This window comes from Brevundimonas sp. (assembly GCF_035627475.1).
In the GTDB taxonomy this organism is placed as follows: Bacteria; Pseudomonadota; Alphaproteobacteria; order Caulobacterales; family Caulobacteraceae; genus Brevundimonas.
In genome coordinates, this window is record NZ_DASPLR010000035.1 from 1 (window position 1) to 105,399 (window position 105,399).

A 105,399-nucleotide genomic window follows, 5' to 3' on the forward strand; every position below is an offset into this window, starting at 1 on the left:
GCCACCCCCGGCCCGTGGGAGATGGAGCGCACCGGCGGCGTCTTCACCGAACAGGTCATCCGCCCCACCGGCCTGATCGACCCCCCGGTGGAGATCCGCCCGGTCAGCGGCGACACCCGCAACCAGGTCGACGACGTCATCGACGAGGTGAAACAGGTCGCCCGCAACGGCTACCGCTCCCTCGTCACCGTCCTGACCAAGAAGATGGCCGAGGACCTGACCGAATACATGCACGAGCAGGGCGTCCGCGTCCGCTACATGCACTCCGACGTCGACACCCTCGAGCGCATCGAGATCCTGCGCGACCTGCGCATGGGCGCCTTCGACGTCCTGATCGGCATCAACCTTCTGCGCGAGGGCCTCGACATCCCCGAGTGCGGCCTGGTCGCCATCCTCGACGCCGACAAGGAGGGCTTCCTGCGCTCCGAGACCTCGCTGATCCAGACCATCGGCCGCGCCGCCCGCAACGTCGACGGCCGCGTCATCCTCTACGCCGACCGCATGACCGGCTCGATGGAGCGCGCCATCGCCGAGACCAACCGCCGCCGCGCCAAGCAGGAAGAGTACAACCGCGAACACGGCATCACCCCGGAGTCGGTCAAGCGCGACATCCGCGAGATCATGGCCAGCCCCTATGAGTCCCGCGCCCTCGACCAGCTGACCGCGCCGGGCGTCAAGGAGGAGGCCAAGCCCTTCACAGGCTCCAACTTCCAGGCCGCCCTCAAGGACCTCGAAGGCCGCATGCGCAACGCCGCCGCCAACCTCGAATTCGAGGAAGCCGCCCGCCTGCGCGACGAGATCAAGCGCATGAAGCTGATGGACCTGGAGTTCGCCAACGAAGTGCTGACGGGGGAGGGGGAGGCCGTGGACAGGAGCGCGCCGAAGCGCTGGCGGGCGGATGCCGCGGCGGAGAAGGCGGAGGCGTTCAGGAAGGGAAGGTAGGGGACACAACCCGAGGGATACGGGGGGGGCTGACGTCGCGCGACAAAAGCTGTCTAGTTGCGAAGTCGACAGCGAAGTTGGGGGACCATGGTCGAGATTATCAAGGCGCTCGCTTGGCCCGTGGGCATCATCGTCATTCTTTGCGTTGCGCCGTTCTCAATAAGAGCCATCATTCGAGCTCTCAAAGAGGCGAACCTCCACCTCAAAGCTCCGGGTGGGTTTGAAGCCCGGATCGAGAGGTCGGGAGCGATAGACTCCGTGTCTCTTGACAGTCCCTCCCCCGCGACCCGCCTCGCCGACGACTCCAAGTCAGCCGCGCTAACGCTGGTCGAGTCGGGGGATGACGCTCTTCCGAAGCCTAGTGTGGCGGATGACCATTTCTATTTCGTCCAAGACCCCGCAATTCTGGCGGCGAGATTTGCCGCATTTCGTGCCAGTGACGACGCTTACGATGCCGACCCCGATTTCTGGGAGGCCATCTATGTCGAGCGTAGACGTGACTTGGGGGTAGGTGGCGCGGACCAAGAACTCCAAGCCCTTGGCGATCAGCATCCTGACTGGATATGGCCCCGTATCTTCCTCTTGCGGCGAGCAGCCGCGCTTGGAGGGTATGAAGAGGCGGAAGCCCTAGTCGTGGAGTTGATCGACAAGCATGGCTTCGCGAAAGATGGGCAAGCTTACATCGAAGCAGCCAGATTCTATTTCTCGTGGAGAGGCATCGGGCGAGCGCTCGATTTTGTTCGCTCGGCAATATCAGATGGAGCAGATGCTGATTTGGCAGCTAAGCTTCTTCTTGAGGTGGCCAGCCTTAATGAGGATAAACAGAATCCATTTACTCACGTTCTTCTGCGTGAGGTCGCAATAAGGTATGCGCCTGGTGATCGAAATCGGCGTTTTGATATTGCATATACATATGGCGATCATCCGGCTTTTAGTGCGTTGTCATGTCAGCACTATCACCAAATAATAGATTCCGATCCAAGCCATGCCCATAGCAAAAACAACTTGGGAATCCTGTATCATTCGTTCGGCAAGGTTGCCGTACATCATGATTATATGGACCAAGCTGCCGCGCAGGGAGAGCTCTTGGCCACTGCCAATTTAGCTAGAAGTTTGGCTTCTGAAGGTTTTGTTGGGAGAGCGGAGAAGCTCATCGAGGATACTGATTGGAGCGAGGATGAAGAGCAGCATGCTCGCGCCAGCGCGGCTGTGATAGAGCAGCGTAAGTTGATACCAGAGGCGATCGCGAAAGTTCGGAAGGAGTCTGAAAAGGATTTTGTCGAGTTTCAAAGAATCGTTGGAATATCCAGCCGATACTGGATCGAAAGTGGTTCGGATTGGGTGCTTGGGAAGTATGAGTCTGTTGTGGGACAGGGCGTAATATCTGTTGATGTAGGCGCACGTATAGAAATTACGATCAACGGGAAGGTGTATACGGGGACGTTGCAGCGTCAACCCCTTTGTGCCGGCGGATGGATATCTGAGGCGGGTGCTTCTCTCTTGGGCGCAGACCGTCGTCAAGCGGCTCTGTTCTTCCGAAGCGCAACCGAAGCATCGTTGTTGATTTGGCCGAGCAATGCTCAACCCAGCGGTTTGATAAACATCGACGTGAGAAAGCTTCCTGACTGACTAGTTGGTCACCAATCTTGGGTTGGTAGAAGCTTTTTCGTCGCGCAGGTATGGTCTTGGCGGGAGGCTCGCACCATGCCCAAGTTCACCATCCTCTCTCGCGTCGACGCCTACGTCGATTACACCACCGAGGTCGAAGCCGACTCCCTAGAGGAGGCCGTCGACCTGGCCTATGACGGCGACCCCTCTATCAAGTGGAAAGAGCAAGGCGTGGTCGAGTTCGACGCCCGCCATGTCGTGGCCCTCGACGCTGACGGTGAGGAGATCGAAACCTACTCGCGCGGCAAGGGCTGATAAGGCGACCCTCTCCCGGCGGGAGAGGGCTTGAGCCTCCGGGAGCCCGCAGGGCGATCGGCAAGGCGAAAGGGTGAGGGGCTACGGCTTCCAGCCCCGGCACTGACCGCGCCGCAGCGTCGGCCGACGGGAACCCCTCCGTAGCCATCCGACCCTCACCCCTTCGCGCAGCCGCTCGCTGCGCTCGCGGGCGCTCAGGCCCTCTCCCAATCGGAGAGGGCATCCGGGGCTGACCCCCGCCAACCTACCCGCTACGGTGGGTGGATGGGGGACGATACCAACTCGTGGTGCAGTCTCGGCTTCGCCGAGCCGAGCGCCGCCTACACCAGCGCGACCCAGCAGGCGCGCCATCTGACCGAGGGCTGGATGGCGGAGAACGGCTTCTGCCCCGCCTGTCCGGCCGACCGGCTGCCGTCCCTGCCCAACAACACCCGCGTCGGCGACTTCCGCTGCGCCGCCTGCGGCGAGGAGTATGAGCTCAAGTCCGGGCAGGGCGCCGTCGCCGGGGTGCTGCCCGCCGGGGCGTGGGGGGCCATGAAGCAGCGGCTGGCGGCGGCGAACAATCCCAGCCTGTTCGTCATGGGCTACGACCGGGCGGCGCATCGCGTCAGCGAGCTGATCGTCGTGCCGCGCCATTTCTTCACCGAGGCGATCATCCGGCCGCGCGCGCCGCTGGGCCCCGACGCCCGCCGCGCCGGCTGGCAGGGCTGCACCATCCGGCTGAAGGACGTCCCCGCCGCCGGCCGCATCCCCCTGATCCGGCACGGCGCGCCGCGCCCGCAGGCCGAGGTCCGCGCCGCCTGGGCCGCGACGCTGTTTTTGCGCGAGACCCGGCCGGAGGCGCGCGGCTGGCTGCTGGCCGTCATGGGCGCGGTGGAGGCGGTCGGGCGGCCCGAGTTCACCCTCGACGAGGTCTACGCCCACGAGTCCCGGCTGGCGGCGCTGTATCCGGACAACAACAACGTCCGCCCGAAAATCCGCCAGCAGCTGCAGGTGCTGAGAGACCGGGGCTGGCTGAGCTTCGGTGAGAAGCGCGGGACGTACCGGCGGACCCTCTGAACTTTCGTCATCCTCCGGCAAGGCGCTTCAGCGCCGTGACCGGGGGACCCTGCGGCGCCGCGACGGCGGCGACACACGGGCGGTCGGGTGAGAGGCGGAGGCCGCGACGGCGCTGCCGACAGGGTCGCGCTCGCGCGCGCCGCTGGGTCCCCCGGTCTCGCTGCGCTCGCCGGAGGATGACGAAAGCGAGGGGGAGGGCGTATCTGACCCTTCTCCCAATGGGAGAAGGTGGCGCGCAGCGCCGGATGAGGGTCGGCTGGTTGAGCGGCGAAGCCGCCTGCTCCGGTCGCCCCTCACCCCTGAGCGCCAGAACGACGGCCACGCCGCCGTGCGCTCAAGCCCTCTCCCATCGGGAGAGGGAGGCGGAGAGTCAGTCCGATTCTGACGGAGCGCTGCCGTACGCCCTCCCCCAAGGGGAGAAGGATCACAGGTTCGCGCTCAGGCCGCCTTGCGCTGCTCGGCCTTCTGGTCGCGGGCGGCGTTGATGCGGGCTTCGGCGATCGCGTCGGCGATCTCGTGCGTCGGGCGCTTCTCGACGGCGGAGCGTTCGAGGATTTCCTCCAGCGTCTCCATCAGGCGCGACAGCTTGCCCTCGACCCACTGCGGATCGTAGGCGCCGCCGGTCTGGCGGGCCTTCATCTCGGAGGCGACGTTGATGATGCCGCCGCCGTTGACGACATAGTCGGGGGCGTAGAGCACGCCGCGCTCGAACAGGATCTGGCCGATGTCGGGGGTGGCCAGCTGATTGTTGGCGGCGCCGACGACGGCCTTGGCCGAGATGCGGTCCAGCGTCTGCGGGTTCAGCGTCGCGCCGAGGGCGCACGGGGCGTAGATGTCGGCCTTGACGTCATAGATGGCGTCGGGGGCCACGACCTCGGCGTTGGTGCGGGCGGCGACCTCGGCCAGCAGGGCGGTGTTGACGTCGGTCATCACCAGCTTCGCGCCGGCGGCGTGCAGCTTGTCCGCCAGATAGCCGCCGACGTGGCCGATGCCCTGCAGGGCGATGGTCAGGCCGGTCAGGTCGTCCTGCTTCCACAGGCGGCGGGCGACGGTCAGGGTCGAGCGGAACACGCCCTCGGCGGTGACCGGCGACGGGTCGCCCGAGGCCTCGGGGCCGTCCTTCAGGCCGAGCACATAGGGGGTGACCTTGCGGGCCTCGGCGATGTCGGCGACCGACACGCCGACGTCTTCCGCCGCGTAGTAGATGCCGCCCAGGGTGTCGACGGCGCGGCCGAAGGCGCGGAACAGTTCCGGGGTCTTCTGGGTGCGGCTGTCGCCGATGATGACCGACTTGCCGCCGCCCATCTCGAGATCCGCGACGGCGTTCTTGTAGCTCATGCCGCGCGACAGGCGCAGCACATCCTCGAGCGCCTCGGCGCTGGAGGCGTAGTTCCACATCCGGGTGCCGCCGACGGCCGGGCCGCGCGCCGTCGAGTGAACAGCGATAATCGCACGCAGGCCGGTCTTTTCATCAAAGACGGCGTGGACGCCTTCGTGGTTCGCGAAGGACGGGGAATCGAACAGCGTCTTGCCCATAAGCGGCGTCTCCCGGGGTATTTTTTGTTGCGGGGCTGATACGCCGGGCAGCGATGAAGGGCAAGCATGGCGGTTTGGGGGCGCGGGCAGACATGCGATGGCCGACATCAGCTTTCGACCCCCAGGGTGGGCGGGTGACACACTGACTAACTGCCACTCCACGTGCTCGACCGACGAAGCTTTGGAGGTGATCCGGCGAAACGCTGCGACTGAGATCTCAACACGCGGCCTCAGATATCAATGAAGGCGCCGCTGTTAAAACCGAAGCTGCAGGGCTCGACGAAGGAGACCTCGGGTCGGGCGCCGAGCTGGCCCAGTGGAGCACCTGCGTCAGTCCAGCAGCGATCGGATCCACGCCTCAAGCGCCGCCGTGTTGTTCATGTCGCCGTCAAAGCGATGAGCGGGCTTGACCGGCTCATTGTGTCCGCGCTCCCGGCCGATGTAGAATTTCATTGGCAAAGACATGCTGCCCAGACCGCTCGGCATGCGGACGCTGCGTATCTCCATGTAGACTGTGTCGGCGCCCGTTTCGCGCCCGACGGGTGTCGCGCCCAGACGTGTCCAAAGGTCGACCGCATCGAGGCAGGCCGACATGCATGACTCGTCTGTGAGGACGAACACGTTCCCTCGCGGCGAATAGTAGGACAGATCTCCGCCGTCGGCGCCCGCGCCCCCGTCCGGAGAGGGCGCGATCACCCAGCGGTCGTCGCCATTGGCTATCGCCGCCTCCAACCCCGCGATGGACCTGAGGTACCATGCCCTTGTGTCGATCGAGAGGTTGCCGTTGGCGTCGCGTTCCCGGAAGGCGTTCCGCAGGGACTGCAGATTGCCCAAGGACGCTCTCCAGACCACCGTCATCGGGGGCTCGGGCACGCGCTGAAAGGCCCCCTCGCCCCAGAGACCCCTCGCAATCTCGGCCGACCATGCCGACGAGCCGCCCCCGTTGCCGCGAAGGTCGAAGACAATTGCGGGCGCCAGACGCAGGGCATCAGCCTGCCCGCCGATCTCGGAAAGGACCGTGCGTAGGGCCTGTCCGTCGTCGCTCTCGGGATTGCCGTTAAAGGTGGGGAGCGAAATCCAGTAGGTTCCGTCCTCGAGCCGGCGCATGACGATCAAACGCCGTCCGGGCGCCGGGAAGACGTTGTAGCGACCGTAGAAGCCGGGACCGCCCTCCCGCCAGTCGAGTTCGACCGATCGGCTGCCGGCGGCTGTTTCGACGACGCACCGTCCTATCGGCCGGACATAGGGGTCGCCGGTGTCGAGCATGACCATCGGCCCGAACATCGCCCGCTGCGACGCCAGCTCCCACCGCCCGAACCGGGCGCCGATACGATCGTCGCCGACCTGGAAGGCGTCGCGCCCGTCGCAGGCGACGATGCGAGCCCCGACAGGAACTCCGGACCAGTCCTCCGCGAGCGTCACCACGAGGCCCCTGTCGCCATCGTCCTGGACAATGAACCCGGGCCACTTCACCTCATTGTCGGGTGTCGACCCGAACACGCCGTACCCAAGGTGTCCGTCGTTGAACGCAGCGACGTAATGCTGCATGGCGTAGAAGTAGTCCGCGAAGCTGTCCGCCTCTTCGGCCCGCTCAAGCGCCAGCGCGTACTGGGTCTCGTTGATCCAGGCGAAGTCCGGGTCGTCCGGATTGACCATGCCCGGATGGCTGCCGGCTATCGCTGAATGGGCCGCGGCGGCATCTGTCCGAAGCGCTTCTCCCCAGTCGCGGGCCGGCTCCTGGGCGAGCGCCAGACCGGCTGCGGCGGAGAGGGAAAGCCAGAACGACAAGAACCCCAACCCTCCGCCTTCACGGTCGCAGCATTCCTGTGCTGGCTCAACAGTGCGATGGCGACCCCGGCAGGACTCCAACCTGCGACCTCGGCTTTAGGAAAGCCTTGCTCTATGCAGCTGAGCTACGGGGCCATCGGCGGTGACCTAGCGGGTCACGGCGCGCGGGGGAAGCGGGGCCGGGGGCGAAAATCACTGCACCTCTGCGGGCCAGCCGGCACCGCTTCCGCTCGACCACCTTCGCTGTTGTGGTTAATCGCCTTTAAGATACAATATCTTGTGGGGAACAAATCCCGAATCGGGCCGTGTCGGTGATTCGGTCCTGATTCGTTTCGCCCCTGTTCCGCCAGATCGAGCCTTGCTGTTTACCGATCGACGGGATCGTCCCGGCGCCGCTTGAGGAACCGGGCGGGAAGAGCCACCTTTTCCGTATCATGAGCGACCGCGCCACAGGCCTGGCCCCCTCGCGCGTCGTCGCGGTGCTGGGCCCCACAAACACCGGCAAGACCCATCTGGCGGTCGAGCGGATGCTGGGCCACGCCTCGGGCATGATCGGCCTGCCGCTGAGGCTGCTGGCGCGCGAGATCTACGACCGGATCGTCAAGCGGCGCGGCGCGGCGGCGGTGGCCCTGGTCACCGGCGAGGAAAAGATCGTCCCGCCCCGGGCCCACTATTTCGTCTGCACCGTCGAGGCCATGCCGATGGAGCGCCAGGTCGAGTTCCTGGCGGTCGACGAGATCCAGCTGGTCGCCGATCCGGAGCGGGGGCACGTCTTCACCCAGCGGCTGCTGCACGCCCGCGGCCGGTTCGAGACCATGTTCCTCGGGGCCGGGACCATGGCGCCGCTGATCCGGTCGCTGGTTCCCGACGTCGAGATCGTGTCGCGCGAGCGGCTGTCGACGCTGTCCTACGCCGGATCGAAGAAGCTGACCCGCCTGCCCCGGCGCAGCGCCATCGTGGCCTTCAGCACCGAGCAGGTCTACGCCATCGCCGAGCTGATCCGGCGCCAGCGCGGCGGGGCGGCGGTGGTGATGGGCAGCCTCAGCCCGCGCACCCGCAACGCCCAGGTCGAGCTGTTCCAGTCGGGCGAGGTCGACTTCCTGGTGGCGACCGACGCCATCGGCATGGGGCTGAACATGGAGGTCGACCACGTCGCCTTCGCCGGCCTGAGGAAGTTCGACGGGCGGCGGACGCGCTGGCTGCACGCGCACGAGATCGGCCAGATCGCCGGCCGGGCCGGGCGGCACCTGAGAGACGGCACCTTCGGGGTGACGGGCGAGGCGATCGAGCTGGACCCCGATCTGGTCGAGCAGGTGGTCGAGCACCGCTTCGATCCGGTCGAGGCGGCCGAGTGGCGCAACGCCCGGCTGGATTTCGACACCCTGAACGACCTGCTGCGCTCGCTGGTGGTGACGCCCGGCGTGCGGGGCCTGAGCCTGACGCAGCCGGCGCTTGACGAGACCCTGCTGCGCCGGTTGATCAAGGACGAGGACGTCGCCCGGGTCGGCCGGTCGCGCGGGGCGATCATGCGGCTGTGGGAAGCCTGCCAGCTGCCCGACTTCCAGAAGACCACGCTGGACGAGCACGCCCGGCTGGCGAAGGAGATCTTCGAGGCCCTGACCGGCAGGCGGGGGCGGCTGACCGCCGACTGGATCGCGCCGCGGCTTGCCGATCTCGACCGCGACGACGGCCAGATCGACCAGCTGTCGGCCCGGCTGAGCGGGGTGCGGACGCTGAGCTACATCGCCAACCGGCCCGACTGGCTGGATCAGGCGCAGGGCTGGCGGGACCGCACCAGGGCGCTGGAGGAGCGGCTCAGCGACGTGCTGCACGAGCGGCTGACGGCGCGCTTCGTGGACCGCCGCACCACCGCCCTGATGCGGGCCCTGAACGTGCGCGAGGACACGGTCGCGGATGTCGACGCGGACGGCGCGGTGGTGGTCGAGGGCCATGCGGTCGGGCGGCTGACAGGCGTCGACTTCCAGATCGACAAGGGCGCCAGCGCGCTGGAGGATCGGGCCCTGCGCCACGCGGCGCGGCAGGCGGTGACGCCCGAAATCGCCCGGCGGCTGGGCCGGCTGGCGGCGGATGCGGACGACGCCTTCGCCGTGACCTCCGACGGCGCGGTGCTGTGGCGCGGCGTGCAGGCCGGACAGATCGCCGGCGGCGACTGGTTCGCGCCGCGGGTGCGGCTGCTGGGCGAGCTGGGGCCCGTCGCGGCCCGCGAGCGGGCGCAGCGCCGGCTCGAAGCGTGGCTGGCGGGCGAGGCCGGACGCGCCCTGCGGGCGCTGCGGCGGCTGAAGACGGCGGTCGAGAACGGCACATTGAAGGGATTGCCGCGCGGGGTGGCCTTCCGGCTGGTCGAGGCCGGCGGGGTGATCGACCGGCGCGACGTCGAGCGCGACCTGGCGGCGCTGAGCCAGGTCGAGCGCCGCACCCTGAAGACCTTCGGCGTGCGGCTGGGCGCCCATTCGGTCTGGTTGCCGGCGCTGATGAAGGGGCGCGGCGCGACGGTGGCGCGGGCGTTTGTGGCGGGAGAGCCGTTCCGACCAGGCGCAGGGACGCTGACCGCCCTGCCGGAGGCGGCCCCGTCGGCGCGCCTGCTGTCGGCGTTCGGCCTGCGCGCCGTCGGCCGCGTCGCCGCCAGGGTGGAGATGCTGGAGTCGCTGGCCGAGCGGCGGGCGCGCAACAAGGGCGTCCTGGCCGAGGCGGACCTGGCCGAACTGGGCCTGACGCCCGAAGACGCCAGGACGCTGGCCGCGGCGCTGAAGTCGACCCGGGCCCAGCAGCCCGATCGTCCCGGCCGGGGACCGAAGCCGGCGGCGGACTCGCCATTCGCGGCCTTGTCCGTGCTGGCCCCGCCGGCGACGCCCGGGCGGCGGAAGCGGCCCCGCAGGCGGGCCGGCAAGTGAGCGAGGCCAGTTGCCGCATCGATGTCTGGCTGTGGCGGGCGCGGTTCGCGAAAAGCCGCTCCCTGGCCGCCGCCATGGTCGAGCGGGGCGCGGTGCGCCTCACCCACAACGGCGTGCAGACCCGGCTCGACAAGGCCAGCCGCAGCGTCCACGTCGGGGACGGCCTGGTCTTCGCCCTCGGCGGCCGGGTGTTTGATCTGCGGGTGCTGCAGATGGGCGAAAGGCGCGGACCGCCCGAAGAGGCCCGCGCCCTGTATTCGCTCATGGAGCCGCGGCCGCCTACTGGCGAATGAACTCGCCCTCGATATGCAGGCTCACCTCGTCGCCCAGAACCGGCAGGGCGTAGTTGATGCCGAAGTCCGACCGCTTGATGGTCGCCTCGCCGTCGAAGCCGGCCCGATAGGCGCCGCCCATCGACGGACCGGCCTGGTTGAACCGGACCATCATGGTCACCGGCCGGGTGACGCCACGCAGTGTCAGATCGCCGACCACGGTGGCCCGGTCAGGAGCCGTCGGGTCGACGGTCACCGAACGGGAGACATAGGTCGCGACCGGGTGATTGGCGGTGTCGAAGAAATCGGCCGTCTGCAGATGGGCGTCGAGGCCATCCGAGTTGGAATCCACCTCCGTCAGCGGAATGGTCGCGGTCAGGGTCGCCGCGGATGGATTGGCCGGATCAAGGGTCAGGTCCGCGTCGACGTTCACGAACTGGCCCTTGTAGGTCGAGAACCCGAGATGGCTGACCGACCAGGTGATCTTGCCGTGGTCGGAATCGAGCGCATAGGCCCCCGCCCGGACCTCGGCCGGAGCCCGGGTCAGGGCCGCCTGGGCGACGACAGCGCCGCCGGTCAGAAGGGTGATCGAGGCGGCGGCGGCGATGGCGGTGCGGGAGACGAGACGCATGGGGCGAAATCCTGTGATGATGGACGATCTGCAATCGAGCTTGATACAGATAGAGCGCCCCGCCCGCATCGCAACCCCGTCCGGGATGCGTCACGTCCGCCCACCGAGTTGACAGGCGGGGTCTCCGGGGTCATCTGCGCAACCCGTCCCCTGCAACCGCGAACGCTTTCCGCTCAATGACCTACATCGTCACCGACGCCTGCGTGAAATGTAAGTTCATGGACTGCGTCGAGGTCTGTCCGGTCGACTGCTTTTACGAGGGCGAGAATTTCCTCGTCATCGCGCCCGACGAATGCATCGACTGCGGCGTCTGCGAGCCGGAATGCCCGGTCGACGCCATCAAGCCGGACACCGAGGACGAGCCCGACGGCAAATGGCTGATGGTCAACGCCGAATACGCCAAGGTCTGGCCGAACATCACGGTCAAGGGCGCGCCGCCCGCCGACGCCGCACAGTTCGAGCGTGAGACCGGCAAGTTCGAGAAATACTTCTCGCCCAAGCCCGGCAAGGGTTCCTGACCGCTGTCCTCCCGGGCGAGCCGGGCCGGTTCACAATCCGGAGAGGATTTACGGCGTTCCGCGTACTGACGCTGTGGACGTTTTGAAATTCCGCAGATTTGTGATAGGTTACTGTCATTGGGTCGGGCGGTCTGCGATTTCTTCGCGCCGCCCGCGTTTGCGACAGAATCCCGCCCACGCAGGCGGGATCGGCCAGAGGTTTGGTGATCCGTTTCCGTTTTTACGACTGACAAGCACGCCAGCGGCCCTCGCCGCGGGACGCCCGCCGTCGTTTCCACGTATGCGCCTCGCTCCGCCTTTTGGGCCGGGAAAGGAATGACATGACGAACAAGACTGGTCTGGAATTCAAGGTTGGCGACGCGGTCGTCTATCCGGCGCACGGCGTCGGCAAGGTGGCGGCGGTCGAGACCCAGGAAGTCGCGGGCATGTCGCTGGAGGTCTATGTCGTGACCTTCGACCACGAGAAGATGACCCTGCGGGTGCCGACCAAGAAGGCCAAGACCGCCGGCCTGCGTTCGCTGGCCGCCGACGATGTCGTGTCCAAGGCGCTGACCACGCTGAAGGGTCGCGCCCGCATCAAGCGCACCATGTGGTCGCGCCGGGCCCAGGAATACGAAGCCAAGATCAACTCGGGCGACCTGATCTCGATCGCCGAGGTGGTCCGTGACCTGCACCGCGCCGACAGCCAGCCGGAACAGTCCTATTCGGAGCGGCAGCTGTATGAATCGGCGCTGGACCGCATGGCCCGCGAAGTCGCGGCGGCCAACCGCATCGACAAGGACGCCGCCGTCGAGCTGCTCGGCAAGTCGCTGAGCGCCAAGAAGGCCGTCATCGCCGCCGCCGAGGCCGCGGAAGAAGCCGAAGCCGCCTGAAGGGGCGACGATCGCTGACTGCGAAAGGCCCGGGAGCGATCCCGGGCCTTTTCTCAATTGGGCCCGCCCCCGCCCGTGCCGGAGACGGATTCGAGGTAGGCGATGACGTCGGCGACCTCGCTGGCCTCAAGTTCGATCTGGGGCATGGCCGGGTGCGCCGTCACCAGCCCCTCGGCCAGGGCTTCCTGCAGATCGCGGACGGGGTAGGTGCGGCCCATCTCGCGGAAGGGCGGGGCGGCCTTCATCGGGCTGTCGCCGGTCCGCTCCACGGCGTGACAGCCTGCGCACCTCAGCCGGACCAGGTTGCCGCCCAGGGCGACAGAGCCGAACGGCGTCGAGTCGACGGGCCTCGCGGGCTCCTCGCCCGTACCGGCCGCGCATGCGCCGAGTGCAAGAAGTCCCGTCATCGCCAGCGTCTGAACGAGTCTCATAAGTCCTCCTCCGGGATGTTCCCCAGTTGCGGGCGGAGCCATGGCGCCGTCAATGAGGTTCCTGTCCGCATGGTCCATCGAGGACCGTTACGAGGAACGCGCAATGACCGAATTCTACCATGTCCGACTAGAGATGGCGCGGGCGCCGGAGACCCCGGCCGGGGATCCCGGCGAGGGTTACGACATCGTCGCCCCGCTGGACGCAGACGGCCGGCTGGATGTGGAGGCCTGGCGGGCCGAGCCTGAGCGGGCCTACGCCCGCCGGTTCAGCGATGGCGCGACCCGGGCCAAGGGACGGCTGCGGTACGCCGGCGGCCACTGGATCGTGGACCTCCCCGGCGAGGCCGAGGACGCCGTCGGCTACCGGTTCGGCGACGAACGGTTCGTGGTCGGAGAATACGTCAGCCTGACCCAGCCCTCGGGCGAGCAGACCACCTATCAGGTGACGATCAGCGCGCCGCTCGAGGCCTAGAAATACTCGGCGTTGGCCGGGCACTGGGCCGCCAGCCGGCGGGCGGTGATGCTGGCCGGCAGGTAGGGCGTGCCGCGGGCCAGCTGGGCGCCGCCGCGGAATCTGAAGCTCTCCTGCTCGTAGGTGCCGTTCAGGCGGACGTTGACGCGCCGGCCCTTGCGGTCCTGACAGGTGCCTTCGAACCGGGCGTTGCCGTTGCCGACCTGGCGCACCGGATAGGTGCACTGCCAGCGGCGCGTCGACAGGCCGCCGAAGAAGCGGTTGATCTCGCTGGGGCGCACGCATTTGGTTTCGGTATCGCGCACGCCGACGGCGCTGGTGGTGTATTCCCAGTAGCCGGGGAGGACGGTGTCCTCGCTGGACTGGGGCGCCATCGCGGCTTGCGGCGCGACGGGCGCGGCCAGGAACAGTGCGCCGGCGACGACCGGCGCGGCGGTGGCGGCGACACGGACAAGTACGGAAGGCTTCATGGCGGTCCCGGGGTTGATCTTCGCTCTCATGGCTAATGGGAATATATGGCGGCAATTGAACGGCGGCTGAACGGCTCCGTTGCGCGGACCGAGTCTTGACGGGACGAGGACTCCTCCTCTATACGCCCCCCTCTCGCGCGGGATGACCTCCCGCGCGCACCTGTTTCATGCGTCCGCTTCTTATCGTGGACCGCTCCGAAGGATAGTCAGATGTCGCGTCGCTGCGAACTCACCGGTATCGGCCCGATGGTCGGCCACAGCGTGAGCCACTCGAACATCAAGACCAAGCGCCGGTTCCTGCCGTCGCTGAAGACGGTCAAGGTCGCTTCGGAGGCCCTCGGCCAGACCTTCTCCCTGCGCATCTCGAACGCCGCGCTGCGCACCCTGGACTACAAGGGCGGCCTGGACCCGTTCATCGTCAAGGCCCGCGACGAGCAGCTGTCGGCGGCGGCCCAGCGCATCAAGCGCCAGGTCAAGGCCAAGCTGGCCGAACAAGCCGCCGCCTGATCGGCGACGACATAGAGTTCTGAAGAGGCCGGTGGAAACACCGGCCTTTTTCTTTGCGCGCATCCGGGTTGTCGGGCCAGTCTGAACACAGACGGGAAGGGGGTCTCCACCAGGCGGCGCATGGCCGCCCTGCCCGCCTGGGAGGAAGGACGATGACGCGCGAAGAGATGTACGCCTACGCCCTGTCCTTGCCCGACACCGAGGACTCGACGCTGCACGGGGTCCGCTGCGTGCGGCTGAGGGGCAAGCTGCTGGTCAACGACACCCGCCTGCCGGACGCCGTGTCGCTGTCGCTGGATCACGGCGACATCGATTTGCTGATGGAGACCGAACCGCAGACCTACTTCAAGACACCGCATTTCCAGGGCTGGCCCGCGGTGCTGGTCCGCTATGAAGCCGCCGACGACGACCGGCTGCGCGAGCAGATCGACAAGGCGTGGGCCCGGCGCGCGACCCGGGTCCAGCGCAAGGCCCGCCTGCTCGAGGACTAAGATTACAGGGAGTTCATTTGTCGGGCCGGGTCCATCGCCTACCGTCCCGCCGGTCAACAGGACGGGGCTGGATAATGCTGAGAACCTTTGGGCGCGCCGTGGCGATGACCAGCGCGCTGGCCCTGATGGCCACCGGCGCTCTCGCGCAGGACCGCAACGCCGCCGGCGGGCCGGAGGCCTCGGCCTTCACCCTCGAGACCGACCAGCCCCGGACACCCGAACAGGAGGCGATCCGTTTCGACAAGGCGGACCTGGCGATCACCGTCCTGCCCGAGGACAAGGCCATCCGCGGCGTCGCGGTGCTGGACTTCACCCTGCTCGCGCCCCTCGAGCGGCTCGTGGTGGAATTGGACGCGCTGTATGACGTGACCGACGTCCAGGTGGACGGCCAGACCCTCGCCCGCGACCAGTGGAGCAATCCCGAGGGCCGGATGACGATCCAGCTGCCGCGGCCGCTGGCCGAGGGGGCCCGGACGTCGCTGCGGATCGCCTATGGCGGCCAGCCCCATACGGCCCGGCGCGCGCCATGGAATGGCGGGTTCGTCTGGTCGACCGCGCCGACCGGCGAGCCCTGGATCGGCTCGGCGGTCCAGCTGGACGGCTGCGACCTCATCTTTCCCTGTATCGACAATTCGAACGCCGAGCCGGGCCAGGTGGATCTGCACCTGACCGTGCCTTCGAACCTGTCGGCGCCGGGCAATGGCGTGTTCCAGGGCAAGACCGACAACGGGGACGGCACCACGACGTGGAACTGGAGCATCCAGCACCCGAACATCTATGCGGTGAACGTCAACGTCGGCCCGTTCGAGGAGGTCACGGGCGAGTACCGCAGCCGGTTCGGCAACGTCATTCCGATGCACTACTGGCACCTGAAGTCCGACAAGCCCGAGGACGTGCAGCGGCTGTTCGCCGAGTTCCCGCAGATGCTGGACTTCTTCGAGGCCTATGTCGGGCCCTTCCCGTTCGGCGACGAGAAGATGGGCGTGGTCGAGACGCCGTACCTGGGCATGGAGCACCAGACGCTGAACGCCTACGGCAACGGCTACGACATCGACGGCCACGGCTACGACGACCTGCTGCAGCACGAGTTCGCCCACGAGTGGTTCGCCAACCAGCTGACCAACTGGAACGCCGACGACATGTGGCTGCACGAGGGACTGGGCAGCTATATGCAGCCGCTCTATGCGCGCTGGCTGCGCGGCGAACGCTACATGCAGCGCGAACTGGCGGATCAGCGCGACGGGCTGATGAACCGCGCGCCCGTGGTGTCGCGCCGGGCCCAGACCGTCGACGACGTCTACAACCGGCCCACCGGGCCCGGCGGCGACATCTATTCCAAGGGCTCCCTGATCGCCCACACCCTGCGCATGACGATCGGCGACCGGGACTTCTTCGAGGCCCTGCGCATCCTGGTATACGGCCGCCCGGACCCGGCGCCGGGCAATTTCCGGCCGGTGACGCGCTCGACGCCCGACTACAACCGCATCGTCAACGAGGTGACCGGCCGGAACTACGACTGGTTCTTCAACGCCTATCTGTACGAGGCCTCTCTGCCCGTCCTGAAGGAGACGCGCGACGGCGACCGGCTGAACCTGGAATGGTCGACACCCGCCGGGATATTCCCGATGCCGCTGGAGGTCGAGGTCAACGGACGGGTCCGGGTGCTCGACATGCGCGACGGCCGGGGCTTCATCGATACGCCGCCCGGAGCGATCGTGATCATCGATCCCGCCAACAAGGTGCTGCGCCAGCTCGACGAGGTCGACCGGCTCCAGGCCTGGCGGCAGGCTCAGCGGGTCCGCCGGGAGGCCTCGCAATGAGGCGGCAGGCGGCCCTCATCGCCGCAGCGGCCCTCGCCGCGACCGGTGCGCACGCACAGGAGGCCGGGACGACGCCGGCGCGGGAATCGACGGCCTTCACGCTCGGCACCGATCAGCCGCGGGCGCCCGAGCAACTGGCGGTGCGCTTCGACAGGGCGGACCTCACGATCCGCGTCATCCCGGACGACAAGGCCATCGACGCGGTGGCCGTGCTGGAGTTCACCGCCACCGCGCCCGTCGAGCGGCTGGTGGTCGAGCTCGACACCCTGCTGACCGTCTCCGCGGTGGCGGTGGACGGCGTCCCCGTCCCCGCGGAGCGCTGGTCCAATCCCGAGGGCCGGATGACCGTCGAGCTGGCCGAGCCGCTGGCCGCCGGCGGGACTGCCCGGCTGCGCATCGCCTATGCCGGCCAGCCCCGCGTGGCCCCGCGCGCCCCCTGGGACGGCGGCTTCGTCTGGGCCACCGCGCCGACGGGCGAGCCGTGGATCGCCACGGCCGTCCAGCCGGAGGGCTGCGACATCTTCTGGCCGTGCATCGACCATCCTCTGGCCGAGCCCGGGCGGGTCGACCTGCACATCACCGTGCCGTCGAACCTGTCGGCGCCCTCGAACGGCAAATTCCTCGGCACGGTCGACCACGGGAACGGCTGGACCACCTGGAACTGGTCGGCCGCCAATCCGAACACCTACGCCATCGCCCTCAACATCGGCCCCTACGTCGAGATCTCCGGCGCCTACGAGAGCCGCTTCGGCAACACCTATCCCATCCAGTACTGGCATCTGAAGTCGGACGACCCCGCCAGGGCCCGGGCCCTGTTCGACGAGATCGCGCCGATGCTGGACTTCTACGAGGCGACCGTCGGCCCCTACCCCTTCGGCGACGAGAAGATGGGCGTGGTCGAGACGCCGCACCTGGGCATGGAGCACCAGACGATCAATGCCTATGGCAACGAATACAAGCTCGACGGCCGCGGCTTCGACTGGCTGCTGCACCACGAACTGTCGCACGAATGGTTCGGCAACCAGCTGACCAACCGCAACGCCGACGACATGTGGCTGCACGAGGGCCTCGGCAGCTACATGCAGCCGCTCTACGACCGCTGGCTGAACGGCGAGATGTTCATGCAGGCCTCGCTGCTCGAGCAGCGCCGCGACCTGATCAACCGGTTCCCCGTCGTCTCCGGCGAGGAGAGGTCCGAGGACGAGGTCTACCAGGACGACACCGGTCCCGGCCTGGACATCTACAACAAGGGCTCGCAGATCGCCCACAGCCTGCGCATGCTGATCGGCGACGAGGCCTTCTTCCGCTCGGTGACGCGGCTGGTCTACGGCACGGCGACGCCCCGCCCGGGCGAGTTCAGGCCGCGCTACGGCACGACCGAAGAGTTCATGGCCATCGTCAACGAGGAGGCCGGGCGCGACCTGACCTGGTTCTTCCGCGGCTACCTCTACCAGGCCGCCCTGCCGGACCTGCGGCAGACCCGGGTGGACGGCGAACTGGCGCTGGAATGGGTCACCGGCGACGGCGCCGCCTTCCCCATGCCCGTCGAGGTCGAGATCGACGGCCGCCGCCAGACCGTCCCGATGGCCGACGGCCGCGGCCGGATCGCGGCGCCGTCGGCAGCCCATGTGTTGATCGACCCCGACAACAAGGTGCTGCGCCGGCTCGAATTCATCGAGGCGTGGAAGGCGGCGGACGGCGAGGACGACTAGACCGCTTCCGCCGTCACCGATTGCCGGACCAGTTCGCAGCGCCCCTGGGTGGTCAGGAAGGCGATGTCGGCGGCGTCGCGGCCGCAGGCGATGCGCACCAGACCCTCGACCGGGGCCAGCCCTGTCGGATCGACCAGCCACCAGCCGTCCGACAGCCAGACCTCGAAGATGGCGTGGAAGTCCGGCGGCGTCAGCTGGTGGGCATAGGCGCTGACCGCCCGGGCTGGAATGCCCGAGGCGCGGCACAGGGTGATGCCCATGTGGGTGAAGTCGCGGCACACGCCGGCGCGGTCGATGAAGGTGCGGGCCGCCGTGGTCTCGCTGTCCGAGGCGCCCGGCTCGTAGTCGATCTCGGCCCTGATCCAGTCGAGGATCCTGAGCACCCGATCGCCCCCGACCGTGCCGCCGAAGGTGCGTTCGGCGAAGCGCCCGAACTGGTCGGACGGGCAATAGCGGCTGGGGTTCAGATAGGGCAGCACCTCGGCCGGGAGGTCGCCCCAGTCGTGCTGCACCGTCACCGGCGGCAGGCCCTTCAGCGTGCCGTTGTCGACCACCGCCTCATAGGTCAGGGCGACGTCGCCGGACAGGTGGGCGCGCAGGGTTCTGGCCCCGAACTCCTCGTCCTGGTCCTCGGCGAAGGCCACGGCGGGGGCGGCGGTCAGCCGCTCCTCGAGGATCGTCTGTCCCGGCCAGTGGGCGACCTGGATCTTGTAGATCGCATCCGTGGGCGGGTCGAAGCGATAGACGAGTTCGGCGCGGACACGGATTTTCATGGGGTCGGACTGAACCGGCCCCATGATTTCGTCAATCCGTCAGTTGGACGGTTCAATCGCTCTCGGAATCGTCGCCCGAAACGACCACGATCGCAGCCGCGAGCACGCCGGCGATGGCGATGAGGGGGATGATCGGAATGCCGCGGAATTCGCTCGAGGCGTCGGCCTTGGCTCCGATCCTGTCGCCCACGCGGGTGAAGCTCTGGCCGGCCGCGGCCGCCTGACCGGCGATCAACAGGCATCCGGCCGTGATGGCCGCAAGCGTCTTCTTCATGGCATCTCTCCCGATTACCTCGACATCCAAACCGCGCGAGAACGGGTTCAGTTCCCGTATCAGGAGTATCCCGAAATGGCTCATCGCCGCCGCGGGCGCGTCCACGGCGAGCCGAACAGCAGCGGCGGCGCAAGAAGGCGAAGGGGCCGCCGGCTCAGGGCTCCAGTTCGATGTCCCAGTACAGGTAGTCGAGCCAGCTCTGATGCAGGTAGTGCGGTGGGAAGCGCCGTCCGAACTCCTGGAGCTGCCAGGCGCTGGGCCGGTGAGGGGCCCGGCGGATCGGCATGCCGGCCTGCTGCGGCGTGCGCCCGCCCTTTTTCAGATTGCAGGGGCTGCAGGCGGCGACGATGTTCTCCCACGTCGTGCGCCCGCCCCGGCTGCGCGGGATGACATGGTCAAAGGTCAGCTCGGTGGTCGCATTGCAGTACTGGCAGGCGAAGCCGTCGCGCAGGAAGACGTTGAAGCGGGTGAAGGCGGGCTGCCGGTCCTGATCGACGTAATTCTTCAGCGCGATGACGCTGGGCAGGACGATCTCCATCGACGGGCTGCGCACGACCTTGTCATAGGTCGAAACCACATCGACCCGGTCCTGGTACACCGCCTTGACCACCTCCTCCCACGGCCAGATCGACAGCGGGTAGTAGGACAGCGGCCGGAAGTCAGCGTTGAGCACCAGCGCGGGCCAGCCGGACGGAGGGCGGTCCAGGACCTGCATCAGGCCCTCGCCGCTCGGATGAGGTTTATCGACGCGACCGGACTGAAGACACGTCTCCTTCCCTGGCTGTGCCCGAATCCTACGCCTGATTCGACAGCTTGGCGATGACGGCCGAATGACGGTTCGACAACGCTCAGCCCCGCGCCGCGCTCCCCGGGAAGGCCGGCAGACTCCACCCCCAGACGAGGGCGCCGGCGCGCAGGGCGAAGCCGCAGGGGGCGGCGATCAGGGCCGCCGGCCACGCCTCCAGTCCCGCGAAACGGGCCACCACATAGATCGTCGCGGCCAGCAGGGCGGCGGAGACGGTGATCTCGCGCCGGAGCAGGATCGAAGGCTGGCCGGCCAGCAGGTCGCGGACGATGCCGCCGAAGCAGGCGGTCAGGGCCCCCATGACGATGCAGATCAGCGGGGCCACGCCGAAGATCTCGGCCTTGGCGGCGCCGAAGACGCCATAGGCGGCGAGGCCGATGGCGTCGAGCCACAGCAGGGCCCGGAACCGCCAGGGCCGGGCCCCGACCACCCAAACGGCCAGCGAGGCGGCGACGCAGACGGCGATGTAGCGCCAGTCGCCGACCCAGAACACCGGCGCGCCGATCAACAGGTCGCGCAGCGTGCCGCCGCCGACTCCGGTGATGGCGCCGAAGAAGGCGAAGGTGACGAGGTCGTGCCGCTCGCGCGCCGCCGCCAGCGCGCCCGTGGCGGCGAACACCGCCACGCCGGCGAAGTCCAGCGCGCCGAGCACGGTCTCGGGAGTGGCCAGTCCGGGGTCGACGATGGGCGTCACTCTGATGTCTCTCTATCGTCTCGCGCGCGGCGCTCGCCTACTTGAGAGACGAAGCCTCCTCCAGCGCGACCACGCCGCGCTTCACCGCTCCATACCATCCCCACAGCAGATGCGCCGCAACGCTGCGGTGCGGACGCCAGATTTCGGCGCGGGCATAGGCCTCCTTCTCCCGCGGACGCAGCGCCGCCCCGTCGGCCCAGCGCATCGCCTCCTGCAGGGCGATATCGCCGGCGGGGAAAACATCCCGGCGGCCCTCGCAGAACATCAGGAAGGTCTCGGCCGTCCATTTGCCAACGCCCTTGATGGCGGTCAGCCGGGCGATGGCCTCCTCGTCCGAGAGCCGTTCCAGATGATCGAAATCGATGCGGCCCTCGACATGGGCGCGGGCGATCTCGTGCCCGTAGGTCGCCTTCTGGATCGAGAGGCCGAAGCTGCGCAGGGTCTCGATATCGGTCGCCAGCATGCGTTGCGGCGTCACCTCGCCGCCCAGCCCGGTCTCGACGCGCGCCCAGATCGCGGCGGCCGAGGCGAGCGAGACCTGCTGGTCGACGATCATGTGGAACAGCCCCTCGAAGCCGCCGATGCGACGCCGCCATTCGAAGGCGGGGGTCTGGGCGTGGGCCCGCGCCAGCGACGGGTCGAGCTCGACGATGGTCCGGCGCGCCGCCTCGATGTCGTCCAGCCAGTAGGGTGTCTGCATCCGGCGACCCTAGCGCCGGCCCCGGCGGCGGCAAGCAGGCCGGTGTGATCGCGTCCGCTTCCCGCTATCCTGCGCCCATGTTCGCCACCCGCTTCGCCCCCTCGCCCACCGGCCGGCTCCACAAGGGCCACGCGTTTTCGGCCCTGACCGCTTGGCGGGCGGCGCGCGACGCGGGCGGACGCTTCATCCTGCGCATCGAGGACATCGATCCCACGCGATGCCGGCCCGAGTTCGACGCCGGCATCCTTGAGGATCTGGCCTGGCTGGGTCTGGACTGGGAGGAGCCGGTGCGGCGGCAGTCGGAGCATCTGACCGACTACGCCGGGGTGGTGGACGTCTTGAATCGCCGCGGCCTGCTGTACCGCTGCTTCCGCACCCGCAAGGACATCCTGGACGCCATCGGCGACGCGCCTCACGGCGCCGCCGAAGCGGTGCGGCCGGGTCCGCATCCCGCCGACGAGGAAGCCGCCCTGCTGGCCGAACAGCGGCCCTTCGCCTGGCGGCTGTCGCTGGACCGGGCGCGGGAGGTTCTCGGGGGACGCGCCTGGGAGGCGCTCGCCTTCGTCGAGGACGGCCAGGGTCCCGGCGGCGAACGCGGCCTGATCCGCGCCCGTCCGGAGACCGCGGGCGACGTCGTGGTGGCCCGCAAGGACGCGGGAACCGCCTATCATGTGGCCGTCACCCACGACGACGACCTTCAGGGCGTCAACCATGTGATCCGGGGGGAGGATCTGTTCGAGGCGACGCACGTCCAGGTCCTGCTCCAGGCGCTGATGGGCTGGCCGACCCCGGTCTACCGTCACCACCGGCTGCTGACCGGGGCGGACGGCCGACGGTTCGCCAAGCGGGACAACTCGGTCACCCTGGCCCGGCTGAGGGCGGAGGGCGTCAATCCGGTGACGTTGCGGGCCGAGCTGGGTTTCTGATCAGGCGGCGAGCCGTCCGCCGGATTTGGCGGCGGGAAAGACCACGTCGGGATCGGGCTTGTCGGCCGCGGCGCCGGGGCCGCCGATCGTCCTCAGTATGTGTCGGATGATGTTCAGCCGCGCCGTCTTCTTGTGGTCGGTGGCGACGACGGTCCAGGGCGCCGTCCGGTGGTCGGTCTGGTCCAGCATGCGGTCGCGGGCGGTGCTGTAGGCGTCCCAGCGCTCCTGCGCCTCGGCGTCCAGCGAGGACACCTTGAACCGCTTCAGCGGGTCGGCGACGCGGGCGGCCAGACGCTCGGCCTGCTCGGCCCTGGTGATATCCAGCCACAGCTTGATGATGTTGATGCCGCCGTCCGCAAGCATCCGTTCGAAATGGGGCGCGTCCTTGAGGAACTGGGCGTACTGCCCCGGCTCGCAGAAGCCCATGACCCGCTCGACCCCGGCGCGGTTGTACCAGGAGCGGTTGAACAGCACGGTCTCGCCCTCGGCCGGCAGGTGCGGGACGTAGCGCTGGAAATACCACTGGCCGGTCTCGCGCTCGGTCGGTTTGGGCAGGGCGACGACGCGCGTCTGCCGCAAGGCCATGTGTTCGGTGATGCGCTTGATGGCGCCGTCCTTGCCGGCGGAATCCCGGCCCTCGAAGACGATCAGCGTCTTGGCGCCCGTCTCGATGGTCCAGGCCTGGGTCTCCACCAGCAGGATCTGCAGGCGTTCCAGCTCGGCCTCGTATGCGTCGGTTTTCTTTCCCATGCGCACAGCGTGCGCCTGCCGGCCGACGGCGGCAATGTTGCAGTCGTGTTGCGCGATCATTGCGACCGTGGCGACATGCGGCCCTGGACCTGTCCTCCTTCTCACGTGCATCGAGGGCAGCCTCCATCGTAGCCTGACGATCCGCTTGGGAGACGTCCATGATCGCCAGCCGCCGCACCCTGCTCGCCGGCCTCGCCGCCCTGCCTCTCGCCGCCGTCCCACGGTTCGCACGGGCGCAGGAGCCCGGCGCGGCGGCCGAAGCCGCCCTTGACGCGGCCTTCGCCGAAGGGCCGCCGGGGCTGGCGGCGGCGATCGTGACCCGCGACGGCGTGACCTGGTCGGGCGTGCGCGGCGTGCGGCGCGCCGGGCATGAGGCGAAGGCCACGCTGGAGGATCGCTGGCACCTCGGCTCCAACACCAAGGCGATGACCGCCGCCGTGTTCGGCCGCCTGGTCGATCAGGGCCGCGCGCGGTGGGACATGCCCCTCGCCGAGGCCCTGCCGGGCCTGACGATGGATACCGCCTGGGCCGGCGCCACGCTCGATCAGCTGATGCGCCACCGCGCCGGCCTTCTCGACGCCGGGCTGCTGGATCAGGCCTGGCTGATCGGAGCCCATGCGGATCAGCGGCCCCTGCCCGAGCAGAGGGCGGCGTTCGCGGCGCGGGCGCTGGCGTCCCCGCCCGCCGGTCCCGTGGGCCAGTTCTCCTATGGCAACGGCAACTACATCGTCCTCGGCGCCGCCATCGAGGCCCTGACCGGCCAGGCCTGGGAGGCGGCGATGGAGGCCGAGCTGTATGCGCCGCTGGGGCTGGACTCGGCGGGCTTCGGAGCGCCGCGGGGCGAGGCGCCGTGGGGACACCGGGGCGGCGTCGGAATCGATCCGACGGGCTTCGCTGACAATCCCCGGGCGCTCGGTCCGGCGGGAACGGCGCACATGAGCCTGTCCGACTACAGCCGGTTCGTGTCCGCCATGATGGGCGGGGCGCCGGGCTGGCTCGGCGACGAGACCCGCCGCCGGCTGCTGACCCCCGCCGCCGGTTCGCCGCCGGCCTATGCGGCCGGCTGGGGCGTCGGCAGCGCGCCCTGGGCCGGTGTCGGCGGACCGGGGCCGACGATCAGCCACAATGGCTCCAATACGATGTGGTTCGCCACCGTGCTGGCGGCGCCGGAGCGGGGCCTCGGCTTCATCGCCCTGTCCAACGACGGCGCGGCGGGCCAGCGCGCCTGCCAGACCCTGGTCCGCCGACTGGCGGAGGCCGCCACCGCCGCGTAAGTCTGGCGGGGCATGGACCGCGACTTCGCCGATTTCTGGAACCTGCTGTGGGAAGCCGGGCTCGGCCTGTGCGCGGCCTTCGCCCTGCTCAACGCCTTCGCCCCGCACCAGGACCTGCCGTGGAAGCCGCTCGACCTGAGCCATCCCATCGGCCAGGCGACGGCGGCCAAGGTGGCCGATTTCGAACTGGCCCGCACCGCCGCGCCGGAGGAGGTCAAGGCGGTCACCGACGCCTGCATCCAGGTGCTGCGCGAGGCGGGCGTCACCGTCGAACGGGCCGAGGACCGCGACGACGGCGGCTTCTGCGTCGTGCGCGGGGCGGTCAGGATCACCGGCGGGGCGGTCACGCCGCTGGCTCCCGGGGGCCTCGTCATGCAGTGCCCGCTGGCGGTGCGCTACGTCATCTGGGACCGGCAGGTGCTGCAGCCGGCGGCGGAGGCGACGTTCGGATCGAGGGTCGCCAGCGTCCAGAACTACGGCTCCTATTCCTGCCGCCGCCTGTACGGCCAGACCGACGCGGCGGTACGGCCGTCGGAGCATGCGCGGGCCAATGCGCTGGACATCGCCGGGGTGACGCTCGAGGACGGGCGGACCGTCTCGGTGGCCGGAGACTGGGCCGGAGAGGACGGCCGCCGGGCCGGGGGCCGCAGCTTCCTGAAGCGGATCCGGGACGGCGCCTGCCGCGTGTTCTCGACCGTTCTCACGCCGGACTACAACGAGGCCCACAGGGACCACCTGCACCTGGACGGCGCGGACCGCGGCCTGTGCGCCTGACGGGCGGTAACCCTGTCGACTCGGTTTGCGGTTGACCGGCCCCGCTTTGCGCGAGAGAAATGCCCCGCAGTCCGGATTTCGCGCGGCGTCCACACCCGTGCCTGCTCCTTCGCCTGAACGAGCCGTCCAGATGGACTGACGGGCGCCCTTGGAGGGGCGCCTGCCTGGAAAGCGCGTTTAGGAGACGCAACATGGCGACCGGCACGGTCAAGTGGTTCAACCCGACCAAGGGTTTCGGCTTCATCCAGCCCGATGGCGGCGGTCAGGACGTCTTCGTCCACATCACCGCCGTTCAGAAGGCGGGCCTGCAAGGCCTCGATGAGAACGCCAAGGTCGAATACGAGCTGGAATCCCAGCGCGGCAAGACCTCGGCGGTGGATCTGAAACTCCTCTGATCCGACCGACACAATCATGAGACGGGCGCGGCGGCTTCGGCTTCCGCGCCTTTCTTTTTGAGCGCCGACATCTGCGCCAGCACCACCCCGGCCAGCAGGGCGGCGGCGCCCGCCAGCTGCGCGCCCGTCATGGTCTCGGCGAACAGCAGCCAGCCCAGCACCGCCGCCACCACCGGCTGGATCAGCACCGTCACCGCCGCCAGCGCCGCCGGCAGCCGGCCGAGCGACCAGGCCACCCCGCCCTGGCCCGCCACATGCACCACGCCCAGGCCGGCGCAGGCCAGCCAGCCGGCGGCCGAGGCCGGGGCCAGCGGCTCGCCCAACGCCAGGGACACGCCCAGCAGCAGCGGCGCCCCCAGCGCCGTCGACCACAGCATGATCCGCCCCGCGGAGACCCGCCCGCGCAGCACCTTCACGGTCAGGAAATAGCCGGCGTACCAGAGCGCCGTCACCGCCGCGAACAGGTCGCCCAGCCGCGGGTTCGGCCCCTGCCGACCGTCGGCCCCCGCCGACATCGTCCACGCCCCGGCCAGCGCCACCGCCAGGGCCACGAGGAACAGCGCCTTCGGCCGCTCGCGGAAGGCCAGCCAGGCCACGGCCGTCACCACCACCGGCGTCAGATTGGTCAGGGTGGTGGCGTTGGCCACCGAGGTGAAGGCGATCGAATAATGCCAGAAGGACAGGTCCAGCACGAAGAACAGCGCCGCCAGCGCGATCAGCATCGAGGGCCGCCCCGGCCCGCGCTCGTCCGCCGCCTGGCCCGGCCGGCTCACCAGCGCCAGCAGCAGCGGCAGGGCGAAGGCGAAGCGCCAGAAGCCCGCCGCCGCCGGCCCCGTGTCGGCCAGCCGCACGAGGATCGGGGCCAGCCCCAGCACCGCGGCGGAGGCGACGAGGACGAGCAGGGCCTGGAGGCGTGTGGAGGGCATCCCCGCCGTATAGCGGTCCTTCTCCCCTTGCGGGAGAAGGAGTCAGATCTGCTCGCCCCCCGGCCCCGTCATCGCCGCCGGCGCCTCCGCATCAGCAGCACGGCGGCGGGGAGCAGGGCGGCGGCGGCCCAGGCGCCGGCGACGCGCAGCCCCCGGGGCCGCGCCCGCACCACCCCGGCCGTGGGATCGAGCTCGCCGAGGTCGGCCCCGGCGGCCATCGTCCCGGCGGCCTCCTGTTCCTGCAGCGGCGTCTGGGTCATCGGCTCATCCCCTCAGTCGATCGGGCTCATAGGGGCCGCGGACGAGGCGGCGAGGGAGCCGTCGCCGCGGCGTCCGGACCCGTCCGCCGCGCCCGCGCCGCAATAGCGCTCGAACTCCTCGCGGAAGCGGTCGCCCAGGTGGGCCTGGTGCTCGCCCTTCTCCTTGAGGCGCAGGAACCAGCTCGATTCCTCCTCATAGATGTGGGTCAGCACCGCCCCCTCGATGTGCTTCAGCTTGTCCTTCCACTCGGGCGTCGAGGGCGCGATGTTCTCCAGCTCGGCCATCTGCATCTTGGCCGTGGTCTGTTCGGCATAGGCGTGGCCGGCGTGCATCTTCTCGCCGCACTGGGCCAGGGCCGGATACAGCACCACCTCCTCGGCCAGGGAATGGCCGTTCAGCACCAGGGCCAGCTCCTTCATGGCCACGGCGCGGGCCTCGGCCGACTCGGCGCGGCCGCAGGCGGCGAAGGCCTCGCGGATGCGGTCGTGGTGGTCCAGCGCCATCGACAGCCAGTCGCCGGGCGTGGCGCGGGCGCGGGCCTCGGCCGTCGCCTCGGCGCGCTTCTCCTCCGACGGCAGGGGGGTGATCTTCGAAAGAACCTTGTCGACGACGGACATGGCGGGGTCTCCTTGCGGGCTGCGGGGCGCGGGGGCGCGGGTCGCAAGGGCAACCGGGCGCGAGGGGGCGGGGTTCCCTACGGCCAGTCCCCGGCCACGCCGTCCGGCAGCCCCGCGTCCTCCCGCCACGCCGCCCGGTTGGCGTGCAGCGTCACCCCGTCCAGCCACATCAACGGCTCCAGCCGCCCGTCCTCGTCCCACATCTTCCCGGTCCAGCCATGGCGCCGGGCCCAGTCCCGGTCCCGCGCCGCCGTCTCCGCCGTCAGATGCGCTTCCCGCCACTTCAGCACGAAGCCGAGGTGCCACAGCGGCGCCCCCTCCAGCCCCCCGCCCGCCATCGCCCCGGCGAGCTGCGTGGCCACCGCCCGCGTCTCGTTCAGCCGGAATTCGAACGCGTCCCGCTGCTTCTCCGCGAACCGCTCCCAGCCCTCGACCGGCTCAGGCACGGGGTCCGGCGCCGGCTTGCGCTCCCACGCCTCCTCCGCCCTTCGCCGCCACAGATTGGCCAGCCCCACATCATACCGCTTCGCCAGCGACGCCCCCGTCGCCCCGCCCTCCCAGGCGCGGCGGATCTCGGCCCGGTGCTCTTCGGAGCGGTAACGGGCGGGCTGTTTCTCGTGCGTGGGGAGAAGGTGCCGCGGAGGGGCGGATGAGGGGTGAGTCGGCTCCGGACCGGCTGCCCGCGAGTTCGCGTCAGACATCCCCCTCATCCGACTCGCTCCGCGAGCCACCTTCTCCCGCGGAGGGAAGAAGGAAATCGCGCGTCGCTGTGCTGGCAATCTGGGGAATTATAGTCTGATTTTGTGGGCGTTCTCTCGTCTTTTCAGCCACTTCACCGTTTCTAAAACCAATCTTCCCGCCTGAGAAGACAGCGGGCGCATAATGCCGTCCGTCCTGTCGCTCCGGCAGGCGCCGGTCTTTGACAACCGCATCCCCGCCGCACCGCCCGAGGCGCGCCGATGTAGACTCTGCCGACTCTGCCCCCGCGAATTCCCGAAGAGCCTGCCGACCCTGCCGACGGCGCCACACCATCTTTCGCGATTTCACCCGGGTAAAATCTCCACCCGACGTTCATTCCCGGCCTTGGCTCGCCCGGATTCGCCCCCGGACCGCTTACGGACCACTATTGCCGGAAACGCCCCAATGATTCGGGCCGAGGCGACATGACCGCAACCGACCGCAAGGGCTTCGATCCGCTGCTCATCGTCATGGCGATCGGCTTCGTCGTGGCGGTGGGGGCCCTGGCCTATCCGGCCTTCCGGGCCGATCCGATGAGCGCGCCCGGACTGGTGCTGATCTTCACCGTCGGCGCCGTGGCCCTGATCGGCCTGTTCGCCTTCGCCCGCGGGGAAGGCCGCAAGCCGCTGGGCGACACCACCGTCGACCTGCTCGACGCCATGGCCGAGCCCGCCGCCCTGGTCTGGGCGTCCGGGCAGGTGCTGGCCTTCAACGCCGCCTGGGCCGAGAGCAACGGCGCCCTCACCACCCTGCCCAAGGGCCGCTCGGCCTCGGCCCTGTACATGGCCTTCGCCCAGGCCCGCGCCGGCGAACAGGGCCGCGCCATCGTCGTCATCGGCGACCGCGAGCAGGAGGTGCTGATCGGCATGGCCGGGGAGGGGCGTTTCCTCGTCCGGGCCGCCCCCGACGCCGCCATTCCGGTGATCACCAGCGGCGCGCCCGCGCCCGGTTCGAGCGCCGCCGAGAGCCGCGCCATGGCCGCCGGCGCCCCCTTCGGCTCCGCCGTGATCGCGGCCGAGGACCTGTTCGGCGGCAAGGTCGAGGAGGCCAACGCCGCACTCGCCGTCCTGACCGGCCCCGCCGCCGCCCGCGACGCCGCCTTCGGCCACCTCTTCGATCCCGCCCTGGTGGCCGAGGCCCGGGCCAGGCTGGCCGCCGGCTCCTCCGGCCCCATCGAGCTGGTCGCCCGCGCCTTCCCGGACAAGATGCTCCACCTCTACGTCGCCCCCGAGGGCGACAAGCGGCGCATCTGGCTGTTCGACGTCTCGGCCCAGAAGTCGATGGAGCTGCAGCTGTCGCAGGCCCAGAAGATGCAGGCCGTGGGCCAGCTGGCCGGCGGCGTGGCCCACGACTTCAACAACCTGCTGACCGCCATCCAGCTCCAGCTCTCCGGCCTGCTGGAGCGCCACCCGGTCGGCGATCCCTCCTACGAGGGCCTCAACGAAATCCGCCAGACCGCCATCCGCGCCGCCGACCTGGTGCGCAAGCTGCTGGCCTTCTCGCGCAAGTCGACCGTCCGCCGCGAACGGCTCGACCTCGGCGAACTGGTCGGCGAGTTCGCCGTCCTGCTGCGCCGCCTGCTGCGCGAGGACGTGCGGCTCGAGACTGACTACGGCCGCGACCTGCCGGTGGTGCTGGCCGACAAGAGCCAGCTCGAGACCGCGGTGATGAACCTCGCCGTCAACGCCCGCGACGCCATGCGCGGCATGGTCGAGCCGGGGGCCGGCGTGGTCACCATCCGCACCGCCCGCCTGTCCGCCGACGAGGCGCGCGCCCTGGGCTGGACCCACCCCACCACGGACGCCGTGGCCCTGATCGAGGTCTCCGACACCGGCCCGGGCGTCCCGCCCGACATCCTCGGCAAGATCTTCGAGCCCTTCTTCACCACCAAGGCGGTGAACGAGGGCACCGGCATGGGCCTGGCCACCGTCTACGGCATCGTCGAACAGGCCGGCGGCCACATCAACGTCTCCAACCTCGAAGGCGCCGGCGCCGCCTTCCGCATCTTCCTGCCCGAGGCGGCCGAGGCCGAGCTGGCCGAAACGCCGGTGGTCGAGAAGGTCGCCAAGGCGCCCCGCGACCTGTCGGGCGCCGGCCGCATCCTGTTCGTCGAGGACGAGGCGGCCGTTCGCGGCATCGCCGCCCGCCTGCTGCGCCAGCGCGGCTACGAGGTGATCGAGGCGGCCGACGGCGAGGAGGCCCTGGCCCTGGCCGAGGAGCACGCCGGGACCATCGACATGATGATCTCCGACGTCATCATGCCCGGCCTCGACGGCCCGTCCCTGCTCAAGAAGGCCCGGCCCTTCCTCGGCGACGCGCCGGTCATGTTCATTTCGGGCTACGCCGAGAGCGACTTCTCCGACCTGCTCCAGGACGAGGTCGGCGTCTCCTTCCTGCCCAAGCCGCTCGACATCAAGACCCTCGCCGAGCGGGTCAAGCAGGAGCTGCGCGCGGCCTAGGCTATTTGCCGCGCCGCCCGTGGTCGCTGCGCCCGTCATCCCGGCCGCGGTCGCCATGGTGACGCTCGCGCCAGTAGGGGGACTGGGGCGGAATATGGAAGTCCCGGTATCCGTAATCGCCCGGGCAGTATCGCTGCTGGACGTTTGGCGCGACCGACGACGTGCCCCGGTAGCAGTAGGCGTTTTCGTACTCCAGGTCGGCCGCCGCCTGGTCGAGACCGACCGCGACCGCCTCCCAGAAGGCCGGGTCGCTGCTGCACCCCGCCGCCGCCATCGCCGCCACCGCGACCGCCGCCGCCCGAAGTCCTCTGCCCATGATCCTGCTCCCGTCCTCTGCGGCCATCCTCCCGCATGGCGGCGTTCTGGAAACCGACGAAAGCTGACGCTTGTCGAAGCGCGGCCGTTCGGCGCAACCTGTCGCTCCCAGGGGAGGGCCACGCCATGATCGACCGCCGCCGACTGCTTCTGACCGCCGCCGCGGGAGCCGGCATGGCCGCTGCGGGCCCCGTCTTCGCCCTCAGCGACGCGGACGACCGCTTGGACGCGATGCTGAACCGCTGGTTCGACGAGGACGTCGACAGTTCGCCCGAAACCGCCACCAACCTCGGCCTCGACCGTGGCGAGCGGGCCCATCTGTCGTCGAAACTCAGCGACCGTAGCGAGGCCGCCTGGATGGCCGATCGGACGACCGCCGACGCCCGCCTGCAGGCCCTCGCCGACTTCGACCAGACCGGCCTGACCCGCCCCGGGACCATCAACCTCGCCGTCGCCGCCTTCCGCGCCCAGACCGCCTCGACCGGCGCATCGTTCGACTACGGCTCGGCCATCGAGGGCGGGCGGATGGGGCCCTACCTCGTCAACCAGATGACCGGGTCCTACTTCACCGTCCCGGACTTCATGGACACCCAGCACCGGGTCGAGGACCGCGACGGGGCCGAGGCCTTCCTCGCCCGCCTGTCGGCCTTCGGGCCCAACCTCGACGCCGAGACCGACCGCATGACCCGCGACGCCGGCAAGGGCGTCGTCCCGCCGGACTTCGTCATCGACCTGACGCTGGGCCAACTGGGGGCGCTGCGCGGCCAGCCCGCCGCCGAAATGGCCATGATCCGCACGCTTGAGCGCAAGGCGACGGCCCTCGGCCTGTCCGGCTACGGCGACCGCGGCGCGGCGCTGGTCGAGGCGGAGGTCAACCCGGCTCTGGATCGCCAGATCGCCGCCTTCGAACGCCTTCGCCCGGCAGCGGTCCACGACGCCGGCGTCTGGCGCCTGCCCGACGGCGAGCGCTTCTACGCCCACGGCCTGAAATACTGGACCACCACCGGCATGACTCCGGATGAGGTCCACGCCGTCGGCCTCGAACAGGTGGCCTCGATCAGCGCCGAGATCGATGCGATCCTCAAGGCGCAGGGCATGACCGGGGGTACGGTCGGCGCCCGCATAGACGCCCTCAACAAGGATCCAGCCCAGCTCTGGCCCAACACGGACGAGGGCAAGGCCGCCCTGATCGAGAGCCTGAACCGCCAGGTCGCCGCCCTCGACCCGCTTCTGCCCCGCCTGTTCGGTCGCCTGCCGCGCTCAAAGGTCGAGGTCCGCAGGGTGCCTCCGGCCATCGAGGCCGGCGCACCCGGCGGCTACTACCAGGGCCCGCCGCTCGACGGTTCGAGGCCCGGCGCCTACTACATCAACCTGCGCGACACGGCGAACTGGCCGAAGTTCGCCCTGCCGACCCTGACCTACCACGAGGCCTCGCCGGGCCATCACCTGCAGGTCGCCCTGCAGCGAGAGACCGAAAGTCTGCCCGCCTGGCGTCGCGCCAACGGCTTCTCGGCCTACAACGAAGGCTGGGCCCTCTACGCGGAGGCGGTGGCCGCCGACGACCTCGACGTCTACGCCGACGATCCGCTCGGCCGCGTCGGCTTCCTGATGTCCTACCTGTTCCGCGCCGTGCGGCTGGTCGTCGACACCGGCCTGCACCACAAGCGCTGGAGCCGGGAACAGGCGGTCGACTACATGGTCGCCTCGGGCGCCAAGCCGGTCGGCGCCGCCAACAGCGAGATCAACCGCTACTGCGTCATGCCGGGTCAGGCCTGCGCCTACAAGATCGGCCATACCGTGATCGCGCGCCTGCGGGCCGAGGCGCAGGCCCGTCCGGGCTTCAACCTGCGCGCCTTCCACGACGCGGTGCTGGCCAATGGTTCGACTCCGCTGTCCGTGCTGGAGAACCTGATGCGCTCGTGACCGCCGGCAGGTGAACGTTCCGTAACTTGCTGCTTGTCCAGCGACGGTCATAGCTGTCGGCGCCTCGAACGGAGCCCGCCATGATCGACCGCCGCAAGCTTCTCATGACCGCCGGAGCCGGTGTCGGTCTCGTCGCTGCGGGTGCGCCCGCCTTCGCCAGCCCGCGCCAGAGCGGCGCATCGGCCCAGCTTGCCGCCTTTATGGACCGGGCCTTCGAGCGCATCCTCGACAGTTCGCCCGAGACGGTGACCTCTTTCGGCCTCGACACCGGAGAACGCGCCGCGGCGGCGTCGCAGCTCTCGGTCCCGACCCTTGCCGAGGAGGAGAAGAGCCGGCAACTGATCCGTGGTCTCCGCCGCGAACTCGCGACCATCGACCGGGCCGCCCTGACCGGCCAGTCCGCCATCCATTACGACACCCTCGTCGCCAACTGGGACGCGGTGATCGCCACCTACGACATCCCCTACGGACAGGGCGGCTGGCCCGACATCTACCGCGTCAGCCAGCAGTCCGGCGCCTACCAGTCGATCCCCGACTTCCTCGACAGTCAGCACCGCATTGAAAACGCCGCCGACGCCGAGGCCTACGTCTCACGCATCGACGCCTTCGCCAACGTCCTGACCGCCGAGACCGAGCGTGTCCGCGAAGACTACGCCCGCGGCGTCACCCCGCCCGACTTCATCATGGCCAAGGCCATCTCGCAGCAGGAGGGCATGACCGGGACGCGTGCCGCGGACTCGCCCATGGTCGCCTCCATCGTCCGTCGCACGGCCGAGAAGGGAATCGCCGGCGACTGGGGGCCGCGGGTCGAGCGCCTGCTGTCCGACCGCGTCTATCCGGCCCTTGCCGCCCAGACCGCCCTGCTCAAGCAGCGCCTGCCCACCGCCGGCCATGAGGCGACCGTCGCCCGCCTGCCCGATGGCGAGAAATACTACGCCAACAGCCTGCACTACATCACCACCACCCGGCTTGGCGCGGACGAGATCCATCGCATCGGTCTTGAGCAGGTCGCCGACCTGACGGCCCGCGCCGACGCGCTGCTGAAGGCGCAGGGGATGACGCAGGGGTCCGTCGCCGCCCGCATCGCCGCCCTCGGCGCCGACCCCCGCTACGCCTACCCGAACACCGATGCCGGCAAGACCGATCTGATCGCCGACCTGAACCGCCAGATGCAGGCCATGCAGGCGCGCCTGCCGCGGGCCTTCGGCCGCCTCCCGAAGTCCGGCGTCGAGATCAAGCGCGTCCCCCCCGAGATCGAGGCCGGCGCCTCGCTCGGCTACTACAACTCGCCCAGTCTCGATGGCTCCCGGCCAGGCATCTACTACATCAACCTGCGCGACACTTCGGAGTGGCCGAAGTGGACCTTGCCGACCCTGACCTACCACGAGGCCATCCCGGGCCATCACTTCCAGATCGCCATCCAGCAGGAGAGCGAGGCCGCGCCGAAGCTGATGAATCTCGTCTTCTTCTCCAGCTATGTCGAAGGCTGGGGCCTCTACGCCGAACAGCTGGCCGATGAACTCGGCGCCTATGAGAGCGATCCGCTGGGTCAGGTCGGGTATCTGCAGTCGCTGATGTTCCGCGCCGCCCGCCTGGTGGTCGACACCGGCATTCACTCGAAACGCTGGAGCCGCGAGCAGGGAATTCGTTACATGGTCGAGACGCTCGGCGATCAGGAGAGCGCCTCGACAAGCGAGGTCGAGCGCTACTGCGGCTGGCCCGGCCAGGCCTGCGCCTACAAGGTGGGCCACAACGAGTGGGTCCGGCTGCGCGGGAAGGCCAGGGCGGCGCTCGGCGACCGGTTCGATCTCAGGGACTTCCACGATGTCGCATTGGCGGGCGGCGGCGTGCCCCTGACCGTGCTGGAACGCGTCGTGGACGGCTGGACCGCAGCCCGGATGAACTGACGGGTCAGTCCGCCTCGACCGCCTCGCGGGCGGCGCGAACGCTCGGATCCGCGGCGGCGGCGGCCAGGATCCAGTCGCGGAACCGGGCGATCTTGGGTGAGCGCCGGCGGCCTTCAGGCCAGACCAGCCAGTAGGCGTAGCCGGGGATCAGCTTGACCGAGAGGGGCGCCGGCTGGACCAGCAGGCCCGCCGCCAGTTCCCGGGCGAACAGGATCGGCGAGGCCAACGCCACGCCCTGGTCCCCCAGCGCCGACGCCACCTCCAGCGCCTGATAGTCGGCGCGCAGCCGCGACGGCGTCTGACCGTCGGCGGCGACGCCCGCGGCGGCGAACCACACCGCCCATTCCTTCTCCATCCCGATGCGGGGCGCCTTCAGCAGATCCTCGGCCGTCTCAAGCCCCAGCCGGTCGCGGAGACGGGGGCTGCAGACCGGCGTGAACACGCTCGGCATGACCTCGACGCTTTCCACGCCCGGCCACTCGCCCGTGCCAGATCGGATGCCGACGTCGAAGCCCTCCCGCGACAGGTCGATCAGATGCGCCGCCGTGTCGAGCCGCACAGCCAGTTCCGGATGCGCCAGCTGGAATTCCCCAAGGCGTGGCGCCAGCCACTGGGTCGCCAGCGTGGCGAGGGTGGTGATCGACAGGATCGCCTGATCCGCCTCCGTAAGGTCCGAGAGCGCCCGCCGCAGCAGGCTCATGGCCTCGGTCGCCGCGCGCGACAGCCGTTCGCCGGCCTCGGTCGGCACGACCTCGCGCGGCAGGCGACGGAACAGGCTCTGGCCGAGCCGGCCCTCCAGCGCCTTGATCTGCCAGCTCACCGCCGCCTGGGTCATGCCCAGCTCCTCGGCGGCGCGGGTGAAGCTGTTCAGCCGCGCGGCGGCCTCGAACACGCGGATCGAGGCGAGGGGGATGCCGGCGAGGGGATCGGACATAAGCGTCCCTTATGTTGCGCCGGGCCAATCTGGTTTGCGGGCCGCGCCTGTCAAGCTCATTTTGGCGTTGCCCTCACCGCAGGAAGTTCAGGAGGCCGTCATGGAAGAGATCCACCACACGCATAAGGAGCCCGCATGGGGTTGGGTGTCCGTGCTCAACGACTGGCGGCGCAGCCGCAGCCGGGCCCGAATCCGCAAGCCGCTGCGGGTGGTGACGCCCGCGAGCCGCTGATCGGACGCCGCCGCTATCGTCGCCGGCGAGGCCTCGTCCCGGACCCGGGGGTAGCCGCCAGCTCTCACGGCTCCGGGGCGCTTGCGTCGGGCTGGTCGACGGTCCAGCCGTCCGCCTCGCGCAAGACGTTGTGAATGGCCGTCGCCGCGATGGCGGCCTCGGCTCCCGCCACGGCGATCTGGTTCAGCCCGCGCACCACGTCCCCGGCTGCGTAGAGTCCGGGCACACTGGTCGCCTGATGGGTGTCGACCAGCAGGCAGCCGTCGTCGCCGACCCGCGCACCCAGGGCCCCCGCCAGTTCTGCGTTCGGCGACGTGCCCAGCGCCGAATAGACCAGGTCGAAGACGCGAAAGCTCCCGCCCCAGCCCAGCGCCGTCACCCGGTCGCCTTCCAGCCGGACGTTGTCGATCGGGGCGCGGATCAGTTCGACGCCCATGCGTCGCAGTTCGTCCTCCGCGGTCAGGGCGTCCGGGGGGCCGATATGGATCAGCGTCACCCGGCTGGAATAGGTGCGCAGGAAGGCCGCTTCGCGCACGCCCTTGTCGTCCTGCCCGATGATCGCCACGGCCTTGTCGATGGCCTCGTAGCCGTCGCAGATCGGGCAGATGCGGACCAGCGACCGCTCGATGGCGCGCTCGACCCCGGGCAGGTCCGGATGATGGTCGACTACGCCGGTGGCCAGCAGCACCGCGCGGGCCCGTACCGTCCGCCCGTTCAGCCGGGCGCGGAAGTCCTCGCCGTCCCGTTCCAGGTCCGCGACCCGGCCGGGCTCGATCACGGCGTCATATTCCAGCGCCTGTTCGGTCATCCTCCGGATGATGGCCTCGCCGGTGATGCCCTGCGGAAAGCCGGGCAGGTTGTGGCTGACCGGTATCCAGCACGCCCGCGGCGGGCCTCCGTCGGCGACGAGCACCCGACGCCGGAAGCGGGCCAGGTAGGTGGCGGCGGTCAGGCCGGCCGGCCCGGCGCCGATGATCAGGACCTCAGGCCCGCGGTCGTTCAACGCGTCCGCCACGTCGTCGGCCAGTAGTCGGACGGCACGCCCCAGCACTCCCGCATTTCAGATTCGTGGGTCAGCACGAACTCGCGTCCGGTCCACGTCCAGGTCGAGGCGGTTCCGCAGTCGCCGACACCCCGCCCCTTGGCGAAGGCGACGATGGTGCGGGTTTCCGGCGAATAGCCGCCGTTGATCGTCCCCGCTCCGGGATCGTCCGAGGTCGAGGCCAGCCGCGCGGGGCGGGGATCGCGGCCGCCGGGGCCGGTGACGTACCAGTCGTGTCCCATGTTGTAGGCGCCCGCGAAACAGGGGACGGCCCAGAGCTCGGTCGTGGCGTTCAGGCGGGCCGACATCACTTCCTTCCCGATCCAGTGTTCCGATGTTTCGGCGCGGCACGCCGCCACCGCCGGCACAGCCTCCAACGCCGCCGGAAGGACCTGGTTCTGATCCCCAAAGCCTGTCTGCGACACGGCTGGGGCCGGGGTGACCACCGGAAGCGGCGGCGCGGCCCGGACGCTGGCGGCGGCTCGGCGCCCGGGCCGCCGCAGGGCCGTCACCGTGTTCACCCGGCCTTGCCGTTCGTCGATCCAGAGCAGGGCGGCGGCCGCGCCGGACAGCGAAAGCTCATGGTCCGCACCAATCCGGGCGGCGCTCCCGTTGGCGAGCGCTCGCGCCACTTCCAAAGCCCGCGCGGCAGGGACTTCGGCGGCCACCGGGTCATCGGTGGCCAGGCTCATCGGATAACCGACGCCATCGATGGTCAGGGCGAAGGCGCCGGTCCCTTCGGCCTCACCCGGCCAGTATCCCGCGGCGACCTCCGGCTGCGCGTCCGGCCCCGGCTGGATGGCGACCCGGATCCAGCCAAGCCCCTCGCGGCCCGGGCCGAAGGCGAAGCAGGCGTTGCCGTTGTCGCAGATAGCCATCCAGTCGCGGAAGGTCCGGGTTTCGGAAGCCATGCCGGGCGCCGCCGCCGTCGTCTGCGTCCCGCCTGACGCCGTGGACGGGATGCTCGCCGCCGTCTCCCCCGAGGCGTCGGCGGGTCCGCAGGCGGACAGGATCACCAGGCTGCCCGCCCACGCCAGGGCCGATTTCCAATGGTTCATGTGCGTCTCCCCCAATGAGCGGCCTCTCCGGGAACGACGATACACTCCTGCTTGGCCGGCGTCTCCGCCGCCCTTTGCGCCCGCGCCCCCGCGCCGCTATACCGCCCGCCTCACTCCCCATCCCAATCAGAGGCGCGAACCCGCATGGCCAAGATCAAGGTCGCCAATCCCATCGTGGACATCGACGGCGACGAGATGACCCGGATCATCTGGCAGATGATCAAGGACAAGCTGGTCTTCCCCTTCCTCGATCTCGAGCTCGACTACTACGACCTCGGCATGGAGAACCGGGACGCCACCGACGACCAGGTGACGGTCGATGCGGCCCACGCCATCCAGAAGCACGGCGTCGGCGTGAAATGCGCCACCATCACCCCCGACGAGGCGCGGGTGAAGGAGTTCGGCCTCAAGAAGATGTGGAAGTCGCCGAACGGCACGATCCGCAACATCCTCGGCGGCGTGGTCTTCCGCGAGCCGATCATCTGCTCGAACGTGCCGCGTCTGGTCCCCGGCTGGACCCAGCCGATCGTCGTCGGCCGCCATGCCTTCGGCGACCAGTACAAGGCCACCGACTTCCTCGTCCCCGGTCCCGGCAAGCTGACCATCAAATTCCAGGGCGAGGACGGCCAGGTCATCGAGCACGAGGTGTTCGACTTCCCCTCGGCTGGCGTGGCCATGGGCATGTACAACCTCGACGACTCGATCACCGAGTTCGCCCGCGCCAGCTTCTCGTTCGGCCTGCAGCGGAATTTCCCGGTCTATCTCTCGACCAAGAACACCATCCTCAAGGCCTATGACGGTCGCTTCAAGGACATCTTCCAGAAGGTGTTCGACGAGGAGTTCGCGGCCGAGTTCAAGGAAAAGGGCCTGACCTACGAGCACCGCCTGATCGACGACATGGTGGCCGCGGCCATCAAATGGTCGGGCGGCTTCGTCTGGGCCTGCAAGAACTACGATGGCGACGTGCAGTCCGACGTGGTGGCGCAGGGCTTCGGCTCGCTGGGCCTGATGACCTCCGTGCTGATGACGCCGGACGGCAAGGTGCTGGAATCGGAGGCCGCCCACGGCACCGTCACCCGCCACTACCGGCAGCACCAGAAGGGCGAGGCCACCTCGACCAACTCGATCGCCTCGATCTTCGCCTGGACCCGCGGCTTCTCGCACCGCGCCAAGCTGGACGGCAACGCCGAACTCGCCGCCTTCGCCGAGACGCTGGAGCGTGTCGTCGTCCAAACCGTCGAAAGCGGCCACATGACCAAGGACCTGGCGCTTCTGGTCGGCGACCAGCAGGGCTGGCTGACCACCGAGGGCTTCCTCGACAAGGTCGCCGAGAACCTGACCAGGGCGATGAAGTCCTAGGGCGCCATCGCGCGCGACGCGGTCGCTCGCTGCTTGAGCGCCTTGTCATTCCAGCCCCGCCGGATTCGCTCCGGCGGGGCTTTCGTTTGAGCCCGACCGGCGTTCGTGCATTGATGGTGCGAAAGCGTGGAGAGCCCGTTGAAGAAGCTGTTCGGCAATCTGCTGCTGCTGGCCGTCCTGGTGGCGGCGGTCAGCTTCTTCGCCGCGCCGGCCGTGGCCTTCTTCGGCATCCGCTCGGCGGCGGACGCCAATGACGTAGCCGGCCTGTCCCGGCTGATCGATTTTGGCGCCGTGCGCCAGTCTCTGCGCCCACAGCTGTCGGGCAACCCCGCCGCCCTGGCGCCCGCGCCGACGTTCCTGGAAGATCCGATCGGCGCCGTCCGGCGGCAGCTCGAGCAGGCCAGTCCGGCGGCCGTCGCCGATGTGGACGCCTATCTGACGCCCGCCGCTCTGGCCGGCCTGACCCGGGGTGAGGGCCGTTTCGCCTCGCAGCGGTCACAGGCGCCCACCCCGGCCGCGGCCGCGGCCTCGGCCGCCGCCGATCCGACGCCCACGCCGGTGTTCTGGGGCGTAAACCGGGTCCGCATGGCGGTGACCGACGAGGGTGGGTCGCGCACCATCTTCACCTTCGAGCGCAAGGGGCCGTTCGAATGGAAGCTGGTTCACATCGGCCTGCCCGAGGGCGCCGCGCCTGTGGTCGCCGCACCGGCCCCCGCCGCGCCGGCGGCCAAACGCTAGGCAGGCTGATCGACTCGCGGCAACCGTAGCCGTGGGGAGGCGTTCCGACGCCAGAGGGTAACATGACCAAGAAGCTCATCGTCGGGTCGGCCGTTGTGGCGGTCGTCGTTCTGGCCGCCGCCTGGGCCGCGGCGCCCGTCCTTGCCGCCCAGGCCCTGATCCGCGCCGCCAAGGCCGGAGACGCCGACCGCATCGAGCAGTTGGTCGACTTCCCCGCCCTTCGCCAGAGTCTGAAGGACGAGCTGAACGCCGAACTGGCGACCCGGATGCGACGCGATCCGCGGATGGCCGAGAGCGGCCTGGGCGGCCTCGGCCTCATCCTCGCGCCGATGCTGCTTTCCGGGGCCGTCGACGCCGCCGTGACGCCGGAGGTGGTGGCGCAGATGGTCACCACGGCCGAGGCGCCCGACCCGACCGTTCGGGACCAGCCCGAACCCGGCGACGCCGCCGACGAGGGCGACGACATCCATCAGGCCTGGGGCTACCGGGACCTGAACGCCTTCGCTGTCACCCTGACCGACAGGGACCATCCGGACCAGCGGCTGGCCCTGATCCTCGAACGTCGCGGGCTGTTCAGCTGGAAGCTGGCGGCCGTGGACATCCAGAACGACGCCAGACGCTAGCCGGCCAAGGCCGTCCGCACCGCAGCCAGCCCGTTCTCGGCCTTGCCGCCGTCCGGGGCGCCGCCCTGGGCGAAGTCCGGCTTGCCGCCCGCGCCCTGTCCGCCCATGGCCAGCACCGCGGCGCGCGCCAGATCGGCCGCATTGACCTTTCCGGTCATGTCGGAGGTCACGGCGACCGTCACCGCCGCCTTGCCCTCGGTGACGCCGATCAGGGCCACGACGCCGGAGCCGACCTGTTTGCGGAAGTCCTCGGCCACGCCGCGCAGGCCCTTGCCGTCGACTCCGTCGAGGACACGGGCGATCAGCTTGACGCCGTTGATCTCTTCCGGCGCGGCGTTCCCGCCCGAGCCGCCGCCCAGCGCCAGCTGCTTCTTCAGGTCGGCGACCTGCTTCTCGAGCGTGCGCACCGAGCCGCTCAGCGCCTCGACCCGGGCCGGCACGTCCGCCGGCTGGACCTTGAAGGTCTGCGCCAGCTTCTTCGCCACCGCGGCCTGGGCCAGCAGATACTGGCGCGCGGCCTCGCCGGTCAGGGCCTCGATCCGGCGCACGCCGGCGGCGATGCCGCTCTCCGACACGATCTTGAACAGGGCGATGTCGCCGGTCCGCGCCACGTGGGTGCCGCCGCACAGCTCGACGGAGTAGGGCTTGTCCGCCTCGGTCAGCGAGCGCCCAAGGGTCAGCACGCGAACCTCGTCGCCGTATTTTTCGCCGAACAGGGCGACGGCCCCCGCGTCGATGGCTTCCTGCGGAGCCATCATCTTCGTCTCGGCCGGGATGTTCTGGCGGATGACGGCGTTCACTTCGTCCTCCATCCGCGCCAGTTCGTCCTCGGTCACCGGGGCGTTGTGGCTGAAGTCGAAGCGCAGCCGCTCGGCGTCGACCATCTGGCCCTTCTGGGCCACGTGGCCGCCCAGCACGTTCGCCAGGGCCTTGTGCAGCAGGTGGGCCGCCGAGTGGTTGGCGCGGGTCGTCAGCCGCGCCTCGGGGTTGACGCGGAGCTGGACGCGGGCGCCGATGGCGAGCGTGCCCGAGCTGATCTCGATCCGGTGGGCGAACAGGTCGCCGGCGTGCTTCTGTACGTCCAGCACGACGCCCGAGCCCTGCTGGCCGGTGGCGTCGGTCCATTCGATTTCGCCACGATCGCCGGCCTGGCCGCCGCCTTCGCCATAGAAGGGGGTCTGGTCGAACAGCACCTCGGCGGTCTCGCCGGCGCCCAGTTCGTCGACCGACTGGCCGCTTTCGACGATGGCCAGCACCTCGCCCGAGCCCTCGACGGCGTCGTAGCCGGTGAAGACGGTAGGGCCGAGGCGATCGCGCAGGGCGAGCCATTCGCCGGCCGAGGCGGTCTGGCCTGAACCGGTCCAGTGCTCGCGCGACCGGTTGCGCTGTTCTTCCATCGCCGCGTCGAAGCCGGCGGTGTCGACGGTGAAGCCGCGGCGGCGCGCCTCGTCCTGGGTCAGGTCGAGCGGGAAACCGTAGGTGTCATAGAGGGTGAAGGCGGTCTGGCCGGGCAGCACGCCGCCCTCGCCGAGATCGCGCGCTGCGTCCTCGAGCAGGCCCATGCCGCGGCCGAGGGTGGTGCGGAAGCGGATTTCCTCCTGCTTCAGAGTGTCCTCGATGAAGGCCTGGGCGCGGCGCAGTTCGGGATAGGCCTCGCCCATCTCCTGCACCAGGGTCGGCACGAGACGGTGCATCAGCGGATCGGCGGCGCCCAGCAGGTGGGCGTGGCGCATGGCCCGGCGCATGATCCGGCGCAGGACGTAGCCGCGGCCCTCGTTCGACGGCGTGACGCCATCGGCGATCAGGAAGGAGGACGAGCGCAGGTGGTCGGCGATGACCCGGTGGCTGGGCGCGCGCTCGCCCTCGGCCGCCGTGTTGGTCTCGTGCTCCGAGGCCGCGATCAGGGTGCGGAACAGGTCGGTCTCATAGTTGGAGTGCACGCCCTGCAGCACGGCCGCGACGCGTTCCAGGCCCGCGCCGGTATCGATCGACGGCTTCGGCAACAGGCTGCGGCTGCCGTCGGCGGCCTGGTCGAACTGCATGAAGACCAGGTTCCAGATCTCGACCCAGCGGTCGCCGTCTTCCTCGGGCGTGCCCGGAGGTCCGCCCCAGATGTGGTCGCCGTGGTCGTAGAAGATCTCGGTGCAGGGGCCGCAGGGGCCGGTATCGCCCATGGACCAGAAATTGTCGCTGCCGGCGATGCGGGCGATCTTTGATTCCGGCAGGCCGGCGATCTTCTTCCACAGGTCGAAGGCCTCGTCGTCGTCGATGTAGACGGTGGCCATCAGCCGCTCGGCGGGGATGCCGAACTCCTTGGTGACGAGGTTCCACGCCATCTCGATGGCGTGCTCCTTGAAGTAGTCGCCGAAGGAAAAATTCCCCAGCATCTCGAAGAAGGTGTGGTGGCGCGCGGTGTAGCCGACGTTGTCGAGATCGTTGTGCTTGCCGCCGGCGCGGACGCATTTCTGCGAGCTGGTGGCGCGCTTGATCGCCCGCGTCTCCTGACCGGTAAAGACGTTCTTGAACGGCACCATGCCGGCGTTGACGAACAGCAGCGTCGGGTCGTTCTGCGGCACCAGCGGAGCCGACTGGACCTTCTCGTGCCCATCGGCGGCGAAATAGTCGAGGAAGGTCGAACGGATCTGGTTCAGGCTGGACGAGGTGGTCATTGCGCGGGTCGTTCTGGGGAGGCGAAGAGGAACGCGCCTCATATAGGGGTTTCGGCCTGAAAGCATCACCCGCCCGTGATCGGGCGGATCAGGCGGAGCGGGGCGGCCCCAGCACGCGCTGCGCCATCCAGGCGATCGGCAGGCCGACGCACAGGATGTGGATCACGATCGGCTTCATCGCCGCCATCAGGCTGTCGGGGGGCGACAGGGTCGAGGCAGAGAGCGGCACGACGACGAAGGTCATCGCCAGCCAGACCGCGACGCCGAAGGCCACGCCTGCGGGGAACCACAACCGGCGCAAGGCGGGGATTCGGGCCGAGGCGAGCACGAACACTGCGGCGATGCCCGTCATGACGCCGTAGTGGGAGGCGAGGCCCAGCCAGGCCGTCGGCCAGCCGCCCTGATAGGCGGCTGATCCGAGCCAGCCGCCGGCGACGGATTGCAGCACCACCCGGGCGGGGACCTGCAGATTGGTCAGGATGGCCGCGGTGATGTCGAGCGTGCCGGCCGCCAGGGCGGCCAGCAGGATGGCCCGACCGGTTGCACCCTTGCCTGGTCCAGCCATGTCGTCTCTCCCCCGGCTAAGGGAGAAGGTTAGCCGGACGGGGCGCCGCTGGCCAGAGAGGCAGGCGGACCGGAACCGGGGCCGGGCGGCTCAGTCTGCGTCGTCGACCTCGTCGGCGGCGGCCTCGTCCTCGGACAGCAGATCGTCGAGGGCGTCGATGATGGCGTCGATCTGCTCGGGCGTGGCGACGACGGCCATAGACGCCCCGCCGTCGCCCTCGATCTCGAGGAGATAGCCGGAGGGAGTTTCGGACAGGGTGAACTGACTGAGGGACTGGACCTGAGGGTCGGCCATGGCGGGCTCCGGTTTGACGAACCCGACAACCGCCGCGCTGGCGGAAAGGTCCCGCTTGCGAAAAAAAGGCCGCTCGACCCGGGTGGGGTCGAGCGGCCGCTCCGTCCGGCCCGGCCCGGCGGGGTCGGTGGCGGGTCGGCGGACCCGGCCGGAGAAGTAGGGTGGCGGACTCCGGAACCTGAAAAACAGGGTGGCGGAGTCGGCAGAGTCGCTTCGGCTGAAAAGCGGGGTGGCAGAGTCGGCAGAGTCGGCTCGGCCTCAGCCCTCGAGGTCCTGGCCCTCGTCGGGTTCGGGCGTACCCAGCAGTTCCTCGGCGATCTTGTTGGTCGAGGCGCGCACGGCCTTCTCGATCGAGTCGGCGATGTCCGGATTGGCCTTGAGGAAGGCGCGCACGTTCTCGCGGCCCTGGCCGATCCGCTGGCTGTCGTAGGAGAACCAGCTGCCCGACTTCTCGATCACGCCAGCCTTGACCCCAAGGTCGATGATCTCGCCCAGTTTGGAGATGCCCTCGCCGTACATGATGTCGAAGATGACCTCGCGGAACGGCGGGGCGACCTTGTTCTTGACCACCTTGACCCGGGTGGTGTTGCCGACGACCTCGTCGCGGTCCTTGATCGCGCCGGTGCGGCGGATGTCCAGACGGACCGAGGCGTAGAATTTCAGCGCATTGCCGCCCGTCGTCGTCTCGGGCGAGCCGTACATGACGCCGATCTTGTGACGGATCTGGTTGATGAACAGGACGATGCACTGCGACTTGTTGATCGAGGCGGTCAGCTTGCGCAGGGCCTGGCTCATCAGGCGGGCCTGCAGGCCGGGCAGGCTGTCGCCCATCTCGCCCTCGATCTCGGCGCGGGGCGTCAGGGCGGCGACGGAGTCGACCACCACGATGTCCACGGCGCCCGAGCGCACCAGGGTGTCGACGATCTCGAGCGCCTGTTCGCCCGTGTCGGGCTGAGACACCAGCAGATCATCGAGGTTGACGCCCAGCTTCTGGGCATAGCCCGGGTCCAGCGCGTGTTCGGCGTCGACGAAGGCGGCGGTGCCGCCCGACTTCTGGATCTCGGCCACGGTGTGCAGGGCCAGGGTGGTCTTGCCCGAGCTTTCCGGACCGAACACCTCGATGACCCGGCCGCGCGGCAGGCCGCCGATGCCCAGCGCCATGTCGAGGCCCAGCGAGCCGGTCGACACCGACGGGATCGCCTCCGCGATGCCGCCCTTGCCGAGCTTCATCACCGAGCCCTTGCCGAAGGCGCGGTCGATCTGGGCGATCGCCGCCTCGAGAGCCCGCTGCTTGTCGCCGTCGTCCTTGCCGACCAATTTCAAATTCGCCTGTGCCGCCACCTTGCCACTCTCCCTTGCCATGATTCCCGTTCGGTACTGGAGGAGAGGCCCGCCTTCGGTCCTATGACCGTGACCCGCTCCCTGTGAGCAGGGATATGTGCACGGTTTGTTCCGGTTGCCAATATGTTCTTTTCCGGTCCGGCCAGAACACGTCCGATTTTGACGTAGCCTGCCCGGGTGAGGCCCTTGCGATCCGAAGCCGGGTCGGCCTGCGGCTGAGGCGAGGTCCCGGCGGCCTGCGACCTTCCATCCCGGAGCCTTGCCGTTGCAGCCCCGCCCAGGTTCGTATAGTGCGACGCGTTCGCAACAAAGAAAGCTCACTCAATGGTCCGGACCTTCCTGCTCGCCACCTGCAGCGCCGCGGCGCTAGCTTCGCCGGTCATGGCCCAGGAGGTCGAGGCGACCCAGGTGGACGACGTGGTCGTCACCGGCTCGCAGGTCACCCTGACATCACCCTATGCCGGCGGTCAGGTGGCGCGCGGCGGACGCGTCGGGCTGTTCGGCAATCTCGCCGTCATGGACACGCCCTTCGCCTCGACCAGCTACACCAGCGAACTGGCCCGCGACCAGCAGGCCCGCAGCGTCGGCGATGTGCTCCAGAACGACCCGGCCGTTCGCGTCTCCAAGGGCTTCGGAAACTTCCAGGAGCTGTACGTCATCCGGGGCTTTCCGGTCTATTCGGACGACATGACCCTGAACGGGCTCTACGGCATCCTGCCCCGTCAATTCGTGGCCGCTGAGTTCCTCGACCGGATCGAGGTGTTCCACGGGGCCACAGCCTTCCTGAACGGGGCCGCCCCCGGCGGCAGCGGCGTCGGCGGGGCGTTCAACCTGACACCCAAGCGCGCGCCGAACGAGCCGCTCAACCGCTGGACCGCCGGCCTCGATGGCGAAAGCGAGCTCTACCTCGCCGCCGACCTGGCCCGCCGCTTCGGTCCCGCCGACGACTACGGCATGCGCCTGAACCTCGTCCGCCGCGACGGCGAGGCGGGAATCGAGGCGCAGGATCGTGAACTGACCGCGGTGGGCCTCGGGCTGGACCGGCGTGGCGACCGCGCCCGCTTCTCGGCCGATATCGGATTCCAGGACCACCACATCGACGCCCCCCGTCCTGCGGTGACCCCGGCCGGCGACATCCCGGCGCCGCCCGCGGCCGACGGCAATTTCGCCCAGCCGTGGACCTATACCGACGAGACCCAGCTGTTCGGCGTCGCCCGTGGCGAGCTCGACCTGACAGACAGCGTCTCCGCCTGGGCGGCCTTCGGCGGCCGCAAGGGCGAGGAGGCCAACGTCCTCGCCAATCCGAGGGCGGATGCTAATGGAAATCTGACCGCCTATCGCTTCGACAATACGCGCGAGGACACGGTCTGGTCCGGGGACGTCGGCCTGCGCGCCGAACTGGCGACCGGGCCGGTCGGCCACCGCCTCGTCCTCTCGGCCTCGCAGGTCCGGTCGAAGTCGGCCAACGCCTACGCCTTCTCCAACTTCGCGGGCTTCGCCTCCGATCTCTACAGTCCGGTCGCCGTGCCTCCGCCCGCGCCCGACTTCTTCGTCGGCGGCGACCTGTCGGATCCCGGCGTCACCGAGCGGGTCGACAACGCCAGCGTCGCCGTGGCTGACATGATGTCCTTCATGGACGGCCGCCTGCTCGCCACCGTCGGGGTCCGCCACCAGCGGATCGAGACCCGGTCCTACGACTACAACTCCGGCGCCTTGGCCTCGGCATACAAGGGGGAGGCGACCACGCCGGTCTTCGCCCTGGTCTACAAGCCGACGGACGCCATTTCGCTGTACGCCAACTATGCCGAGGCCCTTATCCCCGGGAAGATCGCTCCCGCGGTGGTCAATGGCGCCGCCGTAGAAAACGCGGGCGAGGTCCTCGACCCCTTCATCGGAGAGCAGGTCGAAGTCGGCGCCAAATACGACGGAGGAATGTTCGGCGGCACGCTCAGCGTGTTCCGCTCGACGCTGCAGAGCGAGCTGTTCACCCCGACCCCCGGCTCCACCCCGCCGAGTGGCGTCTACAGCGCCGACGGCGAACAGAAGAACACCGGCCTGGAACTCAGTGTCTACGGCGAACCGGTGGAGGGCCTGCGAATTGTCGGCGGCGCGACGTGGCTGGACGCCGAGATCGTGCAATCGGGGGCCGAGCCGATCGGGGTTCCGGCCTTCCAGGGCAATCTCAACGTCGAATGGGACCTCCCCCAGGTCGCCGGCCTGACCCTCGAGACCCGCGCCGTCCACACCGGCGAGCAGCAGGCCAACGCCGCAAATACCGTGCAGTTGGAGTCCTGGACCCGCTTCGACGCCGGGCTGCGCTACGAGACCGAGGCCATGGGCCGGGAGATCGCCCTGCGGGCCCGCATCGAGAACCTGGCGGACGAGGATCACTGGGTGGCCGTCGGCGGCTACCCGGGCGCCAACTACCTGACGCTCGGCGCCCCGCGCACTCTCAGGCTGTCCATCTCGACGGAATTCTGAGCCGGATGCAGACTCGAACCATCCGTGCCTGGTCGTGGGTTCACAGGTGGTCGAGCCTGGTCTCGACCGCCTTCCTGCTGATGCTATGCATCACCGGCCTGCCGCTGGTCTTCACCCATGAATTGAACGAGGTGCTGCTGGACGAGCCATGGGCGCCGGCGCACGCCGAGGGCCGGCGGCTCGACCTCGACCAGGTGCTGCAAACCGCCCTCGCGCGCCAACCGGGCGAGGTCCCGGCCTTCATGAGCTTCGACGAGGACCGGCCGGTGGTGAATGTCACCAGCCGCGCGCCCGACGCCCCGGCCGGCCAGTTCAGCTTCCAGCCCATCGACCAGACCAGCGGCGACCCGGCTCCGCCGGTCGCCGGCCACCCGGCGATGGAGTTCCTGCTGCAACTGCACACCGACATGTTCCTGGGCCTCCCCGGCATGCTGTTCCTCGGCGCCATGGGGCTGATGCTGATCGTGGCGGTGGTGTCGGGCGTGGTGCTCTACGCCCCCTTCATGCGGCGGCTCCCGTTCGGGACGGTGCGGACGGGGAAGGCGGCCCGCACCCGCTGGCTGGACTGGCACAACCTGCTGGGCGTGGTGACGGTGGCCTGGGTGCTGGTCGTCGGCGGCACGGGGGTGGTCAACACCCTGGCCACGCCGATCCTGGCCTACTGGAAAGACACCGCCCTGGCGGATCTGGCCGCGGCCCACGACGCCCCTGCGGCGGTAGGCGAATGGGCCTCGCTGGAGCGGGCTGTCGAGCGGGCCCGGGTCGCGCTGCCGGGCCGGACCCTGCAATTCGTCGCCTTCCCCGGAACCGACTATTCAACAGACCACCACTTCGCCGTCTTCTTCCACGGCGACACCCCGCTGACGACCCACCTGACCACGCCCGCCCTCATCGATGTGCGCACCGGCGAGCTGGCCGCCGTGGCCGAGACGCCCTGGTATGTGAAGGCCCTGTCCCTGTCGCAGCCCCTGCATTTCGGCGACTATGGCGGACTGCCCCTCAAGATCGTCTGGGGCCTGCTGGACCTCGTCACAATCATCGTCCTCGGCTCGGGCCTCTATCTGTGGCTGGCGAAGGCGCGGCGAACGGCATGACCCGCCGGAACCGGAGCCTGTGGACGATTCTCGGCGCCCCCATGATCGTGGGCGTGTTCAGCCTTGTCGGCCTGGTCGGCGCCCTGCTGGAGGACGGTCTCTGGGATCTTCTCGGAGCGGCGCTGCTCGCCACGACCCTCGTAACGGTCCTGTGGGGGCGTTGGGCCCGGCGCGGCTGAGCGACTGAGCGGGAAGCCGGCGCCGCCCCCGCAGATCGACGGCCATGCCGATTAGTAAGGGATTGATCCCCGCCCTCCGCCATGCGTTCAGGGAGCGATGAAAAAGCCCCGCAAGTCCGCCATCCTAAACATCCGCAACGCCCGGCTGGGCGACATCGACGCCATCACCGCCCTTGTGACCAAGGTCTACAAGGACATGCCGGCCTATACGCCGGGCATGCTGCGCGGGCAGATCGCCGCCTTTCCCGACGGCCAGTTCGTGGTCGAGTTCGACGGTGAGATCGTGGGCTACGCCGCCGGTTTCCGCATCGACGAGAAGACGGCCATGTCGCCGCACACCTGGACCCAGATCACCGGCGGCGGCTATGCGGCGCGGCACGATCCCCTGGGCGAGTGGTTCTACGGCATGGAGGTCTGTGTCGATCCCGACCGGCGCCGGCTGCGCATCGGCCAGCGGCTGTACGACGCCCGGCGCGACCTGTGCGAGGCGCAGAATCTGAAGGGCATCGTGTTCGGCGGGCGGATGCCGGGGCTGGCGCGGCGCAAGGCGGCCTATCCCGACGCGCGCGACTATCTGGACGCGGTCACGGCGCGCAAGCTGAACGACCCGGTGATCGGCTTCCACATGCGTTCGGGCTTCGAGCCGATCGGGGTGCTGGAGAACTATCTGACCTCTGACACCGCCTCGCTGGGCCACGCTGCCCACATGGTCTGGCGCAACCCCTACTATGCCGAGACGCACGGGCGCGGCGCGGCCTTCGCGGTCAAGGAGACGGTGCGGGTGGCGACGGTTCAACTGCAGGCGCGCAAGGTCGCCAGCTTCGAGGAGTTCATCGCCAACATCGAATATTTCGTCGACGTCACCTCGGACTACCGCTCCGACTTCGTCGTCTTCCCCGAACTGTTCACCCTCCAGCTGCTGTCGCTGGAGTCCACGAAGCTGTCGCCGGTTGAATCGATCGAGGCCCTGACCCGCTACACGCCGCGCTTCGTCGAGGCGCTGCGCAAGATGGCGGTCGAGTACAACATCAACATCATCGGCGGCTCGCATCCGACGCGGACCGAGGACGGCGACATCCAGAACGTCGCCTATGTCTTCCTGCGCGACGGCTCGGTGCACGAGCAGGAGAAGATCCACCCGACCCCGAACGAGCGCCACTGGTGGAACATCAAGGGCGGCGACCGGGTCCACGCCATCCCCACGGACTGCGGCCCGATCGGGGTGCTGATCTGCTACGATTCCGAGTTCCCCGAGCTGGCCCGGCGGCTGGTCGACGAGGGGGCGCGGCTGCTGTTCGTGCCGTTCTGCACCGACAACCGGCAGGGCTATCTGCGGGTGCGCTACTGCTCACAGGCGCGGGCCATCGAGAACCAGTGCTACGTCACCCTGTCCGGCAATGTCGGCAACCTGCCCAACGTCGAGAACATGGACATCCAGTACGCCCAGTCCTGCATCCTGACGCCGTGCGACTTCCCCTTCGCGCGGGACGGGGTGGCGGCCGAGGCGTCGGAGAATGTCGAGACGGTGACGGTGGCCGACCTCGACCTGTCGGACCTGGCCTGGGCCAAGTCGCAGGGCACGGTGCGCAACCTGCGCGACCGCCGCTTCGACCTGTACAAGACGGTGTGGGCCGACGGCGGGTGAGGCTCAGGTTTCGACGGGACGCCGCCAGGCCACGATGCCGAGCTTCGATATCTGAACGGGGTCGCCGTGCTGGTTGCGGGTCTCGTTACGGGTGCGGATCATGCCGCGGTCGGGGCGCGACTTCGACGGGGTGATCTCCAGCACCTCGACGTGGACGGTCAGAGTGTCGCCGGGCCGGGTCGGGCGCGGCCAGGTGGTCTCGCCGCCGACGCCGATCAGGCCGCCCGCGATCGGCAGGCCGTCGACCAGCAGCCGCATGCTCAGCGCCGCCGTGTGCCAGCCGCTGGCCGCCAGGCCGCCGAACAGGCTGTCCTGCGCCGCCGCCTCGTCGAGGTGGAAGGGCTGGGGGTCGTAGTCCCGCGCGAAGGCCTTGATGGCCTCGGCCGTGACGGTGACGGAGCCGGTGACGAAGGTCTGGCCGACCTGGAGGTCCTCGAGATAGAGCAGCGGGCGGGACATGGGACCTCCATCGCGGCCGGGGAGCGCGGCGTGATCAGGATGCCGCCGATTCGCCGGCCGGCTCGACCGCCATGGGCCGCGCGACCTGCCCCCAGGCCGAGACTGCGCCGCCGAGCACCAGAACCGCCAGCGCCGCGATCAGCCACGGCCGGACGGCGCCGCGCTCCGGCGACAGCGGCCGCACGAGCATCAGCACCAGCAGGCCCATCAGCACCAGCACCCCGGGCAGGTCCAGGCCGACGCCGAGGAAGACCGGATGGGACAGGCCGATCAGCCAGGCGCCGCCGATCGTCGCCGCGACCGCGACCGCGGCGAGCGACGGCGCTCGCGTCAGCCCGGGGTCGAGGACGGCCGCCAGCGCCGCCGTGGCGGCCGCCAGCAGGGCCGGCCACAGGAACAGGAAGGCCGCCTGGGGCGCGAGCGCCTGGGCCGCGGCGGCGAAGACGAGGACGAGGGCGATCAGCCCGGTCCAGCCGCCCCACGCCGTCCGCGCCGCCAGTCCCGGCGCCAGCGACAGCCCCCCCGCGATCAGGGCGACCACGAAGACGCCGATGGTGAAGGGGTTCAGCCCGCCCAGGGCCAGCAGCGGCGTCAGCGCCACCGCGGCGGCGGCGGCGACGGCGATCGCGACGAGGCGCCGGTCAGGCCGGCCGCGCCCGCCCAGCAGCGCCATGCCCAATGCCAGCACGGCCAGGGCGGCGCCCGCCTCCATCCACGGCAGGCGCGCCAGCAGGGTGTAGTAGGCGTCGCGCCCCGACAGCGGCCCCGCCAGCGTCCGCACCGCTTGGGTGAGGATCAGGCCGCTGGTCAGAAACCAGACCCCGTCCACGGCGCCGCGGCCGGCCTCGGCCCAGGTCAGCCCCGCCCGCCGGCTTGCCCGCCACGCGGCTGCGCCCAGCAGCGCCAGGGCGGCCGCCAGCAGCCCCCAGCCCGCCGCCGGCGGATGGCTGAGGATCACCCGGCCGAACAGATCGGCGTAGACGGCGTCATCGCCGCGCGCCGGCAGCGCCCCGGCGCGGAGCAGGGCGTCGGCGTTCTCGAGCGTCTGCGAGCCGATGTGCTGGACCGCGCCCCGGTCGAGCGCCCCGGGGGTCGAGGAGGGCGCGTGGTACTGTTCGGGCCGTCCGATGAAGGCCAGGTTCAGGCCGGGGACTCCGCGATCCTTCGAGACGCTGAAGTCGGTGTCGTTCGGCATCCGCTCATAGACGAACACCGCCAGCGAGTTGGAGGTGACGCCGCCGTCGGCCCGGGTTCCGGCGCGGGCGAAGAGGGCGATGGTTTCGGCGTTGCCGGAGCCGGTCTGGAACATCATGGCCCGGCCGCCGCCGCCGCGCGCCTCGAGATTGATCACCGCCCCGATCCGGTCGCGCAGCGGATGGCCGCCCCAGAAGGCCCGCGCTCCGTCGAGGCCGATCTCCTCGGCGTCGGTCAGGATCACCACCAGTGTCCGGTCGGCCGGGCCGCGGGCGCGGATCGCGCGCACGCTTTCCAGCACCGCCGCCACGCCAGTGGAATCGTCCGCCGCCCCGGGCGACATCGGCACGGTGTCGTAGTGGACCATCAGGGCCACGGCGGGCAGGGCGGGGTTCCGCCCCGGCAGGACGCCGATCAGGTTGGTGGCGGAGAAATTCGCCGCCCCGGGATCGCCGCCCATCCGGCGCAGATAGTCCGCCGAGCCGGCCGAAAGCGGCCCGCCCTGCGTCGAGGTCTCGAGGCCGAGCTGGTCCAGCCGCTGCAGCAGATAGGCCCCCACCCGCGCGTGGTCGGCAGAGCCGACCGGATGCGGCCGCCGCGCCAGCTCGCGCACATCGGTCATGGCGCGTCCCGCCGAGAAGGCGGTCGCGGGCGCGTCCACGCCGGCGGGCTCCGGAACCTGCAGGGACGCGACCCCGATCAACAGCGCGAGCGCCAGCGACCCGACCAGCCAGAACAGCCGCATGAGACATCCTCCCCGATGTTGGGCGAAGCCTAGCGGGACGGACCGGCTCCGTCATCAGCACGCCGGTTACGCTCCGCCGGAACGGGCGTCCCACAAAGACCTTCTATCCGGGGGGCTTGGGTCAGCTCCCGCCTCACTGCTATGGAACTGAGTCTCACAGACAAGGTGCTCAATGAGCCGAATTCTCCGCCTGCTGGCGGTCGCCATTCTTTTTGTCTCGATCGCCTTGATGATCGGACCGGCTCAAGCGCTGGAGAGCGCGAGCGGGGTATGGGACAAGGGCGCGCACTTTGTCACGTTTGGCCTCATTCTCTGGAGCTTCGGCGTACTGTTCCGGCGACTTCCGCGTCTCGCCGCGGCGGCACTCGCCATCGGGTTAGGGGCGGTTGTCGAGGTCGTACAGGGCATGGTCGGGCGCGATGCCGAGTGGGGAGATATCTTTGCTGACTCTCTCGGTGTCGCCGCCGCCCTGTTCCTGTGGGCTTTGTGGCGCGGGTTCCGCGCACGGACCGCGCTCCAGCGACGCGACTTCGAGGCGTGAGGCTCAGGCCGCGCGGCGCAGCGCCGCCGGCGTCTTGACGAACAGGCCCTTGCGGCCGGCCACGGGGCGGAAGGCGATGCTGTCGGCGGCCAGCGCCTCGTCGGGCCCCAGGAACAGGCAGCCGTCGTCGACCAGCCGCCGCTCCAGGTTGTCCAGCGTCTGGGCGCGGCGCGCCGGCTCCATGTCGGCGAGGACATAGCGGCAGAAGATCACGTCGAACCGGTGGTCGTCCGCCGGCGGGTCCAGCAGGTTTGCGCGGGCGAAATGCACCGCCGCGCGCAGCCGGGGCTTGGCGATCCAGTTGTCCTCGGCCTGGTCGAACCAGGCCAGCATGGTTCCGGCCTTGAGGCCGCGCTGGATCTCGAAGCCGGTGTAGGCGCCCGAACGCGCCTTCTCCAGCGCCCGCTGCGACAGGTCGGTGGCCACGATCTCGACGGGGAAGCCGGCGTCGAACGCGCCTATGGCCAGGGACCAGGGCTCCTGGCCGGTCGAGCAGCCCGCGGACCAGACCTTGACCGGGCCGCCGCCGCGGGCGGTCGAAAGGGCGGGCAGCAACTCGCCGGTGAAGGTGTCGAATGTCTTGCGGTCGCGCCGGAACCAGGTCTCGGGATTGAGCAGCGCCTCGATCACGGCCCAGCCGAGCGCCGCCACGGGCCTAGCCCACAGCGAGGCCAGCAGGGCGTCGACCGTCTCGTAGCCCTCGCGCCGCGCCAGCGGGCCCAGCCGGTGCTCGGCCAGCTTCATCCGGTCGCGCGTCAGCCGGAAGCCGGCGCGGGAGGCCATCAGGGACTGGAGCCGGTCGAAGTCGTCGGGCGACATGGGTTCAGACGGCCCCCACCTCGGCGAATTTCGACGTCAGGATCTCGCCGTCGAACGGCTTCATCACATAGTCGTCGGCGCCCGCGGACAGGGCTTCGGCGATGCGTTCGGCGCGCGTCTCGATGGTGCAGAACAGGACTTTGGGGCCCGCCCCGCCCGGCAGGGTGCGCAGGCGGCGCAGGAAGGTCATCCCGTCCATCACCGGCATCGACCAGTCCAGCAGGATGACCTCGGGCATCACCCCGGCGCAGAAGGCCAGGGCCTCGGAACCGTCGGCGGCCTCGTCGACCTCGAAGCCGAGACCCTCGACGATGCGCCGGGCGACCTTGCGGATGATCCGGCTGTCGTCGACGATCAGACAGGTTCTGGGGGTCAAGGGATCGGTTCCAAATTACGCACAACGCCCGCGTGTGTGCGTCATCCGCTATAATCACCGTGCGCCGGTTAACGAGTCCTTGGGAAACCGGCTTAAGCGTCAGTTAGGCATGTGGACGGTCAGGGCCACGCGGCCGTCCTCGGCCTGGACCTCCAGCGAGCCGCCCGCGTCGTGCGCCGTCAGCCACAGCCAGTAGGGCTGGATCCACTGTCCCGGCAGGCCCTCGCTGAGCGGGCGGCCCGCCAGGCCGGCGACCGCCTCGGGCTTCAGCCGGGCCCGCGTCCCCTCGGCGACGCCCGCCAGCTTCAGCCCCTCGCCACGTTCGCTCGAGACCACCGCCGCCCCGCCCGACGGGAGGGCGGCCATGGTCAGCCAGGCCAGGTTCACGAGTGCGCGAGCCTGGGCCTTCGAAAAGTCACCGCCGTCTACCCGCCAGTCCAGGGTGGCGCGCCCGCCCTCCGTCAGGCCGGCCACCAGTTCGCCCAGCTCCGCGCCCGAGAACCGCTCCGCCGAGGTCGAGGCGCCGAAGGCCACGCGGGCGAAGGCCACGAGAGCCACCATCTTCTTCGCGCTCGCCTCGATCAGTCCCATGGCGTCGTCGCGCATGTCCTGGGCGGTCGGGTCCTTCAGCAGGTCCAGTCCGGAACTGATCGCCCCGGCCGGGCTGATGAAGTCGTGGCACAGCTTGCCGGCGACCAGCGCCGCCAGGGCCTGGCCGTCGGGGAGGGAGGAGGGGGCGGCGGTTTCGGTCATCGGGCTCGAAAACAACAGGGGATCGGTCGCGCGAACGCTGCCCTGATTTGCCGGTTCTTCAAACCGCCGCGATGGGCTATCGGAGCGGCCATGAGCAAACGACTGACCGCCGACCTCGCCTCGGGTGCATTGACCGGGGCGCTGGCCGACATCGCGGAGGACGCGGCCCGGGTCATCCTGCCGTACTGGCGCAACGGGGTCGTGGCCGAGGCCAAGGCCGACGACAGCCCCGTGACCCGCGCCGACCAGGAGGCCGAGGCCCTGATCCTGGAGCGGCTGGAGGCGCTGTATCCCAGCGTCCAGGCGGTGGCCGAGGAGGCCGTCGCCGCCGTCGGCGCGCCCGCGGAGACGGCCGACTGGTTCTGGCTGATCGATCCGCTGGACGGCACCCGCGGCTTTGTCGAGGGCCGCGAAAGCTTCACCGTCAACATCGCCCTGGTGCACAGCGGGGCGGTCGTCGCGGGCGTGGTCACCGCGCCGGCCACCGCCACGACCTGGCGCAGCGGCGGCAAGGGCGGAGGCGCCTTCCGTCGTCGCTTCGGCGAGGCCTGGCAGCCGATCCGGGTACGCAACCGCCCTGCCTCGCCAGTGGCCGTGATGAGCCATTCAATGACTGATGTGGAGGCCGGACGGCTCGCCTCGCGCCACGGCTGCGTGCAGTGGCAGGGCACGGACTCCTCTCTGAAATTCTGCCTGATCGCCGAAGGCCGGTTCGACGCCTATCCGCGCACCGGTCCGACGTCGGAGTGGGACACGGCGGCGGGTCAGGCGGTGCTCGAGGCCGCCGGCGGCCGGGTCATGGCCGAGGACGGCCAGCCGCTGCGTTACGGCAAGCCCGGCTTCGCCAATGGCGGCTTCGTGGCCCTCGGCGGCTAGGCGGTCTCAGGCTCTGGCCACCGTCTCCGGCGTCGCCAGCACGGCGCGATGCATCAGCGCCGGCGCCCCCCATTCGCGGGCGGTTTCCAGGGCCTCGGCGAGCATCAGGCCGACGGCCCGCGGTTCGGTCGCCGTCAGCCTCGCCCTGGCCATGGCCAGGTGCGCCATGCCGATCTGGTCCGCCGCCCAGTCGAGGGGCTCGGCGCCCGCTGCATCGGCCAGCCGGCGGCGGACGATCGCTTCCAGACTGTTCAGCGCCTCGACGTCCATCATGGCCTCGGCCAGCTCGGCCTCGGCCGCCAGCCTCCGCTCGCGCGCCAGGGCTCCAAGAACCAGGCCGGGCTCGCGGCTCAGCGCCTCCGCCTCGGCGAGCAGCAACAGCGGCGTGTCCGCGCCGGCCCCGGCCAGGCGCACGGCCGCCCAGTCCAGCGGACTGTGATCGGGCGTGAACTGGTCGGCGGCGGCGTCGAACAGCGCCTGCCCCTGCACCTTGGCGGCCTCGTTCCGGGCCAGGTCCGCCAGCGCCATCAGTCCCGCCCCGGCCATGGCCAGCGCCCGGGCCCGGGTCAGGGGGCGATAGTCGGGCGAGGCGGTCTCGACGAGGGCGCGCAGGTCGCGGCCGGCCTGGTCGAGCAGCCGCCCGTCGCGCCGCGCCACTCCGGCCTCCAGCGCCAGCGCCGCCCGGTCGAGGCGAAGTTCGTCGCCGACCGAGGGCGGCAGGGCCCGCGAGCCGTGCAGCGCCGCGTCCAGCAGGGCCGCCGCGTCCAGCAGGCTGGACGGCTGGCCCGACAGCCGGGCGCGCCGGGCGCAGAGGCGGGCGTGCAGCGCCGCCGCCGCCGCCCGCGTCACCGGCCGCTCGGCGGTCAGGGACTGGGCGTCGGACAGCGCCGCCGTCAGCGCCGCGGGTCCGCCGAACAGATCGAAGCGCAGCAGGTGAATCTCGCCGGATTCGATCGCCGCCGCGGCGGTCTGGTCCGGGGTGGTGGTGTGCCGGGCGGCCTCAGAGGCGCACTTCGCAGCCCGCTCCAGGCTCTCGCGCCGACCGGTGCGGCGGGCATGTTCACGCCACAGGGCGGCGGCCCGGAGCCAGCCGTCGAAGGGGCGGGCGCACGAGATCCGGCCGGCGTCGATGGCCTCGCGGCGCGCCTCCGCCTCGACCAGATCGGCGCCGATCAGCTCCAGCCAGCCGAGGTCATCGCTCTCGCGCGCCTTGTCGAACAGCTTCCTCAGGTCCCGGCCGAATTCGAACATGGGTGACCCGCGCTCCGTCCCGCTTCGGGACTGACAGCCGTCCCTCTCGCTGGCATTGCAAACGCAGCGCCGCCCGGGCGGTTCGACTTGGCCGTCAGCTCTTTCGCGAGACGCCCTTCGGCGACAGGACGAGGCGTCAGTCCGATCCGGCCCCTGCGCGCATCTGCTCGATCTGGGCCAGCAGCACGCGCGCCCGCTGGACGCCCGGCCCGCCGTGCGGATCGTTGACGATGGGTGTGAGCAGGGCGGCGGCCTCGTCGAAGAGGCCGGCCTGCAGCATGGCGATCGCCGCGTCGCCGCGGATCGACATGACCTGCGGGGCGTAGCGCGCCGCCATGGCCCAGGTCGTCAGATCGTCCTGCGTCGGATAGTCCTCGGCCCCGCGGCGCAGCCGGGCCAGGTCGGCATGGATGCGATAGTCCGTGGGCTCCGCCTCAAGCGCGCGGCGCAGCAGGTCCATGGCGAGGCCCCGCTCGTGATCGGTCCCGGCGTCGTCGGAGGCCAGGGCGGAGCGCTCCTCGACGATCTCGGCCATCAGCAGCAGGCCCTCGACATTGGCGGGCTCGAGTTCCAGCGTGCGGGTCAATGCTGCTTCGGCCGCGGCGGAATCGCCCCAGCTTCGTTCGGCGCGCCCCAGGGCGACCAGCGCCAGCGCATCGTCGGGGAAACGCGCCGCATTGGCCCGGGCGGTCGCCAGCAAGGCGGGACCGTTCATCTCTTCCGGACGCGGGCTGCGGGAGTTGATCAGCGGCAGGATCACCGCATCCCAGGCGGGCGGCAGGGTCGAGACCGTGATCTCGGGCGTGACCGGCGGGATGTTGAGTTCCGAGTAGTAGAGCCGTCCCCGCATATAGGCCTTCAACTGGGCCTCCAGCGCCTCGGGGGCGATGCCGAAGCTCGCCTGCCACGCCTCGGCCGGGTCGCGGCCCGCTCCGACGGCGTTCAGATACACGCCCAGCGCGCGGGCCCGCGTCTGGTCGGCCAGCAGCCAGTGGGTCAGGGCCCAGGACTGGGCGTAGTACATGCCCCGTCCGGTCTCGGTCTCGATATCGAAGGAGCCCCGCGCCCGCAGCAGCTGGTCCATTGGCAGCCAGCGGCCCTGCTGCAGCTGGCGCTGGCGGCCGGGGTTCGGCAGGCCGAAGCTCGCCGCCCCCGCCTCGCTGACGGTCGCCGTCGCATAGTATTCGGCCAGCCCCTCGCTGAACCAGCCGGGGAGCCGGCCCTGGCCCACGTTGGCCATGAAGTGGTGGGTGTATTCGTGCAGCAGCAGGTCATCGTCCCGGCCGCGGATCAGGATGGCGAAAATGTCGTTCTCGCTGGCCGTATAGTAGCCGGCGATGCCTTCGGGCAGGTGGGGCATGGCGGTGCGCAGCGCCCGCGCGTCGTCAACCAGATAGACGGGCAGCTTGCGCAGGTCGTCCTGGGCAGGTCCGCCGAAGCGCGACCTGAGCAGGCCATGAAACCGCTCCAGCCGGGCGGTGTAGTCGCGCAGCGAGCGCTCCGAGCCGTCGCTGTAGACGACGAAATGCTGGCTTTCGGCCCGACGCCAGTCGGCCAGGGCCGAGGCGGGCGTCAGCGCGAGCAGGGTCAGGGCGAGAAGAAGACTACGGACAGGATGCAGCAAGACGATACCCCCCAAGGACATCAGGCATCCTAAGCTCGTTTCGCGACGCCTGGTACAGCCTTGAGCTGAATATCGCTGGTGGCGCCTTATTCGCCCGTCTACCCCCGCTCCTTCGTCTTCGTGAACGCCACGTTCGGGAAGCGCTCCATCACATAGCCGGTCTCCCAGCTCGACTTGGCCAGGAAGACCGGGTCGTCGTCGATGTCGCGGGCCATCTGGCCGCGGTACTTGCCCATGAAGTCCTCGAGGTCCGCCTTCGCCCCGCCGATCCAGCGGGCCTCGGCGAAGGGCGATGGTTCGAAGATGACCTCCAGCCCGTATTCCTCGCCCAGCCGGTCGGCCATGACCTCGAACTGCAGCTGGCCCACGGCGCCGACTATGAAGTCCGAACCCATCTCCGGGCGGAACAGCTGGGTCACGCCCTCTTCCGCCAGGCCATCCAGCGCCTTCTTCAGGTGCTTGGCCTTGAGAGGATCCTTGACCCGGACGCGCTGGAGGATTTCCGGCGCGAAATTCGGCAGGCCGGCGAAACGGATCAGGCCGCTTTCCGACAGGCTGTCGCCGACGCGCAGCACGCCGTGGTTGGGAATGCCGATGACGTCGCCGGCGTAGGCGTCCTCGGCCAGCTCGCGGTCGCTGGCGAAGAACATGATCGGCGCATTGACCGACAGCTGCTTGCCGGTGTTCTGGACCTTCAGCTTCATGCCGCGGGTGAATTTGCCCGAGGCCATGCGGAACATGGCGATGCGGTCGCGGTGGTTGGGGTCCATATTGGCCTGGACCTTGAACACGAAGCCGGTGACCTCGGCCTCGCCGGGCTCGACCGTGGCGGCCACCGGCTCGGCGGCGTTGCGCGTGCCGGCGGGCGCGGCCTTGTGGGCCTTCATGATCTTCGGCGGCGGGGCCCATTCGCCGATGGCGGCCAGCAGTTCGTCGATGCCGAAATGGCGCAGGGCCGAGCCCCACAGCACCGGCGTCATATGGCCCTCGAGGAAGGACTGGCGGTCGAAGGCCGGATAGCCCCCCTCGACCAGTTCCTGCGCCTCCAGCAGGGCTTCGTGCTCGCCTTCCTCGAAATATTGCCCGGCCTCGGACAGCGGCAGGGCGGCGGGGTGGGGTACGTCCTCGTTCGATCCGGCCGGCTTCTTCGCATACGGCTGAAACCGCCCGGTGCCCATCTCGACCATGCCGCGCAGGCGGTTCCCGCTCTCGGCCGGCCACCAGATCGGGGCCGGGTCCAGCTGCAGCCGGCTGGCGATCTCGTCCAGCAGGGCCATCGGGTCCTGGGCCTCGCGGTCCAGCTTGTTGATGAAGGTGATGATCGGGATGTCGCGCAGGCGGCAGACCTCGAACAGCTTCAGGGTCTGCGGCTCGATGCCCTTGGCCGCGTCCAGCACCATGATGGCGCAGTCGGCGGCCGTCAGGGTGCGGTAGGTGTCTTCCGAGAAGTCCTCGTGGCCCGGCGTGTCCAGCAGGTTGAACATCTTGCCGTCGTGCTCGAACGTCATCACCGACGCCGAGACCGAGATGCCGCGCTCCTTCTCGATCTTCATCCAGTCGGACTGGGTGCGCCGGTTCTCGCCGCGCGCCCGCACCGCCCCGGCCGCGCGGATGGCGCCGCCCGCCAGCAGGATATGCTCGGTCAGCGTGGTCTTGCCGGCGTCCGGGTGCGCGATGATGGCGAAGGTCCTGCGGCGCAGGGCCTCCTGCTGGAGGGTCAGTTTCGACATGGTCTATCCGTTGGGCCGCGGCAGTTAACCCGGACGCGACCGGATGTCACCCGGTGTGAATATCCCCTCGCAACGAAGGGCTTTCGGAGTCATTGTCCCTCCAGGCGAGACGACCCGGTCACGCAATCGGGCGCCGCCTTTGGAAACGAAGGAAACGGACATGGCGCCCAATCCTCCCGTCGACCCCCGGCCCGAGAGCGGACCCCACCCCGCCCTCAGCCTGGTCCTTGGCTTCGGCCTGATCGTCCTCGGCGCGACCGTGGTGCACGTCGTCTTCAACGTGCTGGTCTAGGCGGTCACTCGGCCGCGGCTTCGGTGGCCTCGCCTTCGTCTGGCGGAGCCTCCTCGAGCGGCGCCGTCTCGCCCCGGGCGGTGGCGATCATTTCGCGCGCCTGCCGCGTGTAGCGGCTGCGGTGGGGGCTGTTGGCGACGGGCAGCAGCACCGTCACCGCCTCGTCGTTCATCGATCGCGACATATAGGCGTGACCAAGCCGCAGGCGGGCGTCGAAGGATTGGGGGGCCAGCGCCAGCGCCGCCACCTCAAGTGTGGTGATGTCATTGTCGTTCGGATAGCCGGCCATGCCCTGGCGAGCCTTGTTCAGGCCGAGGTAGATGCGGAAGTCCAGCGGATCGGCGTCGACCGCCCGGGCCAGGTAGCCCATGGCCGCCCGACGACGACCCAGGGCGGCCGCCGGACTGGTCTCCTTTTCCGCGGTGTCGAGCAGGATCATGCCCGCCAACCGCAGGGCGTCGGCGTCGGTCGAGGCCTCGCCCAGCAGCGGCTCCAGCGCGCTGAAGGCCGCGTCCTGATTGTCCGAGAGCCGGTGAGCCCTCGCCTCGACCAGCATGGCCATGCGGTCGCCGCGGTGGCGCTCCGCCGCGGCGAAGGCGCTGCGGATCAGTTCCGCGCGGTGCTCGGCCTCCTCGCGGGCTTCGCGCGCCTTCTGAGCCTCCGACTTTCGGGTGAGGCCGTCGTCGTCCGCCGGCTCCGGCTTCACGGGCTCGCTGTCGAGGCGCATGTCCAGCCAGGCCATGTCGCCTTCCGCCGGGGTCAGGGTGCTGACCGTCACCTGTGGTTCGGGGATGTTGATCTGCGGCGTGAGAACATTGATCTGTCCCGTCAAATACAGGCGCACGTCATTCTGCAATTGAGACGGGGTGCGGCCGGTGGCCGCCTGCATGGCCGTGATCGAGTCCTCGCCGCGCACGATCGCCGCCAGATACAGTCCCAGCATGCGGGTCCGCTCGGGCGTGCTCATGAAATAGTGGGTCATCGCCCAGGCCTGGGCATAGTAGGACGCGCCCCGGTACCGGCCCGAGGCCGTGTAACGCCAGGTCAGCAGGTCCTCCATCGGCGCCCAGGTGTTGCCCCCCTGGGTCAGCGAGTTCATCCGGCCCGGCAGGTGACGGCCGAACTGGATCCGGTCGGGGCGCACGTCGGCGGTGGCGTAGTATTCCGCGAACCCCTCCACGAACCACGACGGATAGGCGTTCGACCGCATCTGGAACATGAAATGGTGGGCGTATTCGTGGAACAGCACCACGTCGCCCGACATCGCCTCGGTGTCGACAACCGCATGGATGCGGCCGCTGTTGGGGGAATAATAGCCGCCCACAGAGGCGGGGATGCCGGGCGAGGCCTGCAGCATGTCGCGCCGTCCTTCGGCGATGTAGATCTCCAGCTTGGGGACCTCGTACTCGTTCTCGATCGGGTAATAGGCCCGCAGCAGGCTGTCGAACCGCTCCGCCTTCTGGGCATAGGCCCGAATGGTGCGTTCGGAAACGTCGCCGTAGACGATGAAATGCGCCGTCTCGGCCTTGCGCCATTCCGCCCGGGTCGGACCGGCGGCGCAGGCCAACAGCAGGACGAGCCCGATGGCGAGCGTCTTCAAGAGATCGTTGAACATCGGAGCCCCCTCCAGAGAAGGGTGCAGCCTACCGCTGGCGAAGGAACTTGTTCAAGCGAGGCGGTTGTCAGGCCGCGAGGCGCATCCACACCGCCTTGTCGGCGGCGACGGCGTCCAGCTTGCCTTTCGAGGCGCGGGTCTTCAGCTGGCGCATCACCGGGTCGGGCAGGGCGCAGAACTGCGGCTCGACCAGATCGGGGTTGCAGCCCGCTTCCGGCGCGGCGAACAGGGCGGCGTTGATCTCGGGCGAGCGGTCGTGGATCAGCCACGCCAGCCGGCGTGCGCGCTCCGGATCGGTATGGTGCAGCAGCGGGTCCTCGGCGAACAGCTCGCAGCCCAGCGTCAGCACATAGTCGAAGCCCAGCCTTTCGAAACGGCGCGCATCGCCGGGCGTGACCGGGCAGGTCTCGTCCAGGTCGAACACGACGTCGTTCAGCAGAAACAGCATCAGGCATACCCACCATCACCGGGTTCGTTCTGGACCCGTTACGAGTGACCCTAGCGGCAGGCGCTTGCGGTTCCGTTCCCGAACGTCGTTAAGGAATTCGCACCGGGCCGCGGCGTCGCAAGAAGTGGTTAGGGAAGAGGCCGGTGGGCGGCAGGCGGCAGGGATCCGGGAGCGGCGGCCCCGTCGTTCAGCGCCATCTTCCTACCGCCTCCCGCCCACTTCGTCCGCCACCTTCTCCGTGATGAAGTGCCGCCCCTCACGGTCCTCGATCTCGACGATCCAGAGGTCAGGGTCGTAGCCGATCTGCCGCTGCAGATACTCGTCCAGCTCGCTCTCGAACTCGCTCTCCATCGGCTGCATCCACAGCCGTTCCCCGTCAGGTCCGAAAGCCTCGCTATAGAGTCTGGCCTTGCGGCTCGACGTGTCGAACGCCTTGACGATCACCGTCCCCGCCCGCGCGTCGCCCTTGCGCGCCACCGTGGCGAAGGCCCCCGCCAGCTCGGCGCGGCGGATCAGGGCGGACACCCACAGGTCGGTGGAAAGAAGCAATTCGCTAACCCTGCTCGGAAACCGGACCGGAACGCGTCGTGCGTAGGGTGCGGCCCATGACGATAGGGCAGAACGCCACCGCCGCCAAAGCCGTCCTGCTCGCCGCCGCCGTGCTGGCGACGCCGGCGCAGGCGTTGGGCGGGCCCTCCGACACCTATTACGAGCGCGCCTTCGTGGTGGCCGCCGACGCCCGCTGCGACCTGTTCGCGCCCCAGGTCGAGGCCGCCCTGACCGCCGCCACCGCCCAGGCCCGCGGGGCCGCCCTCCGTTCGGGCGCCGCCGAGGTCGATCTGAACGCCGCCGCCGCCCGGGCCCGGGCTCGGGCCGCGGCCGTGTCATGCCGCGACCCCCAGCTGGCGACGGTCCGCGCCCGCGTCGACGGGGCCTTCTCGGGCTGGGCCCGCACGCCGCGCATGACCTTCGCCGGGGAGCGTCAGCACTGGTTCGCCGATCGCACCCGATGGACGCAGCCGGGCTGGCGGCTGAAGCAGTCCTCGACCGTCGGCGCCTCGCCGGTCGCCTTCGGCTATGGCGGCAAGGCCGACGCCTCGACCCCGATGGCGGTGGTCTCCTTCGTCGGCCGCTCGCGGCCGACCGCCGCCCGCCTGGTCTTCCGCGACGAGACCAGGGCGCCGCGGGCGTGGCTGTCGGGCGGCGGTCTGGCCCCGACCTCCTCGCGCGCCAGCGTCTGGGCCACTGGCGTCTCGGCCGCCGATCCGGCCCTGCTGGCCGAGGGACGCCGCGCCGGCGACGCCTGGCGCTTCCCGGCCTCCGCCGCCGACCGGCTGGCGCGCCTCGACCCCCGCGAAACCTTCCTCGTCGAGTTCCATTTCCGCGACGGCAGCGTGGCCACGGCCCGCTTCGAGGCCGGCGACTTCGCCGCCGGCCGCGCCTTCATGGCCATGGGCGCGCCTGGAACTTCAGCCCCTTAACGCCTCGTTTACCACGTGCCCGGCATTTTCTGCCCAGCGGGCGTCGGTATGCACCCGTGAGTATTCGGGGCGGGACGCGTGGGCGGCTTCACGGCGGCGTTGCAGAGATTCGGGATCGGTCGCCTGACCGTGGTGCTGGGCGTCGCCGCCGGCGTCGCGGCCGTGCTGGTCGCCGTCATGCTGCGCATCGGCCAGGCCCCGGACGCCCTGCTGTATTCCAATCTCGACCTGCGCGAGGCGTCGGAGATCACCACCGCCCTGGACGGCGCCGGCATCAAATACTCGTCGAAGGGCGACGGCTCGACGATCTTCGTCAGCCGCGACCAGGTCGGCGAGGCCCGCCTGCTGGTCGCCGGCAAGGGCCTCGTGACCTCCGGCAGCGTCGGCTACGAGATCTTCGACAGCCAGTCGGTGCTGGGCCAGACCGAATTCCAGCAGAATCTCAACGAGAAGCGCGCCCTTGAGGGCGAGCTGGCCCGCACCATCATGAGCATGCGCGGCATCACCTCCGCCCGGGTGATGATCGCCATGCCGTCGCGCCAGCTGTTCCAGACCGCCGCCGCCGACCCGACGGCCGCCGTCGTCGTCGGCGTCACCGGCGGAACCCTGACCGGCGCCCAGGTCCAGGCCATCCGCAACGTCGTCGCCTCCTCGGTGCCCAACCTGAAGCCCGAGAAGGTCACCCTGACCGACACCGCCAACCGCACCCTGGCCGCCGGCACAGACGGCGCGGGCTTCAGCGCCGCCTCGGCGGAAGAGGCCAAGTCGTCGACCGAGGCCCAGCTCCAGGCCCGCATCAAGGACATCGTCGAGGGCGTGGTCGGCGTCGGCGCGGCCCGCGTCCAGGTCACGGCCGACATCGACCACAGCCGCTCCACCACCCAGGAGCAGCGGTTCGACCCCGACGGCCAGGTGGTGCGCTCGACGGCCACCAATGGTTCGGAAAGCGCCGACACCACCGGCGTCAATGACGGCGGCGCCACGGCGACCAACAACATCCCGGGCGGCGCCGACCCGGCGGCCACGCCGATCGGCTCGCGCGACACCCAGAACACCGAGACCACCAACTACGAGATCTCGAACACCACCACGACCACGGTGAAGGAGGCCGGCGAGGTCAAGAAGCTGGCCGTCTCGGTCGCCGTCGACGGCAAGTGGACGCCGGCCGCGAACGGCGGCGAACCGACCTACGCTCCGCGCACCGCCGAGGAGATCGCCCAGATCAAGGCGCTGGTCGCCGCCGCCGTCGGCATCGACGAGGCGCGAGGCGACAAGATCGAGGTGCTGAACGTCCGCTTCGCCCGCGACGTCCCGGCCGTGGGCGGGGCCGAGGCCGGCTCGTCCCTGTTCGACTTCACCAAGAACGACCTGATGCGCGGCGTCGAGCTGCTGGTGCTGCTGATCACCGGCGTGCTGCTGATCTTCTTCGTCCTGCGCCCGCTCCTGAAGTCGGCGACGGGCGGCGGCGCGGCCCAGCCCCAGCTGGCCGGCCCGGGCGGCGTGCCGGTGACGCCGCTGCAGACCACCATCATGGGCGGCGGCATGCAAATGGCCCAGATCTCCGGTCCGGCCGGTCCCTCCGAGATGGAGCAGCGGCTCGACATCGCCCGCATCGAGGGCCAGGTGAAGGCCTCTTCGGTCAAGAAGGTCGCCGACTTCGTCGAGAAGCATCCTGACGAGTCGACCTCCATCCTGCGCAGCTGGGTGCACGAAGGCTGATGGCGGCCCGGCTCGTCTCCAAGAAACCGGCCGTCGAGGATGTCAGGAAGCTGACCGGCCCCGAGAAGGCGGCCGTCATCCTGCTGTCTCTTGGCGAGGACCACACCCGCCTGTGGCAGAGCCTCGACGAGGACGAGATCAAGGAAATCTCCCAGGCCATGGCCTCGCTCGGCACCGTTTCGGCCCAGGTGGTCGAGGAGCTGATGGTCGAGTTCGTCTCGGGCATGAGCGGCTCGGGCGCGGTCATGGGCAGCTACGAACAGACCCAGCGCCTGCTGAACTCCTTCATGCCCGCCGAGCGCGTCGACGCCCTGATGGAGGAAATCCGCGGTCCCGCCGGCCGCACCATGTGGGACAAGCTCGGCAATGTGAACGAGGCGGTCCTCGCCAACTATCTGAAGAACGAATACCCCCAGACCGTCGCCGTGGTCCTGTCCAAGATCAAGCCGGACCACGCCGCCCGCGTCCTGACCAGCCTGCCCGAGGACTTCGCCCTCGAATGCGTCCAGCGCATGCTGCGCATGGAGCCGGTCCAGCGCGAGATCCTCGACAAGATCGAGCAGACCCTGCGCACCGAATTCATGTCCAACCTGGCCCGCACCTCCAAGCGCGACAGCCACGAGATGATGGCCGACATCTTCAACAGCTTCGACCGCCAGACCGAGGCCCGCTTCATCGGCGCGCTGGAGGAACGCAACCGCGAGGCCGCCGAACGCATCCGCGCCCTGATGTTTGTATTCGAGGACCTCGCCAAGCTCGATCCCGGCGGCATCCAGACCCTGCTGCGCGCGGTCGAGAAGGACTCCCTCGCCCTTGCCCTGAAGGGCGCCTCGGAGTCCCTGCGCGAACTGTTCTTCTCCAACATGTCCGAGCGCGCCTCCAAGATCATGCGTGAGGACATGGAGTCGATGGGTCCGGTCCGCCTCAAGGACGTCGACCAGGCCCAGATGGCCATGGTGCAGGTCGCCAAGGATCTCGCCGCCAAGGGCGAGATCATGCTGGTCGGCCAGGGCAGCGACGACGAGCTGATCTACTGACATGACCGCCCGGCCCCTCAGCACCCCGTTCGCCTTCGACACCGAGTTCGACGCCTCGGGCATCGTCGTGCAGCCGTCGGCCTTCCGCCCGACCAGGCGCGCCTATTCGCCGCTCGAGGTCGACGCTCTCGTCGCCCAGGCCCGGGCCGAGGCCCGGGACGCCGCCATGGCCGAGGTCGAGAGCCTCCAGGCCATGGCCCTCTCGACCATCGCCCAGAGTCTCGCGGCCTCGATTCCGTCCCTGACCCAGGTGGCGCGGGCCCACCGCGAGCAGTCCGCCGAACTGGCCGTCGCCGCCGCCCGCGTGGTCGCCTCGGCCGCGCTCGACCGTTTCCCGGCCGGCCCCCTGCAGGCGGCGCTCGAGGCGCTGGGCCAGGAGATCGACGCCTCGCCCCGGCTGGTCATCCGAACCGGCGATCTCGACGACGCCAGCCGCGCCCGCATCACCCGGCTGTGCGACGACTCCGGCTTCTCCGGCGTGGTCGCCTTCCGCGAGGAACCCGGCCTGCCGCCCGCCTCCTTCCAGCTGGAATGGGCCGACGGCCGCGCCGAGTTCGACGCCGAGGCCGCCTTCGTCCGCATCGGCGAGGCGCTGAGCTCGGCCCTCGCCGCCGAGGCCGGCCACGCTGAAACCCTGACCCCCGACACCTCACTGGAAGGGAGGCCGTAATGGCGTCCGACACCATGGCCCTGGAGGAGTTCGCCGACTCCACCGCGATCACCGTCAACGACGAGGCGACCGACAAGACCGCCAGCGACCTCGCGCCGGTCTTCGACGTCCCCGTCAACATCTCGGCCGTGTTGGGCAAGGCGCACATGTCGGTGGCCCAGCTGCTCAAGCTGAACCGCGGATCGGTGCTGGAGCTCGACCGCAAGGTCGGGGAGGCCATCGACATCTTCGTCAACAACCGGCTGGTCGCCCGCGGCGAGGTGGTCGTCGTCGAGGACCGGCTGGGCGTGACCATGACGGAAATCATCAAGACCGAGGACTCGGGCGCCTGAAGCGGCGACCGGCTGTAAGAGATTAGAGGAGAAGACCCATGCGGCTTCTGGTGGTTGGCAGGCTCAGCGGACAGCTGGCGACGGCGGTGAAGATGGCCATGGCGCACGGCGCCAAGGTCAGCCATGTCGAGCGCGGCGATCAGGCGACGGAACAGCTCCGGCGAGGGCAGGGGGCCGATCTGCTGATGGTCGACTACCGGGTCGACATCGCCGCCCTGATCGCGGCCAACGAGGCCGAGCGCATCCATGTGCCGGTGGTCGCCTGCGGGGTCGACGCCGACGCCACGGACGCCGCCAACGCCATCCGCGCCGGGGCCAAGGAATTCATCCCCCTGCCGCCCGAGGCCGATCTGATCGCCGCCGTCCTGTCGGCCGTAGCCGACGACGAGCGCCCGCTGATCTCGGCTGACCCGTCGATGAAGTCCGTCATCCAGCTCGCCGATCAGGTCGCCCGCTCGGAAGCCTCAATCCTGATCACCGGCGAAAGCGGCGTCGGCAAGGAGGTCATGGCCCGCTACCTGCACGCCGGGTCGAAGCGGTCGGAACGTCCCTTCATCAGCGTCAACTGCGCCGCCATCCCTGACAACCTGCTGGAATCCGAGCTTTTCGGCCACGAGAAGGGGGCCTTCACCGGGGCCATGGCCCGGCGCATCGGCAAGTTCGAGGAGGCCGACGGCGGCACCCTGCTGCTCGACGAAATCTCCGAAATGGACGTCCGCCTGCAGGCCAAGCTGCTGCGCGCCCTCCAGGAACGGGTCATCGACCGCGTCGGCGGGACGAAGCCGGTCCCGGTCAATATCCGCATCATCGCCACCTCCAACCGCGACCTGGCGAAGTCCGTCGCCGAGGGGACCTTCCGCGAGGATCTGCTGTACCGCCTCAACGTCGTGAACCTGCGCCTGCCGGCCCTGCGCGAGCGGCCGGGCGACATCGCCGTGCTGGCCGACCACTTCGTCAAGAAATACGCCGCCGCCAACGGCGTGCCGGTGCGCCCGATCTCGGCCGACGCGAAGCGGGCCCTGATCTCGCACCGCTGGAACGGCAACGTCCGCGAGCTGGAGAACGCCATGCACCGCGCCGTGCTGCTGGCCGTCGGTCCCGAGATCGATGTCGACGCCATCCGCCTGCCCGACGGTCAGCCGCTGGCGATGGGCAGCCACGGCGCCGCCCCGGACGCCGGTGTGGCCGGTCGCGCCGCCCACGTCGCCGACACCGTCACCCGCGCCCATGTGGGCCAGACGGTGGCGCAGATGGAGAAGACCCTGATCCTCGACACCCTGTCGCACTGCCTCGGCAACCGCACCCACGCGGCCAACATCCTCGGCATCTCGATCCGCACCCTGCGCAACAAGCTGAACGAATACGCCGACGAGGGGACCAGCATCCCGGCCCCGCAGTCGGGTATCGCCGCCAGCGGCTACGCGGCCGCCTGACCATGAGCCTCCGCACGGACCGCAGAAGCGTCCTGACCGGCCTCGGCGCGCTGGCGATGGCCGGCTGCGCCCGCGCCGGGTCGGAAGCCGCCCCGCGACAGGCTGTGGCGCCCGAGGCCTTCGACCTGTCGGCTCTCGAACGCCGGAACGGCGGCCGGCTCGGCTTCGTCGCCCACGACACCGGCTCAGGCCGTCGCCTCGCCTGGCGCGGCGAGGAGCGGTTCGTCTATTGCTCGACCTTCAAGATGTATCTCGCCGCCGCCACGTTCCTGCGCGTGCAGGCCGGCGAGGAACGTCTCGACCGCATGATCCCGGTCACGGCCGCCGACATGGTCAGCCACGCGCCGGTGACGGAGCCCGCGATCGGCGGCGCGCTCAGCGTCGAGGCCCTCATGAAGGGCACGGTCGAGGTCAGCGACAACCCCGCCGCCAACCTGCTGCTCAGGGCGCTGGGCGGGCTGGAGGTCATGCAGGCCTTCTACCGCTCGCTCGGCGACGACAGCACCACGGTCGACCGCTTCGAACCGACGATGAACCGGCTGGACGGCGACAAGGACACCATCACTCCGCTCCGTTCGGCGGCCAACATCCAGCGGCTGCTGATCGACGCCGACACCCCGCTGTCGGCGCCGCACAAGGCGACCCTGCTGCGCTGGATGACCGAGACGCCGACGGGCCAGGGCCGCATCAAGGCGGGCGTGCCGGCCGGCTGGACCGTGGCGCACAAGACCGGCACGGGCGGCTACGGACCGACCAACGACATCGGCGTCCTCTATCCGCCGACCGGCGCGCCGGTGATCGTCGCCGCCTACTATCACGCTGCAACCGCGGAACCCGCCGCCCGCAACGAGGCGGTCATCGCCGGGGCGACCCGTCAGGCCCTGACCGCCCTCGGCCACGCCGCATGACGGACGCCTCCGTCACCATGATGAAGGACGGCATGGCGCGTCCGAGCGGCCGCGACATGCTCGGCTGGGTCGCGCGCGGCGAGGTCGGCATGGCGGTCGGCGTCATCGGCGTCATCCTGCTGCTGATCCTGCCCATCCCCGCCTTCCTGATGGACATGCTGCTGGCGCTGTCGCTCGTCTCCAGCGTGCTGATCCTGATGACCGCGGTGATGATGAAGAAGCCGCTGGACTTCGCCATCTTCCCGACCGTCCTGCTGGTCTCGACCCTGTTCCGCCTCGGTCTCAACCTCGCCTCGACCCGGCTGGTGCTCAGCCACGGCCACGAGGGCTCGGGCGGCGCCGGTCAGGTGATCCAGGCCTTCGGCTCGCTGATGATGGGCGGCAGCTTCATCATCGGAATCATCATCTTCGCCATCATCCTGGTGGTGAATTTCGTGGTCATCACCAAGGGCTCGACCCGCATCGCCGAGGTCTCCGCCCGCTTCACCCTGGACTCCATGCCGGGCAAGCAGATGGCCATCGACGCCGACCTGTCGTCCGGCCTGATCACCGAGGACCAGGCCAAGCTGCGCCGCAAGGAGCTGGAGCAGGAATCGACCTTCTTCGGCGCCATGGACGGCGCCTCGAAATTCGTCCGCGGCGACGCGGTCGCGGGCCTGATCATCGTCTTCATCAACGCCATCGGCGGCATCCTGATCGGGGTGATCCAGCACCAGATGCCGATCGGCGAGGCCGCGAACTCCTATGTCGCCCTGACCATCGGCGACGGCCTGGTGACCCAGGTCCCGGCCATCATCATCTCCATCGCCGCCGGCTTCCTGGTGTCGAAGGCGGGCGTCGAGGGCACGGCCGACAAGGCGCTGGTCGCCCAGCTGGCCACCAACCCGGTCAGCCTCGGCGTCGTCTCCGGCGCCGCCGGCCTGATCGGCCTGATCCCCGGCATGCCGCTGCTGCCCTTCGCGGCCCTGGCCATCGGGACCGGCTTCATGGCCTGGCGGCTCGGTCGCCAGCGGCTCAAGCCCAGGCCGAGCGAGGCCGAGCTCAGCGCCGCCGCCGCCAGCCCGAAGGAAGACGTCGAGGAGCCCATCGGCACCGCCCTGACCATCGACGAGGTCAAGATCGAGCTCGGCTACTCCCTGCTGTCCCTGATCAACGATCTGGAGGGCCGCCGCCTGACCGACCAGGTCCGCGCCCTGCGCCGCTCGCTGGCCCAGGAGTACGGCTTCGTCATGCCGTCGGTGCGCATCCTCGACAACATGCGCCTCGGCACCCAAGGCTACGCCATCCGCATCAAGGAGATGGAGGCCGGCGCCGGCGAGGTCCGTCTCGGCTCCCTGATGGCCATGGACCCGGCCGGCCGCCAGGTCGAACTGCCCGGCGAACACACCCGCGAGCCCGCCTTCGGCCTGCCCGCCACCTGGATCGACGAGAGCCTGCGCGAAGAAGCCACCTTCCGCGGCTACACCATCGTCGACCCGTCGACGGTGCTGACCACCCACCTCACCGAAATCCTCAAGGAGAACATGGCCGAGCTGCTCTCCTACGCCGAGGTGCAGAAACTGCTGAAGGAGCTTGGCCCGGAAGAGAAGAAGCTGGTCGACGAACTGATCCCGTCGGTGGTCACCGTCACCACCCTGCAGCGGGTGCTGCAGTCGCTGCTGCGCGAAAAGGTCTCGATCCGCGATCTCGGGGCCATCCTCGAGGGCCTCGCCGAGGCCGCGCCGCACACCTCCAGCGTCACCACCCTGGTCGAGCACGTCCGCGCCCGCCTCGCCCGTCAGCTGTGCTGGCAGCACAAGGGCGACGACGGCGCCCTGCCCATCGTCACCCTGTCGCCCGACTGGGAGCAGGCCTTCGCCGAGGCGCTGGTGGGGCAGGGCGAGGACAAGCAGCTGGCCATGGCCCCGTCGCGGCTGCAGGAATTCATCCGCGCCGTCCGCGACGTGTTCGAGCGCGCCGCCATGGCCGGGGAGACGGCGGTGCTTCTGACCGGGCCGCAGGTCCGCCCCTACGTCCGTTCGATCATCGAACGCTTCCGCGGCCAGACCGTCGTCATGAGCCAGAACGAGGTCCATCCCAAGGCCCGCCTGCGGACCATCGGGACGGTCTAGGCGCAGGGACGGGCTACTGCTCCGTCCACCCGCCCGCCGACGCCTCCCGCGCCACGTCATTGGCCGGGCGGGCGATCAGGCCGGACTGGGTGATCCACACCTCGTAGCGGGCCCCGTCGGCCATCGGCATATAGGCGCCGCCGCCGTACAGGGTGTCGACCGCGTCGACGTATTTCCGGTATTTCCGCGCCGTGTCCCAGGCGCTGACCTTCCACGGGATCCAGTCCGGGCCCTCGTCGCCCCCGGCCAGGGGATGCACGCTGCGCTCGCCGTTGATCTCCTGCTCGATCGAGCGGTAGCGGCCCGACAGCCGGTCGAGCCGGTACTGCGTATCCAGCCCCAGCACATTGGCCCACGGCTTCCACTTCAGCACCTGGGCCTCGATCCGCCATTCGTCGCCGTGCAGCGGGTACAGATTGCTGACCGCCGGGGCGTTCTCGCCGCGCGCCGGCTGCATCACCGTGGCTTCGAAATACTGCGGCCCCAGCTGGCGGGTCTCGATCGTCGCCACCGGCCGCTCCCAGGTCAGGCGGGAATAGGTCTGCACGTCCAGCCCCAGCAGGGCCGCGACCATGGCCGCGGCGATGAAGCCCGCGCCGCCCACCCCGCCCAGCAGGCCGCCGAAGACGCGGCCCCTGAACAGGGCGCCCAGGCCCCTGAACAGCAGCACCAGCCCGACAAGTCCGACCAGCGCCGGCGCGATCCACCACCACCAAACCATCTCGTCACTCCCGCCCCATGGGATTCATCTTTACCCTAAATGCGCGGAACTGTGGCGGTTTCCCTCAGGACGCGACTGGACAGGGCGGAACGCGCCGCTAATGCTCGCGCCCGATGTTCTCGGCCGTCCGCCCGTCCCTGCCCGCCCTGATCCGGTTCGCGCGGACGCCGGGCATCGGCCGGTCGATCGTGGCGCTGCTGGCGGGGGCCATCCTGCTGCTGCTGATGGCCAATCTGGCCACCTTCGTCATGATCCAGCGCACGGCCGCCTTCAACGACCAGGTCGAGCGCTCCCAGCAGGTCCGCCGCGCCGCCCGCGACCTGCTGCTCTCCCTCGTCGACGCCGAGACCGGCCAGCGCGGCTTCCTGCTCTCCGGCAGCCCGGAATTCCTCGCCCCCTACACCCGCGCCGAACTCTCGGTGCCGGAGCAGATCGAGGAGCTGGAGCGGCTGAGCGACGGCGATCCCCAGCTCGAGCCCCACGTCGGGGCCATGCTGGAGGCGGCGCGTGACCAGCTTGCCGAACTGTCGCGAGCCGTCGCCCTGTCGCGCACCGGCCGCATGGGCGAGGCGATCCAGCAGGTCCGCTCCGGCCACGGCCAGAGCCTGATGGAAGTCGTCCGGGCCCGGGTCGCCGCCATCGACGAGATCGAGAACGAGCGGTTCGCCGCCCGCAAGCGGCAGTCCGAGCACGGCCTGATCCTGACCCTGTGGGCCAATGCCCTGGGCGGGCTGCTGGTGGTGGGGCTGGCGGGGATCATGATCTGGCTGGTCCGGCGCTACGTCGCCGAAATCCAGGACGCCCGCGACGCCCTCGACCGCCTCAACGCCGGGCTCGAGACCCAGGTCCGCGACCGCACCGCCCAGCTGACGAGCGCCCGCGACCGGGCCGAGGCCATGCTGCGCGAGGTCAACCACCGGGTCGGCAACTCCCTGCAGCTGGTCTCCACCTTCATGTCGCTGCAGCTGCGCCACCTGGCCGACGACGGCGCCCGCGCCGCGCTGAAGGAGGCCAAGGCCCGGATCGAGGCCGTGGCCCACGTCCATCGCCGCCTTTACACCTCGGACGACATGTCCTCGGTGGCCATGGACGAATATCTGGAAGGCCTGATCGCCGAACTCGGCAAGTCGCTGGCTCCCGGCGCCGGCTCCCCGGTCCTCAAGCTCACCGCCGCGCCGCTGAGCGTCTCCACCGACCAGGCCGTGTCGATCGGCGTCATCGTCACCGAACTGGTCACCAACGCCGTCAAATACGCCTACCGCCCGGGCCAGGGCGGCGAAATCCGCATCCTGTTCGCGCCCGACGGCCGCGCCGGCCGCGCCGTGCTGACCGTCGAGGACGACGGCCCCGGCCTCGGCGACGGCAAGCCGCGCGGCACGGGTCTGGGCGGCAGGATCGTCTCGGCCATGGCCTCGGGCCTGCGCGCCGCGATCGAATACGATCCAACCCATTCGGGCGTCCGCGCCCGCCTGGCCTTCGACCTCCAGCCCGTCGCGCGCTAGAAGTCTGCCATGCTCCAGTTCGGCGACCCCGATCCCTCCCTCGACTATCTGCAGCGCCCGACGGCGTTCGGCCTGGTCTTCCACGAGGGCCGTGTGGCCTGCGTCCGCGTCGACCGGGGCGAGGCCAGCTATTACGACCTGCCCGGCGGGGCGATCGACGGCGACGAGACCGAGCAGCAGGCCCTCGTCCGCGAGTTCGTCGAGGAGACCGGCATGAGTGTCCGGCCCTTCGCCCGCATCGCCGAAGCGGCCCAGTATTTCCGCAGGTCCGACGGCGCCCCGGTCAACAACATCGCGGGCTTCTGGATCGCCGGGCAGCTGTCGCTCGATCCCGCCGCCAAGGTCGAGGCCGATCACGAACTGGTCTGGCTGCACCCCCATACCGCCCTGAACGAACTGCGCCACGACGCCCACGCCTGGGCGGTCGCGGCCTGGTTGCGGCGCAAGTAGCGCAAGCGGCGCCTTACGGAACATCGGACCGGGCTGGACCGCTCTCTATGTCGAAATGTGGTCATAGCGGCCTCATCCTTCAGGAGAATTCCATGCCCGATCATGATCGCGTCGAAGGCGCAGCCAAGAACCTTGGAGGCGAGATCAAGGAAGCCGCCGGCAAGGTGACCGGCGACGGGAAGCTCAAGGCCGAAGGCCGCGCTGATCAGGCGGAAGGCAAGGTCCAGAACGCTGTCGGCGGTCTGAAGGACACCCTCCGCGACCACCGCGGCTAGACCTGTTCAAATCTGCCGTGACGCCGTCCGCATTGCGGGCGGCGTTCGCGTGTCCGGTCTAGTCGTCGTCCCCGCCCAGCCGGAAGGTCAGGCCTTCCTCGGGGGGCTTGCTCCCGTCGGCGGGGCGGCACTCCTCGGTCCAGACCACGCCGCCCTCCGGCTGAACCCGCGGTCGCGTCTCGCAGGTCCGTTCGACCAGCCGGGCGCCTGCCGCGCCGGACCGGCTGGGCGCGCCGCACTGCAGGGCGTAGCGGTCGCCCGCGGCCTCCTGACGGCAGTTGTCAGCGGCGCTGGCCGGGGCGAGGCCGGCGGGCAGGGCAGCGCCCAGATTGGCCGCGAGGGCGGAGCGCACCCGCGCCTGGCAGCCCTCCAGGGTCTCGCTGGCCGCGCGCACCAGCGGACTGCATTCGGAACGCTCGTAGCCGTAGGGATCGGTCCGCGCCCACTCGGGAATGGGCGGGACGAAGGCCGGGATCTCCGCCACGGCGGGCTCCGGCGGCGTGGGCGTCTGCCAGACCACCTGGCCGGAGGCGGCCTGTTGCAGGGCGACGGCGGCGATGACGGCGAGCATGGAGAACCTCCCGGGCAGGACCGGCCAAGCCTATCCTATTTGGCGAGCGCCCGCATCGCCTTCTCCAGTCCCTCCAGCGTCAGCGGATACATCCGCTCGTCGACCAGTTCGCGGATCATCCCGACCGAGGCCGAATAGCTCCAGTAGCGCTCCGGCGACGGGTTCAGCCACGCCACCTTGTCCCACTGCTGCGTCGCCCGCCTCAGCCACACCGCTCCCGCCTCCTCGTTCCAGTGCTCGACCGACCCGCCGGGCATGGTCACCTCATACGGGCTCATGGTCGCGTCGCCGACGAAGATGGCGCGCCAGTCGGCGGGATATTTGTGCAGCAGCTCCCAGGTCGGGATCTTCTCGCTGTGCCGGCGCCGGTTGTCCTTCCACACGCCCTCGTAGAGGCAGTTGTGGAAGTAGAAGAATTCCAGGTGCTTGAACTCGGTCTTCGCGGCCGAGAACAGCTCCTCGCACATCTTCACATGGGCATCCATCGAGCCGCCGATGTCGAGGAACAGCAGCACCTTGATCGTATTGCGCCGCTCGGGCCGCATGTGGATGTCCAGCCAGCCCTGACGCGCCGTGCCGTCGATGGTGGCGTCCATGTCCAGCTCGTCCGGCATGCCCTGCCGCGCGAACCGCCTCAGCCGGCGCAGGGCCACCTTGATGTTGCGGGTGCCCAGTTCGACCTGGTCGTCCAGGTTCCGGTACTCCCGCTTCTCCCACACCTTGACGGCGCGGCCCTGCCGCCCGGGCCCGCCGATGCGCACCCCCTCGGGGTTGTAGCCGCCGTGGCCGAACGGGCTGGTCCCGCCGGTGCCGATCCATTTGTTGCCGCCCTGATGCCGACCCTGCTGTTCCTCGAGCCGCTGCTTCAGCGTCTCCATCAGCTTGTCGAACCCGCCCAGCGCCTCGATCTGCGCCTTCTCCTCGTCGGTCAGGTATTTCTCGGTCAGCAGCCGCAGCCAGTCCTCGGGAATGTCGGTGGTCAGGTCCTCGCCGGCGCCGACGGTCTCCACGCCGGCGAACACCTTGCCGAACACCTGGTCGAACCGGTCGTAGTGTTTCTCGTCCTTGACCAGCACCGCCCGCGACAGATGGTAGAAGTCGTCGACCCGCCGCCCCGCCACGTCCTTGTCCATCGCCTCCATCAGATGAAGCCATTCCTTCATCGACACGGGCACTTTCGCGTCGCGCAGGGCGGTGAAGAAGGGGAGGAGCATGTCCCGATCCTATCAGGCCTTTTCCAGCAGCCCAATCAGCTGCTCCGCATCCGCCGGCGCCGCGCTCTTGATGTCGTTATCGAAGTAGACGAACACCTCGCGGTCCTCGCGCCAGGTCCGGATCGTCTTCGCCCAGTCCTTCAGGGCCGCCTCGCCGTAGCGGCCGTGGTACTGGCCGCCGGGCCCGTGTCCTCGCAGATAGACGAAGTCCGCGGTCGCCTCCCGGAGCGCCGGGGCGTGGTGGTGGTCGGAAACGCAGAGGGCGACGTTGCGCCGCCGCAGCATCTCCAGGATCTCCCCGGCGTACCAGCCCGGATGCCGGAACTCGACGCTGTACCGGTAGCCGCCGGGAAGGGCGTCGAGGAAGCTCTCCAGCCGTTCGTCGTTGCGGTGCAGATTGGGCGGCAGCTGGAACAGGATCGGCCCGATCTTGTCGCCCAGCCCGGCGATGCGGCTGAACATGTACGCCAGCGGCTCGGCCGGGTCCCGCAGCTTCTTGTTGTGGGTGATGAAGCGCGAGGCCTTCCAGGCGAACAGGAAGTCGTCCGGGGTCTGCTCGCGCCAGCCCGCCACGGCCTGATCCGTCGGCATGCGGTAGAAGCTGGCGTTGATCTCCAGGGTCCGGAAGCGGCGGGAGATGTATTCCAGCCGTCCGGCGGCCTTGACCTCTTCCGGATAGAACGGACCGTTCCAGTCCTTGTAGGCCCAGCCCGAGGTGCCGATCCGAACGTCGCGCATGCAGCGCTAGCGCGGGCCGCGCGCCCGGGTTCCGGCGCTCAGTCCTCGCGTGACTGCATGTTGGCCATCAGCAGGCTGGCGTAGAGGCTGACCATCATGGCGTTGTCCAGCGGCCCGGTCGCCCGCACCTTGTAGCCCCACTCGCCCGTGTGGCCGACGAGCACCATCGTCAGCATCGGGCCGTCAGGGGTCGTGATCCTGAACGCCGCGCTCGCGGGGGCGGCCTGCTCGCCGACAGTGGCCGACACCATCTCGCCCTCGAACGGGACCGCATCGGGCCAGCGGTTGCGGATGGCGTTGACCGCGTCGGCCAGGACCGCCTCCTCGCTCGGCAGCGGCCGGTAGCGCGTCGCATAGGTCGTGGTGTCGATGGACAGGGCCTCGTCCCGGGCGAGGCAGCCGACATCGTCGCCTCTCGGAACGCTGTCGTTCTGAACCGGGAAGATGACGATCCGGTCGCCGCTGCCGTCGAACGTGCACTGCATGCCGCTGGCGACGTGCATCACGGTCGGGGCCGCGCCGTCGGTCTTGTTGACGAAGATCCCGGTCGCGCCGGCCTCGGCGATCAGCCGGTCCGCGATCTGTCGCGCCTCGGCGATCTGCGCCGGCGTGGCGGCCGGGACCGGCGGCGGCGTCTCCTGGGCCAGCGCCACGGGCGCGGCCAGCAAGGCCGCGATGAAGGTCAGCCGTGCGATCATCTCAGGGTCCCCCGTTTGGCCGTCGATCAAGCCACGGTTGCAGACCCCCGTCCAGCCGGGATCAGCTTCCGCCGGTCAGCCTCGCCGCAGGATGAACTCGTCGTCCAGCCAGCGGCCGACCGGATACTGGTACTCCCCGGCCTTTTCGAAGCCATAGGCGGCATACAGTTTCTGCGCCTTCAGGTTGCCGCTCCAGACGCCGATCCACAGCGGCCCGTCCGAGTTCGCCTCCATCCACTCCAGAGCGATGGCCAGCAGCTTCGTGCCCAGCCCCAGCCCCTGCGCCGACCTGGCCACATACAGACGCCGCAGCTCCGCATGGCTGGCGCGCGCCTCCGGATGGGGCAGGGTGTTCGGCCCGGTGTTGGCGAAGGCCAGCAGTTCGCCGTTCGCCGCTTCCGCCACCCACCAGGCGGCTCCGGGTTCCCTCAGCTTCGTGCGGATCGTTTCCGGACTGAAGCTGGCGTCGAGAAAGGCCTGCAGGTCCTCGGCGGGGTAGGGGATGCCGAACCCGGCCACGAAGGTGTCGACGAAGGTCTGCCGCCCCAGCTCGCCCAGGGCGGCGGCGTCGGCTTCCACGGCGGGTCGGATCACGGGCTCGGTCATGACCCCGGCGCCTACAGCCTCGATCCGGGCGCGACAAGTGGCGCGCGGGCGCATATTCTCGCCTCGTGAGCGTCGCCCTCTTCACCCACCCCGACATGGTCGAGCACCGGCCCGGCTCCGGCCACCCCGAGCGGCCCGAGCGGCTGCGCGCCGTGCTTGACGCGCTCGACGACGCCGGCCTGTCCGGTGACCGCCGCGCCGCCACGGAAGCCGCCATCGCCGATCTCGAGCGGCTGCACCCCGCCGCCTACGTCGCCCGACTGCTCAACGCCGCGCCGCGCGAAGGCCTGAACCAGCTCGACGCCGATACCATCCTGTCGCCCGGCAGCGTCCGCGCCGCCCGCCTGTCCGCCGGGGCCGTGATCGACGCCGTCCGCGCCGTCGCCCGCGGCGAGACCGCGCGCGCCTTCGCCGCCGTCCGCCCGCCCGGCCACCACGCCGAGCCGGACCGGGCCATGGGTTTCTGCCTGTTTTCCAACGTCGCCGTCGCCGCCCGCGTGGCCCGGTCCGAAGGCATGGCCCGCGTCGCCGTCGTCGATTTCGACGTCCACCACGGCAACGGCACCCAGGCCGCCTTCGAGGCGGACGACAGCCTGTTCCTCGGCTCGATCCACCAGATGCCCCTCTATCCCGGCACGGGCGCGGCTTCCGAGACCGGCGTCGGCAACATCGTCAACGTCCCGGTCGGACCCCACGCCGCCCGCGAAGCCTGGCGCGCGACCTTCTCGGACAGCCTGATGCCGGCGCTCGAGGCCTTCCGCCCCGACCTGATCCTGATCTCCGCCGGCTTCGACGCCCACCGCCGGGATCCGCTGGCCCACCAGAGCCTCGAGGCCGCCGATTTCGCCTGGGCCACCCGCGCCGTGGTCGAGGTCGCGCGATCGTGCTGCGCCGGCAAGGTTGTTTCCTCGCTCGAGGGCGGCTACGACCTTGAAGGGCTCGGCCGCTCGGCGGCCGCCCATGTCCAGGCTTTGGGGGAGGACTAGGGGGCCGGATCGCAATCGCTGTTCCGCCCGTCGCTCATGTCAGCTCCCGCCCGAGACCCTTCCGCCGCCCATCCCGCGCCCGCGCCCGTTCCGCGCCCGGCTGCGCTCGTCTCCGTCCGCCCGGGCGCGATCATCCTCGCCCGCCACGGCGAGCCGGCCCTGTCGCGCAAATGCCTGCTCACCGCCGATCAGTATCGGGACTGGTGGGCGAAGTACGAGGTCGGCGGCCTGCGCGCCGGCCAGACCCCGCCGCCCGAACTGCTGGCCACGGCCGAGGGGGCCGGCGCCATCTACGCCTCGACCCGCCCCCGCGCCCAGGAAACCGCCGCCGCCATCGCCGCCGGCCGCGAGGTCATGAGCGACGCCCTGTTCATCGAGGCCCCCCTGCCGCCGCCGCGCTTCCCCTCGTGGTTCAAGCTGCCGCCGAAATACTGGGGCGCCGTGGCCCGCATCTGGTGGCACGCCTTCAACCACCACGACGGTCAGGAGACCCGCGCCCAGGCCGAGGTCCGCGCCGAGCAGGCGGCCCAGGCCCTGATCGCCCGCGCCGAGTCGGGCCAGGACGTGCTGGTCCTCGCCCACGGCTACTTCAACCACATGGTCGGCCGCCGCCTGCGCGCCGATGGCTGGAAGCTGGTCCACAACCAGGGCTTCAAATACTGGTCCCAGCGCCGCTACGAACGCCGTACTTGAGGCGGGCTGCGCCCCCCTCTAGGGTCGCCGCGATGACCGACACCACCGCCCTTCCCGCCGATCTCAGCTTCGAGGACGCCCTGCAGCGTCTCGAACAGATCGTCTCCCGCCTCGAGTCCGGCCAGGCCCCGCTCGAGGAATCGATCGCCCTCTATGAGGAGGGCGCGCGCCTCAAGGCCCATTGCGAGGACCGGCTCAAGGCCGCCCAGCTGCGCGTCGAGAAGATCGTCGTGGGCGCCGACGGACAGCCAAGGGGCGTCGAACCGGCCGGATTCGACTGATGTCCGGCGCGCCGGCCCAACAGATCACGTTCGACGACTTCATGAAGGTCGACATCCGCGTCGGGCAGGTGGTCTCCGCCGAGCCGTTCCCGCAGGCGCGCAAGCCCGCCTACAGGCTGGCCATCGATTTCGGGCCCGACATCGGGGTGAAGAAGTCCTCGGCCCAGATCACCGTCCACTACACCCCGGACCAGCTGGTCGGCCGCAAGGTGGCCGCCGTGGTCAACTTCCCGCCGCGCCAGATCGGCCCCTTCATGTCCGAGGTCCTGACCCTCGGCTTCCCCGACGCGGCGGGCGAGGTCGTCCTGGTCGGGGTCGACCGCGAGGTCCCGGTGGGCGGGAGGCTGTTCTGAACGTTCTCGCCGCCAACTCGCCCGAGCAGAACGTCATCGACCGCGTCGCCGAGACCGCCGACCTCGTCACCGTCGCCCTCGACGAGCTCCTGCCCCGCGCCGACGGCCCCGAGTCCCGGCTGACCGAGGCCATGCGCTATGCGGCCCTCGGTCCCGGCAAGCGGCTGCGCCCCTTCTTCGCGCTGGAGGCGGCCAGTCTCTTCGACATCGAGGAGCGGCCGGTGCTGCGCGCCGCCTGCGCCCTCGAATGCGTCCACGCCTACAGCCTGGTCCACGACGACCTGCCGTGCATGGACGACGACGACATGCGCCGCGGCCGCCCCACCGTGCACCGCGCCTACGACGAGGCCACCGCCGTGCTCGCCGGCGACGCCCTGCAGACCGCCGCCTTCGACATCCTGCTCCACCCCGACACCCACGAGAATCCGGCCGTGCGCTGCGAGCTCGCCGCCCGCCTGTCGCTGGCATCGGGCGCGCGCGGCATGGCCGGCGGCCAGATGATCGACCTTCTCGGCGTGCGCGACGACCTCGGCGGCGTCGCCCGCATGCAGCGGCTCAAGACCGGCGCCCTGTTCACCTACGCCTTCGAGATCCCGCTGATCATCGCCGACGCCCGCGAGGTCCACCGCCAGGCGCTGATCAGCTTCGCCCACGACATCGGCCTGGCCTACCAGATCGTCGATGATCTGCTCGACGTCGAGGGCGACGAGGACATCCTCGGCAAGGCGGCCCGCAAGGACCACGCCCAGGGCAAGACCAATTTCGTCACCCTGCTGGGCATAGAGGCGGCGCGGCACAGGGTCGCGCATCTGGCCGACCAGGCCCGGGCCCACCTCGACCCGTTCGGCTCCGACGCCGAAATCCTCAAGGCCAGCGTGGACTTCGTGCTAAAACGCCGGTCCTGAATCGCCGCCCCGTCTGCACCGCTTCTGAACCGCTTTTCGACACCGGATCGACCCGCCCGGCAGCGAAATGGTCTAGAGCGGGTTACAACGACAGTATCTCCTGGGTCCAAGGTCGCCGAATGCCCGACACGCCTTTGCTCGACAAGGTCAAGCTTCCCGCCGACACGCGGGGTCTCGACATCCCGCAGTTGAAGCAACTGGCCGACGAGCTGCGCGCCGAGACCATCGACGCCGTCTCCGTCACCGGCGGTCACCTCGGGGCCGGCCTCGGCGTGGTCGAGCTGACCGTGGCCCTGCACCATGTGCTTGAGACGCCGAAGGACATCCTGATCTGGGACGTCGGCCACCAGTGCTATCCGCACAAGATCCTGACCGGCCGCCGCGACCGCATCCGCACCCTGCGCCAGCCCGGCGGCCTGTCCGGCTTCACCAAGCGCAGCGAGAGCGAATACGACCCCTTCGGCGCCGCCCACGCCTCGACCTCGATCAGCGCCGCCCTCGGCTTCGCCGCCGCCCGCGACCAGAAGGGCGAAAAGAACCGCGTCGTGGCCGTCATCGGCGACGGCTCCATGTCCGCCGGCATGGCCTACGAGGCCATGAACAACGCGGCCGAGACCACCAATGGCCAGCTGATGGTCATCCTCAACGACAACGACATGTCGATCGCCCCGCCGGTCGGCGGCATGAGCGCCTACCTGGCCAAACAGGTCTCGGGCGGCGCCTATCGCAATTTCCGCCGCTTCGGAAAGTCGGTCGCCGAACACCTGCCGCGTCCGTTCCGCAACGCCGCCCGCAAGGCCGAGGAATACGCCCGCGGCATGATCGTCGGCGGCACCTTCTTCGAGGAGCTGGGCTTCTACTACATCGGCCCGATCGACGGGCACGACATGGACAACCTCGTCCCCATCCTGAAGAACGCCGCCGCCATCACCGACCGCCCGGTGATCGTCCATGTCGTGACCCAGAAGGGCAAGGGCTACGCCCCGGCCGAGAGCAGCGCCGACAAGCTGCACGCCGTCGCCAAATTCGACGTCGTCTCCGGCAAACAGTCCAAATCCGTCTCCAACGCCCCCAGCTACACCAAGGTGTTCGGGACGGAGCTGATCAAGCGGGCCAACCTCGACCCGTCCATCGTCGCCATCACCGCCGCCATGCCCTCGGGCACGGGCCTCGACCTGTTCGGCCAGGCCTTCCCGACCCGCACCTATGACGTCGGCATCGCCGAACAGCACGCCGTCACCTTCGCCGCCGGCCTCGCCGCCGACGGCATGAAGCCGGTCTGCGCCATCTATTCGACCTTCCTCCAGCGCGGCTACGACCAGGTCGTCCACGACGTCGCCATCCAGAAGCTGCCGGTGCGTTTCGCCATGGACCGCGCCGGCCTGGTCGGCGCCGACGGCGCCACCCACGCCGGATCCTTCGATATCGGCTTCATGGGCGCGCTTCCCGGCATGGTCCTCATGGCCGCGGCCGACGAGGCCGACCTGGCCGCCATGATCGCCACCTCGCTCGAGATCGACGATCGCCCCTCGGCCTTCCGCTATCCGCGCGGTGACGGCGTCGGCGTCGAGATCCCGGAACTCGCCGCCCCGCTGGAGATCGGCAAGGGCCGCATCGTGCGCGAGGGGACCACGGTCGCCATCCTGTCGCTCGGCACGCGCCTGCAGGAATCGCTCAAGGCCGCCGAGGCCCTGGCCGCCCGCGGCGTCTCGGCCACCGTCGCCGACGCCCGCTTCGCCAAGCCGCTCGACGCCGACCTGATCCTGCGCCTCGCCCGCGAGCACGAATGCCTGATCACGGTGGAGGAGGGCGCCATGGGCGGCTTCGGCGCCTTCGTGCTTCAGCTGCTGGCCGAAAAGGGCGCGCTCGACGCGGGGCTCAAGATCCGCACCCTTTGCCTGCCGGACGTCTTCCAGGACCAGGATACGCCCCACGCGATGTACGCCACCGCGGGTCTCAACGCTGAACATATCGCCGCCGCGGCCCTGAGGGCCCTGGGCGTCGAGGCGAGCCGCGCCGTCCGCGCCTGAACCTCCGGCCTGACAGACGCCGCAGGCAACCTCGATCCTCCACCCCCGTTCTGTCCCGGACAGGCAGAGGTGGAGTACCGATTGTGAAAGCTCATTTGTTCCTGGCCGCGGCCCTTGTATGCGGCGGTTGCGCTACGCGGCAGGCGTCCGGCGCAGACGCCGCCTCGGTGGTGCGGACCGGCGACGCCAACATGACCTGCCGCCAGATCGCCAATGAGGCGGCGACGCTCAGCGCGAGGATGGGCGGGACGCCCACCGGCGGCGCCCTCGGCGGCGTGGCCAAGGCCGGCGCCGCCGCCCTGATTCCCGGCGCGGGCCTGGTCATGGCCGGCGTCGACGCCCTCAACGCGCCCGAACGGGCCCGCCGCGAGGCCGACGAGAACCGCTGGCATTACCTCAACGGCCTCTACACCGCCCGCCACTGCCTGCAGGGCGGCCGCTGAGGCCGGCGCACCGCGGCCCTTGGCCGCCTTCAAGTGGAAGGCGACTCCTCCCGATAGCGGCAAGGCCCTCCGGCCTCGTCTGTGCCTCGCCCTCTTCCTTCGTGTCCTTCGTGATGATCCAGGGCTCCGGGCCCCGTTAAGAGCGCCACCCGACGCAAGCTGCCGGAAAATCTCCACGCGGAGCGTCTGTCTGCATCGAAACGGTATTCTCACAACGATCTGCGGGCGCAGGCCCGGCGCTCCGCACGCCTCCCCGCCCTTCCCGCCGACAAACCGGAAGGCGCAGACTCATGCCCGAAATCCCGGTCCCCGCCAGCGACCGTTCGCCACGCCTGCAAATCCACGAAACAAACGTGCGGAAAATCAACGATCTAATGCGCGTCCGCACCGCCTTGACCTGCCGGGGTCACGCCTATAGGTTCCGCGCCGAATTCAGACCCCCTCCGGCGTCCGTGCCGGAGTGCTGAGGCCGCCCATGTCAACCGAACCGGAATCGCGCGAAGAGGCGATCAAACGCCTCACCGAAAGCGCATCCGCGATGGAGGCGCGCAATGCGCGCCAGCTGTCTCACGAGGCGGCGGGGCAGGCGGCGGCGGGGCAGGCGTGGCGTATCCTCGCCGACCTGTTCGGCGGCGTGTTCGTGGGACTGGCGCTCGGGTTCATCGTGGACCGGTTCGCCGGGACGGGACCCTGGGGTCTGATCGGCGGCGTCCTGCTGGGCTTCGCCGTCTCGGTATTCATGGCCTGGCGGACGGCGCAACGCCTGATGGCCCAGGCGAAGGCAAGCGGGGTGGAGCCGAAGTCGGTTCCCTTCGACGACGACGAAGAAGACTAGGGACCCAGGGCTCGATGGCCGATCCGCTACACCAGTTCCAGATCCAGCCTCTGAGCCCGGAGGTCGAGGTGACGCTGCCTTTCATCGGGCAGCAGACGATCGCCTTCACCAATTCCCATCTCGCCATGACCGTCGCCTTCGGCATGGTCGTGCTGTTCCTGACCCTGGTCACGGCAGGGGCCAAGGTCGTTCCGGGCCGGATGCAGGCGGCGGGCGAGACCCTGTTCGGCATGATCGACGGCCTCGTCGATTCCATCATCGGCCATGACGGCCGCAAGCTGTTCCCGTTCGTCTTCACGATCTTCATGTTCATCCTGGCGATGAACTTCCTCGGCCTGTTCCTCAGCTTCACCGCCACCTCGCAGATCGCCGTCACCGCCACCTTCGGCGTCATCACCATCCTGATGGTGCTGGCCATCGGCTTCGCGAAGCACGGGCTGAAGTTCTTCACCCTGTTCGTGCCGTCGGGCGTGCCGTGGCCGGTCCTGCCCTTCGTGGTGATCATCGAGTTCGTCTCCTTCCTGCTGCGGCCGGTGACCCTCACCCTTCGTCTGTTCGGCAACATGATGGGCGGCCACGTCGCCCTGAAGGTGTTCGCCGGCTTCGTGGTCGTCGCCGTAGGCGGCGCCATCGGCTGGCTCGGCGTTCCGGTCTTCATCCTGTCGCTCGGGATGACGGTCGGCCTGACCGCGCTGGAGTTCCTCGTGGCCTTCCTGCAGGCCTTCGTCTTCGCTGTTCTGACCACGATCTACCTGAACGACGTGGTCAACCTGGGCCACGGCCACTAGGGCCGGGACCAGTTTCGTCTCCAACCAACCAACCCCAGACTAGGACTTACGACCATGGAAGCAGAAGCCGCCAAGCTCATCGGCGCCGGCCTCGCGATGACCGGCATGATCGGCGCCGGCATCGGCGTCGGCAACATCTTCGGCCAGTTCCTGGCGGGCGCCCTGCGCAACCCGTCGGCCGCCGGCTCGCAGATCGGCAACCTGTTCGTGGGCGCGGCTCTGGCCGAAGCCCTGGGCATCCTGTCGTTCGTGCTCGGCATCCTGCTGTACTCGGCCTGATTTCGTCCTTCCGGCGCGGCGCGGCCTGCCTGGTGCAGGGCCGCGCCGTCGTCGGCTGACGGATCGACCGTAGCCCCAGCCCATTTCCGCTTCGGGTCGCGCGACCTGAATCCACGAAATGGGCCAGCGACAAGACCAGGCGACAGATGACCACCACAGCCCACCCCGTTCTGCCCTCCGACGCGGCCCATCCGGTCGCGATCGAGGACACGCACGCCACGACCGAAGCCGCCCACGGCGGCGAGCACGAGTCCGGCGGCCTGCCGCAGTTCGAGTTCCAGCACTGGTTCGGGCAGATCGTCTATCTGATCTTCCTGTTCGCCATCCTGTATTTCCTGATCGCCAGGGTCTTCGCCCCGCGCCTGCGCCGGGTCTTCGACGAGCGCGAGCAGACCATCTCCGGCGCCATCGCCACGGCCCGTCAGGTCCAGGCCGAGGCCGCCGGCCAGGCCGAAGCCGCCAAGGCCGAGGTCGAGGCCGCCCGCGCCTCGTCGCGCGCCACCGCCGCCGCCGCCAAGGCCCGCGTCACTGACGAGGCCAACGCCCGCGCCGCCCAGGAAGAGGCCGTCGTCAACGCCCGCATCGCCGAGGCCGAGGCCGCCATCGGCAAGACCCGCGACGCCGCCATGACCAATGTCGCCGCCATCGCCTCCGACACGGCCGCCGCCATCGTCGAACGCCTGACCGGCAAGGCGCCGACCGCCGCCGAGGCCGCCGCCGCCGTCAAGGGAGCCGCCTGACATGAACATGTTCTTCGAAGAGGGCTTCTTCAGCCTCTCCAGCGCCGAACTGTGGGTCGGCGTCGGCCTGGTCCTGTTCCTCGCCCTCTGCCTGTTCACCGGCGCCTTCAAGCTGCTGGGCGGGGCCCTCGACGCCAAGGCCGCCCGGATCCAGTCCGAACTCGACGAGGCCGCCCGCCTGCGCGCCGAGGCCGAGGCCCTGCTGGCCCAGATCCGCGCCGAGAAGGCCGAGGCCGAAGCCCAGGCCGCCGAGATGCTGAAGGCCGCCGAAGCCGACGCCCGCGTCATCGAGGCCGAGGCCAAGGTCAAGCTGGAGGAAACCCTGGCCCGCCGTCAGGCCTTGGCCGAGCGCCGCATCGCCCAGGCCGAGGTCCAGGCCTCCGCCGAGGTCAAGGCGGCGGCCGCCGATCTCGCCGCCCGCGCCGCCGAACAGATCCTCGCCGCCCGCCTGGCCGGCCAGAAGACCGATCCGCTCCTCGACGCCGCCATCGCCCAGATCGGCTCGCGGCTGAACTGACGGGCCCGGTCACCGGAACGCACATCGCCGGAACGCACATCGCCGGAACGCACGGGGCCCCGCTGGCGACAGCGGGGCCCTTTCGCTTTCAGTCCCGACCCGCTCAGGCGTGGTAGGGACCGTGACGGTGGATGTGGTTGCCGTGGATCATGTGCTGGGCTTCCCGGCCGCGGCCGACCAGCCGTCCGTAGACATTGCCCAGCACGATGCCGAAGATCGCATGGCTGGCGATCATCCAGGCCAGGGTGCCGAACCCGGCCTTCATGAAGAACAGGCCCGCCCCGCCGATCGGCGCGATGACCAGTCCCATCAGGATGAAGGCCCCGACGGCGAACACTATGCCCTTGGACTCGGCGGTGTCGGTCGGCAGCCGCGGGCACAGCACGCCGAACAGGGCGCCGAGGCCGAGGCCCGCGACGACGTGCGCGGCCCAGCCGATGGCCGGCTGATCCGCGGGCTGTTGCAGCATGACGGCCAGAAGCTGGGGGAACGCGACGGCCCAGTGGCCCACCGTCATGTTGATCGCCTCGATGATCGAGACCACCACCGTGGCCGCCAGACCGGCGACCAGACCCTTTTGTACGCGTGACATCATGACCTGAGCGCCTCCCAACGCCTGTTTCGGTTCTGATAACGCGTGGAGAAGGATACGCCTTTTCGGGAGGACGGCGTTCACATTGCCGCGACTGGCTATTCAGCCGCGATGTTCGATCCTTCGGGCGCTGTCCAGCGCAGCACCGGCTGGCGGGCCGCCCGGGTCTCGTCCAGCCGCTTCAGCGGCGCGTGGAAGGGCGCGCCCTTGAAGCGGTCGACGTCGCCGGCCATCGCCGCCGTCGCCAGCGCCCGCATCGCCTCGATGAAGCGATCCAGCTCCTGCTTCGACTCCGTCTCGGTCGGCTCGATCAGCATGGCCCCGTGCACGACCAGCGGGAAATACATGGTCATCGGATGGAAGCCCTCGTCGATCATCGCCTTGGCGAAGTCGAGCGTGGTCACCTCCGTGCCCTTCAGCCATTCGTCATCGAACAGCGCCTCGTGCATGCATGGCCCGTCCGGGAAGGCCGGGCTCATCAGGTCCTGCAGCCGGGCCTTGATGTAGTTGGCGTTCAGCACCGCGTCCTCGGCCACCTGCCTCAGCCCGTCCGAGCCATGGCTCATCATGTAGCTCAGCGCCCGGACATACATGCCCATCTGGCCCTGGAAGGCGCAGAGGCGACCGAACGCCTGCTCCGCCTCGCCCTCGGCGAATTCGACCAGTTTGAAGCCATCGTCGCCCGCCACGACCCAGGGCGCCGGCGCGAACGGCGCCAAGGCCTCCGACAGCACCACCGGGCCCGCGCCCGGCCCGCCGCCGCCGTGCGGGGTCGAGAAGGTCTTGTGCAGGTTGATGTGCATGGCGTCGACGCCCAGGTCGCCCGGCCGCACCCGCCCGACGATGGCGTTGAAGTTGGCCCCGTCGCAGTAGAAATACGCCCCGGCCTCATGCGTCAGCCGGCTGATCTCGAGGATGTCGCGCTCGAACAGGCCGCAGGTGTTCGGATTGGTCACCATGATGGCGGCCACGTCCGGCCCCAGCTTGGCCGCCAGATCGGCCACGTCGACCCGGCCGTCGTCGGTCTGGGCCACCTCGACCACCGTATAGCCGACGAAGGCGGCGGTGGCCGGATTGGTGCCGTGGGCCGAGGTCGGCACCAGCACCTTGCGGCGCTGCTCGTGCTCGCCCTTCGCCTCGTGCGCCGCCCGGATGGCCATCAGGCCGCACAGCTCGCCATGGGCCCCCGCCTTGGGCGACAGGGCCACCGCCGGCATGCCGGTCAGGGTCTTCAGCCAGTGGGCCAGGGTGTCCATCAGCTCCAGCGCCCCCTGCACCGTCGACTGCGGCTGCAGCGGGTGGATGTCCGAGAAGCCCGGCAGGCGCGCCATTTTCTCGTTGAGGCGCGGATTGTGCTTCATCGTGCACGAGCCCAGCGGATAGATGGCCAGGTCGATGGCGTGGTTCTTCTGCGACAGGCGCACATAGTGCCGCATGGTCTCGGGCTCGCTCAGCCCCGGCAGGCCGATCGGATCCTTGCGCACCAGATCGCCCAGGTCGGCGCCGGTCCCCTTCGGCTCCGGCAGGTCGACGCCGGTCTTGCCCCAGCCGTCGCTCTCGAAGATCAGGTGCTCGTCCTGCAGCAGGCCGCGGCCGCCGGTCAGGGTGGCGGGCTTGCTCTCGACCCGGTTCGGCGTGGTCGGGCGGCCGACGGTGTTCATGGTGCTCATTACAGAACCTCCGCCAGGGCGGTCTTGAGGGCGGCGATATGGGCTTCGGTGGTGGTCTCGGTGGCGGCGACCAGCAGGACGTCGTCCATGCCGGCGGCAGGGGCGAGGCGGCCGTAGGGCACGCCGGCCAGCACGCCCTTCTGCGCCAGGGCGTCGACCACGTCGGTCGCATTCTTCGGCAGCTTCACCGCGAACTCGTTGAAGAAGCGCGGCGTCAGCACCTCGACGCCCGGGATCGAAGCCAGCGCATCCCGCGTCGCCACCGCCGCCTCATGGTTCAGCAGCGCCATCCGCCGCAGGCCCGTCTCGCCCAGCAGGCTCATGTGGATGGTGAAGGCCAGGGTGCACAGGCCCGAGTTGGTGCAGATGTTCGACGTGGCCTTGTCGCGGCGGATGTGCTGCTCGCGCGTGGACAGGGTCAGGACGAAGCCGCGCTCGCCGTCGGCGTCGACCGTCTCGCCGGTCAGACGGCCGGGCATCTGGCGCACCAGCTTCTCCCGCGTGGCGAACAGGCCGACATAGGGGCCGCCGAAATTCAGGGCGTTGCCGATCGACTGACCCTCGGCGGCGACGATGTCGGCCCCCATCTCGCCCGGCGACTTCAGCAGGCCCATCGACACGGCCTCGGTCACCACGACGATCAGCAGGGCGCCGGCGGCGTGGGCGGCCTCGGCGATCTTCGTCACATCGGTGGCGGTGCCGAACACGTTCGGCGTCTGGACCACGACGCAGGCCGTATCCGGCCCGATCTGGCCGATCACATCCGCCTCGGCGTCGACCGCGGCGGGCAGAACCTGGGTCTCGACGCCGACGGCGTGCACCACCGTCTCGGTCGCGGCGACATAGTGCGGATGCACGCCGCCCGAGATCACCGCCTTGTTGCGGCGGGTCACGCGGGTGGCCATCAGCACGCCCTCGGCCATGGCGGTCGAGCCGTCATAAAGGCTGGCGTTGGCCACCGGCATGCCGGTCAGGTTCGCCACCTGGGTCTGGAACTCGTACAGATACTGCAGCGTGCCCTGGGCGATCTCCGGCTGGTACGGCGTGTAGCTGGTCAGGAACTCCGAGCGCTGGATCACATGGTCCACCGTCGCCGGCACATGGTGGCGATAGGCTCCCGCGCCGCAGAAGAACGGAACGGATCCCGCGGCCGTATTCTTCGCCGCCATGGCCCCCAGCGCCCGCTCGACTTCCAGCTCGCCCGCCACGCGCGGCAGGTCGACGAAGCCCTCCCGCCGCGCCGCCTGCGGCACGTCCACGAACAGGTCGTCGATCGACTTGGCCCCGATGGCGGCCAGCATGGCCGACCGGTCGTCGGGCGTCAGGGGAAGGTAGCGCATCATTCTCTCCAAAGCCCTTCCCCTCGAGGGGGAAGGGTTGGGATGGGGTGGTGGCAGGCTGGCGCCGACAAGGTCGCTATCGGCGCCGGTCGGAGTTCAGGTGGGATAGAGTTTGCCTCCACCCCACCCAACCCTCCCCCTCGAGGGGAGGGCTCTAGAGCGTGGTCAGATATTGATCGTACGCCGCGCGGTCCATCAGGCCGCCCAGCTCGCCGCCGTCCGACACCTTGATCTTCGCAAACCAGCCTTCGCCTTCCGGATCGGCGTTGACCGTCTCGGGCGCCGAGGCGAGGGCGGCGTTGCCCTCGATCACCTCGCCCGACACCGGGGCGTAGACGTCCGAGGCGGCCTTGACGCTCTCGACCACGGCGAAGCTGTCGCCCTTGGAGACCGACTTGCCGGCTTCCGGCGTCTCGACGAACACCACGTCGCCCAGGGCCTCGGCGGCGTGCTTGCTGATGCCGATGGTGGCGACGTCGCCGTCGAGGCGAACCCACTCGTGATCCTTGGTGAAATGCATCGGTCTGTCTCCGAAAGGCTCAGGCGGCCTTGGGTTTGCGATAGTAGCGTTGGGCGACGAAGGGCATGGCGACGACCTCGGCGGCGGCCGGCTTGCCGCGCACGATGACCTTCAGCTCCGTGCCCAGTTCGGCGAACTTCGGGGGCACATAGCCCATGGCGATGTTGCGGCCCAGAGTCGGGGAGGGACCGCCCGAGGTGACATTGCCGATGACGTTTCCGTCCATGTCGGCGATCTCGGCGCCTTCGCGGGCCGGGGCGCCTTCCTTGACGCTGAGGGCGACGCGGACCCGCGACGGGCCCTCGGCCAGTTCCTTCAGGATGCGGTCGGCGCCGTTGAAGTCGGCCCGCTCCTTGCGCGACTTCGACAGGGCGAAGGTCAGGGCGCCCTCCACCGGGCTGGTGGTGGCGTCGATGTCGTGGCCGTGCAGCGGCAGCCCGGCCTCCAGCCGCAGGCTGTCGCGGGCGCCGAGGCCGATCGGCTTGACCCGGGCGTCGTCCAGCAGGGTGTTCCAGATGCGTTCGGCCTGATCCCCCGGGACCGAGATTTCATAGCCGTCCTCGCCGGTGTAGCCCGAGCGCGAGACGAAGCAGTCGACCCCGAACAGCATCAGCCGGGCGCAGTCCATGAAGCCCATTTCCGACAGCACCGGCTCGTGCTTCGCCATCACCTCGGCGGCCTCCGGCCCCTGGATGGCCAACAGGGCCCGGTCGGCCAGCACGGTCAGCTTGGCATCGCCCTCGAGGTTGGCTTCCAGAAAGGCGAAGTCTGCATCCTTGTTGCCGGCGTTGACCACCACATAGAGGCCGTCGTGGTCGGGCTTGCCGGCCATCAGGTCGTCCATGATCCCGCCCTCGGCGTTCAGCAGCAGGCTGTATTTCTGCTTGCCGGCCTTCAGGATCGCATAGTCGCCAGGCACGAAACGCTCGAACTGGGCGATCGCGTCGGCGCCGCTGATCCGGCACTGACCCATGTGCGAGACGTCGAACAGGCCGGCGTGCTCCCGCGTCCAGCGGTGCTCGGCCAGCACGCCCTCATACTGCACCGGCATGTCATAGCCGCCGAAGCCGACCATCCGGGCGCCCAGCGCGCGGTGCGCGGCGTTGAGAGGCGTGGTCTTCAGGGTCTCGTCGGTCATGGTCAGACTTTCGTGGTCGCGTGTTGAAGCGGAAAGCTCCGCCGTCCTCGCGCCCCCGCTGTCCTGAAGCCTGAGAGATTCCGGCCGCCGGGGGTCCGGCGACCTTGCTCCGTCGGCGCGCTCCTGGGAGCGACTTTCCAGCGTCCGTATGTCCTCGCGGTCCGTTTGCCTGAGCGTTTCCGGGGCGGTTGCGCCTTCGGCTCCGAAGCCGCCGAAACGGCCCCGATCTCTCCCGCGAGAGCGCCGCGACCTAGGCCCCGACTCAAGGGGGAAGTCAAGCGGGGGCAGGAGCAACCCTCTCCCGGCGGGAGAGGGCTTGAGCCTCCGGGAGCGAAGCGATCGGCAAGGCGAAAGGGTGAGGGGCTACTGTTGGTGGGTCCGCTTACGACCCGTTGCGGACATCGCGGAGCTAGATAAGGTCGGGCGATGCAATGCGCGGCAGCCTACATCTTTCAAGGTCGGATTGTTCTCGCGGCTGAGCGAGAAACAACAGCAGGCGTCTGGATTTCTGACGGTCCTGTGCAGGTCTGTGAGACGTCTGACCCTATGATCTTGGGACAGGCTGTCCTCAGTGCGCTGGCCGCCTCGCGACGGGCGACGCCTCACCCGACCGATTGGAAATCCGTCGCAAACCCCGTTCCCGCCGCAGCAGGAGCCAAGAGTCAGAAAGCCTTCATGGCGTCCGCCAAGCACGTCGCCGTTGAAGCGAAAGGGTCGCAGGTCATCTTCCGTCCTTCGCGCAACTTGGGTGCGAAGGAGGGTTTTGAACCGACCGGTGTGGAGCAAACATCATCGACCGACCCGGACGACGTTGGAGGTTTGCTCCTGGCTTCTTTTCAAAGCGCGGCCTGACCAATGCCCGCTAACCACCCTTAGCGGTCCTCCGGTCGGACACCTAGCCGATCTCAGCCCAGCGCCCGGAGCGGACGCTCGGACGGGGCCTGGAAGCCGACTTTCGTTGAGCGTGTGATCTGTCGGGGGTAAACAGCCGCATGCCTGCCCCGGTTGCCCAGCTTGAGCTCGGACGAGACGGCGCTGAGCTAGCGCCAAAGGCGCTCGACATCTCCGCACTCGCGACTTTGGAACAGGTGCTCGCCGGCCAGCCGCGAGACGTCGCTGGCGTCAGGCTATTCGATGTTGACGGGCTGGTGAGTTTCCTCGCCGCCAACGGTCCGATCGGATCCATTGCTGCACGAAATCTGGGTGGGATGGCGCGGCCGGTGCGGGCGATCCTCTTCGACAAGACAGCGTCCGCGAACTGGTCATTGGCTTGGCACCAAGACCGCGTGATCGCAGTGCGTGAACGAAAAGAAGTTGAAGGCTTCGGGCCTTGGACGCGCAAGCATGGTGCCCTCCACGTCGCGCCGCCCTTCGAGCTGCTGGCCAGCATGCTCACGCTGCGCGCCCACCTCGACCCTGTCCCTCAGTCCAACGCTCCCTTGCTCATCGCGCCGGGCTCGCACCGCTTTGGAAGAATCCCCGAGTCTGATGTTCCAGCGGTAGTTGCAAGGTGCGGCGTCGCCATGTGTCTTGCTGACTTGGGAGACATCTGGACCTATGCCACGCCAATCCTGCACGCTTCCGACAGAGCGTCTGCTGCGACGCACCGCCGAGTTCTACAAGTGGACTATGCCCTCGGCGATCTTCCCGGCGGACTGCAATGGCTTGGCGTCTGACTCGCGCCAACAGCGGACACGCGGACCATACCGGAAAGACGACATTCCAGGCGTAGCTCAGAGGTCCGCTTTCCGGCGCGATGCGCGCTTCGCAAACCGACCCCAAGCTGACGTAGTGACCGACCAGTTCGCGGTGGCGTAGCTACGGGGCTTTGGTCAGAGGTCGGCAGGGTATCCACCGGTCGGTTCCGCGAAAGTCGCGGGCGTCAGTGATGTAGATTGCGGGACCAGTGGGACCGACAAACAAGGCTCGACACCGATCCGGCTCCCCCGCGATTTTCGTGCACAGGATATTCCCGGACACCGAAAAGCTTCCCGGTCGCAGTGCGAAGTCAGCGCGCTGCATGGTGGCTCGCCCGAGATATTTCTCTCGGCCATATACCGATCCGAGGAAACAATGACGGTGCCAGTTCATGGCGATGTCTCGAACTTCTTCTGCGGTCGCTGGCCGCAACGTGTGTGCGGTAGGAGGCTCGACAGGGGAGTCCGCTACGCATGAAGAGAGCAAGAGAACGGCCAGCACGACAGCGGGCATTGTCGAACGCATCGGGCGATCCTTGCTCGAAGTGGTCCTTCAGTTTCACCCGGACTGGAGAACTGCGGGTTAATCCTCGAAGCCGTTTGAGGTCCGCTTTCCACCCTTAGGCGACCGTCGGCTCTCGACCCATTGCGGACGTGTTAGTCGCTTACGACAGCCCATTCCGAGACTCGCTCGTCAGGCCCAAACCGCAAGACGAGCCATTCCGAGTCGAGACTAAAAAGCCCTCGTTCGGGACCAAGATTATAAACAAAATCCCAGTCTCGAAAATAATTGCTCGCTGGTGGTTCGCCGAGTAGCTCGACCACTTCTGATTTGGTCATTCCGTTGAGGTCATGAGTCAGCAAGAGCGCACTCACCATCCTCACCCGGGTGTAGGCGGACGGTGGATTCTTCCAACTGGCAGAGTCGAAAAGATAAACCGGCAGGTATCCAGTAATCCCTGCCCACCCCGCGCTGCATAGGAGCAAAACCGCAATAAGCCCGACGAAGCAGCCCATCTTCCGCTGGGGGCTTCGCTTTGGACCGGGCGAGCGTTCATGCATGCCGGTTGATACCACAGAACCTCGTCATGCGGATGCCTTCCCACCGAGGGCCTTGTGTCCCCTTCCCACCCGTAGGCGACGGTCGCTCCCGACCCAAAGCGGCCTTCGGCAAGACGTGGTACGCTTGGCCATGATCGAACGCAGGGGCAGCGCAGTGGTCCAAACGAACTACAATAAACCGACGCCTCAAGAGGTTAAGGAGGCGCGGCAAGCAATGGCTTGGATAGACCGCGATTGGGACGCGATAGCCCTCGCGGCGAAGACCCGACTAGCGGAAATGTGTGATCTCAGAGAGTTCGCTATCTTCCCGTACGAGCGTTGCCGCTTTCACGCGATCCTCTTCCTGCCGACGGAAGCAGATGCCGCCGACGCTCGCACAAGCCAACTTGATCTCTGGGCCCGCAGCGTTCTCCTTGAAATCATACATCCCCTCAGAGCCGAATGCGGGGCACTCGACATCCAGATCGAGATAGACTCGGATGAGAACGTGCGACGACGATACGGCAGCTACTTCAACCGTCTTCGTTAGCGGCGTCCGCTTCCCACCCTCGGGCGACAGTCGGCTCCCGACCCGTAGCGGAAGTTTGGAGTGGAAGGCACGCTACCACCTCCGAGAAGAGAAGCGAAGATGAACTCCGTCAAGCGTCTGACTGTTGAAATGACCGCCGACGACTTGTTGGCGATAAACAACGCCCTCAACGAGGTCTGCCACGGGCCGGATGCAATCCCGGAATGGGAGTTCCAGACTCGCATAGGCTTGGATAGGGTGATGGCCAAGCAAACCTTGGGGCGGATCAAGGCCGCCCTCGATCAGGTCCGCTGAGCGTCCTTGTCTGACAGTCCGCTCCCGACCCGTAGGCGACATTCAGAGATAGGCGAGGCTACCGCCCCCCATCGCAATGATGGACACGGCGTTGCCGTCGCGGTCGAAGCCTCCCTGCCAGCCTTCGTAACCGGAGGAGTTGTTGAGTAGATCGAGGCGAAGGCCGTTCGAAAACCGCAGACACAGGTCTGCTGTCAGGCAGTCGACTGTCGCGGAAGAAACGGTTGCTCCGGCGAGGAGTTCGTTCGCATTGGTTTCGGCATCGACCGGAGCTGGCAAGCCAAAGCGTTGCCCATCATCCTCGTCCGTAAGCGCGATGCCATCGGCTGAAACTAATCGCCAGTGACAACCAACCGCCAAACCCACATTGTCGCGGAGGTCGAACATCCAGTCTGCTTCGCGGCGTTCGACGCGGCAGGACCGGCCAACAACTGCTGCTTCAAAGGCGAGTGCGAGATCGTCCATGCGCGTCTCCAAAAGGAGCGGCAGGCTATCGTCTGATATGTCTGCTAACCACCCTTCCGAGACATTGAGCGCGTCCGCTTTCTGGCGGTCTCACCCCGCCGCGTAGACCTCCACCTCCGCCACCCGCACCGCCTTTTCCGCCTCGTCCAGGAACGACCCCTCGAAGCTGTTCCGCGCCAGCTGCGTCACCTGCTCCCGCGTCAGCCCCACCGCCTCCGCCAGGCGCCGGTAGTTGTCGTTCACATAGCCGCCGAAATAGGCCGGATCGTCCGAGTTCAGCGTCACATGCAGGCCCCGGCGCAGCATCTCCGGCACGGGATGCTCCTTCAGATCCTTCACGACGCAGAGCTTCAGGTTCGACAGCGGGCACACCGTCAGCGTCATCTGCGACGCTGCCAGCCGCTCGATCAGCGCCTCGTCCTCCATCGAACGATTGCCATGGTCCATCCGGTCGATGTGCAGCAGGTCCAGCGCCTCGCGCACATATTCGGGCGGCCCTTCCTCGCCGGCGTGGGCGACCCGCTTCAGCCCCATCTGGCCGGCGCGCTCGAACACCCGCTGGAATTTGGACGGTGGATGGCAGACCTCGGACGAATCCAGCCCCACCCCCTCGATCCGGTCCAGCCACGGCTCCGCCTTGTGAAGCGTGTCGAACGCCGCGTGCTCGTCCAGATGCCGCAGGAAGCACAGGATCAGCTTCGAGCTGACGCCCAGCTCGCGCTCGGCCCGCTTCATTCCCGCCAGCAGCCCCTCGGCCACGACCCCGAACGGAATGCCCCGGTCGGTGTGGGTCTGGGGGTCGAAGAAGATCTCGGCGTGGCGCACATTGTCCGCCGCCGCCCGCCGGAAATAGGCCAGCGCCAGATCGTGGAAGTCCTCCTCGGTCTGCAGGACGTTCGCCCCGGCGTAATAGATGTCGAGGAAGTCCTGCAGGTTGGAGAAGTCGTAGGCCGCCCGCACCGCCTCGACGCTGTCGAACGGGATCGAGACCTTGTTGCGCCGGGCCAGCTCGAACATCAGCTCGGGCTCCAGCGAGCCCTCGATATGCAGGTGCAGTTCCGCCTTGGGCAGGCCGGCGATATAGGCGTCAAGGGACATGGGCGGGTCTCCGGTCGAACGGGACGGGCGAGGGCGGCGCGGCGGCGATCGTCTCCAGCACGCCGGCCGCCAGTCGGCGGTGCGAAACGATAAGGGTCTCGGGAGCGGTGCGGAAGTCGTTCTGCAGCCAGAGTCTCAGCTGACCGATGAAGGCTCCCGCCAGGAAGGCCGCCGTCTGCCGCCGCTCCTCCGGATGCAGACCGGCGGCGAGCCGCTCCAGATTGGCCTCCGCGATCAGACGCAGCTTCCGCTCTCCGGCGGCCAGCATCACCTCCATCGACCGCGACGGCGCCACCCGCCGGGAGAAGGCCTGGTTGCCGGCGATATGCATCACCACATGGGCGATCGGCAGGATGTCGGACGACAGCCCCTCACGCCGGGCCGCGCTGTCGCAGACCGCGATCATTCCGGCGAACGACTGGCCGAGGAAGTCGTCGCGGTCCCTGAAGTGCGCATAGAAGGTCGAGCGCCCGACGCCCGCCGACTTCGCCAGGTCGCCGACCCGGATGTCCTCGAGGTCGCAGGTCCGCCCCAGCGCGATCAGCGCATGCGCCAGCCGCTGCCGCGTGCGGGCGACGCGCTCGTCCATGCCGCTGCCGTTTCCGGACATTCTCCACCCCGTTGTCCCGCATCCTCCCGGAGGCGCCGGACGCCCGCTGGTTTTCCCCCCGATCCATGCCAACCACAAGGCGCACAGCGTCGGGAGGAGTTCGCATGCACGCCAATCCAAAGGCCGGGGCCGCCGCCCTGATCGTCGGCTGGGTCGCCTATATCGCCCTGATGGCGGTGCATCCGACCCACCTCGGCGGCCCCTCGCTCGGCCATGTCGATCTGAACGACGCCGTCCACTGGACCGCCCTGCTGGTCGTGCCGGTGCTGGCCTACGGCTATCTGGAGCTGACGCGCTGGCTCGGCCTGTCGCGCGCCCTGCCGCCGCTCGGCTTCAGCTTCATCGGCTTCAGCCTGTTCGCCGGCATGGTCGCCGGCACGCTGAACGGTCTGGTCATGCCTCAAGTGCTCCAGCCGTCGCTCCCGGGCGACATCGGAGCCGAGACCGTGGACGCCCTGCGCCGGCTGGTCTGGTGGACCAACCAGGGCTTTTCCGCGATCCACTACGCGCTGGCCGCGATCGCCACGGGCGTCTTCGGTATGGCCTGGCTCAGCCGTCCCGGCGGTCGCCCGCTCGGCGTCGCCGGCCTGCTGATCGCCGCGGCCTTCCTGCTCTGGCTGGCCAGCGGAACCTGGCGACCGGATGTGCACGGCGCCCTCGTCGTGGTGCTCGCCCTCGGCGCCTGGTCGATCTCGGCCGCCTTCGCCATGCGCGGGGACGCGCGGCCGGAGGACTGACCTACATCCGCTCCGGCGTGTCGATGCCGAGCAGGTCCAGCGCCCGCTCCAGCTGGTCGAGCACCGCCTTCGACAGCGTCAGCCGCGAGCTCTTCGTCGCCTCGTCCGGCGCGGCCAGCACCGGGCAGGCGGCGTAGAATTTCGAGAACGACTGGGCCAGCCGCCAGGCGTGCTCCGAAATCAGGTGCGGCATCCGCTTGTCGTAGGCTTCGCTGACGGTCTGCGAGAAGGCGTCCAGCGTCAGGGCCAGGTCGCGTTCGGCCGGTTCGGCGATGACCACCGGCCCCGCCGCCGCGCCCTGATCGGCCGCCTTGCGCAGCAGGGATTTGATCCGCACGGCCTGATACAGCAGATACGGCCCGGTCTTGCCCTCGAAGCTCATGAACCGGTCGAGGTCGAAGACGTAGCTGGTCGTCCGGCTGTTCGACAGGTCGGCGAATTTCAACGCCGCCACCGCCACCTTGCGGGCGATGTCCTCGAACTCCGCCTCCGGCAGGTCGGCCCCAAGCCTCGCCTCGCGCAGCCGCTCCCGCGCCTTGTCCGTGGCCATGCTGATCAGGTCGTGCAGCTTCAGCACCCCGCCCGCGCGGGTCTTGAACGGCTTGCCGTCCGGCCCGTTCATGGTGCCGAAGCCGAGGTGTTCCAGCGACCCCTCGGCCGCATAGCCGGCCAGATACGCCGCCCGGAACACCTGTTCGAAATGCTCGGCCTGCCGCTCGTCGACGACATAGAGGATCAGGTCGGGGTCGATCGCCTTGCGCCGGTCCAGAATGGTCGCCAGGTCGGTCGTGCCGTACATGGCCGACCCCTCCGACGAGATGACCAGCAGTGGCGGCGGACTGGGCGCCTCGATGACGCTGCCGTCGGCCAGCTTGCGCTTCCGCGTCTCGCCCGGCCTGGCGACATGCACCACCCGCGCCCCGTCGTCCTCGACCAGCAGGCCGGTCTTCTCGAGGTGGGCGATCATCTCGGGCATCAGCGGATCGGCGTCGCTCTCGCCGTTCCACAGGTCGAAGGTCACGCCCAGCGCCCCGAACTCGCGCTGCAGCCCGCTCATCGAGACGTCGTGCATGTGCCGCCACAGGGCGCGGTAGCCGGGCCGCCCCGCCTGCAGCTCCGCCGTCGCCTTGCGGGCCCGATCGCGGAACCCGGTGTCTTCCTTGGCCCGGGCGGCGGCGGCCGGATACAGCCGCTCCAGATCCTCCAGCGTCACCGGGCTCTCGGACGGGAACGGCCCATCCCCTTCGGCCATGAAGCCGTCGGCCCCGCCCTCGTCCGCCACGGCGACGATCAGCAGCCCCATCTGGAAGCCCCAGTCGCCGAAATGGGCGTCGCCCCAGACAGTGTCGCCGCGGAAGCGGAACAGCCGCTTCAGGCTCTCGCCGATGATCGAGCTGCGCAGATGGCCGACATGCATCGGCTTGGCCACGTTCGGTCCGGCGTAGTCGATGACCACCTTGCGCGGCGCGGCCACCACCGAGGCGCCGTTGTGGCCGGCGTCGCCCGCCACCTCGGCCGCCCGGGCCGCCAGCGCGGCGTCGGCGACCTTCAAATTGATGAAGCCCGGGCCCGCGACCTCGACCGAAGCCAGCCGGTCGTCGCCCTTCAGCCGCTCGGCCAGCCGCCCGGCCAGCTCGCGCGGATTGGCCTTCAGCGCCTTGGCCGCGGCCAGGGCGCCGTTCGACTGGAAGTCGGCCAGGTCCGGCCGGTCCGACGGGGTCACGCGGGCGAGCGCCGGGTCCACGCCTTCGGCGGCGAAGGCGGCCCCGACCGCCTCGCCCAGAACAGTCCTGAGGTCGGTCATTACTGGGCGGCGGGCGGCGGGGTGGTCGTGCCCGCATTGACGCGGAAGCGGCTGCCCGTGCGGTTGAACTCGGCCATCTGGGGCGTCACGTCGAAGCCGACCAGGATCTCGAAATTATCCCCGCTCGTGGTGGCGTCGGCGCGCGGAATGACGATCGTCTGCTCCTGGGTCATGGAGGTCGTCTGGGCGCCCTCGAAATCGACCGGCAGGTCGAAATACTCCTTGGCCAGAACGGCCCTGTTCCGCTCCGTCACCGCGATCCAGTAGCGATAGGTGCGCTGATCGCCCTGGGCCTGCGGGCCACGTCCGAGGTTGAACAGCACCCGGGTCTGCACCGTGATCGGCTCGTCGCCCTGATAGGCGCAGTCCGAGGTCAGGCCTTCGATCTCGCCGGTGAACCCGACGTTCGACGACGACACCCGCTCACCGGTCAGTTCGACGTAGCGGGCGGCGTCGTAGAGGATTTTCACATACGGGCACGGCCCCGCGGCGGCGTTGCGGCGCAGCGGCGCGATCCGGGGCCGGCGCTCCCTCTGGTTGGTCTCCGAGCCGTCGGCGTTCTGCGGGCTGTCGCCGCGCGGGCGCGACTGGGCCGAGGCGGCCTGGGGCAGAGCCAGGGCCGCGAGAACCGAGACCAGGAGAATTTTGGAGACGCGACGCATCGAAAGCTCTTCCACGAACGAGGAGGCGCGCGACAGCCCGACGCCGGGCGCAACGCTCGTTGCTGATAGCGGCTAAAGCGAGGCGCGGCAAACCCGCGCTGGCGTAAACCGGAGTGGCGGCGGCGGGACCGAACGACTAGGTTCCCGCCATGACCCTGCACGCGCCGATCCCGGCCCCCGAAAAGCGTCCGCTGACCGTGCGGCTGGCCACCCCGCGCGGTTTCTGCGCGGGAGTTGACCGCGCCATCCAGATCGTCGAGCGCGCCATCGGGAAATACGGCGCACCGGTCTATGTGCGCCACGAGATCGTTCATAACCGCCACGTTGTCGACCGGCTCAAGGCCATGGGGGCGGTGTTCGTCAGGGAACTGGACGAATGCCCCGACGATCGGCCGGTAGTCTTCTCCGCCCACGGCGTGCCCAAGTCGGTGCCCGCCGGCGCCCGGGCGCGCGAGATGCTGTTTCTCGACGCCACCTGCCCGCTGGTCTCCAAGGTCCACAAGCAGGCGCTCCGCCACCAGCGCCTCGGTCGCCACGTCATCCTGATCGGCCATGAGGGGCACCCCGAAGTCATCGGCACGATGGGCCAGCTGCCCGAGGGCGCTGTGTCGCTGGTCGACACCGTCGAGGATGCCGAGCGCTACACGCCCCCGGACCCCGACAATCTCGGCTACGTCACCCAGACGACGCTCTCGGTCGACGACACCGAAGGCGTGATCGCCAAGCTCAAGGAACGCTTCCCCAACCTGCAGGATCCCGCAGCCGATTCGATCTGCTACGCCACCACCAACCGGCAGGAAGCGGTCAAACTCGCCGCGCCGGGCACGGACCTTTTCCTCATCGTCGGCGCCCCCAATTCGTCCAACTCCAAGCGCCTCGTCGAGGTCGCCCTCAAGGCCGGCGCCAGGCAGGCGCTGCTTGTCCAGCGCGCCGCCGAGATCGACTGGGACGCCGTCGGCCCGCTCCGGACCGTCGGACTGTCTGCGGGTGCGTCGGCGCCCGAGGTCATCGTCAACGAGATCATCGACGCCTTCCGCGAGCGCTATGACGCGACGGTCGAATTGGCCGAGATGGCCGAGGAGAACGAGCATTTCCTGGTTAACCGCGAACTGCGGAATATTGCGTTGACGCATGAGGACATGGCCTGGGTGAATGGGTGAGAAGCGGTCCCGCTTTGAGCGGGAGCAATCGATCCGGTGAATCGATTGCAGCATCGAAAGCCCAGAGCCAGGCGGAGGGACGGGAGGCGGCAATGCTGGGCGCTTCCGCCGCAAGATGGAACGGAAAATGATCCTGATAGACCTGCTCGCCGGCCTCGGTTTCTGGGTCGCGATCGCTGCCTTGATCTACTCCATGATGAATATGGGCCTGTTGTTTCTGATCTGGCTACGGCTGCAGAGGCAAAAATCGCTGTCCTATCGGACCATTTATCAGTTAGCGGAGCTGGAGCCTTACAAGGTCCGAGCGCGCCGATCATTCGTGGTGTTTGGGGCTGGACTTTTCGTGTTTGCTGTCGTGAGGCCTCTCTCGGGCTTGTTGTCCGTCTGGTCCAGCGTTCTTTTCCGTTGACACCAGGTCGGCAAGGAAAGGACGATGTTCGTGCGCGCCGTTCGAAACCTGTGGTCCATGTCGCCATGAGACTGGCGATCCTTAGTGACGCGGGTTATGCGTTCGGCAGAATCGTGCATCACGGAAAGTCGCTGTGGCAGTCTATACCGATATCACCGAAGACGAACTCGAACGCTTCCTCGCCCAGTATGATGCGGGCTCGCTGATGTCCTACAAGGGCATCGCCGAAGGCGTGGAGAACTCGAATTTCCTGCTCCACACCGACAAGGCGCCCTATATCCTCACCCTCTACGAAAAGCGCGTCGATCCTGCCGATCTGCCCTTCTTCCTCGGCCTGATGCAGCATCTCGCCGATCGCGGTCTATCCTGCCCGCTCCCCGTCGCCCGCAAGGATGGGAAGCAACTCGGCGAGCTGGCGGGCCGCCCCGCAGCGCTCATTTCCTTCCTCGAAG

General features: G+C 69.2%; 112 protein-coding genes, 1 tRNA gene and 2 riboswitches. Of the genes, 62 read left to right on the top strand and 51 right to left on the bottom strand.

Annotated elements, in window-relative coordinates:
- The 4 genes from VEA62_RS09405 to VEA62_RS09420 all read left to right on the top strand — a co-directional run.
- Positions 1-942: helicase-related protein (locus VEA62_RS09405; RefSeq protein ID WP_324820894.1), on the top strand; the 942-nt coding region annotated here is incomplete at its 5' end.
- A gap of 87 nt (positions 943-1,029) precedes the next feature.
- A complete protein-coding gene (locus VEA62_RS09410; RefSeq protein ID WP_324820896.1) occupies positions 1,030-2,571 on the top strand; it encodes a hypothetical protein in 1,542 nt (513 codons plus the stop codon).
- 75 nt (positions 2,572-2,646) lie between these two features.
- Positions 2,647-2,865: a hypothetical protein gene (locus VEA62_RS09415; RefSeq protein WP_324820898.1), complete on the top strand. Its 219-nt coding sequence runs from the start codon at positions 2,647-2,649 to the stop codon at positions 2,863-2,865.
- 264 nt (positions 2,866-3,129) lie between these two features.
- On the top strand, positions 3,130-3,924 hold the full coding sequence (locus VEA62_RS09420) for a DpnI domain-containing protein (protein ID WP_324820900.1): 795 nt from the start codon (positions 3,130-3,132) through the stop codon (positions 3,922-3,924).
- Between the two features lie 438 nt (positions 3,925-4,362).
- Here VEA62_RS09420 and VEA62_RS09425 read toward each other — a convergent pair whose 3' ends face one another.
- The 3 genes from VEA62_RS09425 to VEA62_RS09435 all read right to left on the bottom strand — a co-directional run bounded on the left by VEA62_RS09425 (position 4,363) and on the right by VEA62_RS09435 (position 7,383).
- The gene (locus tag VEA62_RS09425) at positions 4,363-5,460 is read right to left on the bottom strand and encodes a Glu/Leu/Phe/Val dehydrogenase (RefSeq protein ID WP_324820902.1); all 1,098 of its coding nucleotides are present in this window, start codon (positions 5,458-5,460) and stop codon (positions 4,363-4,365) included.
- A 330-nt stretch (positions 5,461-5,790) separates the two neighbouring features.
- Entirely contained in the window at positions 5,791-7,329 is a 1,539-nt protein-coding gene (locus VEA62_RS09430; RefSeq protein WP_324820904.1) for a hypothetical protein, read from the bottom strand.
- Positions 7,307-7,383 (bottom strand) — tRNA-Arg (locus tag VEA62_RS09435). The genes VEA62_RS09430 and VEA62_RS09435 overlap by 23 nt, the downstream gene beginning before the upstream one ends.
- A 299-nt stretch (positions 7,384-7,682) precedes the next feature.
- Here VEA62_RS09435 and VEA62_RS09440 point away from each other — a divergent pair.
- Together VEA62_RS09440 and VEA62_RS09445 are read left to right on the top strand one after the other, a co-directional pair.
- A complete protein-coding gene (locus VEA62_RS09440; protein WP_324820907.1) occupies positions 7,683-10,160 on the top strand; it encodes a helicase-related protein in 2,478 nt (825 codons plus the stop codon).
- Positions 10,157-10,453 (top strand): RNA-binding S4 domain-containing protein, encoded by a 297-nt coding sequence (locus VEA62_RS09445; protein WP_324820910.1) that lies wholly within the window; start codon positions 10,157-10,159, stop codon positions 10,451-10,453. The genes VEA62_RS09440 and VEA62_RS09445 overlap by 4 nt, the downstream gene beginning before the upstream one ends.
- On the opposite strand, the gene VEA62_RS09450 is transcribed toward VEA62_RS09445, so the two are convergent.
- Positions 10,440-11,063, bottom strand: a complete 624-nt coding sequence (locus tag VEA62_RS09450) for a YceI family protein (RefSeq protein ID WP_324820912.1) — start codon at positions 11,061-11,063, stop codon at positions 10,440-10,442. The two genes, VEA62_RS09445 and VEA62_RS09450, sit on opposite strands and share 14 nt — an antisense overlap.
- 176 nt (positions 11,064-11,239) lie before the next feature.
- On the opposite strand from VEA62_RS09450, the gene fdxA reads away from it, so the two are divergent.
- Both fdxA and VEA62_RS09460 read left to right on the top strand, forming a co-directional pair.
- A complete protein-coding gene (gene fdxA / locus VEA62_RS09455) occupies positions 11,240-11,581 on the top strand; it encodes a ferredoxin FdxA (RefSeq protein WP_324820914.1) in 342 nt (113 codons plus the stop codon).
- Between the two features lie 320 nt (positions 11,582-11,901).
- A complete protein-coding gene (locus VEA62_RS09460) occupies positions 11,902-12,453 on the top strand; it encodes a CarD family transcriptional regulator (protein ID WP_168046434.1) in 552 nt (183 codons plus the stop codon).
- A 53-nt stretch (positions 12,454-12,506) separates the two neighbouring features.
- Here the strand turns inward: VEA62_RS09460 and VEA62_RS09465 are convergent, their stop codons facing one another.
- Positions 12,507-12,884, bottom strand: a complete 378-nt coding sequence (locus VEA62_RS09465) for a c-type cytochrome (RefSeq protein ID WP_324820917.1) — start codon at positions 12,882-12,884, stop codon at positions 12,507-12,509.
- 103 nt (positions 12,885-12,987) lie between these two features.
- Here VEA62_RS09465 and VEA62_RS09470 point away from each other — a divergent pair, with 103 nt between their 5' ends.
- Positions 12,988-13,356, top strand: a complete 369-nt coding sequence (locus VEA62_RS09470) for a hypothetical protein (protein WP_324820919.1) — start codon at positions 12,988-12,990, stop codon at positions 13,354-13,356.
- Here the strand turns inward: VEA62_RS09470 and VEA62_RS09475 are convergent.
- Positions 13,353-13,856 (bottom strand): DUF3617 domain-containing protein, encoded by a 504-nt coding sequence (locus VEA62_RS09475; protein ID WP_324820921.1) that lies wholly within the window; start codon positions 13,854-13,856, stop codon positions 13,353-13,355. The two genes, VEA62_RS09470 and VEA62_RS09475, sit on opposite strands and share 4 nt — an antisense overlap.
- A gap of 180 nt (positions 13,857-14,036) precedes the next feature.
- Here VEA62_RS09475 and rpmB point away from each other — a divergent pair, with 180 nt between their 5' ends.
- The 4 genes from rpmB to VEA62_RS09495 all read left to right on the top strand — a co-directional run bounded on the left by rpmB (position 14,037) and on the right by VEA62_RS09495 (position 18,356).
- The gene (rpmB, locus tag VEA62_RS09480) at positions 14,037-14,333 is read left to right on the top strand and encodes a 50S ribosomal protein L28 (protein ID WP_324820924.1); all 297 of its coding nucleotides are present in this window, start codon (positions 14,037-14,039) and stop codon (positions 14,331-14,333) included.
- Positions 14,334-14,485: 152 nt separating this feature from the next.
- On the top strand, positions 14,486-14,824 hold the full coding sequence (locus VEA62_RS09485; RefSeq protein WP_324820926.1) for an MmcQ/YjbR family DNA-binding protein: 339 nt from the start codon (positions 14,486-14,488) through the stop codon (positions 14,822-14,824).
- 74 nt (positions 14,825-14,898) lie between these two features.
- The gene (locus VEA62_RS09490) at positions 14,899-16,644 is read left to right on the top strand and encodes a M1 family metallopeptidase (RefSeq protein WP_324820929.1); all 1,746 of its coding nucleotides are present in this window, start codon (positions 14,899-14,901) and stop codon (positions 16,642-16,644) included.
- Positions 16,641-18,356, top strand: a complete 1,716-nt coding sequence (locus tag VEA62_RS09495) for a M1 family metallopeptidase (RefSeq protein ID WP_324820932.1) — start codon at positions 16,641-16,643, stop codon at positions 18,354-18,356. Before VEA62_RS09490 ends, VEA62_RS09495 begins: the two co-directional genes overlap by 4 nt.
- Here the strand turns inward: VEA62_RS09495 and VEA62_RS09500 are convergent.
- From VEA62_RS09500 to VEA62_RS09520, 5 genes are all read right to left on the bottom strand, one after another.
- Positions 18,353-19,129, bottom strand: coding sequence for a transglutaminase family protein (locus VEA62_RS09500; RefSeq protein WP_324820934.1), 777 nt, complete (start codon positions 19,127-19,129; stop codon positions 18,353-18,355). The genes VEA62_RS09495 and VEA62_RS09500 overlap by 4 nt on opposite strands.
- A 52-nt stretch (positions 19,130-19,181) precedes the next feature.
- Positions 19,182-19,508, bottom strand: a complete 327-nt coding sequence (locus VEA62_RS09505; protein WP_324820937.1) for a hypothetical protein — start codon at positions 19,506-19,508, stop codon at positions 19,182-19,184.
- A gap of 49 nt (positions 19,509-19,557) precedes the next feature.
- The gene (locus tag VEA62_RS09510; RefSeq protein WP_324820940.1) at positions 19,558-20,118 is read right to left on the bottom strand and encodes an HNH endonuclease; all 561 of its coding nucleotides are present in this window, start codon (positions 20,116-20,118) and stop codon (positions 19,558-19,560) included.
- 133 nt (positions 20,119-20,251) lie between these two features.
- Positions 20,252-20,902 carry a trimeric intracellular cation channel family protein gene (locus VEA62_RS09515; RefSeq protein WP_324820942.1) on the bottom strand — a complete coding sequence of 217 codons (651 nt, stop codon included), beginning with the start codon at positions 20,900-20,902 and terminating at the stop codon, positions 20,252-20,254.
- Positions 20,903-20,939: 37 nt separating this feature from the next.
- Positions 20,940-21,602 carry a DNA-3-methyladenine glycosylase gene (locus tag VEA62_RS09520; RefSeq protein WP_324820944.1) on the bottom strand — a complete coding sequence of 221 codons (663 nt, stop codon included), beginning with the start codon at positions 21,600-21,602 and terminating at the stop codon, positions 20,940-20,942.
- A 77-nt stretch (positions 21,603-21,679) separates the two neighbouring features.
- Here VEA62_RS09520 and gluQRS point away from each other — a divergent pair, with 77 nt between their 5' ends.
- Positions 21,680-22,528 (top strand): tRNA glutamyl-Q(34) synthetase GluQRS, encoded by an 849-nt coding sequence (gene gluQRS / locus VEA62_RS09525; protein WP_324820947.1) that lies wholly within the window; start codon positions 21,680-21,682, stop codon positions 22,526-22,528.
- Here the strand turns inward: gluQRS and ppk2 are convergent, their stop codons facing one another.
- Positions 22,529-23,278 (bottom strand): polyphosphate kinase 2, encoded by a 750-nt coding sequence (gene ppk2, locus VEA62_RS09530; RefSeq protein ID WP_324820949.1) that lies wholly within the window; start codon positions 23,276-23,278, stop codon positions 22,529-22,531.
- Between the two features lie 158 nt (positions 23,279-23,436).
- Between ppk2 and VEA62_RS09535 the strand changes: the two genes are divergently transcribed.
- The 3 genes from VEA62_RS09535 (at position 23,437) to VEA62_RS09545 (ending at position 25,721) form a co-directional block, all read left to right on the top strand.
- Positions 23,437-24,552: a serine hydrolase domain-containing protein gene (locus VEA62_RS09535; protein ID WP_324820952.1), complete on the top strand. Its 1,116-nt coding sequence runs from the start codon at positions 23,437-23,439 to the stop codon at positions 24,550-24,552.
- A gap of 12 nt (positions 24,553-24,564) precedes the next feature.
- Positions 24,565-25,326: an extensin family protein gene (locus VEA62_RS09540; protein ID WP_324820954.1), complete on the top strand. Its 762-nt coding sequence runs from the start codon at positions 24,565-24,567 to the stop codon at positions 25,324-25,326.
- A 191-nt stretch (positions 25,327-25,517) separates the two neighbouring features.
- On the top strand, positions 25,518-25,721 hold the full coding sequence (locus VEA62_RS09545; RefSeq protein WP_183254651.1) for a cold-shock protein: 204 nt from the start codon (positions 25,518-25,520) through the stop codon (positions 25,719-25,721).
- Positions 25,722-25,735: 14 nt separating this feature from the next.
- Here VEA62_RS09545 and VEA62_RS09550 read toward each other — a convergent pair whose 3' ends face one another.
- From VEA62_RS09550 to VEA62_RS09565, 4 genes are all read right to left on the bottom strand, one after another.
- Positions 25,736-26,647 (bottom strand): DMT family transporter, encoded by a 912-nt coding sequence (locus tag VEA62_RS09550; RefSeq protein ID WP_324820957.1) that lies wholly within the window; start codon positions 26,645-26,647, stop codon positions 25,736-25,738.
- Positions 26,648-26,715: 68 nt separating this feature from the next.
- Positions 26,716-26,907 (bottom strand): hypothetical protein, encoded by a 192-nt coding sequence (locus VEA62_RS09555; RefSeq protein WP_324820959.1) that lies wholly within the window; start codon positions 26,905-26,907, stop codon positions 26,716-26,718.
- A 12-nt stretch (positions 26,908-26,919) separates the two neighbouring features.
- Complete coding sequence (locus VEA62_RS09560) at positions 26,920-27,525, bottom strand: hemerythrin domain-containing protein (protein ID WP_324820962.1); 606 nt, start codon at positions 27,523-27,525, stop codon at positions 26,920-26,922.
- Between the two features lie 77 nt (positions 27,526-27,602).
- A complete protein-coding gene (locus VEA62_RS09565) occupies positions 27,603-28,226 on the bottom strand; it encodes a hypothetical protein (RefSeq protein WP_324820965.1) in 624 nt (207 codons plus the stop codon).
- A 462-nt stretch (positions 28,227-28,688) separates the two neighbouring features.
- Between VEA62_RS09565 and cckA the strand changes: the two genes are divergently transcribed.
- A complete protein-coding gene (gene cckA / locus VEA62_RS09570) occupies positions 28,689-30,722 on the top strand; it encodes a cell cycle histidine kinase CckA (RefSeq protein ID WP_324820967.1) in 2,034 nt (677 codons plus the stop codon).
- A 1-nt stretch (position 30,723) separates the two neighbouring features.
- On the opposite strand, the gene VEA62_RS09575 is transcribed toward cckA, so the two are convergent.
- Positions 30,724-31,038, bottom strand: a complete 315-nt coding sequence (locus tag VEA62_RS09575; RefSeq protein ID WP_324820970.1) for a hypothetical protein — start codon at positions 31,036-31,038, stop codon at positions 30,724-30,726.
- 125 nt (positions 31,039-31,163) lie between these two features.
- Between VEA62_RS09575 and VEA62_RS09580 the strand changes: the two genes are divergently transcribed.
- Both VEA62_RS09580 and VEA62_RS09585 read left to right on the top strand, forming a co-directional pair.
- Entirely contained in the window at positions 31,164-32,960 is a 1,797-nt protein-coding gene (locus VEA62_RS09580) for a DUF885 domain-containing protein (RefSeq protein WP_324820972.1), read from the top strand.
- A gap of 80 nt (positions 32,961-33,040) precedes the next feature.
- Complete coding sequence (locus tag VEA62_RS09585) at positions 33,041-34,867, top strand: DUF885 domain-containing protein (RefSeq protein WP_324820975.1); 1,827 nt, start codon at positions 33,041-33,043, stop codon at positions 34,865-34,867.
- 4 nt (positions 34,868-34,871) lie between these two features.
- Here the strand turns inward: VEA62_RS09585 and VEA62_RS09590 are convergent, their stop codons facing one another.
- Positions 34,872-35,801, bottom strand: a complete 930-nt coding sequence (locus VEA62_RS09590; protein WP_324820977.1) for a LysR substrate-binding domain-containing protein — start codon at positions 35,799-35,801, stop codon at positions 34,872-34,874.
- A gap of 100 nt (positions 35,802-35,901) precedes the next feature.
- On the opposite strand from VEA62_RS09590, the gene VEA62_RS09595 reads away from it, so the two are divergent.
- Positions 35,902-36,033, top strand: coding sequence for a hypothetical protein (locus VEA62_RS09595; protein WP_324820980.1), 132 nt, complete (start codon positions 35,902-35,904; stop codon positions 36,031-36,033).
- 64 nt (positions 36,034-36,097) lie between these two features.
- Here the strand turns inward: VEA62_RS09595 and VEA62_RS09600 are convergent, their stop codons facing one another.
- Together VEA62_RS09600 and VEA62_RS09605 are read right to left on the bottom strand one after the other, a co-directional pair.
- Positions 36,098-37,084, bottom strand: coding sequence for an NAD(P)/FAD-dependent oxidoreductase (locus VEA62_RS09600; RefSeq protein WP_324820983.1), 987 nt, complete (start codon positions 37,082-37,084; stop codon positions 36,098-36,100).
- A complete protein-coding gene (locus tag VEA62_RS09605) occupies positions 37,033-38,133 on the bottom strand; it encodes a DUF1176 domain-containing protein (protein ID WP_324820986.1) in 1,101 nt (366 codons plus the stop codon). Before VEA62_RS09605 ends, VEA62_RS09600 begins: the two co-directional genes overlap by 52 nt.
- A gap of 144 nt (positions 38,134-38,277) precedes the next feature.
- Here VEA62_RS09605 and VEA62_RS09610 point away from each other — a divergent pair, with 144 nt between their 5' ends.
- The 3 genes from VEA62_RS09610 (at position 38,278) to VEA62_RS09620 (ending at position 40,853) form a co-directional block, all read left to right on the top strand.
- Positions 38,278-39,492, top strand: coding sequence for an NADP-dependent isocitrate dehydrogenase (locus VEA62_RS09610; RefSeq protein ID WP_324820988.1), 1,215 nt, complete (start codon positions 38,278-38,280; stop codon positions 39,490-39,492).
- 138 nt (positions 39,493-39,630) lie between these two features.
- Positions 39,631-40,230 (top strand): DUF2939 domain-containing protein, encoded by a 600-nt coding sequence (locus tag VEA62_RS09615; RefSeq protein ID WP_324820990.1) that lies wholly within the window; start codon positions 39,631-39,633, stop codon positions 40,228-40,230.
- 62 nt (positions 40,231-40,292) lie between these two features.
- The gene (locus VEA62_RS09620; RefSeq protein WP_324820992.1) at positions 40,293-40,853 is read left to right on the top strand and encodes a DUF2939 domain-containing protein; all 561 of its coding nucleotides are present in this window, start codon (positions 40,293-40,295) and stop codon (positions 40,851-40,853) included.
- Here VEA62_RS09620 and alaS read toward each other — a convergent pair.
- From alaS to recA, 4 genes are all read right to left on the bottom strand, one after another.
- Positions 40,850-43,522 (bottom strand): alanine--tRNA ligase, encoded by a 2,673-nt coding sequence (gene alaS / locus VEA62_RS09625; protein WP_324820994.1) that lies wholly within the window; start codon positions 43,520-43,522, stop codon positions 40,850-40,852. The two genes, VEA62_RS09620 and alaS, sit on opposite strands and share 4 nt — an antisense overlap.
- An 88-nt stretch (positions 43,523-43,610) precedes the next feature.
- Positions 43,611-44,087: a hypothetical protein gene (locus VEA62_RS09630; RefSeq protein ID WP_324820997.1), complete on the bottom strand. Its 477-nt coding sequence runs from the start codon at positions 44,085-44,087 to the stop codon at positions 43,611-43,613.
- Positions 44,088-44,177: 90 nt separating this feature from the next.
- Positions 44,178-44,381 (bottom strand): hypothetical protein, encoded by a 204-nt coding sequence (locus tag VEA62_RS09635; RefSeq protein WP_324820999.1) that lies wholly within the window; start codon positions 44,379-44,381, stop codon positions 44,178-44,180.
- Between the two features lie 258 nt (positions 44,382-44,639).
- Entirely contained in the window at positions 44,640-45,722 is a 1,083-nt protein-coding gene (gene recA, locus VEA62_RS09640) for a recombinase RecA (protein WP_324821159.1), read from the bottom strand.
- A gap of 324 nt (positions 45,723-46,046) precedes the next feature.
- Between recA and VEA62_RS09645 the strand changes: the two genes are divergently transcribed.
- From VEA62_RS09645 to VEA62_RS09660, 4 genes are all read left to right on the top strand, one after another.
- Positions 46,047-48,203 carry a TonB-dependent receptor gene (locus VEA62_RS09645; RefSeq protein WP_324821002.1) on the top strand — a complete coding sequence of 719 codons (2,157 nt, stop codon included), beginning with the start codon at positions 46,047-46,049 and terminating at the stop codon, positions 48,201-48,203.
- The gene (locus VEA62_RS09650) at positions 48,113-49,297 is read left to right on the top strand and encodes a PepSY domain-containing protein (protein ID WP_324821162.1); all 1,185 of its coding nucleotides are present in this window, start codon (positions 48,113-48,115) and stop codon (positions 49,295-49,297) included. Before VEA62_RS09645 ends, VEA62_RS09650 begins: the two co-directional genes overlap by 91 nt.
- Positions 49,294-49,476, top strand: coding sequence for a hypothetical protein (locus tag VEA62_RS09655; protein WP_324821004.1), 183 nt, complete (start codon positions 49,294-49,296; stop codon positions 49,474-49,476). The genes VEA62_RS09650 and VEA62_RS09655 overlap by 4 nt, the downstream gene beginning before the upstream one ends.
- 97 nt (positions 49,477-49,573) lie before the next feature.
- Positions 49,574-51,121, top strand: a complete 1,548-nt coding sequence (locus tag VEA62_RS09660; RefSeq protein ID WP_324821007.1) for a GNAT family N-acetyltransferase — start codon at positions 49,574-49,576, stop codon at positions 51,119-51,121.
- Between the two features lie 3 nt (positions 51,122-51,124).
- On the opposite strand, the gene VEA62_RS09665 is transcribed toward VEA62_RS09660, so the two are convergent.
- Entirely contained in the window at positions 51,125-51,580 is a 456-nt protein-coding gene (locus tag VEA62_RS09665) for a MaoC family dehydratase (protein ID WP_324821010.1), read from the bottom strand.
- Between the two features lie 34 nt (positions 51,581-51,614).
- The gene (locus VEA62_RS09670; protein ID WP_324821012.1) at positions 51,615-53,519 is read right to left on the bottom strand and encodes a M20/M25/M40 family metallo-hydrolase; all 1,905 of its coding nucleotides are present in this window, start codon (positions 53,517-53,519) and stop codon (positions 51,615-51,617) included.
- 172 nt (positions 53,520-53,691) lie between these two features.
- On the opposite strand from VEA62_RS09670, the gene VEA62_RS09675 reads away from it, so the two are divergent.
- Positions 53,692-54,060 (top strand): VanZ family protein, encoded by a 369-nt coding sequence (locus VEA62_RS09675; protein ID WP_324821014.1) that lies wholly within the window; start codon positions 53,692-53,694, stop codon positions 54,058-54,060.
- 3 nt (positions 54,061-54,063) lie between these two features.
- Here VEA62_RS09675 and VEA62_RS09680 read toward each other — a convergent pair whose 3' ends face one another.
- The 3 genes from VEA62_RS09680 to chpT form a co-directional block, all read right to left on the bottom strand.
- Complete coding sequence (locus VEA62_RS09680) at positions 54,064-54,879, bottom strand: protein-glutamate O-methyltransferase CheR (protein WP_324821016.1); 816 nt, start codon at positions 54,877-54,879, stop codon at positions 54,064-54,066.
- Between the two features lie 4 nt (positions 54,880-54,883).
- Positions 54,884-55,255 (bottom strand): response regulator, encoded by a 372-nt coding sequence (locus VEA62_RS09685; protein WP_324821019.1) that lies wholly within the window; start codon positions 55,253-55,255, stop codon positions 54,884-54,886.
- A 99-nt stretch (positions 55,256-55,354) separates the two neighbouring features.
- On the bottom strand, positions 55,355-56,008 hold the full coding sequence (chpT, locus tag VEA62_RS09690) for a histidine phosphotransferase ChpT (RefSeq protein WP_324821021.1): 654 nt from the start codon (positions 56,006-56,008) through the stop codon (positions 55,355-55,357).
- Positions 56,009-56,098: 90 nt separating this feature from the next.
- Here chpT and cysQ point away from each other — a divergent pair, with 90 nt between their 5' ends.
- Entirely contained in the window at positions 56,099-56,884 is a 786-nt protein-coding gene (gene cysQ / locus VEA62_RS09695; RefSeq protein ID WP_324821026.1) for a 3'(2'),5'-bisphosphate nucleotidase CysQ, read from the top strand.
- Between the two features lie 6 nt (positions 56,885-56,890).
- Here the strand turns inward: cysQ and VEA62_RS09700 are convergent, their stop codons facing one another.
- The 3 genes from VEA62_RS09700 to VEA62_RS09710 form a co-directional block, all read right to left on the bottom strand.
- Complete coding sequence (locus VEA62_RS09700; RefSeq protein ID WP_324821028.1) at positions 56,891-58,135, bottom strand: hypothetical protein; 1,245 nt, start codon at positions 58,133-58,135, stop codon at positions 56,891-56,893.
- A 136-nt stretch (positions 58,136-58,271) separates the two neighbouring features.
- On the bottom strand, positions 58,272-59,780 hold the full coding sequence (locus tag VEA62_RS09705; protein ID WP_324821032.1) for a DUF1570 domain-containing protein: 1,509 nt from the start codon (positions 59,778-59,780) through the stop codon (positions 58,272-58,274).
- A gap of 77 nt (positions 59,781-59,857) precedes the next feature.
- The gene (locus VEA62_RS09710) at positions 59,858-61,489 is read right to left on the bottom strand and encodes a peptide chain release factor 3 (protein ID WP_324821035.1); all 1,632 of its coding nucleotides are present in this window, start codon (positions 61,487-61,489) and stop codon (positions 59,858-59,860) included.
- Between the two features lie 160 nt (positions 61,490-61,649).
- Here VEA62_RS09710 and VEA62_RS09715 point away from each other — a divergent pair, with 160 nt between their 5' ends.
- The gene (locus VEA62_RS09715) at positions 61,650-61,781 is read left to right on the top strand and encodes a hypothetical protein (protein ID WP_324821038.1); all 132 of its coding nucleotides are present in this window, start codon (positions 61,650-61,652) and stop codon (positions 61,779-61,781) included.
- A 4-nt stretch (positions 61,782-61,785) separates the two neighbouring features.
- Here VEA62_RS09715 and VEA62_RS09720 read toward each other — a convergent pair whose 3' ends face one another.
- The 3 genes from VEA62_RS09720 to VEA62_RS09730 all read right to left on the bottom strand — a co-directional run bounded on the left by VEA62_RS09720 (position 61,786) and on the right by VEA62_RS09730 (position 64,393).
- Entirely contained in the window at positions 61,786-63,396 is a 1,611-nt protein-coding gene (locus VEA62_RS09720) for a hypothetical protein (protein WP_324821041.1), read from the bottom strand.
- A 67-nt stretch (positions 63,397-63,463) separates the two neighbouring features.
- Positions 63,464-63,844 carry a hypothetical protein gene (locus VEA62_RS09725; RefSeq protein ID WP_324821043.1) on the bottom strand — a complete coding sequence of 127 codons (381 nt, stop codon included), beginning with the start codon at positions 63,842-63,844 and terminating at the stop codon, positions 63,464-63,466.
- A 201-nt stretch (positions 63,845-64,045) separates the two neighbouring features.
- A complete protein-coding gene (locus VEA62_RS09730; RefSeq protein ID WP_324821045.1) occupies positions 64,046-64,393 on the bottom strand; it encodes a DUF1491 family protein in 348 nt (115 codons plus the stop codon).
- A 56-nt stretch (positions 64,394-64,449) separates the two neighbouring features.
- Here VEA62_RS09730 and VEA62_RS09735 point away from each other — a divergent pair, with 56 nt between their 5' ends.
- The 8 genes from VEA62_RS09735 (at position 64,450) to flhA (ending at position 73,535) form a co-directional block, all read left to right on the top strand.
- A complete protein-coding gene (locus VEA62_RS09735; RefSeq protein ID WP_324821047.1) occupies positions 64,450-65,325 on the top strand; it encodes a hypothetical protein in 876 nt (291 codons plus the stop codon).
- 78 nt (positions 65,326-65,403) lie between these two features.
- Positions 65,404-67,044: a flagellar basal-body MS-ring/collar protein FliF gene (gene fliF, locus VEA62_RS09740; protein ID WP_324821049.1), complete on the top strand. Its 1,641-nt coding sequence runs from the start codon at positions 65,404-65,406 to the stop codon at positions 67,042-67,044.
- A complete protein-coding gene (gene fliG / locus VEA62_RS09745; RefSeq protein WP_324821051.1) occupies positions 67,044-68,081 on the top strand; it encodes a flagellar motor switch protein FliG in 1,038 nt (345 codons plus the stop codon). The genes fliF and fliG overlap by 1 nt, the downstream gene beginning before the upstream one ends.
- Before the next feature lies 1 nt (position 68,082).
- A complete protein-coding gene (locus VEA62_RS09750; RefSeq protein WP_324821053.1) occupies positions 68,083-68,751 on the top strand; it encodes a flagellar assembly protein FlbE in 669 nt (222 codons plus the stop codon).
- Positions 68,751-69,083 (top strand): flagellar motor switch protein FliN, encoded by a 333-nt coding sequence (fliN, locus tag VEA62_RS09755; RefSeq protein ID WP_168045029.1) that lies wholly within the window; start codon positions 68,751-68,753, stop codon positions 69,081-69,083. The genes VEA62_RS09750 and fliN overlap by 1 nt, the downstream gene beginning before the upstream one ends.
- A 38-nt stretch (positions 69,084-69,121) precedes the next feature.
- Positions 69,122-70,516, top strand: coding sequence for a sigma-54 dependent transcriptional regulator (locus VEA62_RS09760; RefSeq protein WP_324821057.1), 1,395 nt, complete (start codon positions 69,122-69,124; stop codon positions 70,514-70,516).
- Between the two features lie 2 nt (positions 70,517-70,518).
- The gene (gene bla, locus VEA62_RS09765; protein ID WP_324821062.1) at positions 70,519-71,424 is read left to right on the top strand and encodes a class A beta-lactamase; all 906 of its coding nucleotides are present in this window, start codon (positions 70,519-70,521) and stop codon (positions 71,422-71,424) included.
- A 17-nt stretch (positions 71,425-71,441) separates the two neighbouring features.
- Positions 71,442-73,535 (top strand): flagellar biosynthesis protein FlhA, encoded by a 2,094-nt coding sequence (gene flhA, locus VEA62_RS09770; RefSeq protein WP_324821164.1) that lies wholly within the window; start codon positions 71,442-71,444, stop codon positions 73,533-73,535.
- 13 nt (positions 73,536-73,548) lie between these two features.
- On the opposite strand, the gene VEA62_RS09775 is transcribed toward flhA, so the two are convergent.
- Complete coding sequence (locus VEA62_RS09775) at positions 73,549-74,256, bottom strand: hypothetical protein (protein WP_324821064.1); 708 nt, start codon at positions 74,254-74,256, stop codon at positions 73,549-73,551.
- A 113-nt stretch (positions 74,257-74,369) separates the two neighbouring features.
- On the opposite strand from VEA62_RS09775, the gene VEA62_RS09780 reads away from it, so the two are divergent.
- From VEA62_RS09780 to VEA62_RS09790, 3 genes are all read left to right on the top strand, one after another.
- Positions 74,370-75,758, top strand: coding sequence for a sensor histidine kinase (locus VEA62_RS09780; protein ID WP_324821066.1), 1,389 nt, complete (start codon positions 74,370-74,372; stop codon positions 75,756-75,758).
- A gap of 9 nt (positions 75,759-75,767) precedes the next feature.
- Positions 75,768-76,208 (top strand): NUDIX domain-containing protein, encoded by a 441-nt coding sequence (locus tag VEA62_RS09785; protein WP_324821070.1) that lies wholly within the window; start codon positions 75,768-75,770, stop codon positions 76,206-76,208.
- A gap of 92 nt (positions 76,209-76,300) precedes the next feature.
- Positions 76,301-76,483: a CsbD family protein gene (locus VEA62_RS09790; protein WP_324821073.1), complete on the top strand. Its 183-nt coding sequence runs from the start codon at positions 76,301-76,303 to the stop codon at positions 76,481-76,483.
- A 58-nt stretch (positions 76,484-76,541) separates the two neighbouring features.
- On the opposite strand, the gene VEA62_RS09795 is transcribed toward VEA62_RS09790, so the two are convergent.
- From VEA62_RS09795 to VEA62_RS09815, 5 genes are all read right to left on the bottom strand, one after another.
- Positions 76,542-77,054 (bottom strand): hypothetical protein, encoded by a 513-nt coding sequence (locus VEA62_RS09795; protein WP_324821075.1) that lies wholly within the window; start codon positions 77,052-77,054, stop codon positions 76,542-76,544.
- Between the two features lie 35 nt (positions 77,055-77,089).
- Positions 77,090-78,268: a VWA domain-containing protein gene (locus VEA62_RS09800; RefSeq protein WP_324821078.1), complete on the bottom strand. Its 1,179-nt coding sequence runs from the start codon at positions 78,266-78,268 to the stop codon at positions 77,090-77,092.
- Between the two features lie 12 nt (positions 78,269-78,280).
- The gene (locus tag VEA62_RS09805) at positions 78,281-79,006 is read right to left on the bottom strand and encodes a DUF72 domain-containing protein (protein ID WP_324821081.1); all 726 of its coding nucleotides are present in this window, start codon (positions 79,004-79,006) and stop codon (positions 78,281-78,283) included.
- Positions 79,007-79,044: 38 nt separating this feature from the next.
- Positions 79,045-79,704, bottom strand: a complete 660-nt coding sequence (locus VEA62_RS09810; protein WP_324821083.1) for a hypothetical protein — start codon at positions 79,702-79,704, stop codon at positions 79,045-79,047.
- 75 nt (positions 79,705-79,779) lie between these two features.
- Complete coding sequence (locus VEA62_RS09815; RefSeq protein WP_324821086.1) at positions 79,780-80,310, bottom strand: GNAT family N-acetyltransferase; 531 nt, start codon at positions 80,308-80,310, stop codon at positions 79,780-79,782.
- Positions 80,311-80,375: 65 nt separating this feature from the next.
- Here VEA62_RS09815 and VEA62_RS09820 point away from each other — a divergent pair, with 65 nt between their 5' ends.
- The 12 genes from VEA62_RS09820 to VEA62_RS09875 all read left to right on the top strand — a co-directional run bounded on the left by VEA62_RS09820 (position 80,376) and on the right by VEA62_RS09875 (position 89,160).
- Positions 80,376-81,296 (top strand): histone deacetylase family protein, encoded by a 921-nt coding sequence (locus VEA62_RS09820; RefSeq protein WP_324821089.1) that lies wholly within the window; start codon positions 80,376-80,378, stop codon positions 81,294-81,296.
- A 36-nt stretch (positions 81,297-81,332) separates the two neighbouring features.
- On the top strand, positions 81,333-81,989 hold the full coding sequence (locus VEA62_RS09825; RefSeq protein ID WP_324821091.1) for a histidine phosphatase family protein: 657 nt from the start codon (positions 81,333-81,335) through the stop codon (positions 81,987-81,989).
- Between the two features lie 32 nt (positions 81,990-82,021).
- Positions 82,022-82,270, top strand: coding sequence for an exodeoxyribonuclease VII small subunit (locus tag VEA62_RS09830; RefSeq protein ID WP_324821094.1), 249 nt, complete (start codon positions 82,022-82,024; stop codon positions 82,268-82,270).
- Positions 82,270-82,623 carry a tRNA-binding protein gene (locus VEA62_RS09835; RefSeq protein WP_324821097.1) on the top strand — a complete coding sequence of 118 codons (354 nt, stop codon included), beginning with the start codon at positions 82,270-82,272 and terminating at the stop codon, positions 82,621-82,623. The genes VEA62_RS09830 and VEA62_RS09835 overlap by 1 nt, the downstream gene beginning before the upstream one ends.
- Positions 82,624-82,658: 35 nt before the next feature.
- Complete coding sequence (locus VEA62_RS09840; protein WP_324821166.1) at positions 82,659-83,528, top strand: farnesyl diphosphate synthase; 870 nt, start codon at positions 82,659-82,661, stop codon at positions 83,526-83,528.
- A 119-nt stretch (positions 83,529-83,647) separates the two neighbouring features.
- Positions 83,648-85,558: a 1-deoxy-D-xylulose-5-phosphate synthase gene (gene dxs, locus VEA62_RS09845; RefSeq protein WP_324821099.1), complete on the top strand. Its 1,911-nt coding sequence runs from the start codon at positions 83,648-83,650 to the stop codon at positions 85,556-85,558.
- Positions 85,559-85,641: 83 nt separating this feature from the next.
- Complete coding sequence (locus VEA62_RS09850) at positions 85,642-86,001, top strand: hypothetical protein (RefSeq protein WP_324821102.1); 360 nt, start codon at positions 85,642-85,644, stop codon at positions 85,999-86,001.
- A 475-nt stretch (positions 86,002-86,476) separates the two neighbouring features.
- Positions 86,477-86,836: an AtpZ/AtpI family protein gene (locus VEA62_RS09855; protein ID WP_324821105.1), complete on the top strand. Its 360-nt coding sequence runs from the start codon at positions 86,477-86,479 to the stop codon at positions 86,834-86,836.
- Positions 86,837-86,850: 14 nt separating this feature from the next.
- The gene (locus tag VEA62_RS09860) at positions 86,851-87,624 is read left to right on the top strand and encodes a F0F1 ATP synthase subunit A (RefSeq protein WP_324821108.1); all 774 of its coding nucleotides are present in this window, start codon (positions 86,851-86,853) and stop codon (positions 87,622-87,624) included.
- A gap of 54 nt (positions 87,625-87,678) precedes the next feature.
- Positions 87,679-87,903, top strand: a complete 225-nt coding sequence (locus tag VEA62_RS09865; protein ID WP_324811313.1) for a F0F1 ATP synthase subunit C — start codon at positions 87,679-87,681, stop codon at positions 87,901-87,903.
- A gap of 146 nt (positions 87,904-88,049) precedes the next feature.
- Complete coding sequence (locus VEA62_RS09870; protein WP_324821111.1) at positions 88,050-88,643, top strand: hypothetical protein; 594 nt, start codon at positions 88,050-88,052, stop codon at positions 88,641-88,643.
- A 1-nt stretch (position 88,644) separates the two neighbouring features.
- Positions 88,645-89,160, top strand: coding sequence for a F0F1 ATP synthase subunit B (locus VEA62_RS09875; protein ID WP_324821114.1), 516 nt, complete (start codon positions 88,645-88,647; stop codon positions 89,158-89,160).
- Positions 89,161-89,263: 103 nt separating this feature from the next.
- On the opposite strand, the gene VEA62_RS09880 is transcribed toward VEA62_RS09875, so the two are convergent.
- The 5 genes from VEA62_RS09880 to gcvT all read right to left on the bottom strand — a co-directional run bounded on the left by VEA62_RS09880 (position 89,264) and on the right by gcvT (position 94,420).
- A complete protein-coding gene (locus tag VEA62_RS09880; RefSeq protein WP_324821116.1) occupies positions 89,264-89,752 on the bottom strand; it encodes a DUF6789 family protein in 489 nt (162 codons plus the stop codon).
- A 98-nt stretch (positions 89,753-89,850) separates the two neighbouring features.
- Positions 89,851-91,422: an aminomethyl-transferring glycine dehydrogenase subunit GcvPB gene (gcvPB, locus tag VEA62_RS09885; protein WP_324821119.1), complete on the bottom strand. Its 1,572-nt coding sequence runs from the start codon at positions 91,420-91,422 to the stop codon at positions 89,851-89,853.
- Positions 91,422-92,762: an aminomethyl-transferring glycine dehydrogenase subunit GcvPA gene (gene gcvPA, locus VEA62_RS09890; protein WP_324821122.1), complete on the bottom strand. Its 1,341-nt coding sequence runs from the start codon at positions 92,760-92,762 to the stop codon at positions 91,422-91,424. Before gcvPA ends, gcvPB begins: the two co-directional genes overlap by 1 nt.
- 154 nt (positions 92,763-92,916) lie before the next feature.
- The gene (gene gcvH, locus VEA62_RS09895; protein ID WP_324821125.1) at positions 92,917-93,282 is read right to left on the bottom strand and encodes a glycine cleavage system protein GcvH; all 366 of its coding nucleotides are present in this window, start codon (positions 93,280-93,282) and stop codon (positions 92,917-92,919) included.
- Positions 93,283-93,301: 19 nt separating this feature from the next.
- On the bottom strand, positions 93,302-94,420 hold the full coding sequence (gene gcvT, locus VEA62_RS09900; RefSeq protein ID WP_324821128.1) for a glycine cleavage system aminomethyltransferase GcvT: 1,119 nt from the start codon (positions 94,418-94,420) through the stop codon (positions 93,302-93,304).
- A gap of 56 nt (positions 94,421-94,476) precedes the next feature.
- A riboswitch (glycine riboswitch) is annotated at positions 94,477-94,563 on the bottom strand.
- A 4-nt stretch (positions 94,564-94,567) separates the two neighbouring features.
- Positions 94,568-94,665, bottom strand: a riboswitch (glycine riboswitch).
- Positions 94,666-95,095: 430 nt separating this feature from the next.
- Between gcvT and VEA62_RS09905 the strand changes: the two genes are divergently transcribed.
- The 4 genes from VEA62_RS09905 to VEA62_RS09920 all read left to right on the top strand — a co-directional run bounded on the left by VEA62_RS09905 (position 95,096) and on the right by VEA62_RS09920 (position 98,002).
- Entirely contained in the window at positions 95,096-95,272 is a 177-nt protein-coding gene (locus tag VEA62_RS09905; RefSeq protein WP_324821131.1) for a hypothetical protein, read from the top strand.
- Positions 95,273-95,412: 140 nt separating this feature from the next.
- Complete coding sequence (locus VEA62_RS09910; RefSeq protein ID WP_324821134.1) at positions 95,413-96,096, top strand: phytanoyl-CoA dioxygenase family protein; 684 nt, start codon at positions 95,413-95,415, stop codon at positions 96,094-96,096.
- Between the two features lie 1,207 nt (positions 96,097-97,303).
- A complete protein-coding gene (locus VEA62_RS09915; protein ID WP_324821137.1) occupies positions 97,304-97,708 on the top strand; it encodes a hypothetical protein in 405 nt (134 codons plus the stop codon).
- Between the two features lie 99 nt (positions 97,709-97,807).
- The gene (locus tag VEA62_RS09920) at positions 97,808-98,002 is read left to right on the top strand and encodes a hypothetical protein (RefSeq protein WP_324821140.1); all 195 of its coding nucleotides are present in this window, start codon (positions 97,808-97,810) and stop codon (positions 98,000-98,002) included.
- 42 nt (positions 98,003-98,044) lie between these two features.
- Here the strand turns inward: VEA62_RS09920 and VEA62_RS09925 are convergent, their stop codons facing one another.
- The 3 genes from VEA62_RS09925 to VEA62_RS09935 form a co-directional block, all read right to left on the bottom strand.
- Complete coding sequence (locus tag VEA62_RS09925; protein WP_324821142.1) at positions 98,045-98,467, bottom strand: hypothetical protein; 423 nt, start codon at positions 98,465-98,467, stop codon at positions 98,045-98,047.
- 90 nt (positions 98,468-98,557) lie between these two features.
- The gene (locus VEA62_RS09930) at positions 98,558-99,565 is read right to left on the bottom strand and encodes an adenosine deaminase (protein WP_324821144.1); all 1,008 of its coding nucleotides are present in this window, start codon (positions 99,563-99,565) and stop codon (positions 98,558-98,560) included.
- A complete protein-coding gene (locus tag VEA62_RS09935) occupies positions 99,555-100,175 on the bottom strand; it encodes a TetR/AcrR family transcriptional regulator (protein ID WP_324821146.1) in 621 nt (206 codons plus the stop codon). The genes VEA62_RS09930 and VEA62_RS09935 overlap by 11 nt, the downstream gene beginning before the upstream one ends.
- 104 nt (positions 100,176-100,279) lie before the next feature.
- On the opposite strand from VEA62_RS09935, the gene VEA62_RS09940 reads away from it, so the two are divergent.
- Positions 100,280-100,912, top strand: a complete 633-nt coding sequence (locus VEA62_RS09940; RefSeq protein ID WP_324821148.1) for a hypothetical protein — start codon at positions 100,280-100,282, stop codon at positions 100,910-100,912.
- 1 nt (position 100,913) lies between these two features.
- Here the strand turns inward: VEA62_RS09940 and argS are convergent, their stop codons facing one another.
- Positions 100,914-102,716, bottom strand: a complete 1,803-nt coding sequence (gene argS, locus VEA62_RS09945) for an arginine--tRNA ligase (RefSeq protein ID WP_324821149.1) — start codon at positions 102,714-102,716, stop codon at positions 100,914-100,916.
- Entirely contained in the window at positions 102,716-103,378 is a 663-nt protein-coding gene (locus tag VEA62_RS09950) for a Tat pathway signal sequence domain protein (protein ID WP_324821151.1), read from the bottom strand. The genes argS and VEA62_RS09950 overlap by 1 nt, the downstream gene beginning before the upstream one ends.
- 149 nt (positions 103,379-103,527) lie before the next feature.
- Here VEA62_RS09950 and ispH point away from each other — a divergent pair, with 149 nt between their 5' ends.
- The 3 genes from ispH to VEA62_RS09965 all read left to right on the top strand — a co-directional run.
- A complete protein-coding gene (ispH, locus tag VEA62_RS09955) occupies positions 103,528-104,538 on the top strand; it encodes a 4-hydroxy-3-methylbut-2-enyl diphosphate reductase (RefSeq protein WP_324821153.1) in 1,011 nt (336 codons plus the stop codon).
- Positions 104,539-104,665: 127 nt separating this feature from the next.
- Positions 104,666-104,947 carry a hypothetical protein gene (locus tag VEA62_RS09960; RefSeq protein WP_324821155.1) on the top strand — a complete coding sequence of 94 codons (282 nt, stop codon included), beginning with the start codon at positions 104,666-104,668 and terminating at the stop codon, positions 104,945-104,947.
- A gap of 133 nt (positions 104,948-105,080) precedes the next feature.
- Positions 105,081-105,399: phosphotransferase (locus tag VEA62_RS09965; protein WP_324821157.1), on the top strand; the 319-nt coding region annotated here is incomplete at its 3' end.

What these genes read in the sequence shown, in the direction of transcription:
- VEA62_RS09410 (WP_324820896.1), top strand. Translation starts at nt 1,030, where the DNA reads ATGGTCGAGATTATCAAGGCGCTCGCTTGGCCCGTGGGCATCATCGTC.
- VEA62_RS09415 (WP_324820898.1), top strand. Translation starts at nt 2,647, where the DNA reads ATGCCCAAGTTCACCATCCTCTCTCGCGTCGACGCCTACGTCGATTAC.
- VEA62_RS09420 (WP_324820900.1), top strand. Translation starts at nt 3,130, where the DNA reads ATGGGGGACGATACCAACTCGTGGTGCAGTCTCGGCTTCGCCGAGCCG.
- VEA62_RS09425 (WP_324820902.1), bottom strand. Translation starts at nt 5,460, where the DNA reads ATGGGCAAGACGCTGTTCGATTCCCCGTCCTTCGCGAACCACGAAGGC.
- VEA62_RS09440 (WP_324820907.1), top strand. Translation starts at nt 7,683, where the DNA reads ATGAGCGACCGCGCCACAGGCCTGGCCCCCTCGCGCGTCGTCGCGGTG.
- VEA62_RS09450 (WP_324820912.1), bottom strand. Translation starts at nt 11,063, where the DNA reads ATGCGTCTCGTCTCCCGCACCGCCATCGCCGCCGCCGCCTCGATCACC.
- fdxA (WP_324820914.1), top strand. Translation starts at nt 11,240, where the DNA reads ATGACCTACATCGTCACCGACGCCTGCGTGAAATGTAAGTTCATGGAC.
- VEA62_RS09460 (WP_168046434.1), top strand. Translation starts at nt 11,902, where the DNA reads ATGACGAACAAGACTGGTCTGGAATTCAAGGTTGGCGACGCGGTCGTC.
- VEA62_RS09465 (WP_324820917.1), bottom strand. Translation starts at nt 12,884, where the DNA reads ATGAGACTCGTTCAGACGCTGGCGATGACGGGACTTCTTGCACTCGGC.
- VEA62_RS09470 (WP_324820919.1), top strand. Translation starts at nt 12,988, where the DNA reads ATGACCGAATTCTACCATGTCCGACTAGAGATGGCGCGGGCGCCGGAG.
- VEA62_RS09475 (WP_324820921.1), bottom strand. Translation starts at nt 13,856, where the DNA reads ATGAGAGCGAAGATCAACCCCGGGACCGCCATGAAGCCTTCCGTACTT.
- rpmB (WP_324820924.1), top strand. Translation starts at nt 14,037, where the DNA reads ATGTCGCGTCGCTGCGAACTCACCGGTATCGGCCCGATGGTCGGCCAC.
- VEA62_RS09485 (WP_324820926.1), top strand. Translation starts at nt 14,486, where the DNA reads ATGACGCGCGAAGAGATGTACGCCTACGCCCTGTCCTTGCCCGACACC.
- VEA62_RS09490 (WP_324820929.1), top strand. Translation starts at nt 14,899, where the DNA reads ATGCTGAGAACCTTTGGGCGCGCCGTGGCGATGACCAGCGCGCTGGCC.
- VEA62_RS09495 (WP_324820932.1), top strand. Translation starts at nt 16,641, where the DNA reads ATGAGGCGGCAGGCGGCCCTCATCGCCGCAGCGGCCCTCGCCGCGACC.
- VEA62_RS09500 (WP_324820934.1), bottom strand. Translation starts at nt 19,129, where the DNA reads ATGAAAATCCGTGTCCGCGCCGAACTCGTCTATCGCTTCGACCCGCCC.
- VEA62_RS09510 (WP_324820940.1), bottom strand. Translation starts at nt 20,118, where the DNA reads ATGCAGGTCCTGGACCGCCCTCCGTCCGGCTGGCCCGCGCTGGTGCTC.
- VEA62_RS09520 (WP_324820944.1), bottom strand. Translation starts at nt 21,602, where the DNA reads ATGCAGACACCCTACTGGCTGGACGACATCGAGGCGGCGCGCCGGACC.
- gluQRS (WP_324820947.1), top strand. Translation starts at nt 21,680, where the DNA reads ATGTTCGCCACCCGCTTCGCCCCCTCGCCCACCGGCCGGCTCCACAAG.
- ppk2 (WP_324820949.1), bottom strand. Translation starts at nt 23,278, where the DNA reads ATGGGAAAGAAAACCGACGCATACGAGGCCGAGCTGGAACGCCTGCAG.
- VEA62_RS09535 (WP_324820952.1), top strand. Translation starts at nt 23,437, where the DNA reads ATGATCGCCAGCCGCCGCACCCTGCTCGCCGGCCTCGCCGCCCTGCCT.
- VEA62_RS09540 (WP_324820954.1), top strand. Translation starts at nt 24,565, where the DNA reads ATGGACCGCGACTTCGCCGATTTCTGGAACCTGCTGTGGGAAGCCGGG.
- VEA62_RS09545 (WP_183254651.1), top strand. Translation starts at nt 25,518, where the DNA reads ATGGCGACCGGCACGGTCAAGTGGTTCAACCCGACCAAGGGTTTCGGC.
- VEA62_RS09550 (WP_324820957.1), bottom strand. Translation starts at nt 26,647, where the DNA reads ATGCCCTCCACACGCCTCCAGGCCCTGCTCGTCCTCGTCGCCTCCGCC.
- VEA62_RS09555 (WP_324820959.1), bottom strand. Translation starts at nt 26,907, where the DNA reads ATGACCCAGACGCCGCTGCAGGAACAGGAGGCCGCCGGGACGATGGCC.
- VEA62_RS09560 (WP_324820962.1), bottom strand. Translation starts at nt 27,525, where the DNA reads ATGTCCGTCGTCGACAAGGTTCTTTCGAAGATCACCCCCCTGCCGTCG.
- VEA62_RS09565 (WP_324820965.1), bottom strand. Translation starts at nt 28,226, where the DNA reads ATGTCTGACGCGAACTCGCGGGCAGCCGGTCCGGAGCCGACTCACCCC.
- cckA (WP_324820967.1), top strand. Translation starts at nt 28,689, where the DNA reads ATGACCGCAACCGACCGCAAGGGCTTCGATCCGCTGCTCATCGTCATG.
- VEA62_RS09575 (WP_324820970.1), bottom strand. Translation starts at nt 31,038, where the DNA reads ATGGGCAGAGGACTTCGGGCGGCGGCGGTCGCGGTGGCGGCGATGGCG.
- VEA62_RS09580 (WP_324820972.1), top strand. Translation starts at nt 31,164, where the DNA reads ATGATCGACCGCCGCCGACTGCTTCTGACCGCCGCCGCGGGAGCCGGC.
- VEA62_RS09585 (WP_324820975.1), top strand. Translation starts at nt 33,041, where the DNA reads ATGATCGACCGCCGCAAGCTTCTCATGACCGCCGGAGCCGGTGTCGGT.
- VEA62_RS09590 (WP_324820977.1), bottom strand. Translation starts at nt 35,801, where the DNA reads ATGTCCGATCCCCTCGCCGGCATCCCCCTCGCCTCGATCCGCGTGTTC.
- VEA62_RS09595 (WP_324820980.1), top strand. Translation starts at nt 35,902, where the DNA reads ATGGAAGAGATCCACCACACGCATAAGGAGCCCGCATGGGGTTGGGTG.
- VEA62_RS09605 (WP_324820986.1), bottom strand. Translation starts at nt 38,133, where the DNA reads ATGAACCATTGGAAATCGGCCCTGGCGTGGGCGGGCAGCCTGGTGATC.
- VEA62_RS09610 (WP_324820988.1), top strand. Translation starts at nt 38,278, where the DNA reads ATGGCCAAGATCAAGGTCGCCAATCCCATCGTGGACATCGACGGCGAC.
- VEA62_RS09620 (WP_324820992.1), top strand. Translation starts at nt 40,293, where the DNA reads ATGACCAAGAAGCTCATCGTCGGGTCGGCCGTTGTGGCGGTCGTCGTT.
- alaS (WP_324820994.1), bottom strand. Translation starts at nt 43,522, where the DNA reads ATGACCACCTCGTCCAGCCTGAACCAGATCCGTTCGACCTTCCTCGAC.
- VEA62_RS09630 (WP_324820997.1), bottom strand. Translation starts at nt 44,087, where the DNA reads ATGGCTGGACCAGGCAAGGGTGCAACCGGTCGGGCCATCCTGCTGGCC.
- VEA62_RS09635 (WP_324820999.1), bottom strand. Translation starts at nt 44,381, where the DNA reads ATGGCCGACCCTCAGGTCCAGTCCCTCAGTCAGTTCACCCTGTCCGAA.
- VEA62_RS09645 (WP_324821002.1), top strand. Translation starts at nt 46,047, where the DNA reads ATGGTCCGGACCTTCCTGCTCGCCACCTGCAGCGCCGCGGCGCTAGCT.
- VEA62_RS09655 (WP_324821004.1), top strand. Translation starts at nt 49,294, where the DNA reads ATGACCCGCCGGAACCGGAGCCTGTGGACGATTCTCGGCGCCCCCATG.
- VEA62_RS09660 (WP_324821007.1), top strand. Translation starts at nt 49,574, where the DNA reads ATGAAAAAGCCCCGCAAGTCCGCCATCCTAAACATCCGCAACGCCCGG.
- VEA62_RS09665 (WP_324821010.1), bottom strand. Translation starts at nt 51,580, where the DNA reads ATGTCCCGCCCGCTGCTCTATCTCGAGGACCTCCAGGTCGGCCAGACC.
- VEA62_RS09670 (WP_324821012.1), bottom strand. Translation starts at nt 53,519, where the DNA reads ATGCGGCTGTTCTGGCTGGTCGGGTCGCTGGCGCTCGCGCTGTTGATC.
- VEA62_RS09675 (WP_324821014.1), top strand. Translation starts at nt 53,692, where the DNA reads ATGAGCCGAATTCTCCGCCTGCTGGCGGTCGCCATTCTTTTTGTCTCG.
- VEA62_RS09680 (WP_324821016.1), bottom strand. Translation starts at nt 54,879, where the DNA reads ATGTCGCCCGACGACTTCGACCGGCTCCAGTCCCTGATGGCCTCCCGC.
- chpT (WP_324821021.1), bottom strand. Translation starts at nt 56,008, where the DNA reads ATGACCGAAACCGCCGCCCCCTCCTCCCTCCCCGACGGCCAGGCCCTG.
- cysQ (WP_324821026.1), top strand. Translation starts at nt 56,099, where the DNA reads ATGAGCAAACGACTGACCGCCGACCTCGCCTCGGGTGCATTGACCGGG.
- VEA62_RS09700 (WP_324821028.1), bottom strand. Translation starts at nt 58,135, where the DNA reads ATGTTCGAATTCGGCCGGGACCTGAGGAAGCTGTTCGACAAGGCGCGC.
- VEA62_RS09705 (WP_324821032.1), bottom strand. Translation starts at nt 59,780, where the DNA reads ATGTCCTTGGGGGGTATCGTCTTGCTGCATCCTGTCCGTAGTCTTCTT.
- VEA62_RS09710 (WP_324821035.1), bottom strand. Translation starts at nt 61,489, where the DNA reads ATGTCGAAACTGACCCTCCAGCAGGAGGCCCTGCGCCGCAGGACCTTC.
- VEA62_RS09715 (WP_324821038.1), top strand. Translation starts at nt 61,650, where the DNA reads ATGGCGCCCAATCCTCCCGTCGACCCCCGGCCCGAGAGCGGACCCCAC.
- VEA62_RS09720 (WP_324821041.1), bottom strand. Translation starts at nt 63,396, where the DNA reads ATGTTCAACGATCTCTTGAAGACGCTCGCCATCGGGCTCGTCCTGCTG.
- VEA62_RS09725 (WP_324821043.1), bottom strand. Translation starts at nt 63,844, where the DNA reads ATGCTGTTTCTGCTGAACGACGTCGTGTTCGACCTGGACGAGACCTGC.
- VEA62_RS09735 (WP_324821047.1), top strand. Translation starts at nt 64,450, where the DNA reads ATGACGATAGGGCAGAACGCCACCGCCGCCAAAGCCGTCCTGCTCGCC.
- fliG (WP_324821051.1), top strand. Translation starts at nt 67,044, where the DNA reads ATGGCGGCCCGGCTCGTCTCCAAGAAACCGGCCGTCGAGGATGTCAGG.
- VEA62_RS09750 (WP_324821053.1), top strand. Translation starts at nt 68,083, where the DNA reads ATGACCGCCCGGCCCCTCAGCACCCCGTTCGCCTTCGACACCGAGTTC.
- fliN (WP_168045029.1), top strand. Translation starts at nt 68,751, where the DNA reads ATGGCGTCCGACACCATGGCCCTGGAGGAGTTCGCCGACTCCACCGCG.
- VEA62_RS09760 (WP_324821057.1), top strand. Translation starts at nt 69,122, where the DNA reads ATGCGGCTTCTGGTGGTTGGCAGGCTCAGCGGACAGCTGGCGACGGCG.
- bla (WP_324821062.1), top strand. Translation starts at nt 70,519, where the DNA reads ATGAGCCTCCGCACGGACCGCAGAAGCGTCCTGACCGGCCTCGGCGCG.
- flhA (WP_324821164.1), top strand. Translation starts at nt 71,442, where the DNA reads ATGATGAAGGACGGCATGGCGCGTCCGAGCGGCCGCGACATGCTCGGC.
- VEA62_RS09775 (WP_324821064.1), bottom strand. Translation starts at nt 74,256, where the DNA reads ATGGTTTGGTGGTGGTGGATCGCGCCGGCGCTGGTCGGACTTGTCGGG.
- VEA62_RS09780 (WP_324821066.1), top strand. Translation starts at nt 74,370, where the DNA reads ATGTTCTCGGCCGTCCGCCCGTCCCTGCCCGCCCTGATCCGGTTCGCG.
- VEA62_RS09785 (WP_324821070.1), top strand. Translation starts at nt 75,768, where the DNA reads ATGCTCCAGTTCGGCGACCCCGATCCCTCCCTCGACTATCTGCAGCGC.
- VEA62_RS09790 (WP_324821073.1), top strand. Translation starts at nt 76,301, where the DNA reads ATGCCCGATCATGATCGCGTCGAAGGCGCAGCCAAGAACCTTGGAGGC.
- VEA62_RS09795 (WP_324821075.1), bottom strand. Translation starts at nt 77,054, where the DNA reads ATGCTCGCCGTCATCGCCGCCGTCGCCCTGCAACAGGCCGCCTCCGGC.
- VEA62_RS09800 (WP_324821078.1), bottom strand. Translation starts at nt 78,268, where the DNA reads ATGCTCCTCCCCTTCTTCACCGCCCTGCGCGACGCGAAAGTGCCCGTG.
- VEA62_RS09805 (WP_324821081.1), bottom strand. Translation starts at nt 79,006, where the DNA reads ATGCGCGACGTTCGGATCGGCACCTCGGGCTGGGCCTACAAGGACTGG.
- VEA62_RS09810 (WP_324821083.1), bottom strand. Translation starts at nt 79,704, where the DNA reads ATGATCGCACGGCTGACCTTCATCGCGGCCTTGCTGGCCGCGCCCGTG.
- VEA62_RS09815 (WP_324821086.1), bottom strand. Translation starts at nt 80,310, where the DNA reads ATGACCGAGCCCGTGATCCGACCCGCCGTGGAAGCCGACGCCGCCGCC.
- VEA62_RS09825 (WP_324821091.1), top strand. Translation starts at nt 81,333, where the DNA reads ATGTCAGCTCCCGCCCGAGACCCTTCCGCCGCCCATCCCGCGCCCGCG.
- VEA62_RS09830 (WP_324821094.1), top strand. Translation starts at nt 82,022, where the DNA reads ATGACCGACACCACCGCCCTTCCCGCCGATCTCAGCTTCGAGGACGCC.
- VEA62_RS09835 (WP_324821097.1), top strand. Translation starts at nt 82,270, where the DNA reads ATGTCCGGCGCGCCGGCCCAACAGATCACGTTCGACGACTTCATGAAG.
- dxs (WP_324821099.1), top strand. Translation starts at nt 83,648, where the DNA reads ATGCCCGACACGCCTTTGCTCGACAAGGTCAAGCTTCCCGCCGACACG.
- VEA62_RS09855 (WP_324821105.1), top strand. Translation starts at nt 86,477, where the DNA reads ATGTCAACCGAACCGGAATCGCGCGAAGAGGCGATCAAACGCCTCACC.
- VEA62_RS09860 (WP_324821108.1), top strand. Translation starts at nt 86,851, where the DNA reads ATGGCCGATCCGCTACACCAGTTCCAGATCCAGCCTCTGAGCCCGGAG.
- VEA62_RS09865 (WP_324811313.1), top strand. Translation starts at nt 87,679, where the DNA reads ATGGAAGCAGAAGCCGCCAAGCTCATCGGCGCCGGCCTCGCGATGACC.
- VEA62_RS09870 (WP_324821111.1), top strand. Translation starts at nt 88,050, where the DNA reads ATGACCACCACAGCCCACCCCGTTCTGCCCTCCGACGCGGCCCATCCG.
- VEA62_RS09875 (WP_324821114.1), top strand. Translation starts at nt 88,645, where the DNA reads ATGAACATGTTCTTCGAAGAGGGCTTCTTCAGCCTCTCCAGCGCCGAA.
- VEA62_RS09880 (WP_324821116.1), bottom strand. Translation starts at nt 89,752, where the DNA reads ATGTCACGCGTACAAAAGGGTCTGGTCGCCGGTCTGGCGGCCACGGTG.
- gcvPB (WP_324821119.1), bottom strand. Translation starts at nt 91,422, where the DNA reads ATGAGCACCATGAACACCGTCGGCCGCCCGACCACGCCGAACCGGGTC.
- gcvPA (WP_324821122.1), bottom strand. Translation starts at nt 92,762, where the DNA reads ATGCGCTACCTTCCCCTGACGCCCGACGACCGGTCGGCCATGCTGGCC.
- gcvH (WP_324821125.1), bottom strand. Translation starts at nt 93,282, where the DNA reads ATGCATTTCACCAAGGATCACGAGTGGGTTCGCCTCGACGGCGACGTC.
- gcvT (WP_324821128.1), bottom strand. Translation starts at nt 94,420, where the DNA reads ATGACCGACGAGACCCTGAAGACCACGCCTCTCAACGCCGCGCACCGC.
- VEA62_RS09905 (WP_324821131.1), top strand. Translation starts at nt 95,096, where the DNA reads ATGGCGTCCGCCAAGCACGTCGCCGTTGAAGCGAAAGGGTCGCAGGTC.
- VEA62_RS09910 (WP_324821134.1), top strand. Translation starts at nt 95,413, where the DNA reads ATGCCTGCCCCGGTTGCCCAGCTTGAGCTCGGACGAGACGGCGCTGAG.
- VEA62_RS09920 (WP_324821140.1), top strand. Translation starts at nt 97,808, where the DNA reads ATGAACTCCGTCAAGCGTCTGACTGTTGAAATGACCGCCGACGACTTG.
- VEA62_RS09925 (WP_324821142.1), bottom strand. Translation starts at nt 98,467, where the DNA reads ATGGACGATCTCGCACTCGCCTTTGAAGCAGCAGTTGTTGGCCGGTCC.
- VEA62_RS09930 (WP_324821144.1), bottom strand. Translation starts at nt 99,565, where the DNA reads ATGTCCCTTGACGCCTATATCGCCGGCCTGCCCAAGGCGGAACTGCAC.
- VEA62_RS09935 (WP_324821146.1), bottom strand. Translation starts at nt 100,175, where the DNA reads ATGTCCGGAAACGGCAGCGGCATGGACGAGCGCGTCGCCCGCACGCGG.
- VEA62_RS09940 (WP_324821148.1), top strand. Translation starts at nt 100,280, where the DNA reads ATGCACGCCAATCCAAAGGCCGGGGCCGCCGCCCTGATCGTCGGCTGG.
- argS (WP_324821149.1), bottom strand. Translation starts at nt 102,716, where the DNA reads ATGACCGACCTCAGGACTGTTCTGGGCGAGGCGGTCGGGGCCGCCTTC.
- VEA62_RS09950 (WP_324821151.1), bottom strand. Translation starts at nt 103,378, where the DNA reads ATGCGTCGCGTCTCCAAAATTCTCCTGGTCTCGGTTCTCGCGGCCCTG.
- ispH (WP_324821153.1), top strand. Translation starts at nt 103,528, where the DNA reads ATGACCCTGCACGCGCCGATCCCGGCCCCCGAAAAGCGTCCGCTGACC.
- VEA62_RS09960 (WP_324821155.1), top strand. Translation starts at nt 104,666, where the DNA reads ATGATCCTGATAGACCTGCTCGCCGGCCTCGGTTTCTGGGTCGCGATC.